The organism is Ruminococcus flavefaciens ND2009, from assembly GCF_000621785.1.
Classification (GTDB): Bacteria; Bacillota; Clostridia; order Oscillospirales; family Ruminococcaceae; genus Ruminococcus; species Ruminococcus flavefaciens_C.
Genome location: NZ_KK211346.1, coordinates 259,425 through 374,767 on the forward strand (window position 1 = coordinate 259,425; position 115,343 = coordinate 374,767).

Genomic DNA, 115,343 nt, shown 5'->3' on the forward strand with positions numbered 1-115,343 from the left:
TTGGAATCTCAACAGGTGCAGGCGTTATCTTCGGTGCTACAGGCGGTGTTATGGAAGCTGCTCTCAGAACAGCTGTATACACACTTACAGGCGAGAACGTAACAGATCTCCCCGAGGTTCGTGGTACAAAGGCTATCAAGGAAGCTACATACAACGTTGCAGGCAACGATGTTAAGGTTATCGTAACCAGCGGTCTTGCTAACGCAAGAAAGGTTCTCGATGACATCAGAGCAGGCAAGTGCGACGCTCAGTTCGTTGAAGTTATGGCTTGTCCCGGCGGCTGTGTAAACGGCGGCGGTCAGCCTCAGGTTCCTATGGGCGTAAGAAACTTCGTTGACATCAGAGAAGAGAGAGCTAAGGTTCTCTACAACCTCGACAAGTCAATGCCTCTCAGACAGTCTCACGAAAATCCTGCTATCAAGAAGGTTTACGAGGAGTTCTTTGAGAAGCCCGGCAGCCACAAGGCTCATGAGGTTCTCCACACATCTTACGTTAAGAGAAAAGTTAACGAGATATAATCAAATGCTGAATTCATTGAGGGCGGACAAATTTGTCCGCCCTTCTTTATTGACATGAACAGCGCAAAGTGTTATAATTGTAATATCTTAAATTAGGGGGAAACAATATGGATAACGTATGTGAATTCTGCGCGGCAAAGGTAGTATCAGGAACTCTCGTTACACCCTACGCTGTCCAGTTCTATCCTGAAGGTGAGGAGCAGAAGCTGAAGCCAAAGAGGAGCCAGGTCATCTGTGATGCCTGTCCGCGGTGCGGCCATATCCAGAACCTTAGGCTGAAAAATCCTGAGAATATAATGAAATACCGTTATACTATCCCGGGGGAGATCGTATAATAAAAAAATAACTGCACATAATACTTCCAAAAGGAGGTATTATCATGCAGACAAATTTTACAGAAAGTCAGACCCGTATCAATCTTATGCGAGCCTTTGCAGGTGAGTGCCAGTCACGGCAGAGGTATTATCAGGCTGCCCTGACTGCCCAGCAGCAGAAGCTGGTGGGACTTGAGCGGATGTTCCGTTTCACCGCCGAGCAGGAGGAGCGCCATGCAATGGTGTTCTGGAAGCTGCTTAAAGAGGGAACGGGACAGGATATAGACATCTCAGCAGGCTTTCCTGCCGAAGTCACAGAGGAGATACAAAAGCTCCTTGATGCTTCCGAGAGGGAGGAGAAGAAGGAGTTTTCTGTTGTGTATCCGGATTTTGCACGTATTGCCGCCGAAGAGGGCTTTACCGAGGCTGCGTCAAAGTTCAGAATGATAGCTGACATTGAAAACAGCCACAGAGCAAGGTTCATATACTACGGTGAGCTTTACCGCAGCGGTATGCTTTTCCGAAGCAATGACACAGAGCAGTGCTGGATCTGCCTTAACTGCGGACACATCCACAAAGGCAGCGAGCCGCCTCAGGAATGTCCTGTGTGCAGGGCTGAGCAGGGGTACTTTATACGCCGTGAGGAAGCGGCGTTCACTTCCTGCGACACTGTTTCGGCATAAAACTATTACAGGGTAAGATACGACAAAAATAGCCCCGGGGCTTGCCTCGGGGCTGTACTTCTGTATAAATGAGTTATGTTCTCATTCCTTCTGCCGCTTTTTCAGCTTATTCATCAGCACAATGAACACTATGAGTTCAGCAAGGAATGTGACTGCCCAGGATATGGCGTAGGAAAGATAAAGACTCTTGATTGAGTGATACTGCGGTATCCTGAAAACCACATATATCCAGCCCAGACGTATTCCCACAACTCCCGCAATGGTTATGAGCATGGGAGTTACGGAGCTTCCCAGACCGCGGATAAGTCCCGTGGTAACGTCCATGAGTCCGCAGAGGAAGTAGGGGAGCATGATGTATGTCATTCTTACCAGTCCGTATTTTATAGCCTCATCTGAGTCGGTGATGTAGATGCCCAGGAGCGGTTTTCCGAAGAAAAGTGCGGTGACTCCCAGCGCAGCGCCTGTGCAGAATACAGAGACAAGGCATATCCACATTATCTTGCGTATACGGTCGAATTTGCCTGCACCGTAATTCTGACCTGTGAAGTTCAGAGCAGTCTGGCTGTATGAGTTCATGGATGTATATACGAAGCCCTCTATGTTCTGAGCGGCTGCGTTGCCGGAGTTTACAACAGGTCCGAAAGAGTTTATAGATGACTGGATTATAACATTTGAGGCGGAGAACAGGGCACCCTGTATACCTGCGGGGAAGCCTATCTGGATTATCCTTTTAAGCTGTCTGCCGTAGATGTGCATCTTTCGGAGGTCAAGCTTGCAGGCGTCCTCGCGCTTCATGAGAGCGCGGAGTATAAGTCCTGCGGACAGTATCTGTGAAATGGTGGTGGCGAGAGCAACACCCGCAACGTTCATTTTAAACACCATAACGAACAGCAGATTGAGGAGAACATTGAGAACTCCTGCTGCTGTCAGGTAGTAAAGGGGACTCTGTGTGTCTCCTGCGGCACGGAGGATAGCCGAACCGAAGTTATATATCATGCTGGCGATGGTTCCGCAGAAGTAGATCTGCATATATGATGTGGCGAGATGGAGCTGCTCCTCTGGAGTGTCCATGAGCCTCAGGAAAGTTCCCGAAAAGAGCACTCCCACCAGTGTGAGGACTGCTCCGCTTACAATAGCTGTGGGGATAGCGGTATGTACCGTCCTGTGGACGTCCTCGTTCCTTCCGGAGCCGAGACCGTGTGCCACGGTAACGCCTGCGCCGACGGACAGACCTATGAAAAGGTTTACCATAAGGTTGATTATAGAGCCCGTCGAGCCCACGGCTCCAACGGAATTGCTTCCGCAGCAGCGACCTACAACTACAAGGTCGGCGGCGTTGAACAGAAGCTGGAGAACTCCCGTAAGTATAATGGGGATAGTGTAGAGTATTATCCTGCTGACCAGGGGACCCTCACACATATCCGCTGCTTTTCTTGGCATAAAAATGACTCCGTTCTGCCGCATATTATAGCGCTGCGGCGGCGCATAAGGGCGCAAAAAAGCCCCCGAAGGGACTTTCTTATGTGTTTCCGTTTTTTCTGATCCTTGCGATCTCCTGATCCTTTTTCCACAGGAAGCTTATATGAGCCTCCGTACCGTTCTGGATACGCTTGAAGTTTTCTATATGCTTGAAAAGTATGATAAGTGAGACTGCTGAGAGTATTGCGGTGCCGATAGGATCACCTGTGAGCAGGGCATATATCATGGTGAAGATCACCGAGCCTGTAACAGGTACTATGCAGACATAATCCATTGAAAATCCGAGAACGATCTCGAATATAAGGAGAAGAAGAAATACCAAAGGATTGAAGGCGAGAATGGTGCCGCCAAGAGAGGCGAGACCTTTACCGCCATGGAATTTCATAAGTACAGGGAAGATATGTCCCAGGATACAGCATGAACCGGAGAGTATCTTCGCAAATTTGAGCTGCGGGAAAAAGTAAGCAGCGATAAGCGAAGCTGCAACAGCCTTTGCGATGTCAAAGAGAGCGACGAAAAGACCTGCCTTTTTACCGATAGTGATGACCGTGTTTGAAGCACCTGCATTGCCCGAGCCTCTCTGTCTTATGTCGAAGCCCTTGAATTTGGCTATAATGAATGCAGGGTTGATGTTACCGAAAAAGTAACCGATAAGAGCGCAGAGTGCGATCTGCATAAAAACCCCCTCCGTAAAATAAAAACAAAAGGACTGATCGTTAAATTAATGTCGAACTGACCTTACATACAATATTATAATATCATATTTGCGTTTAAAAGTAAAGTACCCTTTCTGATTTTTTTAGAAAATCAAAGGTTAAAATAAAAAAATAAATACTTTCTGTTTCGTATAGGCAGGGAACTGCGATTAGAGTATATGAAGGGGAAAGAATTCATGCGCATGATCAGGAGAGATGAAAATGACAGATAATGAACTTCAGCATCTGCTGAAGGCTGAACCGGAAAAGGGGCAGCGTGCGTTTTATGACAAATACTTCAATTATGTGTATACCATCGTGTTTGCAAAACTGAAGTCAGCGGCGTCTATGGAGGATGTGGACGAATGTGTGGGAGATGTCTTCGCACAGTGCTTCATCTTCTTTGACAAGCAGGAGGTCATTCAGGGTAATCTGAAGGCTTTTACGGCTTCCGTAGCAAGACGAAAGGCAGTAGATACATACAGAAGAGTCGTAAGACACAGCAGTAACATACCTATAGACGATGCAGGCGAACTGGACTCAGGGGAGAATATTGAGCGCTCAACCGAGGAGTCGGAAATGAGAAAGCTGCTCTACGATAAGGTGGAGGAGCTGGGGGAGCCGGACTCTACAATCATCATACAGAAATACTTTTTCGGCAGAAGCTCAAAGGAGATCGCAGAGATAGTGCAGATCTCATCGGATAATGTCAGAGCGAGGTGCAGCAGGGCTGTAAAGCGTCTGAAGGATGTACTGCTGGCAGCAGGCTTCACAAGATAGGAGGAGAAGCTATGAAGGATAAACTTGAATACCTGTTCAGCGACAAGGACAGCGATATAGAAAGAGTCGCAGAGAGATATACTGCGGCGGGGAACAAAGAGAAAGAAAAAATATATGACATCACAAGAAAGAAATACAATATACTCAGAGAGGAGGAAGCTAATACCTCTGAGGACGGCTTTATAAAGGAAGCTGAGGGCGTAGAGAGATATTCACGTCCCAGGTGGATACGCATGGTAAGTGCGGCTGCTGCGGCGGTAATACTCATCACAGGTGTCTGCGGAGGAGTCTTCCTTACAAGATCAAAGAGAGTAGACAGGATAGATATTGACTCAAGCCAGTTTGCCGAGACAGTCACCGTTAAGGAGGTAACTACCATTACCGATGACGGAGAGATCGTCAAGGTGGATATGGAAAAGGTAGTGGATAAGCTTACGGATGGTCTGGAGCATATCCACAAATCTTTGGCGCAGGAAGGCGTTGATATTGATGACAGCCTTACATTCATCAGCACTACTGATACTAACGCACCTTCCTCTATAAATTATTACCGCGTTACTGATGAAAAGCTTGATACATTTGACGAATTTGAGATGATAATGGAGTCCACTTACAGCAGCAATACCCGTGAGAAGTATATGGGCGGAGATATGAGCGAATATGAGAACGGTGTAGAATTCCATGACGCAAGCTTTATAAAGCAGAACCTGCGGGCGTTCATAATCTATAACGATAATATCTATTCCGAAGCATTTGTACAGCCCAATGAAAGCTATTCATCAAATTTTGCAAACACATTCAACTTCAGCAATTATGAGCTTATTTCCTCGGAGTTTCCTGCCGACGATGAGCAACGCATAAAGTGGCTTATCGAAGACGGTCTCCTCGATGACGGTCTTGAGACCATGACCTGCAAGAGGATATATCAGCGCAAGGACGGCACAAGAGTAAGAGCAGAGCTCATTCTTGTCAACGAGGATAACGCATGGAAGATTGGTTCGTATAACGTTGGAGAGAATATTGAGGATCAGATCGTTACCACAACAGCGGTGGCCACAGCTCCCGTTACAACTGCGCCTGTAAATACTGACAGCGAGGAGTTCGGCGAGCTCCAGATGCACCAGGAACCTGTATTCGCAAACGAAGATGAGGCAAATGCGCTCCTCGGTGAAGTGAACTATGGCTGGGAGAACGGCACCTATCAGTTCCAGAAGGTAGATACAGAGAAGTATACACAGCAGATCTGGAACGCTGCTTCATACGATGAACTGAATACACTTGAGAACAAGAGCTATATTTATCATATATCGGTAAATTCATTCCGCTATTTTGATACTGCTGATGTATTGTACACCATAAACACAGATGGTACAAACAGAAAATGGGACAGAAGCGAGCATATCATCGCAGATAACCGTGCTCAGTATTTCCATATAGATTCTAAAACTGAATCAAGCTATTTAAATGAGGATTCCATAAAGTGTTATTACGGAAACAAGTGGACAGAAGTGAATAATCTCGATATGACATACAATACCTATGAATCATCATCTCCCGCTTATGAACTGAATTATGTTCCTGATAATTATCGAGTATTAGATTATACTGACGGCATAGGCGGCTGGGGGAAGGTCTATGGATCTTCACTTTTAGAGAGCGTTGATGTTGATTGCTTATATTCATTCCCTGACGCCCTGTTTAACTTTGATGACTGGTATGTTGAGGGTGTAGAAGAGATACTCGGCAGACAGTGCGTTGCTATCAGAATTGAGCAGTCGGCTTATTCAAATCAGATGCTCATAGATATGAGGACGGGCATCGTTATGAGATATACTGCGGTTCATGGAACAGACGGAGTGAACAGTATGAAGGTGACAAATCTTGAGCTCAATAACCCGGTCGAGCACAATGAGATCAACCTGACAGGCTATTCCAGAAGAGAAGAATGATAATAAAAAAGATCCCCTCTGCAATAATGCAAAGGGGATCGCTTTTTTAAAGTAATTCGATAAGCTGGCTGCGGACGCCGTCAAGACGACGGTCGGAAAGACCGAAGTCCATAGCCTTGTAGTTCCATGCGGCTCTGCCGATGCCGTGCTTTCTGAATACGGAGTTTATAGTTCTGAACCATTTTACGGTATCCTCGGGACTTACCACATCTATGCAGCCGTACTCGCCGCAGTAGAGACCGCTTCCGTTCTCCTCAGCCTTGGCAATGGCAGTTGAGAAAAGCTCCTCAAAGTACTCGGGAGAGGTAACGCTGTTCTCAAAGGGAATTCGCTCCTTGGGGTCGATAGCGGTAGTCCAGTATGCGCCCTGATGGGTGAACTTCAGAGGCTCATAGCAGTGCATATTGTAGATGACGTTGCTGTCGAAAGGCTCGTCCAGGAACTGAACTGTATCGGCACTGTTATTGTGGTAGCTTCCCACAAGGATAAGTATATCGGGAGCTATCTTCCTGATACGCTTTATGCACTCCTTGGCGATCATGTTCCACTTGTCTATGAACTCTGCATCGGTGACCTCGTTGAGAAGCTCAAATGCAGCATTGGGAGCAAGAGAGCCGTAGCGCCGTGCTACTTCCTCCCACAGGCGGTAGAAACGCTCCTGATATTCTGCACTGTCGAAGAAACCACTCTCGCTCTCTCCGTAGTAATCAAAGGAAAAGCCGGCAGTCTTATGCAGGTCAAGGATAATGTTGAGACCGTTCTTTTTAGCGCAGGAAACAGCCTTGTCAAGATAGGCAAATCCCTCATCACTGAAAGACCCGTCGGAGTTCTCTATTATATTATAATCGAAGGGAACACGCACATGATCTGCTCCCCACGACGCGATCACTTCAAAGTCATTTTCGCAGACGAAGGTGTCCAGGTGTTCCTTTTCATAGTTGCACTGTGAAAGCCAGCCGCCTAAATTAACGCCTTTATTGAAACCGTTTATTTTTTTCATCTCATATCGCCTCCTGTATACAGTATAGCAGACTGAGTAAGAAAAATATACATGAATAATGTAAAAAATAGTAAATTTATGATATATCAGCACTGCTCTGCAAAAAAACGACAGTGAGCGACGGTACAATCTGGAACAGCAGCAGCGAGCCCTTGAACGTGATATCAGAAAGGCAAAGCGGAAGGTCAACGGCTTCACGGATCCTGCGAACATCAAGAAGGCTAAAGCCGAGCTCAGACAGGCTCAGAAAGAGCTGAAAGACTTCATCAACAAGGTCAATGCTGATGAGGGCACAACAGTGTTGAAGCGCGACTACGGAAAAGAGACGTCTTACGGTGCTGCTGAGTTGACAGAAGCAGAGAAAAATGATATAATTAAACAAGAGGAAGAACAGCGTAAAAGAGCTGCTGAAATACGCAGAATCAAAGAAAAAGTTATTCCTCTTCAGAAAACTGATAATGTTATCCCAAGACAAAAAGTTCATAGGCAAGGCACGAAAGAATATTATGATAGACAAAACTACCTAAAAAGCAAGAAAAAATACGGTCCTGGTTATGTTACTATATCTGATGATGAAATAATAGAGCTTGTAAAACAATATAAAGGAAAGGGCGATATTAGATTAACTAAGAAAGGCGAATGGGATAACGAGGAAGTTATAATAACCAATGATAAAATAGTTGGTGTTGTAGTTAATGATATGACAGGAAAGTCTGTTCCTACAAGTGTGTTCAAAATTCATTATAGTAATGATGGAATACATATTGTTCCGGATTACCCAAGTAAAAAGAGAGGTGAACGTAAATGACTATATTTGATTTTAAGGAATATTTTGAAAAGATAATCGAAATTATAACTACCGATGGTAAAACGTATAAGGGGAAAGTGACAGGCTTTGATGATGCAATTGATACATCATCAGGACAAGATGAAATTGAGTTATACATTGGCGATTGCTATGTTAGCGTGGACGTTCCCTCAATAAAGAGCTTTAAGTTAATAAGTGACTAAACCGCCCAGCAATGAGCGGTTTTCTTATACCCATTTGAAGGAGGTGAGGAGAATGGACGAGAAAGCCTTACAGATAGTCAAAGATTATATATTTGCACATCTCGACAAGACGGATATGGTTCCGCCTTTTGATGTATATATGGTCTGGAAGTGCAAAGCCTTGCAGAACTGGAAGTATCTTATCTCCAGTACACTGTGTGACGGTATGTACAGGAGAAGGACAAGAAAACTGTAGGGGACGGCGTCCCCGACGTCCCGGCTGAAACAGCTACAGAAACGCCCTCAGATATAGCTGCATAAAAACAAAAAACCTGTATCAAACGATACAGGTTCATGGCGCGGATTGAGAGATTTGAACTCTCGCGCCGGTTTCCCGACCTACTCCCTTAGCAGGGGAGCCCCTTCACCACTTGGGTAAATCCGCAAACCGACGAGCGAGAAGCCCACCGATAAAAAAATAATGGCGGAGAGGGTGGGATTCGAACCCACGTGACCGTTAAGTCAAACGGTTTTCAAGACCGCCTCGTTATGACCGCTTCGATACCTCTCCAGTTTTTACTGCCGAATTAATCAGCTTTTATATTATACCACGACGGGCAGGAGTTGTCAAGAAAAAATCGAAATGAACAGGAACAAGAATTTTTCAACATTTTTGTGCAGAATGACAGTATTCTTTGTGAGGAAACTTCTGTTCTCGGTTTTTCGGCATGAAGCGAAAATATCCGAGAATTTTTTTCGTCTTTTTCGGAAAATATACTTTACATATCATTGAAATTAGTGTAAAATAAACTATAGATATATTTTTTGTGAGGTGCTTATATGGAACCAAAGTATAAAAGAATCTTATTAAAAGTCAGCGGCGAAGCTCTCGCAGGCGACAATAAGACAGGACTCAACTATGATGTGGTAACAGAGATCTGTAAAAGCATAAAGAAGTGTGCTGACGCAGGCGTACAGGTAGCTGTTGTTGTAGGCGGCGGCAACTTCTGGAGAGGACGCTCCAGCGGCGCTATGGACAGAACACGCGCTGACCACATCGGTATGCTGGCAACTACCATGAATGCTCTGGCTCTCGCAGACGTTCTTGAATCTCTTGGCTGTACAGTAAGAGTACAGACTGCTATTGCAATGTCTCAGGTAGCGGAGCCCTATATCCGCAACAGAGCTGTAAGACACCTTGACAAGGGCAGGATAGTTATATTCGGCTGCGGAACAGGTAATCCCTTCTTCTCCACCGATACAGCTGCTGCTCTCAGATCTGTTGAGATCGAGGCTGATATACTTCTCAAGGCTACTCTGGTTGACGGTGTATACGATAAGGATCCCCACAAATTTGACGACGCCAAGAAGTATGATACCCTTACCTTCTCACAGGTCATCGGCGAAGATCTTGGTGTTATGGACAGCACGGCTGCTGCAATGTGCCGCGATAACCACATGAAGATGCTGGTATTCGATCTCAGCCGTCCCGACAATATCTATGACGCCGTAATGGGCGAAAACATCGGTACAGTTGTATCCGAGGACTGATAAATCCAAAAATCAACCGAAAGGAAAGTACAGTAATGAAAGAACAGCTTAATATTGCTAAGGAAAAAATGAACAAGAGCCTTAATGCTCTCGGCAACGAATTCGCATCTATCCGTGCAGGCAGAGCCAATCCCGGCGTGCTTGACAAGGTAATGGTAGACTACTACGGAGCTCCCACACCTGTAAACCAGATGGCAGCAGTTTCCGTATCAGAAGCAAGAATACTTGTTATCCAGCCCTGGGACAAGTCAACTCTCAAGCTCATTGAGAAGGCTATCCAGGCTTCAGACATCGGAATCCAGCCCGTAAACGACGGCAATGTTATCCGTCTTGCTTTCCCTCAGCTCACTGAGGACCGCCGTAAGGAGCTCTGCAAGAGCATCAAGAAGTACGGCGAGGAGTGCAAGGTAACAGTCCGCTCCATCAGACGTGATACTATGGAAAAGTACAAGGCTATGAAGAAGAACTCCGAGATAACAGAGGACGATCTGAAGGACTGCGAGAAGAAGGTTCAGGACCTTACCGACAAGATGTGTGCTGACGTTGACAAGATGGTAGCAGACAAAGAAAAAGAGATCATGACAGTCTGATTGGTGAAATATGGCATTATTCGGAAAAAAGGAAAAAACTGAGCTGACGCTGCCCGAGAAGCTTCCCGAGCACGTCGGCTTCATCATGGACGGAAACGGCAGATGGGCTAAGAAGCGCGGTCTGCCCCGTTCCTTCGGACACCGCGAGGGTGCAAAGAACTTCAAGAAGATCGTCCGCTACTGCAAGGACATCGGACTGAAGAACATCAGCTTCTATGCCTTTTCCACAGAGAACTGGCAGCGTCCTTCCGATGAGGTAAACACTATCATGGAGCTCTTCCGTGATTATATCGTAGATGTAAGAAACTTCCTCAGCGAGAATACCCGTATGGTCTTCCTGGGGGACAAGAGCGCCTTTGACGAGGACTTACAGGAAAAAATGATACGCCTGGAGGAGGACACAGCCAAGTATGACGAGATGACTCTCATGATGGCGGTCAACTACGGCGGCCGTGACGAGATAGCACATGCTGCAAGGATACTTGCACAGAAGGCTGTGAACGGCGAGATACGTCCCGAGGACATCAACGAGCAGTCTATCGCAAACGAGCTCTACACAAAGGGGATCCCCGATGTGGATCTTGTTATCCGTCCCAGCGGCGAGCTGAGGCTCTCCAACTATCTTATCTGGCAGTGTGCCTATGCGGAGTACTACTTTACGGACATTCTCTGGCCTGATTTTACTCCCGCTGAGCTTGACAAGGCTCTCATCGACTTCGACGGAAGACACCGCCGCTTCGGAGGTGTCTGATGCTTACACGAATCATTTCGGGAGCTGTGGGAGTTGTGCTGCTTGGTGCAGTGCTTTTCTTCCATGACACCATAGTCCTGCCCATAGCAGTTGCAGCCATAATCGCAGTAATGCTCTTTGAGCTTCTCCGCGCAGTAAAGCTACACAAGTGTATTCCTATACTCTTGGCAGCAGAAGCTTGCGGAATAGCTGTGCCAATACTTTACCATATTTCGCATGAGGTAAAGGATTGGCACTACTTCATCAGATCTTTCAAGACAATAGATCCGCCTCATTATCATATCATACTTTTCTGTATAGTGCTTGCAGCGGCTTTTGTCATATTTGTAACATGGCTAAGAAAGCACAAGGAGATACGCTACGAGCAGGTATTCTTCGTACTTGCGGTAATGATACTTGTGCCCCAGGCTATGACTACTATGATCCGCATTGAGCGCAGCTGGCAGATGACCGATGATATGTTGAGCAGTGGACTTTTCCTGCTCATTATGGGACTCTGCGGCGCATGGATAGCTGATACGGGAGCATATTTCACGGGAGTTGCTATCGGCAAGCACAAGCTCTGCCCCGAGATAAGCCCCAAGAAGACTATCGAGGGACTTGTTGGCGGTATCCTTACAACTGCTATCGTATATACCGTGGCATTTTCAGTTTACTACGGCTTTACCGCAAAGAGAGCAGTCATTGCTTTCGTTACGGGAGCAGTCTGCGCAGTCATCGGTACTGTGGGAGACCTTTCCGCTTCTATGGTAAAGCGCCAGATAGGCTTCAAGGACTACGGCAAGATAATGCCGGGACACGGCGGACTCATGGATCGCTTCGACAGCGTTCTTTTCGTGCTGCCCACATTTTATGCATTCATCGCCTTATTCGGCGTACAGTGATATTGTTGAAACGGACTATTTACGGATAGTCCCTTTCGCATTTTATAATGAACTTTGTTATGAAAAAATATCGGGAAGTTATTTCCGCGAAAAGGGGAAAATATAATGAATAAAACGGTGTCGATACTCGGCTCCACAGGTTCTATCGGAACTCAGTCCCTGGAGGTCTGTGAGAAGCACGGACTGAAGGTGACAGCCCTTGCTGCTCACAGCAGCGTTGAGGCTCTTGAGCAGCAGATAAGGAAGTTCCGCCCTGCATATGCCTGTATTTTCAACGAGGACAAATACAGCGATCTCAAAAGCAGGGTAAAGGATATGGACGTCAAGCTTCTCACGGGCATGGAGGGACTCTGTACCCTCGCTTCACTGGAAGAGGCGGATATAATACTCAATTCCGTTGTGGGAATGGTGGGGCTTCTTCCCACATTGACTGCAATCGACGCAGGCAAGGACATTGCTCTTGCCAACAAGGAGACACTTGTGGCAGGCGGTGAGCTGGTAATGAAGGCTGCTGCCGACAAGGGCGTAAGGATATATCCCGTTGACAGTGAGCATTCGGCTATATTCCAGTGCTTGCAGGGCAACAAGCGCTCACAGCTCAGCAAGATTATCCTGACAGCCTCAGGAGGTCCTTTCTTCGGCAGGAGCTATGAGGAGCTGAAAACAGTCACCAAGGCTCAGGCTCTCCACCATCCAAACTGGGACATGGGGAATAAAATAACCATCGACTCTGCTACACTTATGAACAAGGGACTTGAGTTCATCGAGGCAAAGTGGCTCTTTGACCTTACCCCCGAACAGATCGAGATAGTGGTACACCGTCAGAGCGTTGTTCACTCAGCTGTTGAGTACAACGACTACTCGGTCATCGCTCAGCTGGGAGTTCCCGACATGAAGATACCCATTCAGTACGCTCTGCTTTATCCCGACCGTATGAGCTGTCCAACGGGACGTCTCTCGCTGACGGATTATGGCAAGCTTACCTTTGAGAAGCCCGACTACGAAACATTCAAGTGTCTCTCGGCAGCTATCGAAGCCATAAAGCGGGGCGGAGCATATCCCTGTCTGGTGAATTCCGCCAACGAGGAGGCTGTAAGGGCATTCCTTCACGATGAGACTGAGTTCATCGACATCGGCGAGACAGTATCCTCTGTTCTTGAGCATTTTGCCCCCTCGGAGATACACAGCTATGAGGACGTAATGAAGGCAGACAAGGCGGCAAGAGAATATGTAAGGGAGCGCATAGCCGCAAAATAAGCTCCCGTATAGAGAAAGGAAAAAACAAATGGGCATAGTTATCGCAATACTTATTTTCGGACTTATCGTAACGGTACATGAGTTCGGTCATTTTATCTGTGCAAAGCTCAGCGGCATAAAGGTGCTGGAGTTCTCCATCGGTATGGGACCCAAGCTCCTCCAGAAGGCAAAGGGCGAGACCAAGTACTCCCTGAGACTTCTTCCCGTGGGCGGATACTGCGCTATGGAGGGAGAGGACTCCACCAACAACGACCCCAGAAGCTTCCGCAATGCAAAGCTCTGGAAGCGTATCATAGTTCTTTTTGCGGGAGCAGGCATGAACTTCGTGCTGGGCTTCGTAATGCTCATCATACTTGTAAGCATGATGGACGGCGTCCCCACAACCACTGTTGAGGACTTCAAGAGAACGATCTCCTCCACCGACGGTACGGTGACCTACTACGCTGAGAGCTACGAAACCGGACTCAGACAGAATGACAAGATCATCTCAATTGACGGAACAAGGATATACAGCACACTCGACCTCAACTATGTCTTCGACACCTATGATCCCAATACAGGTCACAAGGTAGTTGTAAAGCGTGACGGAAAGCGCATGACTCTCAACGATGTGGTGTTCAAAAACACCTATGGCGACGGCGGTACAGTTGATTTTGCGGTCATATACAAGGACAAGAATCCCCTGACAGTCATAAAGGGCTCGGGAGACCTGTTCATGTCAATGACCCATATAGTGGGACTTTCAATAAAGCAGATGTTCTCGGGACAGCTCAAAAAGGACGATGTTTCGGGACCTGTTGGCGTTGTCTCTGCTATCAGTGAGTCCACCGAGGACTCGGAGAGCTTCCTTGACGCGCTGTTTCAGGTCATATACATGACGGCACTTATAACCATAAACGTAGGAATATTCAATCTGCTTCCCATTCCGGGACTTGACGGCGGCAGACTGCTGTTCTGTTTCATAGAGCTGATACGCCGCAAGCCTGTAAAGCCCGAGCACGAGGGATATGTCCACCTGGCAGGAATGGTGCTCCTCTTCGGAGTAATGATATTCGCAACATACAACGATATAATCAAACTTATAACAGGAGTAAAGAATGGCTGAGATATGTCTTCTCGGAACAGGCGGCATGATGCCCCTGAAGGACAGATTTCTGACTTCGCTCTATGCGGAGTATAACGGAAAAGCTGTCCTCATAGACTGCGGAGAGGGAACACAGGTCGCCATCGCAAAGCACGGTCTGAAAATGAGCAGGATAGAGCTGATACTCATCACTCACTGCCATGCCGACCACGTTGCGGGACTTCCGGGACTTCTGCTCTCCATCGGCAACAGCTCAAGAACGGAGCCCCTTACCATAGCTGCTCCAGATAGCTGTGTGCCTGTAATTGAAAAGCTGGTGAGCATATGCGGCGGACTGCCATATGAGGTAGAGCTCCGCGGTCTTCCCGAGGACAGACCCTTTGGTTTCCCTGCGGAAATGGTTGATCCCATGCTGTCGGTGAGGACGATGCCCCTTTCACATAGGGTAAGCTGTCTTGGGTACACGCTGCTTTTAAAGAAGAAGCCGCCCTTCCTGCCCAACAATGCAAAGGCGATAGGAGTGCCTGTAGAGCTGTGGAAGCATCTCCACAGCGGCGAGACCGTTGTCCTTGATGACGGCACGAGAGTACCTCCCGAGGCTGTAACCGGACCCAAACCGCTGCCAATGAAGATAACCTATACTACCGACAGTCTCCCTCTTGAGGATATTTCCGAGTTTGCTCAGGGAGCGGATCTGTTTATCTGTGAGGGTATGTACGGGCTTCCCGAGAAGAAGGCTTCCATGAATGAAAAGCACCATATGCTCATGCAGGACGCCTGTGATCTGGCTGCGGAGGCGAAGGCGAAACGGCTGTGGCTCACACATTACAGCCCTGCCGAGAAAGACCCTGCTGTCTATGCCGAGGAGCTTCGCAGGATATTCCCCGAAGCTGTTATCTCTGCGGACGGTGAAAAAATAACTCTTTAAATGGAGGATATTATGAGAAATGTCAGACCTGTAAAGGTAGGGGACTGCGTCCTCGACGGAAAACATATATACATACAGTCAATGCTGAATATGCGCTCGGACGATATCGAGGGCAGCGTCAGACAGGCTGTTGAGCTTGAAAAGGCAGGCTGCGAGATAATCCGTGCAGCCATACCGAATATGGAGGCTGTAAAGCTTATCCCCGCTATCAAGGAGGCTGTTAAGATTCCTCTTGTTGCGGATATACACTTTGACTACAAGCTTGCCATAGAGTCCGCAGCTGCGGGCGTTGACAAGATAAGGATAAACCCGGGAAACATCGGAGGCATGGACAGGGTAAAGGCTGTTGTTGATGCCTGCCGCGCAAGACAGCTTCCTATCCGTATCGGCGTGAACTCAGGCTCTCTGGAAAAGGAGCTCCTTGCAAAATACGGGTCACCCACTCCCGAAGCCCTTGTGGAGAGCGCTCTTAACCATGCGGCTATGCTGGAGCATTTTGACTTCAATGACATAGTTATCTCCATAAAGTCCTCGGACGTTAACAGAATGATCGCTTCATACCGCCTTGCTGCGGAGAAATGTAATTATCCGCTGCACCTTGGAGTTACCGAGGCAGGTACCGAACGTATGGGACTTATAAAGTCCGCTATCGGTATCGGCTCGCTGCTCTGCGACGGAATAGGCGAGACCATACGAGTTTCTCTTACCGATGATCCTATCAGGGAGATAGCTGCCGCAAAGGATATACTGAAAAGTATCGGTAAAAGAGGCGGCGTAAGGATAGTTTCATGTCCCACCTGCGGAAGGACCCGTATCGACCTTGTCAAGGCAGCAAAAATGGTGGAGGAAGCAGTAAAGGACATGGAAAAGGACATCACTGTGGCTGTCATGGGCTGTATCGTCAACGGTCCCGGAGAAGCCCGCGAAGCTGATGTAGGTATCGCAGGCGGCGACGGCTGCGCTATCATTTTCCGCAAGGACGGCACTCAGCGCAAGATAAAGGAGCAGGACATAGTTCCCGAGCTTCTTGCTGAGGTCGATAAGCTGTAAGTCCTGCGGCGTTTGGAAAATACAAATTTTTGAGCATGGTATTTTAGCCATGTATTACAGGGAGTTTTAAGATGCAGGTAAAAATATCCGATTTTCTCAAGGAATATACCTCGGATTTGCCCGAGACAGTGCTGAGCGGTGAGATATTCAAGCTCACCTATACGGAAAACCTTGAAAGCATACGCTTTCATGCCCTTTTTCCGCAGCTTGTGCCCAGCGATGATATATTTGCTTTTGAAAAGGCTGTGGAAGCAGCTATTAAAGTGGAGCAGGTGAGACTTGCCTGCCGATATCCCTCTGAGAAGTTCGGTATGGACTGTTACGGCGAGCTCATAAAGCTGCTCAAGCGTGATATACCTGTAGTGAACGGTTTTCTCGATGATGCTGAGGTACAGCTCAGCAACGGGGAGCTGCGCATTAAGATAGTTCACGGCGGAAGGGAGATACTGGAGAAATACTATTTCTGCCAGAATTTCTCAAGAATGATATACAATCAGTTCGGTATACGCATAAAGGTGGTTCTCGACGGCGAAAGCTCCGTAAGCGAGGAGCAGTTCGACGAGATGATAGAGCGTCTTGAGGCAGATATGCCCGACTACAGCGATCAGCTTGTTCCCGATAAGACTGCCGAGGAGATAAGGGCAGAGGAAATGAAGTCCGTCATTCCGACTGCCACCATAGATGTGACTGCATTGAACAAGGACTTTGACGCAGAGTCTGCTGAGATAGTCAAAGGCAGAGCGATACGCGAAAAGCCTATCCCGATATGCGAGGCGGTACAGCGCCTTGGCGAGAAGGTAGTAGTGGTCGGAGATGTCTTCGCCTCCGAATTCAAGGAGATAAGGGGCGAAAAGACAGTTGTCACCTTTGACGTCACCGATTACAGCGGATCATTGAAGCTGAAGATATTCGCCAAGAACGAGGAAGTTGAGGAGCTGAAGCTCAGTTCCATAAAGAGCGGTGCCACGCTTCTTGTGTCGGGCAAGCTGGACTACGATTCCTATGCCCGTGATATTGTTATCACTGTAAACTCCCTCATCAAGGTAAAGCGTATACCCAAGACCGATAATTATCCCGAGAAGCGTGTTGAACTTCACTGCCACAGCAATATGTCCGCAATGGACGCTGTCACAGACCCTGTCAAGCTCATTAACAGGGCTGCGGAGTGGGGACATCCTGCCATGGCGATAACCGACCACGGCTGTGTACAGGCGTTCCCCGACTGTATGTACAATATGCCCAAGAACTTCAAGGTCATCTACGGCATGGAGGCTTATGTCGTAAACGATATTGAGCGTGAAATGGTCATCTACGGCGATGATGACAGAAGTTTTGACGACGAGATCATCATATTCGACGTTGAGACCACCGGTCTCAGCTTCCGAAACGACAGGCTCACCGAGATCGGTGCTGTAAAGCTGAAAAATCTTCAGGTGGTGGACAGCTTCAATTCCAAGGTGAACCCGGGCTTCCATATCCCCGAGAGGATAACCGAGCTCACGGGTATCAGCGATGCTGATGTGGCAAACGCTCCCGATGAGGCAGAGGCGCTCCGTATGTTCATGGAGTTCTGCGGAGACAAGCCCGTGCTTGTTGCCCATAACGCCCGTTACGACACCAACATGATAAATCAGGTGAAGAAGCGTCAGGGCATCGACTTTGATTACACCTGGATAGATACTCTCGTAATGTGCCAGTCCATGCTTCCCGAAATGGGACGTCACAGGCTGAATATGGTGGCAAAACAGCTGAAGCTGGGCAAGTTCGACCACCACCGTGCCTCAGATGACGCTCTCATGCTTGCAAAGATATACATCGAGCTTGTAGGCAGACTCAAGAGCGAGAGAAGCTTTTCAACACTCCAGCAGCTCAATGTACTTGTGGGGGAGATAGAGACCAAGAAGCTGAAAAGCTACCACCACATCATACTTGTCCGCAATCAGGCAGGACTGAAAAATCTATACAGACTGGTATCACTCAGTAACCTTGAGTACTTCTATAAAAAGCCACTTATCCCCAAGTCCAAGCTCATTGAGCACCGCGAGGGACTCATCTACGGAAGCGCCTGCGAGGCAGGAGAGCTGTTCCAGGCTATGCTGGAAATGCGTGACCAGGACTATATTGACAACCTTGCCAGGTTCTATGACTATCTTGAGATACAGCCCATAGGCAACAATGAGTTTATGGTCCGTGACGGCGTGGCAAGAGACGACGATGAGCTCCGCGATTTCAACCGCTATATCGTTGAAATGGGTGACAGACTTGGCATTCCCACCTGTGCTACCTGTGATGTCCACTTTCTTGACCCTAAGGACGCGATCTACCGTAAGATAATCCTTGCCAGCATGGGCTTCAAGGACGCAGAGGAGCAGGCTCCGCTGTATCTGAGAACTACCGAGGAAATGCTGGCTGAGTTCGAGTATCTGGGCGAGGACAAGGCGAAAGAGGTGGTCATAACCAATACCAATGCCATTGCCGACCAGATTGAAATGGTCAGACCTATCCCCAAGGGTACCTTCACTCCCACCATCGAGGGTGCGGAGGAGGAGCTTGTCAAGATAACACACGACAAGGCTCATGAGATATATGGCGACCCGCTTCCCGAGCTGGTAGATAAACGTCTCGACAGAGAGCTTTCATCAATCATCAAGCACGGATTTTCCGTACTTTATATCATCGCTCAGAAGCTTGTTTGGAACTCCGTTGAAAATGGCTATCTGGTAGGCTCAAGAGGTTCAGTCGGTTCCTCATTCGTTGCCTCTATGGCGGGTATCTCGGAGGTAAATCCGCTCCCGCCCCACTATGTATGCCCCAACTGCAAGCATAGTGAGTTCCTGCTGGACGGTGTATACGGCTCGGGCTTTGACCTGCCTCCGAAAAAGTGTCCCGACTGCGGAAAGGACATGAACCGAGACGGTCATGACATCCCATTCGAGACCTTCCTTGGCTTTGACGGCGACAAGGCTCCTGATATAGACCTTAACTTCTCTGATGAGTACCAGTTCTGGGCTCACAGATATACGGAGAAACTCTTCGGAAAGGCAAACGTTTTCAAGGCAGGAACTATATCCGTAGTTGCGGAAAAGACCGCATACGGCTATGTAAAGAAGTACTGCGAGGAAAACAGCATAACTCTCAACAACGCAGAGCTGAGCCGACTTGCTATCGGCTGTACCGGTATCAAGAGGACCACGGGTCAGCACCCCGGAGGAATGGTCGTTGTTCCGTCGGATTATGACGTTTACGACTTCACTCCCGTTCAGCACCCAGCTGATACCGCTGACTCTGAGATAATCACCACTCACTTTACATTCAATTCCCTCCATGATACTATCCTCAAGCTTGACGAGCTGGGCCACGTTGTTCCTACTCTTTACAAGCACCTTGAGGATCTGACGGGAATTAAGATAAAGGACGTCCCCACATCGGATCCCGATGTTATCCGTATGTGTACAAACTGCGACGTTCTGGGAGTTACTCCGGAGGACATCTACTGCAAGACGGGAAGTCTCGGAATACCCGAAATGGGTACGGGCTTCACCATACAGATGCTTCTTGACGCAAAGCCCACCAAGTTCAGCGACTTCCTCCAGATCTCGGGACTTTCACACGGTACCGATGTTTGGCTGGGCAACGCAAAGGACCTCATTGACAACGGAGTATGTACTATTTCCGACGTTATCGGAACCCGTGACTCCATCATGACCTACCTTTTATATAAGGGAGTAGAGCCCAAAATGGCGTTCCAGATAATGGAGTGGACCCGTAAGGGCAAGGCTCCCAAGCAGTTCACACCGGAGATAATCCAGATGCTCCGCGACCATAACGTACCCGAGTGGTACATCGAGAGCTGTCTGAAGATAAAGTATATGTTCCCCAAGGCTCACGCGGCGGCTTACGTTATCGCAGCCATAAAGCTGGGCTGGTTCAAGCTGCATATGCCGCTGGAATACTACGCCACATACTTCTCGGTAAGAGGCGAGGACTTCGATGCAGAGCTTGCTGTAAAGGGCAGGGCTGCGGTCCGTGCAAGGATAGAGGAGATAAAGGCGCTTGGCAACGACAGATCCAACAAGGAAAGCGCTCTGTACGATATTCTGCTCATCACTAATGAGATGATGTCCAGAGGTTATGAGTTCCTGCCCATTGACCTTTTCAAGTCTCATGCTACGGACTATCTTGTTGAGGACGGCAAGCTGAGGATACCATTCTCGGCAATGAGCGGCGTCGGCGACAACGCTGCAAAGGGCATTTACGAGGCAGTCCAGAAGGGCGGTTTCATGTCTATTGAGGAGTTCCAGAGTGAGAGCGGAGCGTCAAAAACAACAATAGATATGTTGAAAACTATAGGAGCATTTGGCGATTTGCCAGAATCTACTCAGATGTCCTTCTTTTAACTTGACTTTCTTTTAGTAATATGTTATCATGTTATCATGTTATCATGTTAGCAGACTAAAGTGATAATACCCAGGAGGTAAATATGAAGAATTACGACCTTATCACTCCCGAGGGCACAAAGGACCTGCTCTTCGGAGAGTGCATAGTAAGACGAAATATAGAGAGCTCGCTCATGGGGCTCTTCAGAAGCAGGGGATACAGCGAGACCATTACTCCAGGTCTTGAGTTTTACGATGTATTCAACCTGAATTCAAGCTATTTCCCGCAGGAGAACCTTTACAAGCTCACCGACAGCAAGGGAAGGCTCCTTGTTATGCGTCCTGACAACACAATGCCTATCGCAAGAATAGTTGCGACACGTCTGAGAGACGCAGACCTGCCTCTGAAGCTGTGCTATGCTCAGGCAGTTTACACCACAGAGCCTTCACTGAAGGGCAGAAGCGACGAGGTAGTCCAGACAGGAATCGAGCTTATCGGTTCACAGCTGAAAATGGCTGACCTTGAGGTGATCTCCACAGCAGTTGACTCCCTCAGCTCATTCGGCATGGAGTTTTCTCTTGAGCTTGGACATATCGGTATTTTCAAGGAGCTTGTGGGCAAGCTTGAAGCCTCCGACAAGGATAAGGAAGCCATCAGAAAGCTTATCGAGAATAAGAATTTCCCTGCTCTCAACGATCTGCTTGACAGCTTCGGAAATTCTCCTGTTACCACTGCACTCAAGAAGCTTCCCGCACTCTTCGGCGGCGAGGAGGTATTCGAGAAGGCTGAGGAGCTTATGCCCGATGAGAATATCAAGCGTATCCTTGATGAACTCAGAGAGGTATACTCAGATGCTTCCGAGCTCTGCGGCGGCGACGGCTCAATAACCGTTGATCTTGGACTGGTAAACAAGACCGATTACTATACAGGTCTTATCATAAAGGGTTATTTACAGGGCCATGGAGAGGAAGTTCTCTCAGGCGGAAGATATGACAGACTCATTTCAGAGTTCGGATATGACGTTCCCGCTATCGGCTTTGCTGTAAATATCAACGCAGTTGCAAAGCTTATGGAGAAGAGCGACGTTCTCCCCGCAGAGCCCAAGGCTGACGTTATCGTATATGCCGAGGATGGCTGCGAGGTAGCTGCACTGAAGGCTGCCAAGGAGCTCCGTGAGCAGGGACTCATCGTTGAGAACGCTCTCTTTGACGACCTTGAGAGCGTCCGCGAGTACGCTATGGAGAAGAAAATTTCCAAGGTCGTTGTTATCGACGGAGAAAGCAAGGAGGTCAATATATGAACAAGCCTATCAGAATGGCTCTTACAAAGGGCAGACTTGAGAAGGACACAGTAGGTCTCCTTGAAAAGCTGGGCTTTGACTGCACAGCAGTACGCGAAAAGGGAAGAAAGCTGATACTTCCCGTTCCCGATGCAAATCTTGAGGTAGTCCTGGCAAAGGCTAACGACGTTATCACCTATGTTGAGCATGGCGTGTGCGATATGGGCGTAGTCGGCAAGGACACTATCATGGAGATGAAGGGCAAGTTCTATGAGCTTGTTGACCTTGGCTTCGGAAGATGTAAATTCGCCCTGGCAACCAAGAAGGGCTACGATTTCTACAGCGGCTACGGCATCAAGACCATCGCCACAAAGTACCCCAACGTTGCAAGAAGCTTCTTCGAGAAGAAGGGCATGGATACAGAGATAATCAAGATAGAGGGCTCTGTTGAGCTGGCACCCCTTCTGGAGCTGGCTGACGGTATCGTTGACATCGTGGAGACAGGAACCACCCTCAAGGAGAACGGTCTCGAGGTCATCGAGGACGTTGCACCTATCTCTGCAAGACTTATCGCAAACACTGTTAGTCTCAAGATGAGACACGCTGAAATAGACAGACTTATCACACTTATAGAGGAGAATCTTTGATGAAAAAAATTTTTGCAAACGGAACCGACGAGGTCGCTTTCCTCAATGACCTAAAAAAGAGAAGCGGCGAGACCAACAAGAAGGTCACAGAGGTGGTTTCCGAGATAATCGAGAATGTTAAGGAGAACGGTGACGAGGCTGTAAAGAACTACACACTCAAGTTCGACGGAAATCTTCCTCAGTACTATGAGGTTCCCCGTGAAGTTATAAACGATGCCCTCACAGAGGCTGACCAGGACTTTGTTGATGCGCTCCTGAACGCTCAGGAGAACATTGCCGACTTCCACAAGAGACAGGTGGAGCAGAGCTTTATCTCTCCCAAGGAGAACGGCGTTATTATGGGACAGCGTGTCCGCGGACTCCACAGAGTAGGACTTTACGTTCCCGGCGGCACAGCTGCTTATCCTTCAAGCGTTCTCATGAACGCTATCCCTGCAAAGATCGCAGGCGTCAAGGAGATAATCATGGTAACTCCTCCTCTGAAGGACGGTACTCCCAACAAGGACATCCTTGTTGCAGCAGCTATCTGCGGAGTTGACCGTGTGTTCCTTTCAGGCGGAGCACAGGCTATCGCAGCCCTTGCATACGGCACAGGGGAGATACCCAAGTGCGACAAGATAGTAGGCCCCGGAAACATCTATGTTGCCACAGCAAAGAAGCTCCTTTACGGAGTTGTTGATATAGACATGATCGCAGGTCCCAGCGAGATACTTGTTATCGCAGATGATACTGCAAATCCCAAGTTTGCAGCCGCAGACCTTATGTCACAGGCTGAGCACGATGTTCTGGCTTCCGCTATCATGGTTACAACCAGTGAAAAGCTGGCTGACGCTACCATGAAGGAGATCGACCGCCAGAAGGAGTACCTTGAGAGAAAGGCCATCATTGAGAAGTCTCTTGAGGACTATGGCGCTATCATCATCGCTGACAGCCGCGAAAAGTGCGTAGAGCTGGCAAACGAGATAGCTCCCGAGCACCTTGAGGTACTTATGGAGAACCCCTTTGAGCTTCTGGGAAGCCTTGACAATGCGGGCTCAATATTCCTCGGACACTATGCTTCCGAGCCTCTTGGCGACTACTATGCAGGTCCCAACCACGTCCTCCCCACAAGCGGTACTGCTCGTTTCTTCTCGCCTCTTGGCGTTGCAAGCTTCACAAAGCGTACAGCTTATACCTACTACACCGAGGACGCACTGAGACAGGCAAAGGACGACATCGTTCTTATTGCAGAGCGCGAGGGACTTACCGCTCACGCCAATGCTATCAAGGTAAGATTTGAATAATTATGATCTTAAAAAAAGTCAAACCTGCTAATACAAAGGAAGCAGCAGTTATAAGACGTAATAAAGTCTCAGATCTGATCTTTCTGATTATTGCGATTATTATGGCTATGATATCTGCAATTACTTGTATTACGGTTGAAGTAGACTACATTATTGCTTTTATGATCGGTGGTTGGACTGCTTTTTTACTGTTGTGCTACATCAGAGGGCGAAAAAGCTTATTTGAGCTCATGCTGATACTAAACATTTTTGCTGCGCTCATACTGATATTTTTCATCTTGATAGCAAAGGGGTTCAATTGTACAACACCATGGAAATACTATTCACAGAGAAAGTATGTTGCTATTTTACACCCGGGATATTCTGATAGCTTTCCTCATAAGCTGCCGAAGAATGTAAGTGACTATAGAATAGAATCTGTGCCAAGCATCTTGCAGGGAACAGGACATTTCAGCGTCCGATTCAGCACATCGGAGCAGCAGCTTACTCGGTACGAAGCTGAGTATTCAAAGCAGGCGATATACATAATACCATTTTCGGAATTCACATATCAAGGAATAGCAAGTGTGGATGAAATGGCTCCGGAAACGTATTTAGACAGCCGTGAAGGTGATGGATCAATTTATGTACCTTTTGATTATGATTTCTGGGAAGGTCACGAAGATGATTCAGTAGTATATGTTATCTCTGTTGTTCATAATAGTAACCACCCTCGCGGTGAATCAGTTATCATAAATAAAAAAGATGGCATGATTGAATTTGTCAAAGTTGGATATTAAGACTGTGGGGCGGCTTGAAAAACAGCTGCCCTATAGGCGTTTATCGGAAAGGATATAATATGAGTTATAAACTTAATAAAAAGCTGATAGATCTGGTGCCCTATGATCCCATCACAGGACACTATGACATAAGACTGGACGCAAACGAGAGCTGCTTCAACCTTAATGACAGCTTAAAGGAAAAGATAGGCAGGAGCATTTCGCAGATAGACTTCAACCGCTATCCGGACTGCCTTGCAAAGGCTCCCACAAAGGCTTTTTCAGAGCTTTACAACGTTCCCGAGGAGTTTATAAGTGCAGGAAACGGCTCCGACGAGCTTATCAGCATAATCTCAAGCTGCTTTTTTGAGGCAGGGGACACTATCGTTAACGTCTCCTACGATTTCTCAATGTACGAGTTCTATGCTCAGCTCTATGAGGTAAAAGTTGCCACCTACCAGAAGGAAGCTGACCTTACCATAGACCCCGACAAGCTCATCGCCTTCTGCAAGGAAAAGAGGGCAAAGGGACTTATCTTCTCCAACCCCTGCAACCCCACATCACTGGGACTTGACAGGGCTTCCGTGAGAAAGATAATAGAGGCGCTGGACGGCTGTCTGGTTATTCTTGACGAGGCTTACATGGACTTCTGGGATCAGTCTCTCCTTGACGAGGTCAGCAACTATGACAACCTCATTATCCTCAAGACCTGCTCAAAGGCGATAGGACTTGCAGCTGTGAGATTCGGCTTTGCAGTTTCCAACAGGACCATAACCAATGCTATAAGAGCGGCTAAGTCGCCTTACAATAACGATACCGTTGCACAGACAATAGTTTCCGATATTCTCAGCGAAAAGGAATATCTGAAGGAGTGCCGCAACATCATCGTTTCCAATACAAAAAAGCTTTACAGCGATATTCTTGCAATAAACGAGAAGTACAGCTGCTTTGACAAGATAATGGAGCCCTGCACAAACTTCGTATTCATCATTACGGACAAGTATGAGGATATATACAAGTTCATGCTGGAGAACTCCATTGCTATCAGAAAGTTCAGGGGGGCTATCAGGATAACCGCAGGCACAGAGGCGGAAAATGCAAGATTTATCGAGGTACTTGATAAATATTTCAACAGATAAGGGAGGCTATTATGCGTACAGGAACTATCGAGCGCAACACAAAGGAAACTCAGATAAAGATCTCCGTGAGCTTTGACGGCAAGGGAAAGGCTTCCATAGATACGGGCGTGGGCTTCTTCGACCATATGCTCACAGCTCTCTCTGTTCACAGCGGTATCAGCATGGACATCAAGGTCAAGGGTGACCTGCACGTTGACTGCCACCACACCATAGAGGATACAGGAATAGCTCTCGGACAGGCTCTTGGACAGGCTCTCGGCGCAAAATCAGGCATCGTCCGCTACGGAACAGCCTATATCCCCATGGACGAGTCTCTCGCCATGGCAAGCCTTGACCTGAGCAACCGTCCCTTTCTGGTATTCAACTGCGAGTTTACAAACCAGAGCTGCGGCAGCTACGACCTCTGCATGACAGAGGAGTTTTTCCGTGCATTTGCGTTCAACTCGGGAATGACACTCCACATCAACCTCCTATACGGAAGCAATGACCACCACAAGGCGGAAGCGATATACAAGGCAGTGGCACACGCACTTAAAACTGCTGTGACCGAAAATGCCGACGGTTCAACACTCTCCACGAAAGGAGTTCTCTGATGATAGCGATAATCGACTACGGCGCAGGCAATATTTTCAGCGTCAAGAACGCCCTGGACTATCTCGGACTTGAAAGCAGACTGGTAAGCGACAAGGAGTCGGTAAAGGCTGCCGACGCGGTTATTCTTCCCGGTGTAGGCGCCTTTCCTGCGGCAATGAGAAAGCTTGAGGCTACGGGACTTGTTGACACCATCAAGGAGGAGGCTGCAAGGAAGCCCTTCCTCGGTATCTGTCTCGGAATGCAGCTCATTTTTGACAAGGGCTATGAGTTCGAGGAATGTGACGGTCTGGGACTTATCGGCGGCAGCGTCCGCAAAATGGAGGAGCCTGAGCTTATAATCCCCCACATGGGCTGGAACAAGCTCGAAAAGCTCAATGAATGTCCGATTCTGGAGAATGTGGGCGATAACGAATATGTTTATTTCGTTCACTCCTACAAGGCACACTGTGAGGACAGCGATATAGCTGCGTATGTTGAATACGGCGGCAGAGTTCCCGCACTGGTATACGACGGAAAGTACGTCTACGGAGCACAGTTCCACCCCGAAAAGAGCGGTGAGACAGGTCTGAAGATACTCAGAAGCTTCGGAGGGCTTATAAAATGAGTGAATATGTCAGTCTGCTTTCGTGCTCACGCAATACAAGAGAGCTTGGCGGAATAAAGACAGTTAACGGCGGTTTCACAAGAAATGGCGTGTTCTGGCGCAGCGATACACTCGGTACTCTTTCAGCGGAAGACAAGGAGAAGCTGCTCAGCAGCGGAATGACCACTATCATAGATATGCGTACTGAAGCAGAGGTAAAGAAGTCTCCCGACGGAACTGCCGATATGGAGGGCTTTGAATATCATCATTTTCCCATAACCGAGGGAAGCGCACCTCCGGAAAGCCTTGAAGCTGTTCCGCGGTCTTACATGACCATTGCAACCGCCGAGAATATGCCAAAGGTAATGAAGACCATGGCGGAAGCCGAGGGCGGAGTCATTTTCCACTGCACCGCAGGCAAGGACAGAACAGGCGTAGTTTCGGCTATAATCCTCATGGCTTGCGATGCCGATGAGGATAGCATAGTCAGCGACTATGTGGTCAGCCGTGAATATAACAAGGAGAGGCTTGCTGCCTTTCTGGCTGCACATCCCGAGGTCAACAGGGAGACTGTTCTCGCCAACGAAAAGAGTATGAGGGGCTTTATGAAGCTGTTCAGAGAGCGCTTTGGCACCGTGGCTGATTATTTTGAAGCTGTCGGGCTGCCCCGCGGATATGCTGAAAAGATAAGAAATAAACTAATGAGGTAAACAATGAGCGGAATTATATTATGCCGGTCAAAGTACGGAGCTTCTGCAAAATACGCTGAATGGCTCTCACAGGAGACAGGCTTCGGAGTGACCGACACAAAAAAGGCAGACATAAAAGAGGTAGTAAAATACGATACTGTCATTCTCGGCGGAGGCGTTTATGCAGGTTCGGTTGCAGGGATAGCCTTTCTGAAAAAGAACATCGGAGCCCTCAAAGGGAAGAAAATCTACATTTACTGCTGCGGAGTCGCTCCATACAGCGATGAGATGATGAAACTGCTGAAGGAGCGCAACGTCAGCGGAGAGCTTGAGGGTATACCGTTTTTCTACTATCGCGGTATGTGGGATATGGACGATCTCAATTTCGCGGATAAGGCGATGTGCAAGCTCTATGTTAAGATGCTTGAGAAGAAGGATCCCTCCGAGATAAAGGAATGGGACCGCCCTCTGCTTGAGGTAAACGGAAAAAAAGGTGACTGGACTGATAAAAAGGCGCTTGAACCACTGCTTGAACTCATCAGATCAAAAGGAGAATAATCATGATAATTTTACCTGCAATAGATATCAAGGACGGCAACTGCGTCCGCCTGTTCAAGGGCGACTTTTCCACGGTTGAAAAGGTGGCTTCCGATTATCTGGAGACCGCAAGGAGCTTCGAGGCGGCAGGCGCTCAGTGGATACATATGGTTGATCTTGACGGCGCCAAGGAGGGCAGACCCGTCAACACCAGGATATATACCGATGTTGCCGAAAAAACAGGGCTTAAAGTTGAGCTGGGCGGCGGTATCCGCAGCCTTGAGACAATAAAGGAGTACCTTGAAATGGGCATCACAAGAGTCATTCTCGGCTCGGTCGCTCTGAAGAATCCTAAGCTTGTCTGTGACGCCGTTGAGAAGTTCGGCAGCGAGAAGATAGTCGTTGGGATAGACGCCATGAATGAGATGGTGGCAACAGAGGGCTGGCTAGAGAGCTCCGATGTTCACTATATCGACCTTGCAAACAAGATGATAGAGTCGGGAGTCAAGTACTTCATCTTCACTGACATTTCAAAGGACGGAACTCTCTCGGGCGTCAACCGTGAGCAGCTGAAAAAGCTTGCAGACGCTACCGAGGGCAGAGCAAATATAGTTGCAAGCGGCGGTGTACACACCATGGACGACATAATCGCCTGCAAGGAAATGGGACTTTACGGTACTATCTGCGGAAAGTCCATATACAAGGGCACTCTTGATCTGAGAGAGGCTGTACAGTACGCGGAGGTGAAATAATGCTTGCAAAGAGAATAATCCCGTGCCTTGACGTAAGAAACGGAAAGGTAGTAAAGGGCGTTAATTTTGAGGGAGTACGCGATGTGGGCGATCCTGTTGAGTGTGCGGAAGAGTACAACAAGCAGGGTGCGGACGAGATCGTATTCTATGATATAACCGCATCATTCGAAGGACGCGGAGTTTTCCTCGATGTGGTACGCGATACTGCAAAGAAGGTTTTTGTGCCGCTTACAGTGGGCGGCGGAATAAAGACTGTTGACGACATTCGTGAGGCGCTGAGAGCAGGTGCGGACAAGGTCTCCGTCAACTCCCAGGCTGTGCAGAATCCTCAGCTTATCAAGGACGGCGCCGATATTTTCGGCAGCCAGTGTATCTGCGTCGGTATCGACGCCAAGAAGATCGCCGATAACAAGTGGACCGTCTATATCAACGGCGGACGCAAGGATATGGGCATCGACCTCATCGACTGGGTACATACCATAGAAAAGCTGGGAGCAGGCGAGATATGCCTGAATTCCATCGACGCCGACGGCACCAAGGAGGGATTTGACATCCCCATGCTGAAAGCGGTCTGTGACAACTGCTCAATACCTGTTATCGCCAGCGGCGGAGCAGGCAAGATAAACGACTTCTATGAGGTGTTCGAGAAGACAGGAGCTACAGCTGCGCTTGCGGCTTCACTTTTCCACTTCAAGGAGCTTACCGTGGGTGAGGTCAAGGACTATTGCCGCGGCAAGGGAGTGATAGTGAGGTAATATATGCTGGGGTTATTTCTGACAATCGATACAGTTATGGCTTCAATTGTGTTTTTCTGTGGATATTACATGAGATTCAGAGCCCCCGAAGACGAGAACATGAAGTACGGATTCCGCACTTCCGAGTCTCTTAAGAGCAGAGAAGCCTGGAAATATGCCAACAGGATATGCGGTTTAAACTGTATGGTGGTCGGAGCTCTTGAGCTTTTTCCCGCGATACCCATCGCTCTGATGATGTATCTGTGGATGGGAAGGAGCATTGCGACCATTCTTTTATTCGCATATCTGGAGCTCTTCACTATAATTCTGTGCATATCGGTCACATCTGTCGCCAAAAGCATCAGCGACAAATTTGATGAGAACGGTCTGCCCAAGGAAAAGGAGTAAACTATGATCAGGATAGATCTTAATGACCTTGATAAGTTCTTTGTAAAGGGAGAGCTTATCCCTGCAATATGCTATGAGGTCAACACAAAAACAGTTCTTATGCTTGCGTATATGAACAAGGAGAGCCTGAAAAAGACTCTTGAAACAGGATACACATGGTTCTGGAGCCGCTCCCGTCAGGAGTACTGGAACAAGGGGGCGACCTCGGGGCATCTTCAGAAGGTGGTCTCTATATACGGAGACTGCGATAATGACACGTTGCTTGTAAATGTTGAGCAGACGGGAGTTGCCTGCCATACAGGAAGCTACAGCTGCTTTTTCAACGAAATATATAATAATGAGGAGAATGAATAATGACAGTTTATCAGGAAATATTTGAGGTCATCAAGGAAAGAAAAAAGCAGTTCGAGAACGGAACTGCTGCTGAGAATTCATATACCTGCTACCTCTTTGACAAGGGCGTTGACAAGATCTGCAAGAAGGTGGGCGAGGAAGCTACCGAGACAGTTATCGCTGCAAAAAACGGTGACAACGACGAGCTGAAGAACGAGATCAACGATCTGCTCTATCATGTTATGGTGCTCTGTGCAAATCAGGGGCTTGACTGGTCTGAGGTGGAAAAGGTGCTTGACGAGCGCAACGAGAAGATCGGTAACCTCAAGAAGTTCCATGAGGTCGATAAGAATACATGATAAAAAAAGCTGCCGTACCATGGGCAGCTTCTTTTTTATCCGCCCATTCGGGCTTTAAAGTCAGTGGTATCAAGAAAATCAAACAGAGCAGACAGAATGTCATTGTAGCATGGAATATACAGGTGGATACCGTCTCCCGATGTATAGTCCTCTCGGAGATCAAGAGCTTCATCACAGACCACGGAATAGGCATCAAAGTAGACCACCTGAGGCGAGTCCATATCCTTGATCATTTTTTCAAGTGCGGCGTTATATTCCCTGATGATGTCATTGCGCACTACCTCGCAGTATGAGCAGACAGGTGTAATTGAAGCAGCAACGATATTTATATCAGGCATACGTCTTATGAGTTCGTCAATGACCTCGCGGTATCGGGTAACATAGGGCTCGGGATAGTTCATGTTGACATCGTTCATACCAATGGAGATATACAGCAGCTGAGGGTGGATATATTCCACAGCGTCGATAAGCCCCATCTCTCCGCCGCCCACATCAAATGTAAAGTAGTCGAGATTCCACATTGACACGGATTCTCCTGCGATGTTGTGTATATCGGGCACAAAGCCGTAGACGTCAAGACCGAGGGCAAGCGAGTCGCCTGCAACGGCAAGTCTGTCCTGATAGAAATGACTGTTGGGCGAGCTTCCGGTATAGGTAGTCGGCGCACAGACCGCATACGGCGAGACTGACACAGTGGTAGTTGTTGTGGTAGTGGTGACAGTAGTTGTTGTGAAGGTATACTGCGACATTTCCTCGGATATAGTCTCGGAAGCGGAATTAATTGCGCTGACGAGAACAGTGTCCGCACATCTGGGCGGAGGTACAGGCGTACCCGCAGAGGTAAGTGAGAACAGTGATATGATCGACATGAACAGTATGAAGCAGAGGATATGACCGTTGCTCCTGAGACTGTAAAATAGTTTTTTCATATAAACACTTCCTGTTTTATAGAGGCAGCTTCTGAGGCTCACAGACAGAGCTCCATGACTGCGCATTATATTTTACCACATATTACCATAAAAGTAAAGGGATATGACATATCTTACAGAATTTGCACATATTTTCTTGACAATATGACGAAGTAAGGGTATAATTATAGTTGCATAAATATAAATCAGGAGTTGAATGGCATGAACAATGTTAAAATAGCAGATCTTTATGATCTCTCTCATACGGCTGCAAAGGATTATCTCAGCAGGTTTACCTATCCCTGGGAGGCTCTCAAGGGCATCAGCAGCTTCATCATCGAGCTTGGCAGGACTCTCAGTCCCGATGAGTATGACAATCCCTCTGAAAACGTATGGGTACACAAGACCGCAAAGGTTTTCCCCACAGCTTATCTCGGAGCTCCATGTATAATCGGAGCAGGCACAGAGGTACGTCACGGCGCATTTGTAAGAGGCAGCGCTCTTGTTGGCGAAAACTGCGTTGTGGGCAACTCCGTGGAGCTGAAAAATGTTATTCTCTTTGACAACGTTCAGACTCCCCATTACAATTATGTAGGTGACAGCATTCTCGGCTACAAGTCACACATGGGAGCAGGCTCTATCACTTCAAATGTAAAGTCGGACAAGACCAATGTTGTTATAAAGTCAGAGGACGAGCAGATCGAAACAGGCATAAAGAAGATAGGCGCAATGCTGGGCGACTTTGTTGAGGTGGGCTGCAACAGCGTTCTCAATCCAGGTACGGTCATCGGCAGAAATTCAAATATCTACCCCACAAGCTGTGTAAGAGGAGTTATCCCTGCTGACTGCATATACAAAACAGGCGGAGTAGTAGTTCATAAATCATGAACGGAGGCAGGAAAGTGAAAAGAAAGATAATATCTGCGGCAGTTCTTGTCTGTGCCATTGGTCTTGCAGCAACAGCTGCCTGTTCTGACAACAATACCGACGATTACCTCTCGGAGATAGCGACAACAGAGACAACTACAGAAATAACTACCACAGTCACAACAACCGAAGCCACCACAGAGGCAACTACCGCTGCAAAGAAGGAGTATCCCGAGCTTGTCAATACATATTCGGGCACATACGTTGCCACACAGGGACTTACCGCACTGGACTTTTCCGTATTCGGCACCGATGAGGACGGCAATATACAGGCACTTTTTTCCTTCCACGAGGATCCTGCCAACAGGGGCGTTCCCACGGGATGCTATCTCATGGAGGGAACAGTCAGCGATGACGACGATGATGATGATATTATCGAAGTAAAGTTCACCGGCTCTGAGTGGGAGAAACACCCCGATACATACCATATTCTCGACTTCACAGGCAAATTTGACCTGAAAAACGGCACTCTCACCTCCGATGATTATGAGATAGACCTGAAGAAGTCCGCAGGTGCAGACCTTAGCATACTTCTAAACAATTATGACGGTACCTATCTTCCCGATAAGGGCGATAACCGTATGAAGTTCACGATAGAAACTGCCGACGTTCACGGCGATCTTCAGGCAATATTCGAGTTTGAGCCCGAGGAGGGCAAAAAGGCAAGCTTTATAAGCGTGGGACAGGTTACCAATATCGCTCCCGACGGCAGGATAACAGCAACCTTTACCGGCTCGGAGTGGATGGAAAAAACTGATGACCAGAAGTTCATAGACTTTGAGGGAGTTTTCACTGCCGACGGCAGGAACTTCAACGAGACTGAAGGACATCATATAAATCTTTATGTGAGCTGACAGATAAAGCTGCCACGGAGCATTTCCGCGGCAGCTTTTTTATATTTTTTTGCAGTAAATATTGTAAAATCAGGCGAAATGTGGTATCATAGAAATAGTATTCGCATTGCCTTAGGCAGATTGGAGGACTGTATGGAGAATAAAGTTGTTTTCAGCGGCAGTATGACCGCACAGATCAATTTTGCGATGCAGCAGAACTACGTTCCCGTGTTCAGGAATATGGTAATGACCAACAATACCGATGAAGAGCTGAAAAGCGTCCGCCTCAGGATCAGCTTTGAGCCTGAGTTTGCAAAGACCTTCGAGTCCGTACCCGTGGATCTTGCGCCCTCTCAGCCCGTGGAGGTATCTCCCGTAAATATAATCATGCTTGCCGATGAGCTTTTCAACCTTACCGAGAAGCTGGTTGGCAGCGTCACCATCGAAGCCCTTCAGGGCGATGAGGTCATAGGACAGGAGTGCAGGACTATCGAGCTCCTCGCCTACGATCAGTGGTCGGGTATCAACTTCATGCCCGAGACCGCAGCCGCCTTTGTCACACCCAATCATCCCAGAGTGCAGGAGATCGTTTCTGCGGCGGGAGTTTACATGAAGAAGTGGTGCGGCGATCCTGCCTTCACAGGCTATCAGACAAGAAACCCCAATATAGTAAAGCAGCAGATGGGAGCGATCTATGCTGCTCTCCAGGAGCAGAACATCGGCTATACAATGCCGCCTGCCAGCTTTGAGGAGGCGCAGCGTATCCGTATGCCCGATACCGTTCTTGACGGCAAGCAGGGCACCTGCCTCGATCTGGCTGTGCTTTACTGCTCATGCCTTGAGGCTGTGGGACTCAATCCGCTGCTCATAATGATACAGGGACACGCCTTTGCAGGCTGCTGGCTGGAGGAGGAGACATTCTCGGACTGCCTACAGTATGACGTTTCCGCAGTCACAAAGCGTATCGCTCACGGGATCGACGCCATAAGCATAGTTGAGTGTACCGACTTTGTGGCAGGCAAGAATACTGACTTTGACAGTGCGGAGAAGCACGCAGCTTCACATCTGGAGGATCCGTCAAAGTTCTATTTTGCCATAGATATAACCCGTACCCGTTCCAGCGGTATCCGTCCTGTTCCCTCTCGAATTTCAGAGAACGGCACATTCAAGGCTGTTGACTACGGCAGCCGAAAGAAGTCGGAGATAACCTCCGCTCCCAATGAGATAGCTCAGCAGGCTATCGCTGCAGGAGAGGAAAGGGAGGTCACCAAGCAGGTGATGTGGGAGAGAAAGCTCCTTGACCTCAGTCTCAGGAACAGCCTTCTCAACTTCCGTCCCTCGGCAATGAGCGTTCAGCTCATGATAAGCGACCTGGGCGTCCTTGAGGACGAGATCTCAAATGGCGAGGACTTCAAGGTAATGCCTGTGCCCAATGACACTACATTACAGCTTTCCGACAGCAAAATATTTGAGATAGAGAATGACCGAGACCTCATATCCACCATATCCGAGGCGGAGTTCAAGAGCCGCAGGCTCCGTACCTTCATCAAGGACAGTGACCTTGAAAAGGTGATGAAGAAGCTCCACAGACAGGCAAAGGTGAGCATTGAGGAAAACGGCGTAAATACCATATATCTGGCGCTGGGCTTCCTGCGCTGGTATGAGACCGAAAAGAGCGACAAGGCTCGCTATGCACCTCTTGTACTGGTGCCTGTTGACATCATCAGAAAGGTGCAGGAGAAGACCTATCTTATCCGTATGCGCGACGAGGATACACAGGTCAACATAACCATGCTGGAAATGCTCCGACAGTTCTTCGGTATCGACATAAATGGACTCGATCCCGTTCCCGAGGACGAGAACGGCGTGAATCTCCAGCTCATTTTCAATACAATTCGTCAGGGCATCATGTCACAGCCCAGATGGGATATTGTTGATTATGCCTTTATCGGACAGTTCTCCTTCAACCGCTTCATCATGTGGAACGATATACGCAACCGTGCCGATGAGCTTGCCAAGAACAAGGTAGTTGCAAGCCTTATCTCAGGCAAGACCGAATGGGCAGAAGGGGATCTGTACATATCTCCTCTTGACCTTGACAACAAGGTAGCTCCCACAGATCTGGTAGTTCCCCTCAGTGCGGATTCCTCACAGCTTGCGGCTGTGTATGCAGCTTCCCAGGGCAAGAGCTTCGTTCTTCACGGACCTCCCGGAAGCGGTAAGTCCCAGACCATCACCAACATGATAGCCAGCGCCCTCTATCAGGGAAAATCCGTGCTTTTTGTTGCGGAGAAAATGGCTGCACTTTCCGTTGTTGAAAAACGTCTCAATAAGGTTGGACTGGGTCCCTTCTGTATCGAGCTCCATTCCAATAAGGCGCAGAAACGCGCGGTCCTGAAGCAGCTTGAGGAGACTCTCAACGTGGGCAGGATAAAGAAGCCTGCGGAGTACAAGGCTCAGGCTGAGAAAATATCCGAAATGCGCCGCGAACTCAACGGTACAATGGAGGAGATACACAAGAAGCGCAATTTCGGCTGCTCAATGTACGATGCAGCTGTAAGATATGAGAAGAACAGCGCTCTCGGCGGCAAATTCAGCTTTACAAATGAACAGATAGACGCTATGAGCGAGACCTCATACTCCACCTGGCGCGAGACTCTGGAAAGCCTTGCAGCAGCAGGAAGGGAGTTCGGTGATGTTACCACAACTGCACTGGGCGTATGCGAGCTGACCTCATGTACTCCCGAGACAAGGGGAGCTATGGAGGCAAAGCTCAGGGAGTTCAAGACTGCTCTCACCTCAGCACAGGAGGATACTCAGCAGCTGGCTCAGTTCACGGGCAGCAGCGAGATGACATTTGAAGAGTGCAAGCTGGCGGCAGAGATAATCACAGCCTCTGCAAGCGGCGAGCAGCTCCTTCCCGATATTATTTCCGACAGCCGCTGGAATGGCTTCAAGGAGGCTGCACAGGGACTTATCGGCACAGGCAGGGAGCTTGGACAGGTAAAGGAGGAGCTTCTCTCCAAGTTCGAGCCATCAGTGCTTGACTATAATGCCTCCGACGCCCTCGTAAGGTGGAAGACCGCACAGGGCAAGTGGTTTCTCGCAAAGAGCCTGGGCAGCAGCAAGCTTGTCAAGGAGCTTGCCGTACACGCAAAGTCCTCCTCAACGGTAACAAAGGAAAACATCACGCAGTACTACGATAAGATCAATCATTTCAAGCTGCTGAAGCAGAATGTGATTTCCGCACAGCCTGAGCTGGTGAAGTATTTCGGCACGCTGAAGCTTGACGAAAATGCAGACTGGGCAGCTATAGAGAAATGCGTGGAGCGCTCCTCACAGCTCGGCGAGAGAGTTGCAGCCTCTACATTCAGTCCCGAGATAAAGCAGAAGCTCTGCACCAGTCTCACACAGGGCGTCAATGGGGATACATCAAAGATAACCTCTGACTTTGCCGCTCTTGAGAACGTGGCTTCGCAGCTCCGCAGCACCTTCGGCATAAATACGGACAAGCTCATTACGGGCGACAGCTGGAGCAGCGACGCACAGCAGAAGGCAGATGCCGTTATCAATGCCCTTCCTCAGCTGAAGGAATGGACAGGTATCGTCACTATCTGCAACAGGCTCAGAGAGCTTGGTATCGGCAATGTGGCTGACGCATACATGAACGGCGAGGTACCTACCGAGCAGCTTATAGGCGCATTTGACTGCGATCTGAGCAAGGCTATGGTAACGAGCACTATATCACGCACTCCCGAGCTTGCGAAGTTCCAGGGAACGCTTTTCGAGGACACTATCAGACGCTTCGGAGAGGTGCTGGATAACTTCTCTACACTCTCCATAAAGGAACTTGCAGCAGAGCTGTCGGCAAAGATACCCACCCCCGGAAGCTCCGCAAACAGCTCAGAGATAGGCATACTCCAGAAGGCTATCAAGTCAGGCGGCAGAATGATGTCTATCCGAAAGCTTTTCGACAGCATACCCAACCTGCTGCGCAGAATGTGTCCCGTAATGCTCATGAGCCCTATTTCCGTGGCTCAGTATATAGACCCGTCCTATCCAAAGTTCGACCTTGTTATCTTCGACGAGGCTTCTCAGCTTCCTACCTGTGAAGCTGTTGGAGCTATCGCAAGAGGCGAAAATGTCATCGTAGTCGGCGACCCGAAGCAGCTTCCGCCTACAAGCTTCTTTGCTTCAAATCAGGTGGACGAGGAGAACTACGAAAAAGAAGACCTTGAAAGCGTTCTGGACGACTGTCTGGCGCTGTCCATGCCTCAGAAGCATCTGCTCTGGCATTACCGCTCGCGTCATGAGAGCCTTATCGCATACAGCAACTCCAAGTATTATGAGAACAAGCTCTATACTTTCCCGTCGCCTGACGATCAGGTTTCGGAGGTAAGCTGGGTACACGTTGAGGGCTACTATGACAAGAGCTCTACCCGTACCAACAAGGCTGAGGCGCAGGCTGTTGTGGAGGAGATCTGCCGCAGACTGAGAGACCCCGAGCTGAGAAAGTTCAGTATAGGTGTCGTTACATTCAGCCTTCCCCAGCAGAACCTTATCGATGACCTGCTGGTGGACGCATACCGCGAGGATCCCAAGCTTGAGGAGTACGCCAACGAAATGTATGAGCCCATACTCATCAAGAACCTTGAAAACGTTCAGGGAGACGAGAGAGACGTTATCATGTTCTCTATCGGCTACGGTCCCGACAAGGAAGGCAAGGTTTCCATGAATTTCGGTCCACTTAACCGTGACGGCGGCTGGAGACGTCTTAATGTTGCAATCTCACGTTCCAAGTGCAAGATGATAGTATTCTCTGTTATCACCCCCGATATGATAGATCTTTCACGCACACGCTCCGACGGTGTTGAAGGTCTCAAGGGCTTTCTGGAATTTGCTGCAAGGGGCAGAAGCGCTCTTCCCGTAAGGGCAGGTTCAAAGAGCAGCTCGGAGGGCTTCGAGACCATAGTTGCCGAGGAGATCAGAAAGCTGGGCTACGATTGCAAGTGCAGCGTTGGCTGCTCAGACTACAAGGTAGATGTGGCAGTTGTCAATCCCGACAAGCCCGATACCTATATCATGGCTATCAACTGCGGAAACGAGTCTTACTTCCACAACGGTACAGCCAGTGACAGAAGCCTGTCTCAGCCAAGCGTGCTGAAGGGACTGGGCTGGAATGTCATGAGCGTCTATATCATCGACTGGCTGGACAACAAGGAAAAGGTACTCAGCAAGATAAAGTCTGAGATAGACGCTGCTGTTGAGCGTTACCGCCACCCCGAGGCAGCTCCGAAGACTGAGGAAAAGAAGAAGCAGGAGCTGGTATTCGAGACCGAGGAGGTCAGCAGCTTCTCCGAAAGCTTCGACGAGTTCAAGCCCTTTACGATAAAGGCACTGGGAAGCTCGGAAAACTTCAGCGAGGCAAGTCTTGCGAAGATAAGCAAGTGCATAAACGATATACTGACAGCCGAGGCTCCCATGAACAAGAAGACACTTGCAAAAAAGGCCTTCTCATGCTGGGGCATATCACGTCCGGGAGCTAATATGAAGGCTGTGTTCGAGTCGGCGTTTGAAAAGGCTGACGCTAAGGTCACAACAGCAGGCGAGAACGAGTATGTATGGCTGGGAACGCAGTCTCCCGAGGAGTACGACAAGTGCCGCACAGTCTACAAGGACGATACCAAGCGTGACATCGACGATGTGGCTCCCGAGGAGATAGCTGTGGGCATAAAGGAGATAATGTCCCGTCAGGTAGCTATGGAGCGTTCGGACCTTCTTCGCGAGGTGGCACACCTCTTCGGCTTCACAAGGATAACTCCCACCCTTGAGACCTCTGTGGCTCTGGGCATAAAGGCTGCAAAGCAGCGCGGCTGGGTAGGCTTTTCCGAGGACGGAAGAGTATCATACACAGGAAACTAATAATACGGAGGACGAAATTGAAACGACTTCTGATAATAATAGGCAAGATAATAGTAAAGGTGCTGAGACTTATGCACCGCAATGCAGGAAACCTTCCGGGAATAATCCTGTGGCACCTTTCAAGGCATAAGGCAGTCTCAATGTTCAAGGTGGACTGTCCCATAATCGCGGTAACAGGCACCAACGGAAAGACCTCGGTCACCAACTGTATCGCTCAGCTCTTTGAGAGGAGCGGCAAGAAAATAATCATCAACAAAGAGGGCAATAACCTTGATACGGGAATATGCTCGCTTCTGCTGAGACACTGCGATATGTCGGGAAAGGTCAAAGCTGACTATCTCATACTGGAGACCGACGAGTCTCATGTTCCCGTTGTGTATTCACAGCTGAAGCTGGACACACTGGTGGTGCTGAACTTCTTCCGCGACCAGCTTGACAGAAACGGCGAGATGGAGACCCTTATCCAGAAGATAAACGGCTTCTGCAAGACCTTTGAGGGCAATCTCATACTCAACGGAGACGACCCGAATACTGCCCGTCTTGGCAGGGCAAATCCCAAAAACAAGAATGTGAAGTACTTCCACGCAGAGCCCTATGCCTTTGCGACACAGAAGATATTTGAAGCCTCAGAGGGACGCTTCTGTCCCTTCTGCGGCGAGGCTCTGGAGTACGATTACTACCAGTACTCACATATCGGCAAGTTCACATGTAAAAAGTGCGGCTTCGGAAACTATGAGCCCTATATCACTGCAAAGGATATTGAGCTTGACAAGCCTGTGTTCACAGCTGACGGTCACACATATTCGCCAAAGCTCAACAGCATTTACAACGTCTATAATATGACAGCTGTGGCGGCTGCGGCGAAGCTCTACGGCATTGACCAGAAGGTGACAGACGGAGTTATCAACAGCTATACTGTCAAGAACGGCCGTATGGAGAACTTCATGCTGGGCGACAGGAAGGCTACTCTCAATCTTGCGAAGAACCCCGTGGGAGCCAACATGACTCTCCGTGTTATGAACGAGATGCAGGGCGAAAAGGAGCTTCTGTTCGTGCTCAACGATAACGTTGCCGACGGTCTTGACGTATCCTGGATATATGATATAAACTTCAGTATCTTTGAACGTGTTACAAGAGTGGTCACCTCGGGAACGAGAGCCTATGACATTGCGGTGCGTATCAAGACCGCAGGCTATGATCCCGCAAAAATAGTGGTGCGTCCCGACCTTGACGAGGCTGTTGAGGAGCTTGCCCGCACTGAGGGCAGAAAGTTCATTATTGCCAATTATACGGCAGTACAGCCCACCAGAAGCGCCCTCAAGCGCTACATCACAAAGCATGGAGGTAACAAATGAAAACGATAAAAATTCTTCATATGTACGCCGATATGCTTGACCTTTACGGTGACAGCGGCAACATGGAGGTGCTTCAGTTCCGCTGCAAAAAAAGAGGAATAGACTGTCAGGTGGACAAGTACTCCATAGACTCCGAGATGCCCGATTTCAGCTCCTATGACCTGGTATATATCGGCGGAGGCGCCGATCTTGAGCAGCAGCACATTTCCGAGGATCTGCTTAAATGCAGGGATGGTATCATCAAGGCATACAAGAACGGAACATTCCTGTTCCTCATCTGCGGCGGCTATCAGCTCATGGGCAAGTACTACCGTGACGCAGACGGCAATGACATTAAGGGACTTGGTCTGTTCGATTATTTCACAGTTGCTCCCAACAGCCGCAGAAAGCGCTGTATCGGCAATATCGTCATTGAGACAAAGATAACGGGCAAGCTTGTGAAGGTAGTGGGCTTTGAGAACCACGGCGGACAGACTCAGGGTATAAAGACGCCCTTCGGCAAGGTGCTTTTCGGCAACGGAAACTGCTCAAAGAGCGAGGCTGAGGGCTACTGCGAAAAGAACGTTATTGCAACGTATCTTCATGGTCCCTGCCTTTCAAAGAACCCGGAGATCTCCGACTACATGATAGAATACTGCGTAAACAGGGGAGAGTCCGAGCACATCGCTCTTGAGCCCCTTGACGATACGCTGGAAAAAGACTGCCGACAGGTAATGCTGGACAGACTCCTCAAGAAGTAAGCTGCGCAACAGACAGTTGCTTGCTTTTCCGACGGGCTGTGTTATAATGAACTTGAGGTGATAAACTATGGAAACAAAAAACATAATACTTGAACTCAGAAACAAACACGGTCTTTCACAGGACGAGCTGGCAGAGAAGGTCTTTGTAACAAGACAGGCTGTATCACGCTGGGAGACAGGGGACACTGTACCAAATACGGAAACACTGAAGCTGCTGTCAAAGCTTTTTGATGTTTCCATCAACACTCTGCTGGGCTCACCGAGAAAGCTTGTATGCCAGTGCTGCGGAATGCCGCTTGAGGACGGTTCCATCAGTAAAGAAACTGATGGAAGCTTCAACGAGGACTATTGCAGATGGTGCTATGCGGACGGAAAGTTCATGTATCACAACATGGACGACCTTATAGACGTCTGTGTGAAGCATATGGCTGATCAGGGCTTCTCCGAGGAGCAGGCTCGTTCATACATGAAGGAGATGCTCCCCAAGCTTGACTACTGGAAGCAGGGGAAGGACCTTGAGGACGACGGTGTTGAGGAGTTCAGGCAGAAGCTCATTGAGGAATTCAACGCTCTGAACATCGAGGGTATGCCGAAAGTGGAAAAGCTCAACGCTCTTGTGGGCGCCTATGTGAACATAGAGTATCCGCTTCCAAACGACAAGACAGTGAAGCTCCTTGACGATAATGCCACTTACCTTGGCAACCAGCTTGAAAGCGAGCTTGGCGACGGACGTTTCTTCGGTGTCATAGCAAATGCAGACATTCTTCTGGTAGTTTCATACGGCAAGGATATAACCGATCCCGAGATCATACTTTACAAAAAAAGATGACCAGCAAAGCGGACAGCACGGCTGTCCGCTTTGTCATTTTTCGCGGCTTTTCCCCATAAAATGTATAAGTACATTATGGAGGAAGCTTTTATGATAAAAAGCAAAATACTGAAGGATACTGTTATCCTTACAGTCATGCAGCTTCTGCTTGACTCAGGTGCCCTGCTGCTGAATGTTTTCATTACGAAAAATCTCGGCACCTCAGCTATTGGCATACTCTCGCTTACGGGAGCATTTCTTGGTCTGGCAGGCATACTTTCAAACGGCAATGCCTTTCTGTGCACCAGCCGTCTTATATCAGAGGAGCTGGGAAAGCCCTTCGGTGACCCGAACGGCATACTAAAGCATGGCATAAAGCTTTGTCTGCTTATGAGTGCAGCTGTTTCGGCAGCAGTATTCCTGCTTGCAGAGCCAATAAGCCTTCGGTTTTTCAGCGGAGCTCATATGACAGGTGCGCTCCGCAAAATGCCTATAGCTCTTGTTACAGGAGCAGTATCCGCCTGCTTTAAGGGGTATTTCAATGCTAACCGCAGGGCAGCAGTTACCGCGGCAGGTGATATTGCTGAATTTACAGCAAGGTGCGGATATATCATAGTGATGACACTTCTTCACACAGATATTACTGAGGACACCGTCTGCGGCATAATGATAGGCGGTATCATAGCCGGGAATGCTGTTTCTCTGGTGCTTCTGGGAGCTGTTTACATAAAGACATACCACAGATCAGAGGGAAGATGCTCCATTACGTTCAGGCGCTATGCTTCACTTTGCTTTCCGATAATGGGGGGGAGCATACTCACAGCAGTTCTCAGCAGCACAAATGACGCGCTTATCCCAATATGCCTTCGGCAATACGGAGACTCCGCCGGAAATGCTCTTGGACAGTTCGGCGTGTTTGAGGGCATAGTAATACCGACACTTTTCTTCCCGTCGGTAGTGTTATGTTCGCTCTCGGGGATAATAGTCAGTGAAGCTGCCCGTGCAAAGGCAGCGGGAAATCGCATGAGGATAAAGCAGATCACTGAGCGGATAAAGGCGTGTACTCTGATGTACTCGGTATTTGCAGCGGCTGTGCTCATTCGCTTCGGCAGCAGGATAGGTGAGCTTCTTGGCGGAGGAGATCTGGCAGGACGCATGATAACAATGATAGCTCCCGTAGTGCCTTTCATTTACATGGAAATAGTTCTGGAGTCGATGATAAAGGGAATGGGACTGCAAAGCTTTTCCTCACTGAATTATCTGGCAGAATACATCATAAGGATAGCCGCAGTACTGATACTTGTGCCGCGGATAGGCTTCTACGGAATAGTTATCTCCTATTATGCCAGCAATGTTTTCGGGAACTGCTCCCGCTTTGTAAGGATAATAAGAGAGACAGAAGCAAAATCGGCATTGCTCAGGACCTTGCTCCTGCCTGTAGTTCTTGTATTTTCCACTATGTCACTGTCGGAACTGATCCTTCGTTTCACCGGGCTTACATCGGAAAAACTTCCGTATATAGCTGTATTTACGATTATATGGGGAGCGGCTTACTTCCTTACCTTCTCCGCTTTGGGGAAAGTAAAGCTATTTAGTAAATCAGAAGCAGTTTTATTTGGTGATAATGCACAACAAACAATGAGCCGCGTACTATGAAATGTAGAAAATTTTATGTTAGTATTGCAATTTTTTTATTAATGAATTATAATATTTGTATGCCGTGCATAAAAAACGGATAAACCATTTAAGAGGAGAAACTTTACCATGAAAGAATATGATGTAAACAAAGTCAAGAACATAGCATTTGCAGGCCATAACGGCTCGGGAAAAACTTCTCTTGCAGAGGCGATCCTTTACAAGGCAGGAGCTTCCGACCGACTCGGCAAGACTGCTGACGGCACAACTGTATGCGATTTCGATCCCGAGGAGATCAAGAGACAGATATCTATCGGTACATCTCTTGCTTCCTTTGAATATAACGGATTAAAGGTAAATCTGCTCGACACACCCGGTCTGTTCGACTTTGCAGCCGAAATGATCGAGGGAATCAGAGCTTCCGATACCGTAATGATCACCGTTTCCGCTAAGTCAGGCGTCAAGGTGGGCGCAAGAAAGGCTTATGACGAGGCAGTAAAGCAGGGCAAGTCTAAGATGTTCGTTGTTACAAAGATCGACGACAAGGACGCTAACTTCTTCAATGTTCTCACTGAGCTGAAGACCGTTTTCGGTCCTACTGTATGCCCTGTTGTAGTTCCCGTTGTCAGCAACGGCAAGATCGTTGAGTACGTTAACCTTATCGAGATGAAGTGCTACAAGTATGATGACAAGGGCAACGCTATCGAGACAGATATGCCTACAGCCGAGATCTCGGAGAAGTTCGAGTACCGTGTTGACGGTCTGGTAGCTGCCGTTTCAGAGGCTGTAGCAGAGACCTCCGAGGAGCTCATGGAGAAGTTCTTCGAGGGCGAGGCATTTACTCAGAAGGAACTCATCGACGGTATCCATGATGGTATGAACCGCGGAATAATCACTCCTGTCGTATGCACATCTGCTGCCGATCTGGCGGGTATAGATATGCTCCTCAAGGAGATAGAGCTGCTGCTCCCGTCACCTAACGAGGTATACTCCGCTGAGGCTTACACTCCCACCAAGGACGTTATCGAGGTAGCCTGCAATACAGAGGATCCTCTTTCAGCATTTGTATTCAAGACAGTTGCCGATCCTTTCGTAGGCAAGATGTCTTTCATAAGAGTTATGTCAGGCAAGCTCACATCAAACTGTGATGTAGTCAACTCTACAACAGGTACCACCGAGAAGATAGGCAAGCTCTATAATCTCTGCGGCAAGAAGCAGGCCGAGGTATCCTCAGCTTATGCAGGCGATATCGTGGTAGCTTCCAAGATCTCTGCAAATACAGGAGATACACTTTCAGATTCTGCAAGAGTTGTTGAGTTCGCAGGCATGGAGTTCCCCAGGCCCTGCTATTCAATGGCTGTAAAGGCTAAGGCTCAGGGTGATGAGGCTAAGATCTCAGCAAGTATCCAGAGACTTATCGAGGAGGATCCCACTCTCACATATATCCAGGACGAGACTACCAAGGAGCAGATACTCAGCGGTCTCGGCGAGCAGCATATCGAGGTAGCAGCTGCAAAGCTCAAGACAAAGTTCGGTGTTGAGGTCAACCTGACAGTTCCAAAGATAGCTTACAAGGAGACTATCCGCAAGAAGGTAAAGGTTCAGGGAAGACACAAGAAGCAGTCGGGCGGTCATGGACAGTTCGGTGATGTCTGGATCGAGTTCGAGCCCTGTGTAAGCGATACTCTTGTATTCGAGGAGAAGATCTTCGGCGGAGCTGTTCCAAAGAACTTCTTCCCCGCAGTTCAGAAGGGACTTGAGGAGTCTGTAAAGAAGGGCGTTCTGGCAGGCTGCCCCGTAGTCGGACTGAAGGCTATACTGGTAGACGGTTCATATCACCCTGTTGACTCCTCGGAAATGGCATTCAAGACTGCCGCTTCCATCGCATACAAGGAGGGACTCCGTCAGGCAGACCCCGTAATGCTGGAGCCTATCGGCGAGCTGAAGGTAACAGCTCCCGACGAAAATACAGGCGACATCATGGGCGAGCTCAACAAGCGTAGAGGCAGAGTTCTAGGTATGAAGCCTGCGGGTAACGGCAATACCGTTATTCAGGCAGAGGTGCCCATGCGTGAGATGCACGACTTTGCAATGTACCTCCGCCAGACTACAAGAGGCATGGGAAGCTTTACCTTCGACTTCGTGAGATATGAGCAGCTCCCTGCAAACCTCCTCACAGAGGTAATTTCCGCAGTAGGAAATGTTGAATAAGTAAGACTGAGGCTGCCGCAGCTGCGGCAGCCTTTTTGTGTCTGTATGGGGCTTGATTTATTTTTGTCAGTGTGGTATAATATAATTTGAAATTAAAAGAAAGAAGTGTTGTTCACATGACAAAGATCACTATTTTCTCAGGCTTTCTCGGTGCAGGAAAGACCACTCTTATAAAGAAGCTCATACAGGAGGGCTATAAAGGCGAAAAGCTGGTGCTTATCGAGAACGAATTCGGTCAGATAGGCATTGACGGCGGATTTTTACAGGACGCAGGTGTTGAGATAACCGAAATGAATTCGGGCTGTATCTGCTGCAGTCTTGTCGGTGATTTCGGAAAGGCTCTGGAGAAGGTCCTTGCTGACTATGCTCCCGACCGTATCCTTATCGAGCCTTCGGGTGTCGGCAAGCTCAGCGACGTTATCCGTGCTGTTCAGAACATCAACGCTCACGATGTAGAGCTTGACGGCTTTACAACAGTTGTGGACGCAAAGAAGTACAAGATGTATATGAAGAATTTCGGCGAGTTCTTCGATAATCAGATAACATACGCAAGCTGCCTTATCCTCAGCCATACAAGCGGACTTTCACAGGAGAAGCTTGACGAGTGTGTAAAGAGCCTGCGCGAGAAAAATCCCGCAGCTCCTATTGTTACAACAGAGTGGGATCAGCTCACAGGCGTACAGCTTGTTGACGCAATGACACAGAAGAACACTCTTGATGACGAGCTGAAGGAGCTCCTTGAGGAAGCAGCAAAGCACGATCATCATCACCATCACGATGACGATGAGGACGAGCATGAGCACCATCATCACCACCACGATGACGATGAGGATGAGCATGAGCATCATCACCACCACGATGACGATGACGACGAGCATGAGCATCATCACCATGACCATGGTCCCGACTGCACCTGCGGCTGTCACGATCATGACCATGACCACGATCATCACCACCATCACCATGCTGACGATGTGTTCACAAGCTGGGGCAGAGAGACCACAAGAACATATACTGTTGAGGAGATAACAGCTGCATTAAACGCTCTCGGCGACGAGGAGAAGTACGGCATGATACTCCGTGCCAAGGGAATCGTTGCAGGTGCTGACGGAAAGTGGATACACTATGACTATGTACCCGGTGTGCCCGATGTCCGCAGCGGAAGCGCAGGCACCATCGGCAGACTCTGCGTTATCGGTTCAAAGATAAACGAAGAGGCTATTGCAGAGCTTTTCAACGCCTGATCGAAAGGAGCTTTTATAATGCCTGATCAGAATGATGTAATACCGATATACCTGTTTCTCGGCTTTCTTGAGTCGGGAAAGACCAAGTTCATACAGGAGACCTTAGAGGACAGACGCTTCAACAAGGGCGAGAAGACGCTTCTTCTTATCTGTGAGGAGGGTATTGAGGAGTACGATATTTCGCGTATGCCCAAGAAGAACATTGTTACCCATGTCATTGAGGATAAGGAAGACTTCACCATGGAGAACTTCACAAAGATACTCAAGGACAGCGGCGCAGAGCGTGTTGTTGTTGAGTACAACGGTATGTGGACCATGGACGAGTTCTTCAAGGCTATGCCCGATGAGACTACTATCGCACAGGTAATGTGCTTTGTGGATTCCACCACGTTCATGAACTACAATTCAAATATGCGCAGTCTTGTTGTTGATAAGTTCAACACCACAGAAATGGTAGTTTTCAACCGTTTCGAGAAGAGCTTTGATCCCAACGAGTTCCACAAGATCGTAAGGGGAGTATCAAGACGTGCGGAGATAGTTTACGAATACTCCGACGGACAGATCGCCTATGATGATATTGAAGATCCGCTTCCCTTCGATGTAGAGGCTGACGAGATAACCATTGAGGACAAAGACTTCGCCCTCTGGTACAGAGATATTATGGAGGAGCCCTTCAAGTATGACGGCAAGACCATGACTTTCAAGGGACTTACTGCCAAGAACAGCAAGTTCCCCGAGAATACCTACGCTGTGGGACGTCATATCATGACCTGCTGTGTCGAGGATATTCAGTACTGCTGGATGGTAGCTCAGGACGAAAGCGGGAATGAGCCGCCAAACAAGGAATGGATAACTGTTACAGGAAAGATAAGTGTTCAGAAGCACAAGCTCTACAAGGGCAAGGGCCCTGTACTCATGGTGCAGAAGGTGGAAAAAGCCGAAGCTCCCGAGCAGCCTGTGGCTACATTTTATTAAAAGCAAAGCTCCCGTTTCTGCGGGAGCTTTTAACATAGTCTTCAACACTATGTTGAAAATATAATGTGCTGTTGAAAATAAACAGTTGATAATCAACAAAGGAGAGGCTTCCGGATAAGTCTCTCCTTTTTATTTATTTGTACTTTCTTATGTTCAGCACTCTGATGGAATTGAGTATGAGCAGCATTGCCGTGCCTGAATCTGCAAAAACTGCAAGCCACATATTGGGGTGACCCACCAGACCAAGCACCAGAACAGCAGCTTTTACAGCCAGCGCGAAGATAATGTTCTCATAAGAGATGCGCAGTGTCTTATCGGCTATTTTTTTAGCCTTTACCACCGAATCGGGCTCGGAATTCATGAATACTGCGTCAGCTGCTTCAAGAGCCAGATCTGAGCCGCTGTGCATAGCGCCGCCCACATCTGCGCCTGCCAGTACAGGACCGTCGTTGAAGCCGTCGCCCACGAACATGACTGCACCATTTTCCTTGCGGATACGCTCTATCTCAGCAAGCTTTCCGTCGGGGAGAAGGTCTCCCTTAGCGGAGTCAACTCCAAGCTGTTTAGCCATAGCCTGTGCATTATCATTTTTGTCGCCTGTGAGCATAGCTGTAGCAATGCCCATTTGTTTCAGCTGCGAAACAGCCTCGGCGGATGTTTTCTTAACAGTGTCGGAAACTACTATCCTGCCCTGTATCTCTCCGTCAACGGCTATATAAACTATGCTTCCGAGAGGAGTCTTCTCCTCGGGGACCGAGATATTGTTTTCTGACATAAGTCTTTCGTTACCGCAGAGAATGTTCCTGCCGTTCAGAACTGCCGAAACGCCCTGTCCTGCAATCTCAGTTGTCTTTTCGGGAGTGAAAAGCCTGCTGTCATTTCCCTTGCAATAGTCCACGATACTCTCGGCAACAGGGTGAGTTGAGCTCTGCTCACAGCTTCCGCAAATTGAGAGAAGCTCCTTTTCTCCAAGTTTTCCGTATGACTTTACTTCTGTAACGGAGAAGCTTCCGTTTGTGAGTGTACCTGTCTTGTCGAAGGCAACAGCCTTGACCTTGCCCAGTGCTTCGATAGCATTGCCGCCTTTGAAGAGTATACCCAGCTTTGAAGCTGCGCCGATACCCGAGAAGTACGCAAGAGGTACACTGAGTACCAGAGCGCAGGGACAGCTGATTACAAGGAAGGTAAGTGCTGAATATATCCACTTGCTCCAGTCTCCTGTGATAAGTGAGGGGGCGATTGCAGTAAGCAGAGCGATAGCAATAACGATAGGGGTATATATCTTTGCAAAGCGAGTAATGAAGCGGTCTATCTTGGGCTTGGTTGCCGAAGCGTCTTCGACTGCCTGTGCTATCTTTGAGATCATTGAGTCGGAGGCTGCTGCCGTAGCCTTCAGTGTGAAGGTGTCGGACAGGTTTATGCAGCCCGACAGCACCTCGTCGCCCTTTCTTACAGTGAGGGGAACAGGTTCACCGTTTACTGCGGAGGTGTCTATTCTTGATTCACCTGATTCAACGATACCGTCGGCAGCGATCCTTTCGCCTGCCTTTATGCGGAGAATATCTCCCACCCGTATCTCATCGGAATGTATCCTTCTGAACTCCCCGTCGATAAGCACATCAGCTTCCTCAACCTTAAGTCTGGCTACATCGGTGATAGCCTTGCGGCTTCGGGAGACCGCATAATTCTCAAAGAGCTCGCCGATGCGGAAGAACAGGACGACTCCCACAGCCTCAGCGTATTCACCGAGGACGAAGGCTCCTATAGTTGCCACAGTCATGAGAAAGTTTTCATCAAAGAAGTTCTTGTTTTTAAGGTTCCTGAACGTAGCGATAAGGACATTATATCCAAGAGTAAGGTAAGCTGCAACGTAGAGCGCTATAGTCAGCGGTTTTATGTCAAGCAGTTTTCCGCTGAGAACAGCCGTCGCGAAGATAACTACACCTATTATAAGAGGGACTATGTCCTTTTTGAGTCCCTCGCTCTTATCATTATGTGAGTGAGTATGCTCAGCTTCTTCATGATGATGTTCATGCTCCTCGGAGCGGTTACGTTCTGTCGTAGCAGGGGAGATAATAACTCCCGCCTCAATGCTGTTTGCCACCTGATTGATCTTTTCCAGCAGCTCATCGGTGATATTTCCCTTTATCCTGAACTTCTTCATCGGGAAGTTAAGCACAGCGGACTCAACTCCGTCTATCCTGCTGATCGCCTCCTCGATCTTTGCACCGCAGTTGGCACAGTCAAGGTTTTCGATGATGAATTCATTATTGCTTTCATGATGGTGCTCATGCTCATGACCGCAGCCGCACTCCTCATCGTGGTGGTGATGATGTTCATGCTCATGTTCATGATCGTGACCGCAGCCGCACTCCTCATCGTGGTGGTGATCGTGCTCATGCTCATGACCGCACCCGCACTCCTCATCATGATGGTGATGATGTTCATGCTCATGTTCATGATGTCGTGAGTGATGATGTGCCTCTTCGATCGCAGCGATAACGACTCCGGCTTCGATACTGTTTGCCACCTCGTTGATCTTAGTAACGAGCTCATCAGTGATATTGCCTTTTATCTTGAATTTTTTCATGGGGAAGTTAAGTACGGCAGACTCGATACCCTCAAGCTTGCTGATTGCTTCCTCTATTTTAGCGCCGCAGTGGGCGCAGTCCAGATTAGATACAGAAAAGTATTTTTCCATAAGGTCACTATCCTTTCTCATATGAACGGTTGTTCATATGTTTAATATATCATATTTATAAGCGTTTGTCAATAGTATGCAGAAGATTTCTTGCAAATAAGGTGCTATAGTGGTATAATAGCTGTATAAAGCCTGATGATAGTTAGCCACGGGTAACTATTAAAAACTGAGTTGCGGTTACTTGAATATAGCAAATGAAGCTATATTGCAATAAATGCACTATGTTTTATTCTTCTAACAAGTCTTAAAAATTTTTTTGAGATTATTTCGTCTTTTTTGGCGTCTGAAATCACTTATATATGAAAGCTTTCATAATGGCTTCAGAGAAGCTTCAAATCACTGAACACATCAGGTTCTCTGACAGCCGCAAAAGGAGTGATAATATGGATGCCGTAACTAAATCTATCAGCGGAGGTGACACAGCGATTTTTACAGTATTTTCAGAAAATGATAAAGCATCTGAGACTGATAACACAGTAAACGAGCTTATATCAGACTGTGCGACCTCCAAGGAGAGCCTTAGCAAGCTGTATCTTATGTTCAAGGACAGCGTTTTTGCTGTGGCTTTCGGAATAACATCTGATTATCATTTGTCACAGGATTGTGTGACCGAGACCTTTGTCAGACTCACTCAGGTAAAGAGATTCTCCGCGAAGAAAGGGGACGGCAAAGGCTTCATACTCACAATAGCGCGCAACGTTGCATTAGAGCTTCGCCGAAGGTATAAGAAAGAAATATCCAACTTCATCATACAGAGCTACGGTGAGGCTGAAAAGACTGTGGAGGACAGTATTTACATAAATCAGCTTCTGAAGCATTTAAACGATGTACAGAGGCAGACCGTCATACTCAAGTGCTGTGCGGAGCTTACCTTCAAGCAGATCGCAAAGGTCATGAGGTGTCCCGAAACAACGGTCAAATCAAGGTACAAAAAAGCAATATCCATATTACAGGAAAAGGCAGGTGAAGATCAGTGAAAGATAAAAATATCAAAGGAGATCCCGTTTTTGAGAATGAGCTCAGAGATAAGATGAAGGAGCTTTCATCAAATGTAGACTGTTTCGACAAGATCTCCGCAAGAGCTTTTCCTGAAAAAGATTCGGATTTTTCCGACAGCGAGTTTACCGTAAGCGACCTTGAGAACGTTACGGGAAAGCACAGGGCAGCCTCTGTACTAAAGTGGATAGCTGCGGCTGCGGCAGTGGTTATCTGCGTGGGAGTCCTGCCAAAAACAGCATTCGTACAGAATTTCCTATACGATCTTCGCAAGAACGGCGATGAAAAGTACCGTCAGCTTGTATCAGAAATACTTTCAGAGACAGATGAACACACCTATGATATATATGATATGCCGCTGAAGGACTACATTGATGCCGATATACTTGTGGATCCTCTTTACAGAAGTCCCTTTGCGGACAGCGAGGACGAGGACATAAGGGTTCGCTTTTTTGTAAGGACCGTACAGCCTGACATTTTCACAGATCAGGTTTATGCAGTTGAGTATAAGGGCGAATTTGGCAGGTCAAGTATCCTTGCAGCTGCGGAATCAAATTCAAAATACAGCGACAAGGAGTTTGAAGAACTTAGCAATGACTATTATTTCATGTCCCGTTCCGAAGCACAGTACGCTGCGGATAGGCATTTCACAGGAGACAAATACGGAAATATGCTGGATCAGGACGGCAATATTGTTGCAGCTGCTTCATTTGATTACAAATGCTTCATAAAGGACGGCAATGACATCAGGGCGGTTACTGCACAGGTGCTTTATTCAATGGGAGAAAACAGCGGAAGCAATTATGATATGTTCATTGGAGCTTATGACGATAAAACAGAGAACTACACTGCTGTTGATGTGCCCGATAATAAGGATATGTGGAAATGCTCGATAAACTTTGACGGCACTTCGGCTATGCCCGTGGAGGACGTTGGAAGCTTCGCAAGAAAGGATTACTTCAGCAATATCAGCGATTCAGTCACATCGGAATCAATGGCTTACTACTTACCATTTGAAGATGCAGCTGACAGTTTACTAAGTGACGGTCATACCGACTTGCTTGAAATAGATCCCGATATGCAGGAGAAAACTGCAATTACCGCACCTGCGGCGTATGCGTCAAAATGCATGATGCAGGTCTATATACCGCCTTTCAATTTCTTCTTGTATTCGTCAGACAGCAATGCCAAGATACTGATAAAAGTGGAAGGCATTGACGAAGAGATCAGGATACATCGATCAGATGTTATTGATCATATTGGCGAAAATGACATCTCATCGGATGAAATGGAGAAGATTGCCGCCGAAAATGAAAATATAGAAGCAGAAATATCAAAACAGGCGCAGGAAGCTAAAGAGGTTTATGAACAGGAACAGAACAGGATGAAGGCAGAAGCACATAACATTGAAGCTGTAACAGTCCCAGAGGAATTTCTGTTTGATCCTCAAAATAATCCTGCATTTACGTTCACATCATCCAATTAAGCAGCTTACGGAAGTTCGCTTAAGATATAATTTGAATTGCAAAAGAAAGTTCAGATACAGCCCTTCGAGAGATCGAAGGGCTGTTTTTTGCAAAAAAAGTGCTGCCTGTGGGAAACACAGACAGCGGAGTGAGGATGGAAATGGGGTGTATATTAACGACTGAATACCAGTCTGGGATCAGGCAGCGGTCCTGAGCTTTTTGTGGCTGATGGCAGAGGTGTCGAGGCTCTTGTTGAGAGTGTGCTCAAAGGAAGCCATATTGAGGATAAGAGCTCCTATCCAGGCGGAAGCCTCTGCGTAGGCTGTAGCCCGGAAGCCGATAACATTGATGAAAAGTGCTATAACGCCTATTCTCAGAGCCATCTCGGCTATACCAGAGATCATAGGTACAAGAGGCTTTCCGAAGCCCTGACAGCCGTTCCTGAATACGAACAGGGAGTCAACTGCGAATAAGAATATACCGCATATCGGCAGGTAAGTACCTGCGATACGAATGGGCTCTGTACCCGTTACCATTACCTTTGCAAGGTAAGTAGGGAAGAATATCATAATTGAGCCAAGAATAAGGTATGATACAGTTGCGATAGCAAGACAGACATGGAGTCCCTCGCGTATACGGCTGAACTTTCTTGCGCCGTAGTTCTGGCTTGTAAAAGCTGACATTGCAAATCCCGCAGTGCAGGCAGGCTGCATGAACAGATTGATGAATTTACTGCAAGCTGAATAAGCTGTTGTATAGGCAACTCCCAGACCGTTTACGAAATACTGGATGACCATGCAGCCCACAGCTGTGATGGAGTTCATGAGAGCCATGGGCAGACCGTTCTTGAAAAGCTCTATATAGAGACTTCCGTTGCCCATGAAGTCAGCCTTGGTGATATTGAGGACGTCTATTTTGCGTATCCTGAGCCAGCAGATGAAAGCTGATACTATCTGTGAGAATATAGTAGCTATAGCAGCTCCCTCTACGCCTGTTTTCAGTACGAAAATGCAGAATATATCAAGGAAAATGTTTACGATAGTTGATATGATTATCGCAACGAAGGGCGTTTTGCTGTCTCCCAGTGCGCGGAGTATGCAGGAGCAGAGATTATAAGCGATAGTTGCAGTAAGTCCTCCGAATATGAAGTAGCCGTATACCAGTCCGTCGTGCATGATAGCAGCGTCTGTCCTGAGAAGCCCCAGCACGGGACGGAGAAATATGATACTCACAGCGCTGAGAGCAAGTGCTATTATGAAGCAAAGCATTGCAGATGACGCCACCGAGCGGCGGAGCTTTGCGTAGTCCTTGGCGCCGAAGCTCTGTGCGACTATAACTGAGAAGCCGTTTGCAAGTCCCATAGAGAAGCCGAAGATGAGAAATGTCAGTGATGACATATTACCCACAGCAGCCAGAGCGTTATCGCCCAGACCCTTGCCGACGATGGCTGTATCAGCGATGTTGTACATCTGCTGGAGCATATTTGTCAGCAGCATGGGAAAGTAGAATTTCAGGATAAGGCTTGATACTTTTCCTGTTGTGAGATCATTTGCCTTTGCCATAGTGATGCCTCCTTGTGAAGCAGTTCTTTCATGTTTACTCTTTCTTTATTGTGATTATTATAGTCCAGGGCAAGAACAAATTATATCAGAAATATTGCATTTGTATCAAAAATAGGATATAATAGAAATATCACAAAATATGACCGACACCGCAACAGGAGGTGAGCTGATGAAAACTGACAGAGATCTTAATTACAGGCTTTATATACAGCGAAATGACGGCTTTACAAGAAGTCCCTTCGAATATGAGCTCAGCTTTTACAGAGCAGTCCAGTCAGGGGACACCGAGCAGGTCAGGAAGCGTTTCGAGAGCATACGTCCCGACTTTATGAAGGGCAAGGGTACTCTTTCACAGGATCCCGTCCGCAATCTCATGTATCACTTTGTAACGGCAGTTGCCCTTGTGGCAAGATACTGCGTTGAGGGCGGTCTGGGACACGATACAGCGTACACTCTCAGCGATATTTATATACAGCGTGCGGACAAGATGAAGGATATTGATGAGCTTATCGACCTTTTCGGCGAGATGGAGCTGGATTTTGCAGAGCGAATGAGAACGCTTAAAAAGGACAATGTCATATCACTTCATGTACGAAGGTGTATCGACTATATCTATGAGCATCTTCATGAGGATCTTACATTAAATGTCCTGGCGGAGCACGTCGGACTTAATCCGTCTTATCTCTCAAAGCTTTTTTCCAAGGAAAAGGGCATGAGCATAAAGACCTTTGTCACAAGGGCAAAGATCTCTACAGCGGAAAATCTGCTGAGGAACTCAGATTTTTCCTGCCTTGACATATCTCTTGCACTGGGCTTTTCCTCCCAGAGCGCTTTTATCAGTGTTTTCAGGAAAATAAACGGAATGACCCCCAAGAGATTCAGGGAGCTTCATTATAAAGATGTTATCGAAGGGAATAAACACAGCGATGAATAATAAAATAAAAAACGGAAAGAAGTCGGAGCTGCTGTTCGGACTTGTCATAACGGCTGTCGCAACCGTCATCGGAATTATAGGGCTTATATTCCACGAGCCCTGGTATGAGGAGGCTCAGCCATACCTTGTTGCTCGGGACGCTTCTTGGTATGAGGTCATATTCACCATACCCCACTATGAGGGACACCCGCCCCTCTGGCATATGCTCATAAAGCTTGCATCATGTCTTGGGCTTTCCTATGAGCTTACCATAAAGGGAGTACAGTTCATATTCTTTGAGGCTATGATACTGATGCTGGAGCTTCGTTCACCATTCAGCCGCGTAACAAAGGCGCTGCTGCCCACCAGCTTCTTTGTGATATACCATTACTGCGTACTGTCGAGGCCCTATGCCATGATGATGTTCGCAGGTCTCCTGTGTGCATCATTTTATTCAAAACGCAGAGAGAAGCCGCTGCCGTACATACTTTCAATGATATTCCTGTGCCTGTGTCATTCCTATGGTATCGCCTTTGCAGGCGGTATTGCCGCAGCAGATATAACCGGCGAGATGATAAGGAACAGGAGTTTCCGCAAGACTGTTTCGTTTTTTTCGGGCAATAAGAAACTGACATTCGGATACGCAGCACTTCTTGCAGCAGCTATAGCCGTTATTGCAGATATAATCCCGAAGCAGGACACCATGGCTGTTCATCTTGAAAACAATTACAGCTATCCCGCGGCACTTTTGCTGTGCTTATTCTTTGTGCCCTCGGAAGTATTCGTGACATCATTCTCCTCAGACGCTTCAAGTATACAGGACGAGGTCAACAGCATAGGCGAGATCATAGGAGCAGGAGCGGTTTCGCTGATAATATGGGGCATTATCTTCATAGTCTGCAAAAAGCGCAGAATGCTTGCGGAAATGATGATACCATATCTTTTTGCTTCACTGGTCATGAGTATATATGCTTATCCTCATCACTACGGGATATTCCTGCTTTACGTTATATTTATAATGTGGACAGCTGCCGAATCAGAGCCTGTAAGGCTTGAGGAATTCACAGCCGTTATAAAAAAGAGCGGCATTTCCGATAAGTTTGCGAAAAACTGCGTTATCGGCGGTATAGCAGTTTCGGCTGCAATGAATGTATACTGGGATGTTTGCAGCTATGCAAGGGATATAACCAATCCCTATGACAATTCACCTGCGGCTGCCGAGTGGATAAAGGAAAACCACATCGATGATAAAATGCTTATGATAGCATGGACACCTGATGATACGAACATCTATCCCGATGCACCTGTTACTCTCAATGCCTTTTTCGACAAGAACCTCTACTATAATATGGAGGGAAACGTTGCGTATGTAACTCACATAAAAGCCGATGAAGCAGAGAGAGAGGCAGATCGTGAATACTTCAGAAGCATGGGAGCTCCTGATTTTGTCGTCTGCTCGTTTCCTCAGTCGGCACTGAGCATAGAGAATGAGCTGGGTTTTGATGAGTCATACATTGCAGAAGCATATTCGGGAGAGGCTATTCGTCCCTTCAAGGACAAGATAGATGAAAAGCATCTGTATTTTATCTGTACAAGAGAGACTTATAAGGAGCTTTACGGTAAGGATTATGAGATACCATCATATAAAAACAGCTGAGTTTATCAGCCGCCCCAACAGATTTATCGCAAGGGTACTCGTTGACGGCAAAGAGGAGACTGTCCATGTGAAGAACACGGGACGATGCAGGGAGCTGCTCACAGAGGGCTGCACTGTTTACCTTGAGGAGTCGGATAATCCTAACAGGAAAACAAGATATGACCTGGTTGCTGCCGAGAAGATACGCATCGGAGTTCCTCCTTTGCTTGTGAATATGGACTCTCAGATGCCCAATGCAGCAGCCGGGGAGTGGCTGAAAAAAGGTGAGCTTTTCTCGGAGCAGGCTGTTATCAGACGGGAGTATACCTACGGAGCCTCACGGTTCGATTTTCGTATCGAGGACAGGGGACAGGTCTCATTCCTCGAGGTAAAGGGCGTTACTCTTGAAAATGACGGTATAGTCGCCTTTCCCGATGCCCCCACTGAAAGAGGAGTAAAGCACATTCACGAGCTTATCCGCGCAAAGTCCGAGGGCTTCGGCGCCTATATCCTCTTTGTGATACAGATGAAGGAGGTCACCGAGTTCAGACCAAATGACGCCACACATAAGGAGTTCGGTGACGCTCTGAGAGAAGCCGAAAAGGCGGGAGTAAGGCTTCTGGCATATGACTGTATAGTAACTCCCGACAGCATGACTATCGACAGACCTGTCATCATTAGAACGGAGTATAGTTTATGAACTGGAAGAAATTATTATGTGAAAAAAGAAGAAGGAGCGTTACCACCTCGGCAGTAAGCTCCGATACAAGGAATGAGTTTCAGAAGGACTATCATCGTATAATCGGAAGTGCCTCATTCAGGCGGCTTCAGGACAAGACCCAGGTATTTCCACTTGACAGGGGAGACTTTGTCCGCACTCGTCTTACCCACTCTCTGGAGGTATCATCCTTCGGAAAGTCACTGGGACAGATGATATTCCGTTATGTGCTGGAGCATGGTAAAGACAGGGAACTGACAGAAGCTGATGTGAGCAGGATATGCAGCGTGCTTGAGTGTGCGGGACTTATCCATGACATCGGAAATCCGCCCTTCGGACATTTCGGCGAGGACTACGTCCGTGACTGGTTCAAGAGAAATCTTCCCGAAATGGAGCTTGGCGGCAGGAAGCTTGACAGCATTCTCACACCGCAGATGGCAGGGGACTTCTACAACTTTGAGGGCAACGCTCAGGCTCTGCGGCTGCTGACAAGGCTCCACTTCCTTGTGGACGAGAACGGCATGAACCTTACCTATACCCTTCTCAACACCATTATCAAGTATCCTGTGCCCTCGACTGGTATCAACAAAAAGAGCGGCAACATCAAGGACAAGAAGATGGGTTATTACTATGCGGATAAAGAGATCTATGAAGACATCGTAAACAGCACGGGGGCTGTGGACTGCCGTCATCCTCTGGCGTTTATACTTGAAGCTGCTGACGATATAGCCTACAAAACTGCCGACATAGAGGACGCAGTAAAGAAAGGCTTTATAACCTACTCTCAGCTTGTCCGCGATCTTAAAGAGAGATATATGGAAAAATGTGCCGATGATGGCGAGCGTGATGAATACACCAGAGCTGTAGCAAAGCTTGAGGACTACTATGCACAGGCACTGGACAAGGGCATATCCTCTCCCGAGCAGAATGCAGTCCAGCGCTGGATAATCTATGTGCAGGGCGTACTGCTGAGATGTGCTTCCTTTGGCTTTACCAATAACTATGACGCCATTATGGCAGGCACTTTTCCGAAGGAGCTCCTTGCGGTCTCTCACGGAAATGCTATCGCCTATGCTCTGGGAGACATGGCTTACCGCTATGTTTTCAGCTCAAAGGAGATATACAAGCTGGAGATAGCTGCGGGAGAAATATATGAATTCCTGCTTACCAAGCTGACCCGTGCGGCTGTGCTCTATGATACGGAATTTGAGAGCTCTGCCATTGAGCAGAGGATAATGCGTCTGGTCTCTGAGAACTACATCCGCGCCTATAAAGTCAATGCGGAGGGAAAGTCCGAGGCAGAGCGGCTTTATCTCAGGCTTATGCTTGTGACAGACTATATCTGCGGCATGACCGACGGTTATGCGCGAAAACTTTACAGGGAGCTGAGCGGAATTGAGTGAAAGGACAAAAAAGCCCTTTAAACGGCGGATATTCGACATTATACAGATAGGCAACAAGAACGATTTCATCAGCCGATTTTTTGACTGGTTCATCGTAATAGTTATCATTCTCAATATACTTACGGTATTTCTTGAGACCTTCGACGAGCTTTCAGTTTTTCAGACTTTGTTCAATATCATCGAAATAGTTACCATCTCTATATTCTGCATTGAGTATATACTGCGTATATGGACTGCGGACTATCTCTATCCCGAGGAAAAAGGACTGGCAGCACGATTGAAGTTTCTGTGTTCATTTGACGGAATAGTTGATCTGCTGACTATACTGCCGTTTTTCTTCCTGGACGGATTTATCGTGTTCAGAATGCTGAGAGTTGTCAGAATATTCCACCTTTTCAGAGTAAATGCACACTATGACTCTTTTCACGTTATCACCACTGTTCTCAGTGAGAAAAAGAACCAGATAATCTCCTCTGTTTTTATTATCATAGTTCTTATGCTGGCTTCCTCTCTGGGAATGTACAGTGTTGAGCATGATGCACAGCCTGAGGCGTTCAGAAATGCTTTCTCGGGTATTTGGTGGAGCGTTTCAACACTACTCACTGTCGGCTACGGCGACATATATCCCATAACCGTTATCGGAAAGCTGATGGCAATATGTATAGCGTTTCTCGGCGTTGGTGTAGTTGCTATCCCCACAGGTATCATCAGTGCGGGATTTGTTGAACAGTATACAAAGAACCAGCACTCCGATGTCAGATTCAGCGATATAAATGAGGTCGGAGAGATACTCGTTGACAAAAACAGTGAATTCAAGGGTATGAGTGTTCGTGATATTGCCGAAAAGTACAATGTGTGCATACTTGTGATCCTCAGGGAAGAACTTACGGTGATCCCCGTAGATGACCTGAAAATGAAGCAGAATGACATACTTATCGTTAAGAGCGAAAAGTTAGTTAAGGAATAAAAAGTTACATAAATATAAAAAGAGCAGCATTATTTGTACAATTCAGACAAATAATGCTGCCGCTTATTGACAGGACTGGATAGAAATGATATAATATATATGCGAGAATAATTGGGTTGATTATTTGAGCGTGTACCGAGGTACGGTATCTGCACAATAACCGTTCTGAGGTAATTCTTTTGTAATGGACAAGTCAGAAAAGCTGTATTCTTAGGCTGAATACAGCTTTTGTCCTTTTCAGAAGCCAAAATCCTCATAGTCCTCGCGGATAAAGCGGTGATATGAGGCGTGAACGCTTCCGTCTATTTCTTCTTCCTCGGAGATACAGTAGTAATACTCGTCGGGGACAGAATCGGGAAAATACGCAAGATAGCGGAATTCCTCGTTTTTTATCTCCCTGATGATCACATCGGCAGAGGCGTTTCGGAACAGCTCTAAAAGGGGCTCAGTGCTGCAATGTCCTGCCACTGCTGAGACAAGGCTCTTCATAAAGCTGCGGTCATCGCTGCTGTTGTGAACGTATTCGGTGCCCTCAGCGGGGATAGTGATGCAGAAGCCGTTCTTTATGGGACGGAATGTGAGTCTGCCAAGCCTGTTTTCCACTTCGTCTGCAAACTCTGTAAGCACCTTCTCGGTGACCTCTGTCTCCAGCAGATGTTTAAGTGATGTTTCAGTATAGTTAAGACTCATGGGGCACTTATCGTAGCCCAGCTTCAGCTGAGCTTCATATATGTTGTCACAGAGATTTTTCTCAAGTCGTTTGAAGTTCATAGTCATTACCTCCGTAATAATTATAACATGAAATCGTTTTAATATCAACATAAAAGGTCTGCATAAAGCAGACCTTTTTCTTATGCACTTTCAAACTGTGAGTTGTAGAGCTGAGCGTAGAAGCCGTTCTTGGCAAGAAGCTCCTCGTGGTCACCCTGCTCAACAATATCACCGTCCTTCATTACGAGTATGAGGTCGGCATTTCTGATAGTTGAGAGACGGTGAGCGATAACGAAGCTGGTTCTGCCGCTCATAAGTCTGTCCATAGCGTCCTGAATGAGAACCTCGGTCCTGGTATCAACTGATGATGTAGCCTCGTCCAGTATCATTACCTTTGAATCGGAGAGAATAGCTCTTGCAATGGTGAGGAGCTGCTTCTGTCCCTGTGAGACGTTGCTTGCATCTTCGTTGAGCACCATGTCATAGCCGTTGGGCAGGGACTTAATGAAGTGGTGAGCGTGAGCAGCCTTTGCAGCTGCAATGACCTCCTCGTCCGTAGCGTCAAGGCGTCCGTAGCGGATATTCTCCATGATTGTGCCATTGAAGAGCCAGGTGTCCTGAAGCACCATGCCGAAGCTCTCGCGGAGCTTCTTTCTTGGTATTCTGCGAATGTCGGTGCCGTCAAGAGTTATAGTGCCGCCGTTCACATCATAGAACCTCATTAGCAGCTTTACCATGGTGGTCTTTCCTGCGCCGGTAGGACCTACTATGGCTATCTTCTGACCTGCCTTTACGTCAGCGCTGAAGTCACCGATGATGATCTTTTCGGGATCATAGCCGAAGGAAACGTGGTCAAATCTGACAGCTCCCGTTACATTCTCAGGGATAACAGGATCCTCGGGGGACTGCTCCTCCTCAGCTTCATCAAGAAACTCAAATACTCTCTCCGCAGCCGCAGCCATGGACTGTACCTGATTGATGACCTGAGCTATCTGCTGGATAGGCTGTGTGAACTGCTTAACATACTGAATGAAAGCCTGTATATCACCGATACCGATAACGCCCTTTATTGCAAGGAGACCGCCTGAGATAGCAACACCTGCATAGCCCATATTTCCAACGAACTGCATAACAGGCATCATGATACCTGAAAGGAACTGCGATTTCCATGCTGATTTGTACAGTACGTTGTTGACTGAGCAGAACTCGTTGATAGTTTCTTCTTCTTTGTTGTAAGCCTGAACAACGGTGTGACCGCTGTAGGTCTCTTCAACGATACCGTTGATGTGACCCAGATATTCCTGCTGTGTGCGGAAGTGCTTCTGGGACTTCTTGATTACAAATGAGAGCAGGAATGCCGAAACGGGAAGAATGACCAGTGAGATCAGCGTCATGAGGGGAGAAATGGACAGCATCATCACCAGTGTACCTATGAGTGTGGCAACAGATGTGATGATCTGAGTAATGCTCTGGTTCAGAGTCATACCAAGGGTGTCTACATCGTTGGTGATACGCGAGAGGACTTCACCGTAGGTCCTGCTCTCGAAATAGCCCATGGGCATACGTCCTATTTTTTCGGAGATGTCCTTTCTCATGCGGTAGGAGATCTTCTGAGAGATGCCTGTCATTATCCAGCCCTGTACAAAGCTGACAACCGAGCTGAAGATATAGAGTCCCAGGGTGAACAGGAGTATCTTGCCGATATAGCCGAAGTCGATACTGCCCGTGCCTGCTATCTTGCTCATAAGACCGTCAAAGAGAGCGTTTGTAGCCTTCGCCATGATCTTTGGTCCTGCCACAGAGAATACAGTAGCAACGGCTGCAAGGATCATAACGATGAGAATAGCTATTTTATATACGCCAAGGTAAGAAATGAGCTTTTTCAGAGTGCCCTTGAAGTTCTTGGGCTTTTCACCGGGAGCAAATCGTCCGCCGCCCATAGGTCTTCCGCGGCGCTGGGTATTCATGCTGCCGTTATTTTCACTCATTATCTTCACCTCCCATGCTCTTCTTTATCTCTTCCTCTGAGAGTTGTGAACCTGCGATCTGCTTGTATGTCTCGCAGCTGCTCATAAGCTCCTTATGAGTGCCCTTGCCGACTATCCTGCCTTCATCGAGAACAAGTATCTGATCGGCATTCATAATAGTGCTGATACGCTGTGCGACGATGATGACAGCTGAGTTTTTAACATAGGCTTCCAGAGCTTTCCTGAGAGCCGCGTCTGTCTTCATGTCAAGAGCGGAGAAGCTGTCATCGAAGATGTATATCTCAGGCTTCTTTACAATGGCTCTTGCAATGGCAAGGCGCTGCTTCTGACCGCCCGAGACATTGCTTCCGCCCTGTGAGATGGCTCTCTCAAAGCCCTTTTCATCAGAGCCGATGAATTCCATAGCCTGAGCTATCTCCGCAGCCTTTTCAAGCTCCTCATCTGTAGCCTCTGAGCGTCCGAATTTAAGGTTTGAAGCGATAGTTCCCGAGAAGAGCACACCCTTCTGAGGCACAAGACCTATCCTGCTGCGGAGGTCAGACTTGGAAAGCTTTCTCACGTCAATGCCGTCAACAGTGATGCTTCCTTCGGTAACATCATAAAATCTTGGGATAAGGTTTATGAGTGTGGACTTTCCGCAGCCCGTGCTTCCGATTATGGCAGTGGTCTTGCCCGATTCAGCGGTGAAGCTTATATTCTCAAGGGCATTGTCATCGGCATTGGGATATTTGAAGGATACGTTGTCGAATACAACTGTGCCCGAAGAATTACTTATTTTTTCAGTTTTTTCGGGATCGTTGACTGTTGAATCTGTTTTGAGGACCTCATCTATACGGTCGGCAGCAACTCCCGCACGTGGCAGCATTACCGACATGACAGTAAGCATGAGGAATGACATTACTATCTGGATAGCGTAGCTGATGAATGCAGTCATTGCGCCTACCTGAAGGTCGCCTGCATCAATGCGGTGAGCAGATACCCATACGATGGTAAGAGTAACGCCGTACATTACCAGCATCATACATGGCATCATGAAGGTCATGACTCTGTTTGTAAAGAGCTGAGTGCGCATGAGGGAGGTATTAGCCTTGTCGAAGCGCTGTTCCTCCTCTTTTTCTCTGCCGAAGGCGCGGATAACGCTGAGACCTGTCAGTATCTCGCGGGAGATAAGGTTCAGACCGTCCACAAGCTTCTGCATAGCCTTGAACTTAGGCATTGCCACCAGCATGAGGATAAGGACCAGCATGAGGATAATGGCAACAGCTGCAATGATTATCCAGCCCATGTGAGCGCCTGTGTTCACTACCTTGATAACGCTGCCTATGCCAAGGATAGGAGCGTACATGAGAACTCTCAGCAGGAGAGCCGTCACAAGCTGTATCTGCTGAACATCATTTGTACTTCTGGTGATAAGAGAAGCGGTGGAGAATTTATCTATCTCAGTATTTGAGTAGCCGATGACTTTCTTGAATATTTTCTCACGGAGGTCTCTGCCTATTCCCGCGCCTGTACGGGCAGCAAAGAAGCCTGCACATATGGAAGCAGCCAGCATGAGTATGGACATACAGAGCATTTTGAATCCCTGCTTCCAGAGATAGCTCTTCTGTATGGCGTCTACATCAACGCCTGCTGCTTTATCGGCATCGATCGCAAAGGCAATGCCCATGGAGTGCATGGTAGTTTTACCGACCTTTGAGACTGTCTCCTCCATCTGGCCGCGGATAGTACTGAGCTGTTCGGTGTTCATCTGACCGCTCTGGATAAGTCCCATCATTACGGGGCGCATATCCACATAGGTGGTCATAACGCCTTTTTCGTTCTTGGCTTCGTGAGTTTTAAGCTCCATGCCCATGAACTGACCTATCTCTTCGAGACTGAGGATGTCGATGTCAAATCCCTCGGGGGTCTGATCGGGAGAAGCCTGCATGGACTGCTTTATGGTCTCGCGGAACCTATCCTCGCTCATATTTCCTGTCTGATGAGACAGAGTCAGCGGAATAAGGAACTTGTCGCTGAGCTCCTCAAGACTGTCCTCGTCGGCAGTTCTTTTCAGTATACCGCTGTCCTGAGGGGAGTAATATCCCGTCCATTCGTTTTTCTCATCATCTGTCATAAACAGAGTCGAGTACATCATGTCTTCCTGAGTAATTTTCTCGGGTAGAGCATATTCCACACCCTGGTTCTGAATTCCCGTGTCTATCATATCCGAGGTGTACTGAGGCAGTGACAGGTCGCAGTATGCCTGGACACCCAGCAGCAGAAGAATGATAAGCACGATGAATTTGTAGGGTGCAAGATTCAGGATTATTCTTTTCATCATATCCTCCTTTTATAGTATATCAGCGTATATTATACATTAATAGTATAAAAAAGTCAAGTGAAAGTATGGTGAAAAAAAAGCCCCCGCGGTTGGCGGAGGACAGGCGTTATACAAGTATTCCCTTCAGTTTTTCGTAATTGGCTCTGATACCGTCATCTGCTTCGAGGACTATCTTCTGTTCTGCAAGAAGGCGGAGCCTGGCGATAAATCCTTCCATTTCGGTTATCTGAGCCTGTAAACGGCTTATATCTCTGCGGTGAACAGACTTTTCCGCACCGGTTGAGGACTTGTGGAGCTTTATCGAAGAACTCAGCTGTTTTTTCAGCTTCTCAAGGCAGGGAACAGCGTATTTTCTTTCCAGTGCTCCTATCATTTCGGGAGTATACCTGTGGAAGTACATAAAAGCGGTAAAGACGCTCTTTTTTCCCGATGTGAACTGCCAGTATATGGGGCGTTTCTTGTAGACCTTGAAGTGGTCGGCAAAGAAGTCCTTTCTAAGGTAGTTATGAATTACTGTGACAGGCTCGCCGCTTCCGCCGAGGGCGTCAGCTATAAAGCGGAGGTTTTCCACGAGAGTCTCACTGCCGTAGACCTTCTCCACAAAGTCGGTGACGGCTCTTGTGAGACCGCTGTCAGGTGAATTCAAGGTCATAATGTTGTCTTTGCAGGGAATGATCGTTGAGTACACAGAGCTGTCCCACTGACCGCCGGCATAGCAGAGCCCCTCGCGGTCAAGGGAATATCGTCCGAAAATGCAGCCGACAGCGTAGCTTATAAGGCTGCGTATCTCTCTTTGCAGGTCGGCAAGACGTACAGTGACATCGGTGTCATCGACATCGGGCGTTATCTCGCTGCCCATGCCGTAAAGGTCGATATAATAGCGATTGAGCTGTTCCTCGTTGGCTTTCAGCCTCTGGAAGCGCTGTCTGCACAGCTCCTCCCATTCTTTATATTTATCGGAAATAAGTCTTGACATAAAAAACTCCTGAATGATTTATATAAATAGTATATCATAAATACGTGTAAATATCAAGGAGTCAGGAAGCAGATTGACAATGAAGGGTTCGGGGAGTATAATATTATAGTTGAAAAATAGTTGATATTTACATTGTATCATTTAGCGGAAGGGAAGTGACCGTATGTACAGCATACTTGTAGCAGATGATGAAAAGGACGTGGTGAGCCTTCTCAAGGATTTCCTTGAGCTCAAGGGCTACTGCGTATATACAGCAAATAACGGAAAACAGGCTATAGAACAGGCTTCAAAGTCTCCAGACCTGATACTGCTTGATGTGAATATGCCCGAGGCAGATGGCTTTGAGGTCTGCAGGAGGATAAGAGACCATGTGAGCTGTCCCATACTCTTTCTCACCGCAAGGATAGAGGACGAGGACAAGATACAGGGCTTTGCGGCAGGGGGAGATGACTATATAATCAAGCCTTTTTCCCTGGAGGAGATCGGTGCAAGGATTGCTGCCCATATAAGGCGCGACCACAGAGTCAATACATCCAACAATGTGCGGTTTTTCGGAGATGTGGTGGTGGACTACAGTAATAAGACCGTTTCCGTTGGCAATGAGGCTCTTGACCTTGCAAACAAGGAATACCGCATAATCGAGCTGCTCTCGATGAATACAGGTCAGGTTTTCGACAAGGAGCGTATCTACGAAAAGATATGGGGCTATGATGCAGAGGGAGACAGCTCCGTCATTGCTGAGCATATACGGCGAATCAGGGCAAAGCTGGGACGATATGACGAGGACAGGCATCTTGCGACAGTCTGGGGAATGGGATACAAATGGATAAAATGAAGAAGAGAAGGATCTACAGCTCGCTGATCAAATATCTTATACCTTGTTTTATAATATGTACAGCAGGAATATGTCTCATAATGTGGCTGTCGGATTATTTTCAGCGGTGGTATCTCAACAGAGCAGGAAATATCGTAATAGCTACCTATGTATACACGGACGATCTGGAGATATCGGGTAAAATACCCGAGTGGCTCTGGAAATACAAGGCCATACGTTATTCAAAGACACTGCTGATACCGCTCTGGTCTGTGGTATGTCTCTGGTTCACATTCAGGCTTTTTTACAGCAGAGAGCTCAAAGAGCCTGTGGACGTTCTTTCAAAGGCTTCCGAGCGAATACTTGGAGATGACCTTGATTTCACCGTGGAGAGCCGTTCCGATAACGAGCTGGGAGCGCTCTGCGCCTCATTTGAGACGCTGAGAAAGAATCTCTATGACAGCAACTATCAGCTCTGGAAATCTCTTGAGGAGAGAAAGCGTCTGAACTCTGCATTCTCTCATGACCTTAGAACTCCCATAACCGTGCTGAAGGGGTACACAGAGCTGGCGGAGCAGCTTGACGGGAAACTAACGCCTGAAAAACAAGCGGATATTCTGAGAAAAATGTCAGGGCAGATAGACAGACTTGAGCGCTATACCGAGAAGATGAGCAGTATCCACAAGCTTGAGGATATTATTCCCGAGGAAAGCCGATTTACCTTCGGGCAGCTGCGCAGAGAGATCGATGAAACGGGAAGTCTTGTATGTACAGACAAGGTGTATTCACAGAAGGCAGAGGGCGATGCGGAGCAGGATCTCTTTACCGATAAAGAGATCCTTATGCAGGTCTGTGAGAACCTTCTTTCAAACGCTGTAAGGTATGCTGCAAGCTCAGTGAGCACACACCTATATACCGAAGGGGACAAGCTTTATATCACAGTCTCCGATGACGGCGAGGGCTTTTCCGAGGAGGCTCTCCGCAAAGCGTGGCAGCCATTCTATCGCGGCGGTGACGAAAACGAAAAGGAGCACTTCGGACTCGGACTCTATATCTGTCGTCTTCTTTGCAAAAAATGCGGCGGAGATATTGTACTTTCCAACAATGAAACGGGCGGCGGGGAGGTATCTGCTTCATTTGATATAAAAAAATCAGAAAGTAGATAAAAAGTTGAAATTCATAGATTATTATAATGACATGGTAAGAGAATATCTGCCATGTCATTATTTTTGGAGGCGATAAAATGGAGAAAAAGATCGAGATCAAAAATGTCAGCAAGTTCTACGGAAGAAAACAGGCTCTCTTCGATATAGACCTGACCATAGAGCAGGGAATGTTCGGACTTCTCGGCAGAAACGGTGCGGGAAAGACTACACTTATGAAGACACTTGCAGCACTTCACAAGAAAAAGAGCGGTGAGATCACCGTCTGCGGAGTTCCTATAGAAAAGGCAAGAGAGATACGTGCTATGACAGGCTATCTGCCCCAGGACTTTTCAATGTATCCGTCTATGAAGACAGATGAGGCTCTGGACTATCTTGGTGCACTTTCCGGCATACCTAAGGCGGATAGAAAGAAAAAAGTGACGTCTCTCCTCAGAAAGGTAAACCTCATAGAGCACAGGCACAAGAAGGTGAAGGAGCTCTCGGGCGGTATGAAGCGCAGACTTGGTATCGCGCAGGCGCTTATACATGATCCCACGGTGCTCATAGTGGACGAGCCTACCGCCGGACTTGACCCTGAGGAGCGTATACGTTTCCGAAATCTCCTCTGTGAGGTAGCTGAGGAGAGGATAGTTATACTGTCAACACATATCGTAGGCGACATCGAAGCTACCTGCGAGAATATAGCTATCATGGACGAGGGAAGGATACTCTGGAAGGGTACGGTCGAACAGCTTATCGACAATGCAAGGGGACATATCTTTACCTCAAACGTGGAGAAGCGTTTTATACCGCAGATCAAGAAGGAATACATCGTTACGGGTATGCTTTCGCAGAATGACTATACCACTGTCAGGATAGTTTCTGACAGTGAGCCCGATCTTCCCAATACTGTCCTCACCGAGCCTGACATTGAAGGCGCTTATATGTACTGCCTTCACAGCAGCGGCTGTGACGTAAAGGGAGGTGAGGAGTAATGCTGTTCGGCAAGGAATGCAGAAGAATACTGACTTCACTTACCTTTTTGATCTACTGTTTTGTTGTGGGATTGTTCTTTGTATCTCAGTACTTTGAAGAATGCAACGGTGCCCCATATATCCCTGACGAAAAGATATCCGAGGACCATGATGTAATAATGCACGGTGCAGTTGATGATCTTGCTACCGAATATTTTGCCAACAATTATACCTGCTACCCATACGGTTTTTATAAGACAGTCCGTCTTAAAGATAAGGACAGTAAAAAGGTCAGGGATTGTCTGCTTGAGATCTCTGGTCTTACCAATGATGAACTCATGGAAATCAGGGACAAGGGTGAACAATACTACATTGAACGCGGTACTCAGAATATTATGTACTATGATATTGGCGAGATGCCTGTATCTGACACAATAACATACGACCGTTTCTGTGAGCTTATGGGGCAGGTAGATGATATACTCGGCGGCGGTTCAAACTACAAAGTAGACGATATTGTTTTCAGATACTCCTATGTTCCCATGACAGATGAGGAAATAGAAGGTGTAATATCCGATCTCTATGATAAGGACGGAGTTGCAGGCGGATACGCAAGACTGTTTTCTGATTACATGGGCATAGTTCTTGGCATAATGCCTGTGTTCGTTACAGCTGCACTTGTCTCAGCAGACAGACGAAAGAGAGTCAGTGACCTCATTTACACAAGAAAAATATCCTCCTTTAAGCTTGTATTTTCAAGATATACGGCACTTGTCGTAATGATGTTCATTCCTGTTATACTTTGCATGATAGCTGCGTCGATACAGCTGATCAGAAACTTTGACTTCAGCGACCTTGCGCTTTACAGGATGTTTACACTGCCCACATTCTGGCTTCTGCCGCAGATAATGATAGTAACTGCTGTTGCTATGATAGTTACGGAGAAATTCTCCTCGGGGATAGCCATATTGCTTCAATTTGCATGGTGGTTCCATTCAAATATGTCAAATGGTGAACGGCTTTCAGGAAGCATAGGCAAATTTGATCTTATATGCCGTCATAACACTATCTATGGAAGAGATGAATTCCTGCTTAGCAGAAAAGATTTCATCTTCAACAGGGTATTCTTCTTCTTCGCAGCAATTGTCATCACAGCACTGACTGCATATATATTCGAGCTTAAGAGGGGAGGCAGGTTCAATGGTTTCAGGCTGTTTGGCAAAGATAGTATCTTCAGACACAAGGCATAATTTCCTGCTGCACTATCTTGCGGCTATTGGCGTGCTGCTTCTCACTCCCGCGATCTTCGGAGTATCCCGGCTTGACGAGGTGCTTGCAGCACAGCCCCTTGAGATCTTTCTTCCGCTTATGGGAGCGATACTTCTTCCCGCGGTTTTTATGCCTGAGCAGAATGAGAGTATCCGTGACGTAGTGCGCTCAAAGAAGACAGCTTATCTTGGCGTCTGCTTTCTGCGCCTGATACTCTCGGTGCTTTTGATCGCAGTGCTTACGGGAGCCTTCATGCTCTATATGAAAAATATGGATAGCAAGGTTTCACTGCGGCTTTTTGCAGGATCCTTTGCCACTGCACTTGCACTGGGCTCAGCGGGATTTTTTGCCTCAGCCGTAAGTGACAACGTTATAGTCGGCTACATGACATCAATAATATATTACATGGCAAATTTCGGACTTAAAGACAAGCTGAAAGTTTTTTACCTGTTTTCAATGTCTACAGGTAAATTCGGGGACAAGCACTGGCTCTATATATTAGCCGCAGTCCTTGTTGCAGCAGGCTTTGCCTACAGAAAATTTGTCAAAGAAAGATAATGATAATGAAAAGCCGCCTGTGAGACAGCTCACAAGCGGCTTTGTTGTTTTGTGTTGTCAGAGCTTATTTGCCATTGGGAAATGAGTCGATCTTGCCCATGATATAGGACTGGAGAACAACAACATCGGCAATTTCAAATGTGCCGTTCTTATTGAGGTCCATCTTCTTCGGAGCAGGCTTCTTCTCGTCAGAGAACTGAGCGATAAGGGTCTTTCTTGCAGCTATGAGATCCATTGAATCGATGGTTTCATCACCGTTAAAGTCACCAATGATCTCTTCTGCAATGACCTCTTTATCAAGGTTGACTTTATAGAAGGCATCAACTGTGCCTGTTGTTTCGCGGACATCGACTGAAATTGTGAATTCTGTCAGTGGAGTGCTGAGCAGAGCTTCATCGCCGATTTTGATGAGGTGGTCGGTAATATCGGCAGTGCCTGTCAGTTTTCCGCCGCTCTGCTGATCCTTTCTTACTGCGGCATAATACACGTACTCTGTAGAGCCGCCGAAGTTGTTGATTCTGTAATTGACCTTGTAAAGATCATATTCGTGACCGCCTGATGTATAGGATTTCACATATTCAAACTTAGGATCCTTTGGAGTTGCATAATAATCAAAGGCACTGGGAGCATAAATATTTTCATTTATATCGAAATCATTGATGTTTTCGATAATAAACAGCTCTCTTGCTACATTATCGTACATACCGCCTGTTCTGAGTGCTGCCTGATATTTTTTATCAAGAGTATGCTCAAACTTGTAATCAACAGTGATATGCTTATTGGAGTCAGCGTTGTAAGCAACACCCTCATCCAGCTTCATAGACGAATCAAAGTATCCCTCATCACTTTCCACAATGGAAGCTGAGAAAGCTCCGTTCTTATAACCGTGCATATAACCTGTTTTAAAGCCTGAGTACATAAAGCCTGAGAATGAATGATCTCCGAATGGAACGGTATCATTCTTTACGTTTACGTATTCATCATGGACGTATTCGCTGAATATGTCTTCGGGAGGTGTAACTGTATCATTGCCTATGGAGTAGCTTGCATTTATCTTACCGGTGGAGTTCTTCGTGTCCATACCAAGTCTTACCTCAGTCAGAGGAGTGCTGATAAGAGACTCATCGCCGATATTGATAAAATGATCGGTAATATCAACTGCACCGCTTAAAACTCCGCTTTCAGCCTGATCCTTTCTTACTGCGGCGTATGCTTCCATCTCTGAAGAAGAGCTGAAACCGTTGATGACGTAGTTTACCTTGTAAAGGTCGTAGTCATGACCGCCCGAAGTATAGGACTTGACGAATTCAAACTCAGGATTGCTGGGAACGCTGTAGAAGTCGAATGCCTGAGGGAATGAGACAATATCGTCAAGCTTGAAATTCTTGCTGTTTTCGATGACATAGAGTGTTCTTACTGTGTGGTCGACTGTACCGGACACTATTAATGCAGTCTGATAGTTATCATCCAGATCATGCACCACATTATAATTCAAGACAGTGTGCTTGTCTGACTGGGGATCGATAATGATAGCGTCATCTAATTTAGTGATTGAATCGAAGAAGCCGTTGTCACCGCCTTTGCAGGTTGCTTCAAAGCTTCCGTCCTCATAGCCGTACATATAGCCATCGGTCTTACCTGAGAAGGTGTGACCATTGAGATCAACATCGTTATTTGTTGCATCTACATACACACTACCGGGATTAAGGGGAGAGAACTCAGTTATTGTATTACCTGTTATATCAAGGTAGTAGCCTTCAATGGGCGAGCTTGCGTTAAGGCTTATGCGTGCGAGGTTCCCGAATTCCAGACCGTATGTCTGAGCAGCCTTCAGAGCAGCTGTAATAGGGACACTATGGCGATGGATCTCGCCGTCGCTGTAGTTTACGCCCGAATTATTCTTGTGGATGAATGTATATCCCTTGAATTCTTCCTCCAGCAGGGGAGCTGCATCATTATCATAGATGGAACCGTTATAAATATCATAGACCTCTCCGTTCAGATCAATGGTACCTACGTAGGAGGATCTTGAGGGAGAGCTGCCTTCAGTTTCCTCTACGAAATCGATCTTTACATAGGGATCAAGCAGCCATACTACTGCGGAAACGGCAACTTTATCATTATTAATGGAATAATAATAATCATAAACATAATTACCGTCCAGAACAGAGCTGTTTCCGTCGTATTCCTTTCCGACGGATACAGTCGATGTCATACCCTCTGATATATCAGCCACTAAATTTCCTTTTGCGCGAGGACTTACATATGAGCTATTCTCATGGGTCGTGTACTCATACTGTCCGTCCTCAAGGGTTATAATAGGCATACTGCTGTCAGATGTATGGCATGATACTCTGTAGCCGTCCAGTGTCTCGATGAAGTTTTTATGATATTCTACATCCAAACCATACTTTGGATTGTCAGTGATGATTTCCGGGACATTGAAGTATGAGCTTACGAGCTTGGAAGTGTGGTAGAGATTGCCGATACCTTCCTTGCCTTCGGTAAGAATACCGTATCCGTCAAGCTTTGTGCTGATTTCTGTAAGCTTGTTGAGTTGTTTCAGATGCTCGGATATGTCGGAGGAGATCTTCACAGGAGGAGCGTCCTCAATTACAGGAGCTGTTATAGCTCCGTTCTGATTAACAGCATAGTAGCGTACAACAGAATGATCATCAGCTCTTTCGGCAGCGGGCTTATAGAGGAAATATTCATTGCCGTTCGATGTATAGGAGCCTACTTTTACATAGTCTGAGAAGTCAGTGTCAGATGTGAAGCGCTCGATGACATAGAGCTCGTCACTTCCGCCGTTCAGCTCAAGAAGGGGACCGAATTTAAGGTCTCCGAGCTCACTTATCTGACAATGGAAGGAAATATCGTATCTCAGATCAGCCATTCCTTCAACAGGGGCTGCAAAATCAGTCAGCTGAGGAAGAAGATATTCCTTTGACTGATACATTTTATAGCTGTTACAGTTATGCCAGTTTGCGGTATAGCTTGAATTGTTGTTGTAGCTCTGGTCACCGTACATTGCGTATCCGCCGTCATGGCAGAACCAGTTATGGAATCCGAAAAGGTCATACAAAGCGTCATCGACTTTTCTGTTTGCAGCCAGACCTGTCCAGTCTATACCAAATTCATCGAGTATATCCTGGGGAAAATCAGGGATAAATATGGGCTCTTGCTCATATTCATCGACTTCGGAAGCTGCTGTCACGGTCACGGCGCCTGATGCGGGAACATATGCGCATGAGAGAGCCATAATAAGGGCTGACAGTGTGGAAAGGAACTTCTTGAAGATCATGTTTACTCCTCCTTATGCTATTCATTATCCGATGTGACAAAGATGTAAGTTTGCCAGAAATTGCGGTCAGAAAGCGGTCTGCCGCAAATATTTATAGCTATATTTAAATATAACACATTTGTACAAATTTTTCAACGCATTTATTGCTCTTTTTATATTCTGTTGAAGGCTTAATTTCGGCATAAAAAGGCTCCCTGACAAAAGCAGGGAGCTGAATGTCATATTATTCATATTCTGATGGGACTATCCTGCTTCACATAAGGCAGAGATCATAAATGTCACATTCGTAATCATTATTGAGGTAATATAATGAACAGAGTACAGCTCGAAAATAAACGGTTTTAGCTCATAGATAGACATTGCTGATTTTGTATAAAAGACCTGCTGTATATTCTTTTGCTGATTATTGACTTTATCGTTGTAATATGATACAATAAAAAATGATATGAGCTTTTGGTGTAAAGGCTCGTTATATCTTTCGTACAGATATACAGTGATTATGAGGATGATACTATGGGAATGTTGGATATTTTTAAGGTTAGCAACGGTATCGCAAATAATATCAATTTTTCAAGTGATTTTCTTGGCACGGGCACCTATTCCGGTCATGTCAACTCCTCACGAAAGCCCGATGGCAGAGGCGTTTTCATAAACAGTCTTGAGATAGAATATGACGGCGAGTGGCAGAACGGCAGGCTTTGCGGCTTCGGAAGGAAGTATGCCAAGGGATATTATGACATGGTTCAGGGGAAGGACAGCGAAGAAGATGATGATGCCAGCAAGTCACTGGTGTATGCAGGCGATTTCAAGGATAACAGATTTCACGGCAAGGGCAAACAGTACAGACAGACCGGCAAGATAGAGTATGACGGCGACTGGGTCGACGGCTGGCGCTGCGGAGAGGGTATCGAATACTATGAGAACGGAAGGATAAAGTTCGAGGGCTCATGGGACCGCAGCAGATATAACGGCAAAGGCGTCTATACCTGCGAGAACGGAGATGTTATCGAGGGTGAATGGAATGACGGACTGCTTGAGGGCGAAGCTAAAGTCAGTACCCGTGATAACTGTGTTTATAAGCGCAGCTATCATGAAGGAAAGGTACTCAGCGAGGAGCTTATAAGCGGAACTCCGAAAATATCTCCCGATGCACAGAGAACGCTGAAGTTCGATAACGGCACCTATGTCGGAGAAGTGGATTTCAACGGAAAGATACACGGCAAGGGAGTTTTCACCTATACAAACGGAAATAAGTATGAAGGCAGCTTCAAAGAGGGACTCAAACACGGCAAGGGCGTTTTCACATGGGCTGACGGCAATGTCTATGACGGCGAATATGAGGACGATATGAGAAGCGGCGTCGGCGTCTATTCATACATAAACGGCAACAAGTATGACGGCGAATGGAAGGACAACGTCAAGAACGGCAGAGGTGTCTTCTATTATAAGAATGGCGACAGATATGACGGAAGCTATTCAGAAAGCCTCAGACAGGGGCGCGGAGTCTATTACTACAAAAACGGCAGCATTCTTGACTGCGAATGGAACAGGGATATGCGTCACGGCAAGGGCGTCTTTACCTATCCCGATGGCAGACGATCGATGCAGACCTGGGAAAATGACAGGCTTATAAAGGAAGAGCCCTTTGAAAAAAGCTCGTCTTCACTGGATAAGGCTGCGAGATAATATGGCAAAAAGTCCCCGAAGCGGTATTTCCCGCCTCAGGGACTTTTTCAGAAGTGAACAGCAAAAAAGTTAATAAATATAATGGGTGTTGACATAAAATAAACATAATGCTATAATAGCTATGACAGGAGTGATAACAATGCAGGAAAGGAAAACAAAACACGTTATGCAGTGGCATATCACCCACAAGTGCAATCTGAGGTGCAGTCATTGTTATCAGGACGAATATGGATCGGAGCTTTCATTCAGCTGTCTTGAAAAGCTCTTCTTTCAGTATCTGTATTTCTGCAAAAGCAACGGCTTTCGCGGTCACATAAACTTTACTGGCGGTGAACCTCTTGTCTCCGAGCACCTTTTTCCGCTTATGGAGCTCTGCGACAGTCACAGTATCACATTCGGGCTGCTTACAAACGGCACGATGATAGACGATAAAACAGCAGATATACTCAGTCGTTTCCGCGGGCTGTCATTTGTGCAGGTCAGCATAGACGGCAGCGAGAATACCCATGACAGCGTCAGGGGAGACGGTAATTTCCGTAAGGCTCTGAAAGGGCTTGAACTTGTGAAAAAGCACGGTATACAGACAATGGCTGCCTTTACCTGCCATAAGCGTAATTATACGGAGCTTAAAGACGTTATCCGTATTGTACGGAAAAACAAGATAGACCGTTTCTGGGCAGACAGGCTCATACCTATGGGAAGCAGCTGCGAGGACGTGCTTTCGACGGATGAATACCGCAGTATCATCAAACTGCTTACAAAAGAGCACGGGCGGAAATGTCTTTTCTCAAACACAGATGTTCATCTTAATCGTTCCTTGCAGTTCCTTGAAGGAGGAAACTGCTATTATCAGTGTGCAGCAGGGAAAACACTTCTTACTCTGCTTGCTGACGGGACACTGCTGCCCTGCCGACGGCTACCGATCCCCGTTGGCAACTGCCTTGAGGAAGATATGACCGAGCTGTGTGAAAGAAGCGATCTTATCAAGGAATTATCACAGCAGAGAATACCAAAGGAATGTCTGCCCTGTCCTCATGCCGAGCTTTGCAGGGGAGGAGCAAAATGCCTTACATACGCTGTAACAGGTGATTTCAGGGGCAGGGATGTAAATTGCTATTACAGGTATTAAAATACACTTCAATGATATAAGTGAGGGGATATTATGATCAGAATATCAAAGAAATTTTCATTAAAACTTCTTGTTGTTCTTACAGCTGTATTTATTATAGCTCCGGCGGTCAGTCCCATGAGAGTTTTTGCAGCAAATTCTTCATATGAAGTAAGGGACGCGGAGTTCAATATTTCCTTTACGGAAGACGGCGATGCCGTTATCACTGAAAAGTGGGATGTTGAATTTATAAGCGGAAGCTTCACAAGGTTTTACAAGGACATCTATAATCCTTACAATCAGCTGGAATACATAGACAGCATAGACGTTATTGAGGCAAGTATAAACGGTCAGCCTGCGGAACGTCAGTACAATATGGACAGGGTGGATTACCATTACCTCTTTGAGGAGCAAAGCGACAGATTTACTGTTCACTGGTTCAGGAGTTCCTCTGATGAGACAGTAAAATATGAAATAAAGTACAGAATAAATAATGCGGTAAAGCTTGACAAAGACGGCAGAGCAAGGTTTGCTTTCAGACTTATCGGTGAAAACTTTCCCAAAACTGTAGAGAGCGTAAAGACTGTTATAGAGCTTCCGGGAAAGGATGAACAAACCACATTATCCCTCAGTGACGGAAGTATAGACATGGACGGGAATACAGCCTTTTCCGAGGCATCATATGTATCCGGGATATACAAGGTCAACGCCGATATGCCCGCCGAATGCTTTGACACACTGGTAAATATCAGCAGCGTTATCCTGCCAGAGGAAAAAGTGGTGCGTTCGTCGGTACCTGATTCATCACATTTTGATCTTGCTTCGCTTATCTGTCCATTATTTCCGATCATACTCAGTGTCGGTATAATAATCACCGCAATACTCATTATCCCCACCAAAGGTAAACTGAAAAGAAAACTCAGAAAGGATCCTGACTGTTTCAGCAATGCGGCTTCCCGAATTGAAGCATCAAATATCCCCTTTACTTGGTACGGTCTTATTTGTGGCTACGTTACTAACAATATAGGGGATAGATATTCACATATCTTTTTTCTTGAATTGCTCGATCTTGTCAGAAAAGGTGCAATTGAGGTCAGGGGCAGCAGCTTCAGGATAAATAAGAACGTCAGGTTAAATTCCGCAGACGAAGGATTTGTAAGAATGCTTTATGATTCCGTTGACAGTTCTAAACTTTCAGATCCTGATGAGATACCATTTGGCAGGATTTCAATGGATCTGCCCGGCAATTCAAGTTATTTGAACTTTTCCACACGGTTCACCAACTGGTTCAGTTCTTACTATGCAGGAATGAAGAATTCACAGTATTATAGGGAGCTGATACAGACAGGCGGATTAAAGCAGCTAAAAAAGGATCTTGGCTTGTGGGTGAACTATGGCAGATTCATGACCTTCAACATAAATCCATGTGATTGTCTGGGAATAGCACAAAGAACAGGCACTATCAATACGTATCCTGTTCTTGAAATGCTGGCTTCAAAGAATGGCTCTGTAGATATGGGAAAATACGACATTGAGATGTACGGATTGTATGCAGGGATGCAAGGTGCCTTCGATTATATAGCACTTATGAACCGTGCAAACAGTTCAGATACATCAAGCGGCTCAAGCTGCAGCAGCTGTAGCAGCTGTAGCAGTTGCAGCAGCTGCAGCAGCTGCGGAGGCGGCGGAGCAGATTGATATGACTCAAGTACACCTGACTTAAAACCGTTTTGATCTCCGAAAGAATTAATATTAAAAGCGCCTGTAACAGCGAATATCACAGTTACAGGCGCTTTTTTGTTCGGTTTAATTATCAGGAGAGATCAGTGTGTCTTACTGCGTCTCTGACCTTGAGTACAAAGGAAGGCGAAACTGAAAGCTCGTCTATACCCATTCTCAGGAATGTTTCGGTAAGACTTGTGTCAGCTGCAAGCTCGCCGCATATACCTATCCACGCACCATTTGCATGGGCATTTTTTGCAGACATTTCTATGAGCCGGAGAATAGCTTCATGGTGTGTATCAACGAACTGTTCAACGGCACTGTTCTGCCTGTCACAGGCGAGAGTGTACTGTGTCAGGTCATTGGTACCTACGCTGAAAAAGTCAACAAGAGGAGCAAGTTTATCGCTTATGACAGCTGCTGCGGGAGTTTCGATCATTATACCGAGTTCTGCGTTTTCATCGAAGTCTACTCCGTCAGCGCGGAGCTCCTCCCTGACCTCTGCGCATATTTTTTTGATCTGTTCCACCTCCGATACACTTGTTATCATAGGGAACATGATACCAAGCTTGCCGAATGCGGAAGCCCTGTAAAGGGCACGGAGCTGTGTCCTGAATATCTCTGGACGAGTGAGACAGATCCTTATAGCTCTGAAACCGAGGGCAGGATTGTCCTCCTTTGCGAGATCAAAATAATCCACCTTCTTGTCAGCGCCGATGTCAAGAGTACGTATAATGACCTTTTTGCCAGCCATGCTTTCAAGCACCTTTTTGTAGGCAGCAAACTGCTGCTCTTCGGTCGGATAATCGCTGCTCTCAAGATAGAGAAATTCACTTCGGAATAGACCAATTCCTCCTGCGTCGTTGGCGAGAACTGCTCCGATATGATCCACTCCGCCGATATTGGCAAAAATATTGATCCTTGTTCCGTCGAGCGTAACGTTTTCCTTGCCTTTTAACTCCTGGAGAAGCCTCTTCTTTTCCTCGTCCTCTTTCTGCTTCGTTTCGAGTTTTTCGAGAGCCTCGGTGTCAGGAGAGAGGAATACCTCACCGGTGTATCCGTCAACTGCGGCAAACATACCGTCCGACACAGCTGAGAGAAAATCATCACCTGCACCGATAACGGCAGGGATATTCATATTCCTTGCCAGTATAGCTGTGTGAGAATTTGAAGAGCCGTGAGAAGTAACAAAAGCGAGGACCTTGTCCTTGTCCAGCAGAACAGTTTCGCTGGGAGCCAGATCGTCTGCACAGATTATCACTTTTTCGTCGCTGCTGTTCTCCTGAGAACCGTCGTCTGAAAGGCAGGCGATAATGCGATTAGATATATCCTTTACGTCTGCGGAGCGTGCCTGCATATAGGCATCGTCCATAGACGCGAACATTTCTGAAAAGTTATCGGCGGTCACCGAGACTGCATATTCTGCATTGACAGACTGAGTGTCGATAATACTTTCGATGGACTCGTTGTAATCGTCATCTTCGATCATCATCATGTGTATCTCAAATATCTGAGCATTCTGCTCACCGACCTCCTTGAGTGCCTTGTCATATATTTCCTGAAGCTGAGCTGTTGCCGCTTCCTTTGCGGCTTCCAGTCTTTTCTTCTCGGCAGCTGTATCGCTGACGTGTATTCGCTTTACAGTTGTGTCCTTTCGTTTGAAAACAGAGATCTTACCGATAGCTACAGCACCGTAAACTCCCTTTCCTTTGAAAATGGTCATATTGATGCACCTCCTTTAAAGGTATGGGACAGCAGTGATGCCGTCCCATTTTCGTTTGGAATTATTCGCCGAAACCGTTCTCGAACATTGCAGCGAGTTCATCAAGAACTGCCTGCTCGTCACCGCCGTTAACGACTATTTCCACTTCGGTGCCCTTTTTGAGTCCTGCCGCCATGATCTGCATGACATTTTTAGCCTTGATGTCCTTATCATTGGCTTTGAGAATGACCTCGCTGTCTGAATGAGCCTTGACAGCCTTTGCGATCATACCTGCGGGTCTCATGTGCATACCTTCTGCGTTTACGATAGTTACCTTTTTTGATACCATAAATGTTCACTCCTTATAATAATGATTTGATTTATGCGTTCTGAGGCTGCTTCTTTTTGAGCAGAGCCAGCATTAACATTCCAACTACTGAGCCGATGGCAAGTGCTATAACATACTGAAGAGGGTGTCCTACCACAGGGAATACGAATATACCGCCGTGAGGAGCTCTGAGCGTACAGTCGAATGCCATTGATATGCCGCCTGCTGTTGCCGCACCTACGATACAGGAGGGGATCACTCTTGCAGGGTCAGCTGCGGCGTAGGGGATAGCGCCTTCTGTTATGAAGCTGAGTCCCATGATGTAGTTGACGGGACCGTTCTTGCGTTCCTCCTCGGTAAATCTGTTTTTGAAGAATGTGGTAGCCAGTGCTATAGCGATAGGGGGGACCATACCTCCTACCATTACTGCTGCCATGATATTGAAGTTGCCCTGAGAGATAGCAGCAACGCCGAATACATAGGCTGCCTTGTTGAAGGGACCGCCCATGTCTATCGCCATCATACCTCCGAGTATGCAGCCAAGGAGGACCTTGCTCGAGTCGCCCATGCTGTTGAGGAAGTTGGAGAGACCGTCGTTTAGAATGCCCATTACAGGGTTGACTGCACACATCATGATGCCGACAATGGCGAGTCCTCCGAGAGGATAAATGAGTACGGGCTTGATGCCGTTGAGAGCCTTGGGCAGCTTATTGCACGCCTTTTCCAGGCAAAGTGTGAGGTATCCGCCGATAAAGCCCGCCAGCAGCGCACCGAGGAAGCCTGAGGGAACGTCTCCTCCCGGAGAAGCAAAGGTTGCACCTGCGGCTGCCATTGCGCCTCCTGCCATACCAACAAGGAAGCCGGGACGGTCAGCGATACTGAGTCCGATATATCCTGCAAGCACAGGTATCATGAACTGGAAAGCGTAGTTTCCGATAGTCTTGAACCATGCAGCTGCGGCAAGGTGGGTACCGAAATCACCGTCCTGAGGAGCACCTCCGAAGGAGTCTATCAGGAAGGCTATCGCGATAAAAATACCTCCCGCAACTGTGAAGGGCAGCATATTTGAAACGCCGTTCATGAGGTGTTTGTAAAGCTTTCTTCCGAAGCCTTCGCTGTCAGATGTGCTCGATGAGCTGCTGTCGGCTTCGCCCTCATGATGATATACGGGAGCGTCTCCTGCTTCGATGCGGTTTATAAGCTCCTCGGGGATCTTGATACCATCTGATACCTTGGTCTTTATGACTTTTTTGCCGTTGAAACGCGCCATAGAGACAGTCTTGTCGGCAGCTACGATTATACCGTCGCAGGCGTCGATCTCTTCCTGAGTGAGGATATTCTTTGCGCCGCCGGAACCGTTTGTCTCAACTTTAATAGAGATACCCAGCTTTTTGCCTGCTTTTTCAAGAGCCTCGGCAGCCATATAGGTATGGGCAATACCCGTCGGGCAGGCAGTCACCGCAAGAACTTTATATCCGTTTTCGGATCTTTCTTCGGCGGCAGGTTCGTCGGGATATTTCTCCTTCTCCATATCGTCGATGACCTTCAGGAACTCATCAGCGTCCTTGGCTTTCAGAAGGTCGTCTCTGAAATCCTCGTCCATGAGTATAGTCATAAGTCTGGACAGAACTTCAAGATGAACATCTCCGTCATTGGGGGCTGCTATCATAAACAGCAGATTTGAGGGCTCATCATCAAGGGCTTCGTAATCAACTCCATCCGGAACTGTCATTGCCGCCAGTGATGGAGCCTTTACAGCTTCACTTTTTGCGTGTGGTATTGCGATTCCTTCGCCAACAGCGGTCGAACCCTTTTCCTCTCTTGCGAGGATGCCTTTTTTATAAGCTTCCTTATCGGCGATATTTCCGCCTTTTACCTGAAGGTCTATGAGCATATCGATAGCTTCGGATTTTGACTTTGGTGAAGCGTTTAGCTTGATGCTATTTTTGCTGAGCAGATCTACAATTCTCATGAGCTATTCCTCCTTACTGTTGTAATATCAGAGCTGAGCGAGCAGCTCTTCGATCTTGGTTTTTACTGCCAGTCCGTCTGAGAACGCTGTGGCTCCTCCTGCGGCGGTACCAAGCTTTAATGCGTATTCATAGTCGCCGTTCTGAGCTCCGGTCAGAAAACCTGCTACCATGGAATCTCCTGCACCGACTGAGTTCCTGACTTTTCCCTTGCAGACGCCGCAGCGGTGGCATTTACCGTTCTCGTCAATAAGCATAGCTCCATCACCAGCCATTGAGATCAGAACATTTATAGCTCCCATGTCTTTCAGTTTTCGGGCATAGCGCTCTATTTCTTCATCTTCCGAGAGGGTTACTCCGAACATCTCACCAAGCTCATGATTATTTGGCTTGATGAGGAAGGGCTTGTACTTCAGAACGTTGAGCAGAAGGTCATTTGTGGCGTCAACAACTGTCCTGATCTTTCTGTCCGAAAGTCTCTGCATGATCCTCTCATAGATGTCCGATGGAAGACTGGAAGGGATACTGCCTGCAAGCACGAGCGTATCACCGTCTGACAGCTTGTCCAGCTTTACGAAAAGTGCTTCCAGCGCCTCGTCGTCTATGTGCGGCCCCTGACCGTTGAGTTCGGTTTCTTCGCCGGCTTTGATCTTGACATTGATCCGGGAGTTGCCGGTTTTCAGTCTTACGAAATCTGATTTTATGCCCCTTGCCTTGATACCGTTTTCGATAGCCTCGCCTGTGAAGCCTGCGGTGAATCCCAGAGCAATGGACGGTGTACCAAGCTCATTCAGAACTATGGACACATTTATCCCTTTGCCGCCGAAGTACATTTCCTCCGATGATGAACGATTAACTTCGCCAAGCCTCATTTCAGCTGTGTGTACAACATAGTCGATGGCAGGGTTGAATGTTACAGTATATACCAACTACATCACCTCCTTGATATTTGCAGCTGTCAGATATTTTTTATCACTGAGTTTATCAGTGATTATTATGACCTTATCAAGATCCGTGAAAGTTACTGAGGTAATCTGATCGAATTTGGAATGATCCGAAAGGATATATGCGGTCCTGCTGTGTCTGATCACCTCAGCCTTTATGCTCGCCTCATTTCTGTCGGGAGTGGAAACTCCGGCAGAAAGTGAGATCCCGTTTGCTCCGATGAAGCTTTTTGTGAAGTTGTAAGCCTGAAGACTGCTGACACACTCTGCGCCGACGATCGCTTCTGTTGTAAGCTTTATCTCACCGGCTGGGAGGAAAACTTTGAAGCCTCTTTGTGCAAGCTTTTTTGCGTGAACAAAGGCATTGGTAACAAATGTGACGTTTTTTGCAGAGATATAGTCTATCATTTTTTCAGTTGTTGTTCCGGCGTCAATGAATACGAAATCACCGTCTTCTATCAGCGAAGCTGCATACTTAGCTATAGCAGTCTTTTCATCATTATAAAGATGAGATTTTTCTTCAATATTTTGTTCTCCGAAGCTGAATTTGTCAATGCAGGGCATAGCACCGCCATGTATCTTGATAAGCAGTCCGCGTTCTGCAAGGTGATTAAGATCTCTCCTCACGGTAGATTCAGAAGCGCCGAGTAATGAGCAAAGCTCACTGAGCGTAACGGCATTTTTACCGTCGAGTGCATTAAGTATCATCTTATGTCTTTCTTCTGTAAGCAAAATTATCCCCGTCCTGAATATTTAATAGAATAGTAACGTTATCAAACGAACAATTTTGAATGAATGTGAACGATAATGATTGATGTTGATTGAATTATAGCATTAAGTGTCAAAATAGTCAAGAGGATTCAATCAAAAACATTCATCAGCAGTAAATATCTGTGCAGATAAACAACAAATGACTGCACGATTTGTCTATTTTGACTGTGGATGATGTTTTCTCAGACGAATTGATGACGGTAATTGACTGTATAAAAAGAAAAAGGTTGAACCGCATTATCATATGCGATCCGTGTGAAGATACTGGATATACCCACTACGCTTACAGACTTTCCACCGGAGCAGGCTTGGGTGCTTGAAATGATAAACGTTATACTCATTGAAGTACTCGGAGCTATAGCTGAGAATGAGCGAAACAAGATACGAGCCCGTCAGCGTGAAGGGATAGTTGCTGCTAAAAAGAAAAATGTCCGCTTCGGACGTCCACCTAAATCCCTACCTCAAAATTGGCAGAAGATATTGGAGGAGGTCCGCTGCGGAAACAAAAAGCCCGTAGAAGCGGTTAGAAAATTAGGTATATCCCGCTCTTACTTCTACAAGCTTTATAGTGACAACTGATATATGTAGCCTCCTTCGGGAGGCTACTATTCTATTCCAAGATCATTTGTTAATGAAAGGGTCTTTGATACTACTTCTGAGCATTTCAAGCTCATTCTGGCAAGCTGTTATTTTAGGCGTATAATCAATCACAGTATTCAATTCTTTTTTTAAGCTATCCTGACGAGCTAGAAGCCCAACTCTTTTTTCGTTAAGTTTACGGACAGAAGCCTCTCTAAGTTTTCGTCCAGCTATGTCTGTTTTTTTAGCTGTGATCTTTTCAAGCTCAGCCGGAATTGCAGAGAGTTCCCTTCGTATATCTTCAACTTCAGCTTCTCGTTTTTGTTTAAGAATATACAATTCCCTGAGCTCATTTTCTTTTTCAGCTATCAATTTCATCTCAGGCGCAGATAGCGCTATAGCCTTAACTTCGCCATATGTAAGGACATCGCTTTCGAGATCTGAAATACTTCTTTGATATGAAGTTCCCGACAGGAACTGGGATATGAATCGCTGCTTGGTTTCGAGCACCTGCCATGAATAGGAATCAAAACTACCTTCTACGATATACCGGAAAATTCTGACATTTTCATTCTCGTTACCACGACGAAGTATACGCCCCTCACGTTGTACCATATCAGCAGGTCTGTCGAGTAGGTTAGGGGCATTACTGTCCCTTTCCCCTCTAAGAACCGTACGTGAGAGTTTCCCCTCATACGGCTCAAGCAATTCTAAGTGTTTATTGGATAAACACCGGCTAGATTACTAACGATTGTGTCTATAACAACTGTCGTGTACAAGAAAACAGATTAATTTGCCACTTCCTTCTTTTTCACGAACGTTCCATTGCGTATCTGTGGTAATTATATCGCCACAGATTGGACATCTGCGGTTCTGTTTCTCCCACATATACAGTAATGACCTTCTACCTTTGAGCGATAACAACATCTTATAAGTCATTCTTTCTTCAAAGTAAGATTTCCATTCTGTATCAAACGGATTGGCTTCTCCCACTATTTTGTTATGCCTTATGATTTTGGTATCAAACGCAAGTTTTAGTGGGAAGATGTCTTCTTTACCGTCTCTGGTTTTCTCCACTAAGAATCTCCATCTTCTTGTTTTGTAGAAGTGAAAATATTTGTTTGCAACCCAACGTTTACCCTTCTTAGGATGCCTTCTTTTTGCCCACTGCCATAGTTTTCTGAATATCTGGTCATCGACCTTTTGGAAGGTTCTTGAAGATGCACCGCATCTGTAATAGTTTGCCCATCCGGTTATTTTCGGATTAAGCAGTCTGATTAATGTTTCCTGTGTACAGGATTTATTACTGTCTATTACATTTCTGATACTGTCAAGAAACTTTTTAACACTTCTCTTTGACGGCTGTGTGAGTAAGGTGCCTTTGAATTTTCTGATGTTGAAACCCAGAAAATCAAATCCATCATTGATATGTGTAATTAAAGTCTTTTCTTCGGACAGTTCCAATCCACGTTCGGCTAAGAATGCAACAAGCATAGGCTTTAGTTCTTCCAATGTTTCCGCTGTTCTTCCTGTTATGATAAAATCATCAGCGTAGCGTACCATGTTTATCATAGGAGAATATTTCTCATTTTTACGATTAACTCGTTTGTTTTTGGTAGCCAAGAGGTCACATATTCCGTCTAAAGTCATGTTCGCCAATGTTGGCGATATGATGCCGCCCTGCATTGTTCCTTCTGCGGTTTTATAGAGTTCACCGTTGAATACAACTCCGCATTTCAGCCATTTTCTTAGTATTTCTGTGTCTGTAGGAATATTCTTCAATAGCCATTCGTGACTAATGTGGTCGAAACAACCTTTGATATCTCCTTCGAGTACCCACTGAGGTGAGTTACCACGGCAGAGAATTGTATGACATTGCTGTATTGCATCCTGACAGCATCTTTCTTTCCTAAATCCATAGGAATGTGGGTCTGCTGTCGTTTCCGCAATAGGTTCAAGAGCTAACAGGTAAAGTGCCTGCATCGCTCTGTCCTTCATTGTTGGGATTCCAAGTGGTCTTAATTTACCGTTGGATTTCTTAATGAATACTCTTCTTAACGGTTTGGGTGTGTAGCCTTTTCGTTTTAAATCAAATATGGCTCTGTATTTTGATTCATCAGTAGACCATAATACTTTGTCTACTCCGGGTGTTTTCTTACCTTCGTTAGTTGTAACTCTTTTTACAGCGATTGCTTTTGCTGCGAAAGAGTGAGTCAGCATCCACTGTAAGGATTTGACCTTACCGTGTTTACCTTCTTTTCTAGCCTTTACAATACGTTCTTGTAGCTTTTTAACCTGTAGTTCGCACTTGTTCCAGTCAATGGATTTCCAGTTCGCACTACCGTCAGTAGTCGCACACGTTGCATTAACGTTCATTTGCTTTACTCCTTTCAAAAGTTCTATAAGTTTCTTGTAAAGAATTACCTATTGCAGAAGTCTGCACCCTTTCGGGTTAGGGCAAATTTTGAACCCCTATTCATTCTATTACAGAATGACATTCGCTTTTTCTACAATCCTATACCTGCATTCCTATCGGAATCCCTTACGAGATTCTTTCCTTTTACAAGGAGAAATACAGGCTTACCTTGTTCTGCATAAATAACAAGAGTAGGTTAGGCTCTGTCACATTCACCGGCGGTACTGATATCCGTGTAATCCTACCATGGAGAGGATTAACCGACCGCTTCCCATTTTGGGCTGGAGCCTGTCAGCAACTTTGGCTCGTTGGACATTACGATGTTTATTAACAGTTCACTTATGTTAGCCATACTACTCAGCCTAGCTCCCTAACTGCATTGTTGCTTGCAGATTCGCTTTAGCCTCACGGCTTTAGCTTTTACCTTATCGGAGGGCTACATTGTCACGTCAGCTTCCAACAATATCATTGCTGATAATGCAGGTGACGTTAGGCTACCACTAACGGAATAGTGGGTTTAATCTCTAAGAGTTAAACAATTATTTATGCAACTTCAAGTCGCACCCACGGCACATCAAGATGGTGTACAGCTTTTAGTTTAGTCTGTACATTTGCGCCTATACCGAGCTTAAATGTCGAGCCAATAAGTATTCTTATCTCACCGCTGTTAACTTTACGGAAAAGCTCAAGTTTACGTTGTTCGGTGTGATAACTATGAATGAAGGCTATTTCCTTTTCCGGTACACCTTCAGCAAGCAAGAATTCTTTAAGCTTGGCGTATACGCTGAATTGCTCGCCTTTAGGCGTAGAATAATCGCAGAATACAAGCTGGGAGCATGAATCATTTTCTTTATACATCCTCATTATCTCATTGATACAGCGTGTGATTTTTGATGTTTTATCATATTTTTGTGACTCTCCGACCAGAGACAGATCAAGAGCAGCTTTTCGACCATCAGTGCTGACCTTCAGCATATTATCTTCTCTGGGGCTTACGTGCTTAGAGCGAATTCTGTCAGTTCTGGTGCAAAGCTTATTCATATAGTCGGTCATAAGCTTATGACGTTTTATGATTATATCATCATAACCTCTGAATTCCGGCAAACCGCTTTTATCAGTTGCATGGAAGACTGATACCTGCGAAAATAAAAGCGATAGTTCCGGAAGATTGAAAAATCTTGAAAACCTTCTTACTATGCGGAATTTTGAAGTATCAACGTCAATTTCGCATATCTGCTCGGGCTGAGCAAAAGTCCTCACCCAGTTATCAAATATATGAAGTTGTCTGCTTTCAAGCAGATCATACTGAAGATACATCTGCATTGCATAAACGTCAGATATTGAATTACAAAGCGGCGTGCCGGTTGCAAGGACAGCTCCACGACCACCGTTCTGTTCCTGAACACAATGGATCTTTTTCAGCATTTCGTGGCATTTACTTGAACCTTTGACATTAATACCGCGAAGATTTTTAAGCCTTGTACGAATCGGGATATTCTTAAAATTATGAGCTTCGTCAAGGAAAATAGTGTTTATTTCAAGCTGATCAAAAGTTATGTGAAGAGGAGTTTTTTCCATAGAACTGAGAAGCTCATCTGTAAGCTTGTGTATATATTCTTTTTCACGATTAATAATCGTAATTCGTGCATCGCCGTATCGTAATGAGCGTACCGCTTCGTTCAACTTTTCGAGCTGATGTTCCATATTATCGATAACGCAAGTGCTGGACAAAGGTATCATTTCAAAGCAGCTGTAAGCAATAATAATTCCGTCATAGTTTCCGTCACGCATCTGAACGAGAACTTTTTGCCTCAGTTCAGGTTTGAAGCTTTTGGGATCGATAGTGAGAAGCTTTGCCTTGGGATATAAGTCGGTGAATATCTTCTCCCACTGACCAACAATATTATTCGGAACGACAAACATATTTTTGCGCGACATTCCCATTTGTCGCATTTTCATTGCAGCTGCTATCATTATATATGTCTTTCCGGAACCGACATCAAAAGCAAGGAGAGTATTCTTCTCGTTGATTATTCTTTCAACCGCTTCCTTCTGATAATCATATAGTTCAAAGTTTTCAGCCATTTCAGGAAACTCTATTTTTCTTCCACTATATGATTTCTTCTCAAGATCAGAAAACATTTTGTTGTATGCTTCTTCAACTTCCCAAATTCTGTCTTCGTCGAGCCATATCCATTTACGGAATTCTTCGATTATAAGTCGCTGCTTATCAAGTGCTGCTATTGTATCTGTTTCATCGTATTGATTATTTGAGTCATAAAGCTTTATCTCACGAAGATTCATGGTTGCTTCTATGATATATAAAGCATTATATCTCTTCAAGCCATATTTTACGGTGCATGCTGTATTTTTATTATATCTTAAATCTTTTTTATACTGTACTGTCCAAGTACCGGTCGTATATTCATATTTTACCAAATCAGAACCTATTCCGAGAAGATGGTATATAAAATCATTTATTATTCCTTCTGATATCCATGGTGTTCCGAGAGAAACCTCAATTTCAGTATATTTTATCTTGTGTTCAGCTCTTGGCGTAATAGGTTTGGCAAACAGTCCCTGCTTCTCCTGTTGTAGTTCCTTTGCCTTGCTATATAGCGATATCCACTCCTCGAGAGTAAAGCTGTTTGTATCGTCTTCGGCAACCTTTTCAAGAAGCTCGAATAACGGAGTCTGACTTGTACTGATTTCGTTCCTGATAGTAAAGTCCTTTGCATCATAATATGAATAATCACGATTATAGAGCTCATAGGCAATTTGTTTTCCAAGAATAGCAGGATCAACTTGTTTTGAGATCTGGTAAGATATATAATTTTTGTCCTTCTGAGCATACATAGGCATCGAGTTTTTGATAAGTATATTTTTCAGTTCGAGCTTCCATAAAACAGTAAGCTGTGAGCGCCTTGATACGTTAGGATTATCTGCTGCTCTGCGAAGAACTTCAACATTGTCCTGCTCAATGCAAATAATTCCCCAATGACGAGGAATCTTGTTTCCAGCTGATTTCTTGTGTTTCTGACTAATTACAATATAATTCTTGTCAAAGAAACCATCATAGGCAGAGACTTGCCTGTCAAGCCTGCTGTAATCATCGCTGTCGCTCTTTATTTCGTAACCAGTCAGGTGAGAACTGACTGCCATAACATCGCAAATAGAGCTGCCTATTGACTTTTCCTGATATATGCGTATATCCTGACGCTCTGCCTGAAGGTAGTTTATCAGTATTTTGCGAATATCCTTATCATTCATATTATCGCCCCTATTATAGAATAAAAGAAACGATGTACAATATTTTGTACATCGTTTGAATGATAATTCAATAGTAGGAGCAGAGGATAGTCTAGTATAAATAGCAATAGCTAATTCTTTTATAATTCCAAGTATTCTTTATTTGAAAGATCCCATTTTTCATGTCTCTGAAGGGGATGACGAGGATTCCCTTTGCGAGTGAGTGTACCGAAGTAGAAAACCTTAACTCCTATTTCTGATAGCATTTTCAAGAGTTGATCTTTTCCTTCGTTTAATGCTTTAAGATTAAACCTGTTATCTCCCCATGCTCCCCAGACTTCGGATATATTATTATCTTTTAAGAACTTTCTTATTGTTTTCAAGTTTTCTTTTAATAATTCCGATTTGAAACTATCCATCTTTATCGCATTCGTTGCTCGCTCTGGATACAGATTGAATACTATCCAACCATCAGAGTTAAGCTTTTCACTTACACTGATAATTCTATTAATAGTCCTATCGCTTTCAGTATCTCGTGCTGCAGAAGGGTTCATACAAATTGTAACAAGCGGATTACAGCCTTTTTTCCCTAAAGCATATCGATGCGGAGAAAAGTCTTTTGGCACAAATAAATCAGGCTCAAAACCTGATTTATATCGGGTGGTTTTATCAGTTATTTTGCCGCTCATAGTAATACCTCCTATACACTTATAGCTTAAAGCTAAGATTATAAAACTATTATATCATATTTTACTCGATAAAGCAATATATGCCTTTCCTGCAACATCAAGATGTCGCCAGTTGTCTGTTTCGTCTGTGGCGATTCCCAACTGATTGATGGCATTGTGTGTACTGTATCCTTTGCTGAACTTCAGACGGAACATGGTATCAAGATCGGTGATATGTTTTTCAAGTGCTGGGAGATCATAATCCCTGCATATACGTTCTACGAACTTACTATCAAAGTCATGGTGCATAGTGACCAAATCACTGCCGTAGCAGAACTCTATGAACTGCCAATAAGCATCTTCCATAGTCGTACCGTATCTTTGCAGCGTGTCATTGGTGATTCCCAGTATCTCGGAAACATTATCTGAGAGAACAGCTCCGCTGTTAACATACTCAAAGAAGCGGTCGATAGGTATTCCGTTTTCAAATCTGAGTGCGGCAAAGCTGACTATTTCAGAATCCTCATCAAGACCGTTTGTTGTGATGTCGATGACTACGAATTCATTTTTCATATTTTTTCACCCTAAGAAAGAATTCTCTCATATAACAATTGATATTACCATTATCACAGATTTCGTGCCCTGTTTTATCTTTTTTAGGCATTGGATATGCTGTATGCCAGACCTTAATAGCATTGTCAAAAGCTGAATAATTGTTCTTTCCAATCAAAACGGTTATATCCGGATTCAAGATACTGATTTCCTTTTTTATGAATTCTTCATATGTTGTATAATACTTATTAAAGATATGCCAATTAACTTTTTTATCGCCACCTCTTTTATTTATGTTCATATATGCACATGAAGCAAGAGCTTTTTTCATACTAGTTTCGTCAGGTTTTTTTCGTTCTTCTTCAGACAGTTCAGGGTGTTGAAGATAATAAGCCATTCTAGCCATCTTCTGTTTCTGCTTAGGGGGATTGTCGATATTAATGTCTTTTAGAAAATCTCCATAGAAATTCTGATGTGTCCTCAGTTCTGCATCGTCAGCCTCACGATGTGTTGCTATGTTAGCCTCTCTAAGGACAAATAATACTTTTATAGGAGTTTTTATATAGTCTGCCTCAGATACATAGCCATCGGTAATAAACGAATTTTTCTCAATCGTCGGAACAGTGGTTTTTTCATAGTTCTGTTCAGCAGCATGAGCCTGTTTCCAAAGTGAAAAGAGTATTTCGAGAGTTTCAGCTGATTTAGCCTCTTCTATGATTTCTTCAAAAGTCATACTTCATTCATCCTCATAGTTGTTGATTGCTTTTTTCAGCTCATTTATGACACGCTCCCTGAGGGGAGCGGGTTCAAGAACCACAGCGTGACCTGCATACTGCACCGCCCACTTGAACATATCCTCTTCGCTGATATGTGCGCGGACTATAAAGTCCTTGTCTGTTACGTCAGAAATATCAATGTCAGTCCCGAAATAGTCGATGACGTCGTTGATAATGTAGCTATTGGCACGGAACCTCACATATGTCTTCTCGCTTGTGAACATATAAATGTGCTCTGCCATGTGTTCAGCAAGATCGAGTCCGTACTTGTATCCGTCGACCTTGTCCGCAGGCTTTATCGGAGTATCGAGCATACGGATATCGCTGATCCTGTCCACACGGTAATTGGATAGCTTGTCGTACTTATCATAATTGCAGATAAGGTAATACCTACCGCTCATAACCGCAAGCTGATACGGATTTACGATATATCTGCGTATCTCTCCGTTATCGTTCCTGCGTGGGTGGAGCTGCTTGTCGGTACCGTAGCTGCAATACTCAAACTCGACCTGACGCTTCTTTTCGATAGCCTCATCGAGAACATCGATAGTGTAGAAGAGCTGCTTATTCGAGCCGCTGTCATCTGGCATAGTACAGATATGGCGTACCTTGCTGTGGAAGTATACTGACGAGAGTCCCTCCAGCTTCGTGATGAGCTCTTTGCGCTGACTGTATGGAATATGACGGGAGAACAGGAGTCCGTCAATAAGCAGGCGCAGTTCTGCATCACTGAAGTCGTGGCTGAGGTACCAGTCGGTCAGAACAGTCTTTTCCTCACCGTTTTTGTCCTTGCGAAGCGATTCGCTGTAATTGATAGGATATCCGAAGTCCACAAGGTTCATCAGGTTGCTCTTTACTGCTTTTCTGTCCGCAGGCATACTATATTCTTTTTTGAGAATATCCACTATGTCCTTCTGAGAGAGTCTGTGGTCTTCGTCAGTATATTTCTTCAATATATCGAGAATATTGATAATCATCAGTTTCTTGGGCTGTATCGTGTACATAGTCGCACCTCGCTCTGTTTGTTCTATTTATAGTATACGGATAGGTGTGTTCGCTTTTTCGTACATAGTCTTTGTTATATTATATCATAGAGAAACGAAAAATCAATAGTTTCAAATCAATTTTGGAGGTATTAACTATGAAAACATCTGTATTTGATTTTATATGGTCCAATGCACTGAGAGAACATCTCAGCACTCAAGTACTCGAACCAGCAATAGAGTGTCTATTGATTGTAAATAGCGAAAATTGTTCAATAGAGCAAAAACTTGAAGCTATGAAAGAGAGGTATGATACATATTCATCTGAGGATTTCAAAAAGGGCCGTTATTGGCTGTGTAATGCTAATGATTTCAAAACTGTGTTGAAAAAAAGTATTGATGAAAAAGAAGAATTACTTGAAAAAATGAATGAGGTAAATGCTGATTTCGTTTTTACTATCATAGATAAAGTTTCAAAAAGAAGCAATAAGTGCGCTTACAGATCATTGGCTTCTGCAATGGCGACGATAAGAACCGAAGATGAAAAAAAAAGAAAAATCATAGTTAGATCGGAACTTGACAATTCTGAATCTTATACTCAAATAATGCTACATCTAAATGAATATGCAATTCCATATGATGTACGAAACAATTATTCATTTGAAGATGATAATCAAGATCTTCAATTTGCCCATTTTTCTATTCCTCATTGTTTTAAAAAAGGAGACATAATAAAATGGAATTATGATAACTCATTTGCAGTTGTAACTGATATTCTTGAGCCAGTAAATGGAGTTTGTATTTGTTTCAGTGAAATGAAAATACAGTGTATTACTATTGAAACAAATGCTCCTAATTTTAACGAGACACTGTTTCGTCAAGAAGCATACCCGCTGCTTGATGTTGAATACTGTAGTCCTGATGAAATATCAAAATGTAACAAAGATTTACTTAAGCTCAGCGAATTTATGAAGAAAGGGTATGACACAGTGGACTGTTTGGAACTGTCTGGACATTTTAGGCTTCCCTTTGATAACATACAAGATTTCAATTCCTTTCAAGGTTTTTATTTTTAAATCATATAAGACTATGAAGTTCATCTTTAGTTGTCGTATAAAGGGAGAGATAAAATGAAAACATCCGTACTTGATTTTATTGACTCAGATACTTTGAGAGAACATCTCAAATATCAGACACTTGAACCTGCGATAGAATGCATATTGATAATCCGTAGTCGCAGATGTTCAATAGAGAAGAAGTTAGAAGCACTGAAAGAGAGATATGATACCTATTCAAAAGAAGACTTCAACAAGGGAACATACTATTGCCGAGAAATTGACCTTAAATCAGCTTTAAAAAAGTACATTGATTCTACCGAAAAGTTTCTTGCTGATATGTACCGTCCTGACAATAATCATGTTTTTAGCGCTCATGCCACAGATAATATCGGTTTCCATGGAACATTTGATACTTTTGAAGCAGCCATAGATGGAATAAAGAATAGTTATTCTGGAAATGAGTTTTGTATAGTAAAAGCGAGAATAAATGAATTTGAAAATGTTACAGATATAACAGCACTTATCAATGAAAATGGTGAGCCGTATGATTTGTGGAATCAAAATAATGACAGGATCAACTGGAGTATATACAGTTCGTACGCTTGGATCCCGCATCGTTACGCAACCGGTGATGTTGTTGTATTCACTTATGACAATACATTTGCTGTCGTCGTTGAGGATAACAGAAGTCCTATAAAAACCACAGGTCTTGATATGAACGATATGACCGTAAGGTGTGTGGTATTTGAAAAGAACGCTTGTCATTCCAGCGGCGGTGTATTTATCCAAAGGGATTTTTCATTGCTCCGTATTGAATCATGCAAAGAGTCAGAGATGGAAGAATGTCCTAAAGAACTGATCAGGCTAAGTCACCTGATAAAGGGTGGGATCAGTGCAGCTGAATTCTTGGAAGAGTATAGTAACGGTAACATTCATTGAAAGCTTTTTGTTAATGAATATTTTTAAATAGAATCAGCTCCCTCACGGGAGCTGGCTTCTTTCAATAACGTTTATACCACCTATCGTCGTGTGAATTTCGTGTGAATTCGTGTGAATTTTGCCTGTTTTTTCTTCACACGCAACTACAAAAATGCAGTTGAAACTGTTTTCTGTAGGTAACAGAAAAGCCTGTATTTCGGTGTTTCCCTCGAAATACAGGCTTTTTAATTCTGGCGGACAGAGAGGGATTCGAACCCTCGATACGCTATTAACGTATACACGAGTTCCAGTCGTGCGCCTTAGACCAGCTCAGCCATCTGTCCGTACTTTGGTGCGAGTAATGGGACTTGAACCCATACGTCTTTCGACACACGCCCCTCAAACGTGCCTGTCTGCCTATTCCAGCACACTCGCAAAGTACTTTAATATTATACTACAAATTCCAAGTAATGTCAAGGGATATTAAAATATATTTATTTTATAACCATATTGAAGTTTTATTATAACAAAATACAAGGCAATTATCTGATATGATCCAATAATGATCAGAAAATCATAAATAATCTTGTTTTTCGACAATTTGCGCGTAAAATACCCCTTGTATTTCACTTCCGATAGGTGTAAAATAGTTGTTGTAGTAACAAGAAAAGGAGACCTATCATGGAAAATGAAAGAATCAAAGTATTGATCGGAGACGATTCAGCATCAAACGGAGTAAAAGTAGCAGCTAAGCTAAGGGAGAGCGGTATGATCGCTTATACCCGAAGGAACAATGGCAGAGCGATACTTGATTCCATTCTCAATGATAAACCTGACGTTGTATTCGCGGATCTGACGCTGCCTGATACAGACGCTCTACTGCTTATAAAACAGGTCAGGGAATCACTTGTGAATGTACCTGCATTCATAGTTGTATCGGAGATCGACAACAGCTTTATCGAGAGACAGGTACTGGAAAATGGCGCTGCATATTTCCTTGCAAAGCCATTTGATATTGAGTCATTGCCTTCGATCGTAAAATCTGTGTGCCGTAAGACTGTCCAGCCAAGCTGTACTGATACGGAGATACTTGTGACCGAGGTGATACAGAAGCTTGGCGTTCCGGCGCATATCAAGGGATACCATTATCTGCGAACAGCAATACTAAGTGCAGTTGAAAATGCCAGGCTAATGGAGTGCGTAACAAAGCAGCTTTACCCGAGCGTGGCACAGAAGTATGATACAACGTCATCAAGAGTTGAACGTGCTATCAGACACGCCATCGAAATAGCGTGGGACAGAGGCAATGCCGAAATGATAAACGATTTTTTCGGCTATACTGCCGACAGCTATCGCGGCAGACCTACCAATTCCGAGTTCATAGCACTTGTGACTGACAGGATACGTCTGAGGCTGAAAACGGGTTCCGTACCAGCTGATTATACCACAACTATATAATAAAAGCAACTTCTTTTTACAATGAAAGCATAATTTTACTGAAATCGCCTGTATCTGTTTAGTTACAGGCGATTTTTGTTGACTTGACTCCTTTAATAATGTATAATATATGTAATGATCTTATTTTAGGGGGAATGACCATGAGTTTATTCGACAAGTTCGGCAAAAAAGATGATGATACCGTTGAGATCGAGAAGACCGAGACCAGGGGATGGGACGCTATAACAGCTGCCTTTGAGAAGCTCTATCCCGATCAGAAGGATCCCAAGCACTACGGAGTTCTTATACCCTGGGAGCTTGGCGGCGACGATCCGCTTACAGGTATAAGCATTTATGAGGCAGGGGAGTACTATCACTTTGTCACATACGGGGTCAGTGAGATATTTGAAAAGGAGACCGATGATCCCGATATAAGCGGATACGGTATGGAGTTCACTCTCAAGCTGAGAAAATCTTGTATCGATCCGGCTGGCGAGGAAGGGGAGCTCCGCTGTATTTGCGGCATATTCCAGAAGATAGCACGTATTACCTTTGAGCACGGTGAGTGCTTCAGAGCCAATGAGTATCTTTACACAGGGCAGACCTCAGGTATAGATCTTCATCAGAAGAGTGCGCTTACAGGATTTATCATGATCTTGGATACTGACGCAGGTTCTATTGATACTCCAAACGGAAAGGTAGATTTTGTGGAGTTCATCGGCTGTACAGATGCCGAGCTTCTTGCCCTGAGGAACAAGGAGCTGACTGTGGCTGAGCTTTATGCCAAACTTGGAAGCGATATTACAGATTACAGAAGGAAATCGGTTGTCTGATCAACTGGCTGAATAAATAATTAAAAGCACGAGGATAGGGATCTTCGTGCTTTTGTTTTTATTTCTCCTGAGGAGCTACAGTAAAGCTGCCATTATCGGATATGAAGGTGTAGATCGGAACGGTGAATGAGCCGTTGCCTTTTACGTTTTTGGTAATAGTATGTACAAAGAAATCGCACCATTCTTCCTGTGGGCGCATAGCGTATTCGGTCTGTAGAGAGACCCACAGAGGCGAGGTGAAGTCCATTTTCTTGGGATCAAACAGAATTCCCACAGCAGAGTCACAGAAATCGAAGGTGCCGATAAAAGCAACGTCATCGTCGCTGCGTTTTATCTCGTCGGTGAGATTTTTCGGGACTTCGCCGAGGGTTATCATCATACGTCCCTTTATAATGCCGTTTTCCTTCTCAAACTTGTTGATCACGCCTTCTTTTACGAGTTCTTCCTCGATATGCGAAAACAAATCCTTATCAGCTAACATAATATCACTCCTCTGTAATTTTGTGTGTAAAAAAGTGAATCCTTTTCTCATATTATATCATGTAATTATGCTGATTGCAACAGTTTCCGAAAATGTCTTTTTTATCTTTGCCTCAGACTTGATTTATATTATCGGAAACATTGGAGAGCGGATATAACTTTTGTGCTGATGATATATAAGAGCGTGCAATGCTGCTTTTTGACAATAGGTTATAGTGATATATGATTTAAGTGTGCAGTAATACTCTGTTATCGGGGATACAGAAAAAATACGGCTTTAATTGTCTGCACAAAAAGTAATGCACAAAATGTTATACAATAAGTGCGTTATGTTATTGATTATGAACAATTTATTTGCTACAATATAAGTATCAAAACGTGGTAAAACCACAGAACGAGAGGGAAATATTATGAAAAAACAGGTTTTAAAGAAATGCGCTGCATCTCTTGCGGCGTGTGCACTCATGGTAACAGCTGTTCCTGTGTCGGCTATTCCGGCTTCAGCAGGCAGCAATCTGATCTCTAACTCCACATTCGATAGCGGAGTAAGTGATTGGGGCACCTACAAGGAGAGCGGCGGTGTCTGCACGCTTAAAGGTGAAGACGGAAAGCTTGCGCTGAAAATATCAGATGTGGGCAAGCTGAACTATTCCGTACAGGTATTCTATGACATCGTTCCTCTTTACAAGAACGGTGTATATCGTCTGAAGTATGACATCTGGTCAACACAGGACCGTTTCGTTGAGGGAATGATCCAGCAGAACGGCGGTACATATCAGGCTTATACATGGAAGGGACTCAACCTTACTACTGCTCCCCAGACCATTGATTATGAGTTCACCATGAAAGAAGATACAGACATCATGGCAAAGCTTGTATTCAACTGCGGAATACAGGAGAAGTATGAGGGCGCACTTCCCGAGCATACCATCTATATAGACAACGTTTCGCTGGAGCTTGTTGATGACAGCAATGTTGATTACGCTGCTGACAGACCCTATGCTCCTTCAATAAACATAAATCAGGTGGGCTACAGGACAGATGCAAAGAAGGTCGCTGTATTCCGCGACGTGACAAACCAGTCCGAGTTCAAGGTAGTAAATGCTGATACCAAGCAGACAGTTTATACAGGAAAGCTTGAAAACAGAAGAGACAACTCCTCTGCTAATGAGATCAATTACACCGGTGATTTCTCAACAGTGAAGGAAGCCGGTAAGTACTACATCGCCTGCGACGGTCTTGACAACTCCTATACATTTGAGATAGGTGACAATGTTTACTCAAAGCTTATTGACGACAGCGTAAGGATGCTTTACCTCCAGCGCTGCGGTGTTCAGGTAAATGACGCAGAGTTCGGTCATGCAGCTTGTCATACGAGCATGGCAACTGTCTATGGCACCAACCAGCAGATCGATGTTTCTGGCGGTTGGCACGATGCAGGTGACTACGGCAGATATGTAGTTCCTGCTGCAAAGGCTGTTGCGGACCTCCTTTACGCATACCAGGCAGCTCCCGATCTTTACAGCGACAACATCAATATCCCCGAGAGCGGAAACGGTGTTCCCGATGTTCTGGACGAAGCACGTTTTGAGCTTGAGTGGATGATGAAAATGCAGGCTTCCGACGGAGGCGCATACCACAAGGTATCCTGTGAGAACTTCCCCGGATATGTTATGCCTACAGAAGAAAAGGCTCCTCTTATCGTAACTCCCGTAAGCTCCACAGCAACAGCTGATTTCTGTGCTTCAATGGCGCTGGCAGCTGAGTTCTATGAGAAATACGACAAGACCTTTGCAGACAAGTGTATGGCAGCAGCCGAAAAGTCATGGGCATGGCTTGAGGCTAACCCCAACTTCCTGTTCAAGAATCCTTCAGACATCGTTACTGGTGAGTACGGTGACAAGACAGACAAGGACGAGCGTTACTGGGCAGCCGTACAGATGTATCGTGCAACAGGTGACCAGAAGTATCTCTCATCTGTAAACACAGCTTATACCGGTCTCGACTGGTCAACAGTAGGCGATTACGGAAATATCGCTATCCTGACCATGAAGGATGCTGACAAGGACTCGAATGTTTACAAGAATGCATATACAGCAGTAATGAGCCAGGCTGATTCCATGCTGAAAAAGATCGATAATTCCAGCTATGGCTCGGCTATAACAAAGTATAACTGGGGCAGCAACATGACTATTGCCAATGCAGGTGTTATCCTCGGACTTGCCGATCAGCTCACAGGACAGGATAAGTACCTCAACGGTGCAAATGCTGAGCTGGGCTACCTCCTTGGCGTAAACCCTGTTTCTATCTGCTTCGTATCAGGCTATGGTACAGTTTCTCCCGAGAATCCTCACCACCGTCCTTCAATGGCTGTCGGCCATGCAATGAAGGGTATGCTTGCAGGCGGTGTAAACGAGAACCTTGAGGACAGCGCTGCAAAGGCTTACTGTAAGGATCTCCCCGCTGCAAAGCGCTTCGTTGATAATTCGGAGAGCTATTCCACAAACGAGATCACCATTTACTGGAATTCTCCTCTGACATATCTGCTCTCACTTACAGACGGTTCTGCAAATCCCCAGCCTGAGGTAACAACAACCACAACTACTACGACAACAACAACAACTACAACTACCACTACTACGACCACAACAACTACACCCGAGATTACAACTACCACTACATCTGACGTTGTATATCAGATGGTAACTCCCGGTGATACAAACTGTGACGGAGTTGTAGAGCTTGCTGACGCTATCCTTGTTATGCAGTCCCTTGCAAACCCCGACAAGTATGGACTCACAGGCTCAGCTGAGAAACACCTTACAAAGCAGGGAAAGGCAAATGCTGATGTTACAGGCAACAGCAACGGACTCACAAGTGATGATGCTCTCACTATCCAGATGTATCTCCTCAAGCTTATTAATAAGCTTCCCGAATAAGAATATAGTGCAAAGGAAAAAGCTCCCGAAAGGGAGCTTTTTTCGTTTATCATTCATCTGTAAGGAGTTCATGTGCAACGCTCTTTCGTGTCGTAAGAAAGCTTATGGCAGATAGCAGCAAGCCCCAAGTAATGACAATCGGTGGGGGAGAGCTGTTTGAAAACGAGATCATCTTTAAAGGAAGATAGAATGATTTATCCTCATATGTCCTTCTTATTTTAGAATAAACGTGAATTATTGTCGCTCCACTTGGAATATATGCAGGATAAGCGGAATAATGTGGTAAAAAGGCGATATATGTTGACAACGAATAAATGATATGTTATAATTTAAGTTAAGTAACTATACCTTTTTCATTATAGCGCGGGGGTGACATAAATCAAGAAAATACTGAAATATACGCTGAATATCGCACTTATTCTTGTTATAACTCTTTTTACCCTGCACCTCATATTCAAGGAACAGGAGCTTCCCGAGATAATCCGCGACCTTAAAAGCGCTGATATGCGCTGGATCGCCGGCGGTGCGGCAGCCGCTGTCGCCTTTGTTGCAGGGGAGTCGGTGATAATACATTATATGCTCAGAGTCCTTGAACAGAAGACCAGCTTCTTCCGGTGCCTGAAATACTCGTTTATCGGCTTCTTTTTCAGTTACATCACTCCGTCCTCCACAGGCGGACAGCCAATGCAGATGTATCATATGAAGAAGGACAAGATCAAGATCGGCTATTCCACCCTGATAATGCTGCTGATAACTATAGCATATAAATCGGTACTCATATTGCTGGCGCTGTGTTTCCTGATATTTAATTTCGGAACGGTCTCACAGTACGCAGGCGATATGAAATGGCTGATAGTTCTTGGATTTGTGCTTAACCTTGCCTTTGTTGCGCTGCTGCTGCTGGTGTTCATGAAACCTATCTGGGCGAGAGCTCTTGGTATAAAGACAGTGGGACTGCTTTCAAAGCTGAGAGTCATAAAGCGCAAACACAAGGATAAATACACCGAAAAGATCATAAGGATATGCGATACATACGCAATGGGAGCCGATTACATCAAGAAGAATATCGCAGTTGTATTCAAGATATTCGTGCTGACGGCGCTGCAAAGGATATGTCTGTTCTCAGTTACATGGATCGTCTATAAGGCATACGGTCTCAGCGGAACACGCTTCATCGACATACTTACATTGCAGATAATCATAGCTGTTGCAGTGGAAATGCTTCCGCTTCCGGGTGCGGCAGGAATTTCCGAGGGTTGTTTCCTGCTGACTTTCACAGGAATATTCGGCGAGAACCTTGTAAAGCCAGCACTTCTTATCAGCCGCGGACTTACATTTTACCTCATACTCCTTATCGGAGCAGTAGCCACATTCGGCGCCCACATAATAAATATAAAAAGAGAAAAGAGACAAAACTGAATCATAATATCCGCTCCGCATAACAGCGGAGTTTTTTATTGTCAAATCTTCGTTAAAAACCTTGCATTTTACATATTAATGCTGTATAATAGAGAATGAGGTGGTAAAAATGGGCTTCTGGTCAAAATTCGGACATGCCGTTTCTCCATATTACAATATAATAATATTTGCATTTGCTGTTATTACAGCAATTGTAGCAGTAATGCTCCATCAGAACAGACAGGCTGTTGACAATGAGATATATGATTGGGAAGCGTCCAGCGACGATCTTTACAATGTTGACAGGGTGGACAAGATATTCGACAGCTATCGCAAGATAAACTCAAACTACACTTTGTTCATTACGCTTATATCCATTTTTCCTCTGCTTGGTATGCTGGGAACTGTTATTGCTCTTCTGGGACTTGATATGTCAACAGCAGATGCGATAAGCAGCGCAAAAAACAATTTTTTCGGTGCGCTTACCTCTACTGCCTGGGGCATTATCTTCGCAGTTACTTTTAAGATCATAAATGCCAGATTTTTTGCCGATGTTGAAGACCTGATACAGCGTCATCTCTCCCTCATCAAGAAGCTTCGCAAGAGCGGAATTGACGAGTCGCAGAAGCAGTCGAGGTTATAAGACATGAAAGTCAGGGAAATAATTCTGGATTTTACGTCTCTTCTCGATGTGGTAATGATCATTCTTTTCTTCTTCGTGCTTTACAGCAGTATCGACACTGAAAATGCCACCGAAAAAGCAAAGGCGGCTGAAGCATCATACACCGAGATGCAGGAGCAGAATGAGAAGGAACAGATTGAATGGAGACAGAAGGCTGACGAGGAGTGGGAACGAATACTCTCTGCTGACGCCAACGCAGGAAAGAATCAGCAGGCGCTGTCGGCATATAATGACGGAAAAGGCATAAGCTTCAATCTGCATGAAGTAGAAAAAGGCGATGTGTGGACATTAAGCGTTCTTTCAGGAAACAAGAGGATAGGCGAGATAAGCTCTGATGACTCAAAGGAGCTTAAGGACAAGCTGAAGGAAATGGTGAAGAAGGCGGGCTATGCTCCCGATGATGTTATAATCAGCACACTGACCTTCAACGGAAATGACTTCGGAACAGAGGCGGCGGTCCCTACAGTTGAAAAGGCAATCATGAGTATTCAGAGAGAATACAAAAATCTCTATTTTACAACAATAAATATTTCAAAGTGAGGTAATCAAAATGAAAAAAATACTTGGAATACTGCTTGTACTTATCATAGCAGCTCTGATCTTCGCGCTTATCTACTTCAAGGGATTCGGCGGCTTTGGCAAGGATTCGGGTGACGGCAAGAAGAACGATACATCGGCTTCCGAGACAGTTGATAAGGCTGAACCGACAACCGAGGAAGGCAAGGACGAGAACGCTGCCGAGATAACAGTTTCGGGTCATGACTATCTTTTCAACAACGAAAAGATGACTCTGGACGCACTTGCTGCCGAGATCGGCAAGCTTGACAAGGAGACCGAGATCACCATAACTTCCGATGATACTGCTGCCAAGAACACAGTTGACGAGCTTACGGACAAGCTTGATGAGCTTGGCTACAAAAACTATAAAAAGGCTGACAAATAAGCAAAAGAAAAGGCTGATACGTTAAGTATCAGCCTTATTTTTATTTTGTTTCTTTTCTGATGACAGTGCCCTTTGGGAATGTAAGGTCAGATTTGAACGAGAACTTCATCATCGCGTGGTTGGCGGTCTCGATCTCTTTGCCGTTTTCGTCATAGAGCTTGTCGAGGATAATCTCCACGGGCTTCTGCGAGGGAGCGAGAAGTTCCACTGTATCGCCTGCAAAGAAGCGGTTCCTCTGAGTACAGTAAACTGTACCGTTTTCACAGCTTTCCACAACAGCCACAACGTCATAGTTGCGGATATAGCCGCTGTTTTCATAGTACTGGGACTCCACCGGAGTTCCGAAGAAGAAGCCGTTGCAATACTTTCTGTGGCTTACCTTGTACACCTCATCTCTTATCCAGTCGGGGAGAACGAAGTTATCGGGATCCTTGTAATAGTGGTCCACAGCCATTCTGTAGGCATTTGTCACTACCGTTACATAGTAAGCAGACTTTGCTCTGCCCTCTATCTTGAGGCTGGTAACACCTGCCTTAGCAAGCTTGTCGATGTGCTCTATCATGCACATATCCTTGGAATTGAGGATATATGTACCCTTTTCGTCCTCGAATATAGGGAAGAACTCATTGGGGCGCTTTTCCTCGACAAGATGGTATCCCCAGCGGCAGGGCTGTGCACACTCACCGCGGTTTGCGTCGCGGTTCACAAGATACTGAGAAAGGAGACATCTTCCCGAGAATGAAACACACATTGCACCGTGAACAAAGGTCTCAATGTCAAGGTCAGGACTTGTTTTAGCCCTTATCTCAGCGATCTCCTCAAGTGAGAGCTCTCTTGCGAGAACAACTCTCTTGGCGCCCATGTTGTAAAGTTCCCGCGCGGTCACATAGTTTACTATGCCTGTCTGAGTGGAGATATGTATCTCCATATCAGGGGCATATTGTTTTATAAGCATGAGCAGACCGATGTCAGCGACGATGAGAGCGTCCACCTTCGCCTCCACGGCTTCCTTTACGAACTGCTCGAAATGAGGTATTTCATTATTTCTGGGGAGTGTGTTGCAGGTGAGATATACCTTTACACCCTTTGCATGAGCCGTTTCCACGGCTCTGCAAAGCTGTTCAAAGTCAAAATTCATGGGAGAAGAACGCATTCCGAATTGCTTGCGTCCCAGATACACAGCGTCTGCACCGTAATCCACAGCCGCTGTGAAGCGTTCCTCATCACCTGCGGGAGCAAGAACTTCAAGTTTAGCCATTCTCTTCCTCCGCCATTGCAGCCAGCTCTTCCTGTTCCTTACGCTCGGCTTCTTCTATTTCATACTGCTGCTCGTCAGCCTTGACCTGAGCTGTCTTCATTGCGTGCTCCTCATAGGTCTTGGAGAAGAATGTCTCCTGAGTATAGATATTAGCGATGAAGTAGAAGTCCTCTGTCGGCATCTTTTCAAGTACAGCGTCGATAGCGTACAGACCGGGATTGCAGATAGCTCCGGGGGGAAGACCTACGCATACATAGGTGTCGTAAGCGTCAAGCATTTCCTTGTTTGCGACTGCAAGTCTGGGTCTGATAACGTCATAAGCGTAGTTCTTTGTAGGATCTGACTGGAGCTTGCCTGCCGTTTCCTCAGGCTTTTCCAGACGATTCCAGAAAACGCCGGCGACGTGGTTCATGTCTTCTCTGTTAGGAGCCTCCTGCTGAACGATGGAAGCCATTATGATGAGCTGATCGAGAGTAAGGCCAAGCTGCTTCATTTTAGCAAGGCGCTCATCTGTCATCTTCTGATCAAAGTTGAAGTAGATCTTCTGGCAAACCTGTTCGGGTTCCATCTCTTTAGTAAAGGTGTAGGTATCGGGGAAGAGGTATCCCTCCATACGGGCATCGGCAAATTTTGAAGCATTTGGAGTCTGCGGGAGCTCGCTCTCAAATCTGTATCCGAATCCGCCGGAATTGAACTGGAACAGGAAATCTCCGGATTTGCAGACGCCTTCCTCCTCGAGTAACTGTGCTGCCTGAAATATGTTTATTCCTTCGCGGAAAGTTATAGTGACTGCTTCCTTGTCTTCTTTCTTCTCCTCATTGGTTAGGGTATCTATAATGGTCTCATAAGCCATGTTAGGGCTTACGAAGTGCTCTCCGGGGAGATAGATGTCTGCCTTTTTACGGAGCTTAGTGAACATCTGGAAGCACTTGGGCGAATTGATTATGCCTTCATCGTGAAGGAGCTCCGATATCTGCTCGGTAGTAGCGCCCTCGGGAACTATTATGAGTTTGGTTGCGTCACTTTTGCCGATTCCGAGCATATCTCTTCCGAAGGCTATGATGACCATAGAGAGACAGATGGATACAGCAAAAATAGATACAGTGAGAATAAGTACGCCCGGGAGCCTGCTTCTTCTCTTTTTCTTCTTTTTCTTATGGTGTGTATTGTTGCGCTTTACCGCTGCGCTGTTTCTGACAGGAACAGCATCGCCGCCCATAGGAGGCCTCTGTGCAGGGCGTCTGGGCGCTTCTGCCGCAGGTTTTTCTGCGCTGTGAGCAGCTTCATTGCGTGTTACTCTCTGACTCTGAGCCGAAGTCTCACGCTGGAGCGGTGAAGCTCTGTGTGACACAACGGGTCTGGGAGCATCAGGCTTTGAAGAAGCCTCCCGGACCTTTTCTACCGGTTTTTCTTCAGCTTTTTCGTTCAGTTTTGCAGACTCTGCTTCTGTTTTTTTCTTTTCATTATCGAGCTGATTAAGAATATCGTTGATAACGTCATTATTCTTATTATCAGGCATTGCAGAGCACCGTCCTTTCTTCAGTTACTATCATATCGACTCTCAGGTCGTGCTGCAAGAGCGGCAGCTCGCCCACTATAAGCTCCTCATAGATGAGACCTATAGTGTATATCTCGGGATTATCAATGATAAACTCGTCGTAGTATCCGCCGCCATAGCCTATCCTGCCGCCTTCTTCGGTGAAAGCAAGTCCCGGGACTATGCATACTGTCTCTGATGTGAGAACAGGCTGGGGGAGTGAGCTGTCGGGCTCGGGGATACGGTACATACCCTCATGAAGATCCGCCACCGACTTTATAAGGTGGAATGTCATGGAACGTTCCTGACCGCATCTGGGCAGTGCCACGCTCTTGCCCATTTCTATGAGCTTGTCGATGAGAAGATATGTATCAACTTCCGAGCCGAATGAGGCATAGAGCAGTATATGGTCAGCCTCGGCTATTTTTTCTTCTTCAAGCAGCCTTTCGATGATGTCCATATCCTTTGAGACCTTGTCCCTTACCTCGGCACGGGCGTGGGAATATTGTTTTCGCAGTTCTTTTTTATTATCCATATCAGTCGCAAAGTATAGCGTTACGCTGTCTGAGGCTTTCTGCCTTTGAATGAACCTTTTCTACAAGCTTGAGACCGAAGTCAACGGCAACACCTGCACCTCTTGCAGTGATGAAGATACCGTCCTCGGCAACACCGCTGTTACCTATGTTTGCACCTGTGAGCTGAGTCTCGAAGCCCTCATAGCAGACAGCAGTCTTTCCGTTTAAAAGTCCCTTGTGACCAAGGATAGAAGGAGCTGCACAGATTGCTCCGATATATTTATTATTGGCAACGCAGAAGTCGATAGCCTTCTGAACGTAGTCTGACTTTTCAAGATTGAGAGTTCCGGGCATACCTCCGGGGAGGACTATCATCTCCAGCTCATCTGTGAGAGGAGCCTCCTGAGCGATAGTATCGGTCACAACGGGGATACCGTGTGAGCCTCTGATGATATTGTCGCCGACACCGACAGTCACCACATCCTTGCCTGCACGCCTGAGCAGGTCGATGGGAGCGATGGCTTCGGTTTCTTCAAAACCGTCTGCAAGAAAAACGTAGATCATGATCCGTTCCTTTCATTTAAATGTAACAGTATATTTTTTGAGGAGAAAAGCGGGGTGATAGGACTGCTTGGCTTTCCTGAGTCCTTCCAGACCCAGATCCTCCTCCCGATTGATGTATTTATAATCTGCGGCACATGCTTTTGCGAAAAGGTTGTTTATGCCTGTATATATGCCGCTGAATTGCGTATCAGCCTTCTCGATGTGAACACAGAAGGTCTCGTTATTGAGCTTTTCGCCGATAGTGAAGGCAGCCACATTGCCATTGATTCTGATGACTCCGCCTTTCAGCCCTAACTCGTCAAAATAGCTGAAGTAGGTGTTGATCGCGTATTGCTCGGCAATAAAGGAATGATCCATATCCTCGGGCTTGCTGTTGTATTCAACAGCACTGAAGGTGATACAGTCATCAAAGTCCTTTTCTGTCATCAGTGAGAACTCAGCACCGGTCTCGTTGAAACGGGCGAGGTGATTTCTCTTGCCGTGGTACTTCCTGCCTGCAAGCTCTATGAGGTCGGTGGAATTGTAGATATAGTCCCAGTCGCCCTCGTCGGTATCCACGGTAAAGCTGTCGGGAAAGAGCTTATTCAGCATTTCGAGAGTAGGCGCGGTGATACCTGCTATCCTCAGGGGCTTGCCGAGAGAATAGGCGTATTCTTTCATAACGCCGATGACTTCTTGGTAGTCTCCTTCGCCTGAGGGAAAGAAAAATCTCGGTATACCGTCCTCGGAGCGGAAAGAGCAGCAGATGTAGAAGTCCTTGTAAAAGGCTATCTGTGAATCTCCCAGCCGCTTCCACGCCATATTATTGGCGAAGCTGTATTCGCAGCCCATAAACTGTGACCGTTCAAGAGCTATGGTTATCCTTTCCTTGTCTGTTATATCGATGTCTCTGAATCCAAGCATTGTTCCTCCGTGGGGTCATTTTGCTTTCATGGCTGAAAAATACTCTTTGACTTCCTTCATTTTGCCGCAGGACATCTTTCCCTCGGGGCATTTGCCCTCTGCAACGCAGGAAGGACCTGCATGGGAGAAGATGTGGGGAGCGACTTCAAGACACAGCCTCAGCATTTCGTTAGCCACAGCGCGTATTTCCCACTGTGCGCGGTTGCAGCAGCGGTGGCGGAAGAAATTGAAGAGGGAGCGCACATTCATAGTTACTACGATTTTAGTTTCACAGGCATTGGGAAGAAGAAATCTTGCATCCTCGTTAGCAAGCTTTGAAGCTTTGGAACGGGCAGTCTTCTCATCAAGTCCCTGTGCTGTGAATTCCTCTGTATGCTTATCGGTAAGGAGCTTTACCAGCTTCTCATAGCTGTCGGTGATCTCGGAAATCACTCTGTCGTATTCTGCCTTTGCTTCGGGTATCTCCTCAATAGAAGGGGGAGTGATGAACTCAAAGCCGTTTTCATTGACGTATCTCTGGCTCTTCTGAGAATATGAAGCGATACGATGTCTGACAAGCTGATGTGAACAGGCTCTTGAGATGCCCTCGACACCGAATGTGAAACAGACGTGCTCCATAACGCTCTCATGACCGATAGATGCAAGCATATCTATAAAGCCTGAGATCTTGTCCTCAGTGAGTCCGTCTCTAAGTGATTCTATGTCACTGCTTGAATAGCAGAGCTTTGCAGCGGTTGCCACAAGCTTTTCGGGCTCGGGGGTGTATGACAGAAGTTTGACTTTCATTAAGACACCTTCCTTATTTATAATAATGCACATACATTTATTGTATCATTTCTCTGCCATTAAGTCAAGGAAATAACATAAAAATAATTAATGTAATTTATTTAATAAGTTGGTTTGGTGACAAAAAGGAAAAAATTTTCATTTTGCTATGGACAAACATAAAAAAATGTTGTATAATAAAACAGTATCTGGAATCTACAATTATATCGGAGGAATATTACAGATGAATAAGTTCAATAAGTTCGCTGCTGCAGCTGCAGCATTTGCACTTGCTGTAACTACGGCAGGCTGCGGTGCGCCTGAAGCTATTACATTTGGTAAGGGAACACAGACAGCTCTTACAGTTGACGGTTATGAGGTGCCTGCAGGCGTATTTATTTATAATGAAATATCGGCATACAACAATGCTGCGTATGAGCTCTACACAAAGAACGGGTCAGAGCCTTCGCTTGACGACGTTAAGAACGCAACTATAGAAGATCTTGATGCTACATCCTGGATCCAGAACAAGGCTACAGAGGCATGCAAGGATTTTGTTGCAAACGAGAAGGAATTCGAGAAGATCGGCGGCAAGCTCACAGATGAGGATCTTGATAATATCAAGGGAATCATTTCGGCAAACTCCGCCAATACCATGTTCTCCGAGAACGGTATCGGTGAAGATTCTCTGAGAAAGATCATTGAGAACTCATACAAGCAGGACGCTATCTTCAAGCACTATTACGGTATCGGCGGCGAGAAGGGCTGCTCAGAGGACGAGCTCAAGGAATACTTCCAGGATAAGACGACCAGAGTCAAGTACTTCACTATAAGTCTTCAGGACGAGAACGGCGAGAAGTATGATGCTGATGAGATCCGTGAGCTCAACAAGATGGCAGACAAGTATGTCAAGGACATCAACGCCGAGAAGTCTGACGAGGCTAAGCTCAAAAAGATAGACGAGTGTGAGGAAGAGTACAACGAGTTTGCTAAGAAGCGTGCCGAGGAGGCTGCGAAGAAGGCTGCTGAGGAAGCGGGCGAAGTTTACACAACCACAACAACAGTTGCAACTACAACAGCTTCCGGTGAAACAACTACTACAACTACAACTGATCCTTATGCTAATGAGGTAACAGTTACAAAGTACACTACAACAGCTGCTGATGAAAGCAAAAATGCAGTTACAACAACAATTTCTGCCGAGGCTGAGGCTTCACAGAAGGCATTCAGAGATTATAACAGCTATCTCTTTGATAAGCTGGGATACTACAAGGCTGAGAAGTATGAGTACGATGAGAATACTCTTTATGTCGTTATCAAGGCTGACATCAAGGAGCGTATGACAGAGGATGACCTCTGGAGCGAGTCCAATATAGATTCCCTCCTCAGTGAGCGCTATTACGAGGACTTTGAGAACATGATGAAGGGTATCGCAGAGGGATACGACTTAAATAAGAATTCCTCAGCATACAGAAAGTTCAGTCCCTTCAAGCTCAAGCTTGAGACCGAAAACGCATAAAGATCAAAGGCTGCCCGAGGGCAGCCTTTTTTTATGTCATATTTCGTTTCTGAAGCCTTACATCTTCACCTCTGAATTCGAGGCAGGAGTAAGAGGACACTATTCGCGACATCACTCTCTTGTCATAGCGGCGGGAAATACCGGACAGATCAAGGTTTGTGCTTATGATCGAAGGCTTGCCGCGGTTGAGTCTTGTATTGATGATGTTGTAGATAGTTGCGTTATAGAATGGGGTCTCATATTCAGTACCCAGGTCGTCCAGGATCAGCAGATCGGTATCCATGACCAGATCTATCATATCCGAGGAGTGTTCATAGCTGAAGTGCTCCTTTTCGATACTGCGGAGAATGTTGATTGCCGAATCGTAAATGACGCCGTAGCCCTTTTCCAGAACCTTGTTTGCGATGGCAAGTGAAAGGTGAGTTTTTCCGAGACCTGTCTGACCGAACATGAGTATGCTCCTTGACTGAGGTGTGAAGGTGCTTGCATACTGCATGGTGTATTCAAGGATATTCTTCATGGCATTGTAATTCTCGCCTGAATAATAGGAGAGTGAGAAGCTTTCAAAGTTTGAAAGACTCAGCTGGGAGCTCTTGTTCAGCTGGTCCGCAGCCAGTTTCCCGCATACAGCTTTGAAGCAGTCGCAGAACTGGCTGCCGATATATCCCCGGTCACAGCATTTGGGGCAGGTATAGTGCATATCAAGATAATCCTCGGGGTAGCCGTACTCGGTGAGTATCTTCCTTGACATAGCCTGAGCGTCAAGGTTGTATTTCTTCAGTTGTTCGATCTTTTCGGAAATATCCTGACCTCTGCCGTTTGTAATTATGGCGATAAGTTCTTTTCCCGTATTGAAAATGACATCATTGATCTCCCGTATCTGGGGGATCTTTTCATTTATCTCGCGGATACGCTCCTCATTTTCGGTCTCAGCCTTCTTTCGGCGGAGAGTGAGGACAGACTGTGCCTTATCAAATATCTCGCTGTCCATTTTTACCTCCTCAATACAGGAATTTGTTTATCACAGAATTGTATTTTTCAATATCTGTATCGTCGGGCTCGCTCTTGCTGCCCGCTTTTTTCTTTTTGTACTCGCTCTCGGCAGCCTGAACGTCCTGGACGGTCTTGAATCCGCTGCTCTGCCAGGAGAGGAGTATTTTGTTTATGTAATTGAAGTTGAGCTTGTTTATCTGCTCCATAGTTTTTTCGTAGGCAAGCTTTATGAGTTCAAGGCTTATATCGGCATTTTTCCACTGCTGAATGAACTCATTCTGCTTGGTGGTTGGACGGCTCTGCATCTGAAACAGCTTCGCTATCTTTGCGGAGTATTCCTTGGAAGCGGTCATACGCTGTATCTCGTCCTGAGCGGCGTTTATGGTGTTTATATCATTCTCAGCCCAGACGGAGGCGATCTTCTCCATATAAGCTGTGTTGATCTTTTCGATAGAGGCGCAGTATGAGATAAGAGTGATAATGACCTCTTTTTTCAGTCCCAGGTGATCGTACATCCAGATCATTGAGTTCATCTGGCTGTTTTTGAGGGCTCCGAGGATACTTTCTGCGATCTTGAAAAGCTCTCGTATATCCTGGGAGTTGTCCATAATCGAGGCGATTTCCGAGCCGCTCAGATTGGTCTTGTGATCGGGCATAGGTTCAGCCGAACTGTTTACAGGCTGCTGAACGGGCTGGACGGGCGTGATCTCGGTCTGCTGTGGCATTATAGACTTCACAGGCGTTGCGGAAATATTTGTCTGAGGGCTGAGTACATTTGCCTGCTGCCAGAAAATAACAGCTTCCTCGGTCTCCTCGGCGGAAACACCTGTGTTGGCGGAGATCTCCTCTGTGGAGCACATCTTTCCCGAGCATCTGAGCAGATAAAGAAGAACCTTTATCTGGTTGCCTGAAGCAAGCTTGAGAAAGTTATCGGCAACTATAAAAGGGACACCGAACATTGCACCCCAGATACCGCAGTTTACCTTGAATTCCAAAAAAGACACCTCCGAAAAAATACTGCAAGTGATATTATATCATATTATTTCTTAAATTGCAAGAACGCAGTATAAAGTTTCAGCCTATAAGAATAATGGTGCGAAAAAAGGGCAGATCAAAGGCTGTTAATTGTCGGCTGTAAGGAGCGCGATAGCTTTTCTGTATTTCTCTATGCGCTGCAAGGTCTTTTCGCTGCTGCGAATGCTCTTGTCCCTGATACGGGAAATATCTGAATTATGGCGCAGGTCTGCAAGCTTTACTACACGGGCAGCAGGGGACTCTTTTATCTTCATGATATAGTCGAAGTAGTCCGTAGCCTTATCATGGGTGAGAAGCTTCAATGCCCTTGTTATCTCCTCGGGAAACTCAATTTCAAGCTCCTCGATGGTAATGTCGGTGTCTTCAACAACATCATGAAGAAGGGCGATGCACACAGTCACCTCGTCCTTCATCTGCTCTGCAAGATGAAAAGGGTGGAAAATATAGGGGAGACCGCTTTTGTCAGTCTGTCCCTGGTGAGCATCATAAGCCAGCTTCATTGCTTTACAGGTGAGATCTGTGTAGATCATTTCAGTATCTCCTTGTTTGAGTCGATAAAATCCATAAGCCGCTTGCGGACGATATTGCTGCGGTTGTTTCTGAACCACTCATAGGATAGCTTCATGGACTCGGCAAGGGGAGTGAGCTCAGGCAACAACGCTGACATATCGGAAACATCGAGTATGTATTCATAATCATAGAACGGGAAGTAGCTCCTCTGCGGCACACCGCTGTGAACTTCACTGAAAACAGGCTCTGTACCTGCTGTTTCATAGCAGAGCTTTACCCATTCACGGATGGTCACAGCCTTCGGATAACCTACATTGAAAATGTATTTATCAGGTGCCTTTTCAATTAGAAGCTCAATAAATCTGCACAGATCGCCGATATGGAAAAATTGCAGTTTCATGCTGCCGTCTCGGGGCAGGTAGAAGGTGCGCCCCTGCTCTGCGCACTCAAACACAAAAGCTTCGCGGTGGAGATTGTTCATTGGACCGCAGAGGTATGGCGGACGCAGGATATATGCACTGGGAACTCTCGCTGTAAGAGCTTTCTCGGCGGATATTTTGTCTGTGCCGTATTTTCCCCATATTGAATTTGCACCTACAGGACTGCTCTCACTGAATGGCTGCGGCAGAGTCTCGGGGTAAACTGCAC

101 protein-coding genes, 4 tRNA genes and 1 pseudogene (2 of these 106 cut by a window edge) are annotated in these 115,343 nt (G+C 46.2%); 68 read left to right on the plus strand and 38 right to left on the minus strand.

Annotated elements, in window-relative coordinates; all coding sequences use genetic code 11:
- The 3 genes from T488_RS0108005 to T488_RS0108015 all read left to right on the plus strand — a co-directional run.
- On the plus strand, positions 1-518 hold the final stretch of the coding sequence (locus tag T488_RS0108005) for an NADH-dependent [FeFe] hydrogenase, group A6 (protein ID WP_028520316.1). 1,231 nt of this gene lie to the left of the window's left edge; 518 of the gene's 1,749 nt are visible here — the last part of the coding sequence; the start codon falls outside the window, past its left edge; it ends in the stop codon at positions 516-518.
- Between the two features lie 107 nt (positions 519-625).
- Positions 626-853 (plus strand): hypothetical protein, encoded by a 228-nt coding sequence (locus tag T488_RS0108010; protein ID WP_028520317.1) that lies wholly within the window; start codon positions 626-628, stop codon positions 851-853.
- Positions 854-897: 44 nt separating this feature from the next.
- Positions 898-1,515, plus strand: coding sequence for a rubrerythrin family protein (locus T488_RS0108015; RefSeq protein WP_028520318.1), 618 nt, complete (start codon positions 898-900; stop codon positions 1,513-1,515).
- An 81-nt stretch (positions 1,516-1,596) separates the two neighbouring features.
- Here T488_RS0108015 and T488_RS0108020 read toward each other — a convergent pair whose 3' ends face one another.
- Together T488_RS0108020 and T488_RS0108025 are read right to left on the minus strand one after the other, a co-directional pair.
- Positions 1,597-2,955 (minus strand): MATE family efflux transporter, encoded by a 1,359-nt coding sequence (locus T488_RS0108020; RefSeq protein ID WP_028520319.1) that lies wholly within the window; start codon positions 2,953-2,955, stop codon positions 1,597-1,599.
- A 79-nt stretch (positions 2,956-3,034) separates the two neighbouring features.
- A complete protein-coding gene (locus T488_RS0108025; RefSeq protein WP_028520320.1) occupies positions 3,035-3,670 on the minus strand; it encodes a glycerol-3-phosphate acyltransferase in 636 nt (211 codons plus the stop codon).
- 241 nt (positions 3,671-3,911) lie between these two features.
- Here T488_RS0108025 and T488_RS0108030 point away from each other — a divergent pair, with 241 nt between their 5' ends.
- Together T488_RS0108030 and T488_RS0108035 are read left to right on the plus strand one after the other, a co-directional pair.
- On the plus strand, positions 3,912-4,469 hold the full coding sequence (locus tag T488_RS0108030; RefSeq protein ID WP_028520321.1) for an RNA polymerase sigma factor: 558 nt from the start codon (positions 3,912-3,914) through the stop codon (positions 4,467-4,469).
- An 11-nt stretch (positions 4,470-4,480) separates the two neighbouring features.
- The gene (locus T488_RS0108035) at positions 4,481-6,418 is read left to right on the plus strand and encodes a hypothetical protein (protein WP_028520322.1); all 1,938 of its coding nucleotides are present in this window, start codon (positions 4,481-4,483) and stop codon (positions 6,416-6,418) included.
- A gap of 46 nt (positions 6,419-6,464) precedes the next feature.
- On the opposite strand, the gene T488_RS0108040 is transcribed toward T488_RS0108035, so the two are convergent.
- The gene (locus T488_RS0108040) at positions 6,465-7,418 is read right to left on the minus strand and encodes a glycoside hydrolase family 5 protein (protein WP_028520323.1); all 954 of its coding nucleotides are present in this window, start codon (positions 7,416-7,418) and stop codon (positions 6,465-6,467) included.
- A 97-nt stretch (positions 7,419-7,515) separates the two neighbouring features.
- Here T488_RS0108040 and T488_RS20345 point away from each other — a divergent pair.
- From T488_RS20345 to T488_RS17435, 4 genes and pseudogenes are all read left to right on the plus strand, one after another.
- Positions 7,516-7,677 (plus strand): annotated as a pseudogene (locus tag T488_RS20345) (phage minor capsid protein); the annotation flags it as partial.
- 39 nt (positions 7,678-7,716) lie between these two features.
- The gene (locus T488_RS0108045) at positions 7,717-8,226 is read left to right on the plus strand and encodes a polymorphic toxin type 50 domain-containing protein (protein WP_028520324.1); all 510 of its coding nucleotides are present in this window, start codon (positions 7,717-7,719) and stop codon (positions 8,224-8,226) included.
- Positions 8,223-8,429: a hypothetical protein gene (locus T488_RS17430; RefSeq protein ID WP_037297584.1), complete on the plus strand. Its 207-nt coding sequence runs from the start codon at positions 8,223-8,225 to the stop codon at positions 8,427-8,429. The genes T488_RS0108045 and T488_RS17430 overlap by 4 nt, the downstream gene beginning before the upstream one ends.
- Before the next feature lie 52 nt (positions 8,430-8,481).
- The gene (locus T488_RS17435; protein ID WP_037297585.1) at positions 8,482-8,664 is read left to right on the plus strand and encodes a DUF6275 family protein; all 183 of its coding nucleotides are present in this window, start codon (positions 8,482-8,484) and stop codon (positions 8,662-8,664) included.
- Between the two features lie 99 nt (positions 8,665-8,763).
- Here T488_RS17435 and T488_RS0108060 read toward each other — a convergent pair.
- Both T488_RS0108060 and T488_RS0108065 read right to left on the minus strand, forming a co-directional pair.
- Positions 8,764-8,853, minus strand: a tRNA-Ser gene (locus T488_RS0108060).
- A 37-nt stretch (positions 8,854-8,890) separates the two neighbouring features.
- Positions 8,891-8,979: transfer RNA gene (locus T488_RS0108065), tRNA-Ser, on the minus strand.
- A 269-nt stretch (positions 8,980-9,248) separates the two neighbouring features.
- On the opposite strand from T488_RS0108065, the gene pyrH reads away from it, so the two are divergent.
- The 23 genes from pyrH to hisE all read left to right on the plus strand — a co-directional run bounded on the left by pyrH (position 9,249) and on the right by hisE (position 30,975).
- Positions 9,249-9,959: a UMP kinase gene (gene pyrH / locus T488_RS0108070; RefSeq protein WP_028520325.1), complete on the plus strand. Its 711-nt coding sequence runs from the start codon at positions 9,249-9,251 to the stop codon at positions 9,957-9,959.
- 35 nt (positions 9,960-9,994) lie between these two features.
- The gene (gene frr, locus T488_RS0108075) at positions 9,995-10,549 is read left to right on the plus strand and encodes a ribosome recycling factor (RefSeq protein WP_028520326.1); all 555 of its coding nucleotides are present in this window, start codon (positions 9,995-9,997) and stop codon (positions 10,547-10,549) included.
- A gap of 10 nt (positions 10,550-10,559) precedes the next feature.
- Positions 10,560-11,300, plus strand: a complete 741-nt coding sequence (gene uppS / locus T488_RS0108080) for a polyprenyl diphosphate synthase (protein ID WP_051536397.1) — start codon at positions 10,560-10,562, stop codon at positions 11,298-11,300.
- Positions 11,300-12,184 carry a phosphatidate cytidylyltransferase gene (locus T488_RS0108085; RefSeq protein WP_028520328.1) on the plus strand — a complete coding sequence of 295 codons (885 nt, stop codon included), beginning with the start codon at positions 11,300-11,302 and terminating at the stop codon, positions 12,182-12,184. The genes uppS and T488_RS0108085 overlap by 1 nt, the downstream gene beginning before the upstream one ends.
- Positions 12,185-12,289: 105 nt before the next feature.
- Positions 12,290-13,441 (plus strand): 1-deoxy-D-xylulose-5-phosphate reductoisomerase, encoded by a 1,152-nt coding sequence (locus T488_RS0108090; protein ID WP_028520329.1) that lies wholly within the window; start codon positions 12,290-12,292, stop codon positions 13,439-13,441.
- Positions 13,442-13,469: 28 nt separating this feature from the next.
- Positions 13,470-14,546, plus strand: coding sequence for a M50 family metallopeptidase (locus T488_RS0108095; RefSeq protein ID WP_028520330.1), 1,077 nt, complete (start codon positions 13,470-13,472; stop codon positions 14,544-14,546).
- Positions 14,539-15,453 (plus strand): ribonuclease Z, encoded by a 915-nt coding sequence (locus T488_RS0108100; protein ID WP_028520331.1) that lies wholly within the window; start codon positions 14,539-14,541, stop codon positions 15,451-15,453. Before T488_RS0108095 ends, T488_RS0108100 begins: the two co-directional genes overlap by 8 nt.
- 12 nt (positions 15,454-15,465) lie before the next feature.
- On the plus strand, positions 15,466-16,503 hold the full coding sequence (gene ispG, locus T488_RS0108105; RefSeq protein ID WP_028520332.1) for a flavodoxin-dependent (E)-4-hydroxy-3-methylbut-2-enyl-diphosphate synthase: 1,038 nt from the start codon (positions 15,466-15,468) through the stop codon (positions 16,501-16,503).
- 71 nt (positions 16,504-16,574) lie between these two features.
- Positions 16,575-20,900: a PolC-type DNA polymerase III gene (locus T488_RS0108110; protein WP_028520333.1), complete on the plus strand. Its 4,326-nt coding sequence runs from the start codon at positions 16,575-16,577 to the stop codon at positions 20,898-20,900.
- Positions 20,901-20,983: 83 nt separating this feature from the next.
- Positions 20,984-22,180, plus strand: coding sequence for an ATP phosphoribosyltransferase regulatory subunit (hisZ, locus tag T488_RS0108115; RefSeq protein WP_028520334.1), 1,197 nt, complete (start codon positions 20,984-20,986; stop codon positions 22,178-22,180).
- Positions 22,177-22,806 carry an ATP phosphoribosyltransferase gene (gene hisG, locus T488_RS0108120; RefSeq protein ID WP_028520335.1) on the plus strand — a complete coding sequence of 210 codons (630 nt, stop codon included), beginning with the start codon at positions 22,177-22,179 and terminating at the stop codon, positions 22,804-22,806. The genes hisZ and hisG overlap by 4 nt, the downstream gene beginning before the upstream one ends.
- Positions 22,803-24,089 (plus strand): histidinol dehydrogenase, encoded by a 1,287-nt coding sequence (gene hisD, locus T488_RS0108125; protein ID WP_028520336.1) that lies wholly within the window; start codon positions 22,803-22,805, stop codon positions 24,087-24,089. Before hisG ends, hisD begins: the two co-directional genes overlap by 4 nt.
- A 2-nt stretch (positions 24,090-24,091) precedes the next feature.
- Positions 24,092-24,868, plus strand: coding sequence for a hypothetical protein (locus T488_RS0108130; RefSeq protein ID WP_028520337.1), 777 nt, complete (start codon positions 24,092-24,094; stop codon positions 24,866-24,868).
- Positions 24,869-24,927: 59 nt separating this feature from the next.
- A complete protein-coding gene (locus T488_RS0108135) occupies positions 24,928-25,986 on the plus strand; it encodes a pyridoxal phosphate-dependent aminotransferase (RefSeq protein ID WP_028520338.1) in 1,059 nt (352 codons plus the stop codon).
- An 11-nt stretch (positions 25,987-25,997) separates the two neighbouring features.
- On the plus strand, positions 25,998-26,579 hold the full coding sequence (gene hisB, locus T488_RS0108140) for an imidazoleglycerol-phosphate dehydratase HisB (RefSeq protein ID WP_028520339.1): 582 nt from the start codon (positions 25,998-26,000) through the stop codon (positions 26,577-26,579).
- Entirely contained in the window at positions 26,579-27,184 is a 606-nt protein-coding gene (hisH, locus tag T488_RS0108145; RefSeq protein WP_028520340.1) for an imidazole glycerol phosphate synthase subunit HisH, read from the plus strand. Before hisB ends, hisH begins: the two co-directional genes overlap by 1 nt.
- Positions 27,181-27,873: a tyrosine-protein phosphatase gene (locus T488_RS0108150; protein WP_028520341.1), complete on the plus strand. Its 693-nt coding sequence runs from the start codon at positions 27,181-27,183 to the stop codon at positions 27,871-27,873. The genes hisH and T488_RS0108150 overlap by 4 nt, the downstream gene beginning before the upstream one ends.
- 3 nt (positions 27,874-27,876) lie before the next feature.
- Complete coding sequence (locus T488_RS0108155) at positions 27,877-28,410, plus strand: flavodoxin domain-containing protein (RefSeq protein ID WP_028520342.1); 534 nt, start codon at positions 27,877-27,879, stop codon at positions 28,408-28,410.
- A 2-nt stretch (positions 28,411-28,412) separates the two neighbouring features.
- Positions 28,413-29,141 carry a 1-(5-phosphoribosyl)-5-[(5-phosphoribosylamino)methylideneamino]imidazole-4-carboxamide isomerase gene (hisA, locus tag T488_RS0108160; protein ID WP_028520343.1) on the plus strand — a complete coding sequence of 243 codons (729 nt, stop codon included), beginning with the start codon at positions 28,413-28,415 and terminating at the stop codon, positions 29,139-29,141.
- A complete protein-coding gene (hisF, locus tag T488_RS0108165; RefSeq protein ID WP_019678610.1) occupies positions 29,141-29,896 on the plus strand; it encodes an imidazole glycerol phosphate synthase subunit HisF in 756 nt (251 codons plus the stop codon). Before hisA ends, hisF begins: the two co-directional genes overlap by 1 nt.
- 69 nt (positions 29,897-29,965) lie before the next feature.
- On the plus strand, positions 29,966-30,283 hold the full coding sequence (locus tag T488_RS0108170) for an SdpI family protein (protein ID WP_037297588.1): 318 nt from the start codon (positions 29,966-29,968) through the stop codon (positions 30,281-30,283).
- A 3-nt stretch (positions 30,284-30,286) separates the two neighbouring features.
- A complete protein-coding gene (gene hisI, locus T488_RS0108175; RefSeq protein ID WP_028520345.1) occupies positions 30,287-30,637 on the plus strand; it encodes a phosphoribosyl-AMP cyclohydrolase in 351 nt (116 codons plus the stop codon).
- Complete coding sequence (hisE, locus tag T488_RS0108180; RefSeq protein WP_028520346.1) at positions 30,637-30,975, plus strand: phosphoribosyl-ATP diphosphatase; 339 nt, start codon at positions 30,637-30,639, stop codon at positions 30,973-30,975. Before hisI ends, hisE begins: the two co-directional genes overlap by 1 nt.
- Before the next feature lie 35 nt (positions 30,976-31,010).
- Here hisE and T488_RS0108185 read toward each other — a convergent pair whose 3' ends face one another.
- Positions 31,011-31,904, minus strand: coding sequence for an SGNH/GDSL hydrolase family protein (locus T488_RS0108185; protein ID WP_028520347.1), 894 nt, complete (start codon positions 31,902-31,904; stop codon positions 31,011-31,013).
- A 201-nt stretch (positions 31,905-32,105) separates the two neighbouring features.
- Between T488_RS0108185 and T488_RS0108190 the strand changes: the two genes are divergently transcribed.
- The 10 genes from T488_RS0108190 (at position 32,106) to T488_RS0108235 (ending at position 48,533) form a co-directional block, all read left to right on the plus strand.
- The gene (locus T488_RS0108190) at positions 32,106-32,771 is read left to right on the plus strand and encodes a UDP-N-acetylglucosamine pyrophosphorylase (RefSeq protein ID WP_028520348.1); all 666 of its coding nucleotides are present in this window, start codon (positions 32,106-32,108) and stop codon (positions 32,769-32,771) included.
- A 14-nt stretch (positions 32,772-32,785) separates the two neighbouring features.
- Positions 32,786-33,664 (plus strand): hypothetical protein, encoded by an 879-nt coding sequence (locus T488_RS0108195; protein WP_155267186.1) that lies wholly within the window; start codon positions 32,786-32,788, stop codon positions 33,662-33,664.
- Positions 33,665-33,796: 132 nt separating this feature from the next.
- Positions 33,797-39,565: a DUF4011 domain-containing protein gene (locus tag T488_RS0108200; RefSeq protein WP_028520350.1), complete on the plus strand. Its 5,769-nt coding sequence runs from the start codon at positions 33,797-33,799 to the stop codon at positions 39,563-39,565.
- Positions 39,566-39,582: 17 nt separating this feature from the next.
- Positions 39,583-40,920 carry a Mur ligase family protein gene (locus T488_RS0108205; RefSeq protein WP_028520351.1) on the plus strand — a complete coding sequence of 446 codons (1,338 nt, stop codon included), beginning with the start codon at positions 39,583-39,585 and terminating at the stop codon, positions 40,918-40,920.
- Positions 40,917-41,660: a type 1 glutamine amidotransferase gene (locus T488_RS0108210; RefSeq protein WP_028520352.1), complete on the plus strand. Its 744-nt coding sequence runs from the start codon at positions 40,917-40,919 to the stop codon at positions 41,658-41,660. The genes T488_RS0108205 and T488_RS0108210 overlap by 4 nt, the downstream gene beginning before the upstream one ends.
- Before the next feature lie 67 nt (positions 41,661-41,727).
- A complete protein-coding gene (locus tag T488_RS0108215) occupies positions 41,728-42,489 on the plus strand; it encodes a zinc ribbon domain-containing protein (protein WP_028520353.1) in 762 nt (253 codons plus the stop codon).
- 90 nt (positions 42,490-42,579) lie between these two features.
- A complete protein-coding gene (locus tag T488_RS0108220; RefSeq protein ID WP_028520354.1) occupies positions 42,580-44,124 on the plus strand; it encodes a polysaccharide biosynthesis C-terminal domain-containing protein in 1,545 nt (514 codons plus the stop codon).
- Positions 44,125-44,232: 108 nt separating this feature from the next.
- Entirely contained in the window at positions 44,233-46,314 is a 2,082-nt protein-coding gene (fusA, locus tag T488_RS0108225; protein ID WP_028520355.1) for an elongation factor G, read from the plus strand.
- Between the two features lie 116 nt (positions 46,315-46,430).
- Positions 46,431-47,558, plus strand: coding sequence for a CobW family GTP-binding protein (locus T488_RS0108230; RefSeq protein WP_028520356.1), 1,128 nt, complete (start codon positions 46,431-46,433; stop codon positions 47,556-47,558).
- A gap of 18 nt (positions 47,559-47,576) precedes the next feature.
- Complete coding sequence (locus tag T488_RS0108235; protein ID WP_028520357.1) at positions 47,577-48,533, plus strand: TIGR03943 family putative permease subunit; 957 nt, start codon at positions 47,577-47,579, stop codon at positions 48,531-48,533.
- Positions 48,534-48,666: 133 nt separating this feature from the next.
- Here T488_RS0108235 and T488_RS17440 read toward each other — a convergent pair whose 3' ends face one another.
- Entirely contained in the window at positions 48,667-51,234 is a 2,568-nt protein-coding gene (locus tag T488_RS17440; protein ID WP_037297592.1) for a heavy metal translocating P-type ATPase, read from the minus strand.
- Positions 51,235-51,617: 383 nt separating this feature from the next.
- Here T488_RS17440 and T488_RS0108245 point away from each other — a divergent pair, with 383 nt between their 5' ends.
- Both T488_RS0108245 and T488_RS0108250 read left to right on the plus strand, forming a co-directional pair.
- On the plus strand, positions 51,618-52,211 hold the full coding sequence (locus tag T488_RS0108245) for an RNA polymerase sigma factor (protein WP_028520358.1): 594 nt from the start codon (positions 51,618-51,620) through the stop codon (positions 52,209-52,211).
- On the plus strand, positions 52,208-53,716 hold the full coding sequence (locus T488_RS0108250; RefSeq protein ID WP_028520359.1) for a hypothetical protein: 1,509 nt from the start codon (positions 52,208-52,210) through the stop codon (positions 53,714-53,716). The genes T488_RS0108245 and T488_RS0108250 overlap by 4 nt, the downstream gene beginning before the upstream one ends.
- A gap of 177 nt (positions 53,717-53,893) precedes the next feature.
- Here T488_RS0108250 and T488_RS0108255 read toward each other — a convergent pair whose 3' ends face one another.
- Entirely contained in the window at positions 53,894-55,258 is a 1,365-nt protein-coding gene (locus tag T488_RS0108255; RefSeq protein WP_028520360.1) for an MATE family efflux transporter, read from the minus strand.
- Between the two features lie 169 nt (positions 55,259-55,427).
- On the opposite strand from T488_RS0108255, the gene T488_RS0108260 reads away from it, so the two are divergent.
- From T488_RS0108260 to T488_RS0108280, 5 genes are read left to right on the plus strand one after another with little or no spacing between them, the layout of a single operon-like run.
- Entirely contained in the window at positions 55,428-56,192 is a 765-nt protein-coding gene (locus T488_RS0108260; RefSeq protein WP_028520361.1) for an AraC family transcriptional regulator, read from the plus strand.
- Positions 56,185-57,828, plus strand: a complete 1,644-nt coding sequence (locus T488_RS18750) for a hypothetical protein (protein WP_028520362.1) — start codon at positions 56,185-56,187, stop codon at positions 57,826-57,828. The genes T488_RS0108260 and T488_RS18750 overlap by 8 nt, the downstream gene beginning before the upstream one ends.
- Complete coding sequence (gene sfsA / locus T488_RS0108270; protein WP_028520363.1) at positions 57,800-58,507, plus strand: DNA/RNA nuclease SfsA; 708 nt, start codon at positions 57,800-57,802, stop codon at positions 58,505-58,507. Before T488_RS18750 ends, sfsA begins: the two co-directional genes overlap by 29 nt.
- Positions 58,504-59,928: a deoxyguanosinetriphosphate triphosphohydrolase gene (locus tag T488_RS0108275; protein ID WP_028520364.1), complete on the plus strand. Its 1,425-nt coding sequence runs from the start codon at positions 58,504-58,506 to the stop codon at positions 59,926-59,928. The genes sfsA and T488_RS0108275 overlap by 4 nt, the downstream gene beginning before the upstream one ends.
- Complete coding sequence (locus T488_RS0108280; protein WP_028520365.1) at positions 59,921-60,895, plus strand: ion transporter; 975 nt, start codon at positions 59,921-59,923, stop codon at positions 60,893-60,895. Before T488_RS0108275 ends, T488_RS0108280 begins: the two co-directional genes overlap by 8 nt.
- 237 nt (positions 60,896-61,132) lie before the next feature.
- Here T488_RS0108280 and T488_RS0108285 read toward each other — a convergent pair whose 3' ends face one another.
- From T488_RS0108285 to T488_RS17450, 4 genes are all read right to left on the minus strand, one after another.
- Entirely contained in the window at positions 61,133-61,666 is a 534-nt protein-coding gene (locus tag T488_RS0108285) for a DUF3877 family protein (protein ID WP_051536398.1), read from the minus strand.
- Positions 61,667-61,746: 80 nt separating this feature from the next.
- Complete coding sequence (locus T488_RS0108290; protein WP_028520367.1) at positions 61,747-63,594, minus strand: ABC transporter ATP-binding protein; 1,848 nt, start codon at positions 63,592-63,594, stop codon at positions 61,747-61,749.
- Positions 63,587-65,911, minus strand: coding sequence for an ABC transporter ATP-binding protein (locus tag T488_RS0108295; protein WP_028520368.1), 2,325 nt, complete (start codon positions 65,909-65,911; stop codon positions 63,587-63,589). Before T488_RS0108295 ends, T488_RS0108290 begins: the two co-directional genes overlap by 8 nt.
- Positions 65,912-66,020: 109 nt before the next feature.
- Entirely contained in the window at positions 66,021-66,890 is an 870-nt protein-coding gene (locus T488_RS17450; RefSeq protein WP_037297597.1) for a hypothetical protein, read from the minus strand.
- A 163-nt stretch (positions 66,891-67,053) separates the two neighbouring features.
- On the opposite strand from T488_RS17450, the gene T488_RS0108305 reads away from it, so the two are divergent.
- The 5 genes from T488_RS0108305 (at position 67,054) to T488_RS0108325 (ending at position 71,650) form a co-directional block, all read left to right on the plus strand.
- Positions 67,054-67,725, plus strand: coding sequence for a response regulator transcription factor (locus T488_RS0108305; protein ID WP_028520751.1), 672 nt, complete (start codon positions 67,054-67,056; stop codon positions 67,723-67,725).
- On the plus strand, positions 67,713-68,870 hold the full coding sequence (locus T488_RS0108310; protein WP_028520369.1) for a HAMP domain-containing sensor histidine kinase: 1,158 nt from the start codon (positions 67,713-67,715) through the stop codon (positions 68,868-68,870). The genes T488_RS0108305 and T488_RS0108310 overlap by 13 nt, the downstream gene beginning before the upstream one ends.
- 77 nt (positions 68,871-68,947) lie before the next feature.
- Positions 68,948-69,844: an ABC transporter ATP-binding protein gene (locus tag T488_RS0108315; protein WP_028520370.1), complete on the plus strand. Its 897-nt coding sequence runs from the start codon at positions 68,948-68,950 to the stop codon at positions 69,842-69,844.
- Entirely contained in the window at positions 69,844-71,073 is a 1,230-nt protein-coding gene (locus T488_RS0108320) for an ABC transporter permease (RefSeq protein WP_028520371.1), read from the plus strand. Before T488_RS0108315 ends, T488_RS0108320 begins: the two co-directional genes overlap by 1 nt.
- A complete protein-coding gene (locus T488_RS0108325) occupies positions 71,024-71,650 on the plus strand; it encodes a hypothetical protein (RefSeq protein WP_028520372.1) in 627 nt (208 codons plus the stop codon). The genes T488_RS0108320 and T488_RS0108325 overlap by 50 nt, the downstream gene beginning before the upstream one ends.
- Before the next feature lie 64 nt (positions 71,651-71,714).
- On the opposite strand, the gene T488_RS0108330 is transcribed toward T488_RS0108325, so the two are convergent.
- Positions 71,715-74,954: a dockerin type I repeat-containing protein gene (locus T488_RS0108330; protein WP_028520373.1), complete on the minus strand. Its 3,240-nt coding sequence runs from the start codon at positions 74,952-74,954 to the stop codon at positions 71,715-71,717.
- Positions 74,955-75,467: 513 nt separating this feature from the next.
- Here T488_RS0108330 and T488_RS0108335 point away from each other — a divergent pair.
- From T488_RS0108335 to T488_RS0108345, 3 genes are all read left to right on the plus strand, one after another.
- Positions 75,468-76,640: an MORN repeat-containing protein gene (locus tag T488_RS0108335; RefSeq protein ID WP_028520374.1), complete on the plus strand. Its 1,173-nt coding sequence runs from the start codon at positions 75,468-75,470 to the stop codon at positions 76,638-76,640.
- Positions 76,641-76,779: 139 nt separating this feature from the next.
- Positions 76,780-77,769: a radical SAM/SPASM domain-containing protein gene (locus T488_RS0108340; RefSeq protein ID WP_028520375.1), complete on the plus strand. Its 990-nt coding sequence runs from the start codon at positions 76,780-76,782 to the stop codon at positions 77,767-77,769.
- A gap of 117 nt (positions 77,770-77,886) precedes the next feature.
- The gene (locus tag T488_RS0108345; RefSeq protein WP_196243290.1) at positions 77,887-79,446 is read left to right on the plus strand and encodes a DUF2207 domain-containing protein; all 1,560 of its coding nucleotides are present in this window, start codon (positions 77,887-77,889) and stop codon (positions 79,444-79,446) included.
- A 115-nt stretch (positions 79,447-79,561) separates the two neighbouring features.
- On the opposite strand, the gene ptsP is transcribed toward T488_RS0108345, so the two are convergent.
- From ptsP to T488_RS0108370, 5 genes are all read right to left on the minus strand, one after another.
- On the minus strand, positions 79,562-81,193 hold the full coding sequence (ptsP, locus tag T488_RS0108350) for a phosphoenolpyruvate--protein phosphotransferase (protein WP_028520377.1): 1,632 nt from the start codon (positions 81,191-81,193) through the stop codon (positions 79,562-79,564).
- A 61-nt stretch (positions 81,194-81,254) separates the two neighbouring features.
- On the minus strand, positions 81,255-81,521 hold the full coding sequence (locus T488_RS0108355) for an HPr family phosphocarrier protein (protein ID WP_028520378.1): 267 nt from the start codon (positions 81,519-81,521) through the stop codon (positions 81,255-81,257).
- 31 nt (positions 81,522-81,552) lie between these two features.
- Positions 81,553-83,472, minus strand: coding sequence for a PTS fructose transporter subunit IIABC (locus T488_RS0108360; protein ID WP_028520379.1), 1,920 nt, complete (start codon positions 83,470-83,472; stop codon positions 81,553-81,555).
- A 27-nt stretch (positions 83,473-83,499) separates the two neighbouring features.
- Complete coding sequence (gene pfkB, locus T488_RS0108365; RefSeq protein ID WP_028520380.1) at positions 83,500-84,399, minus strand: 1-phosphofructokinase; 900 nt, start codon at positions 84,397-84,399, stop codon at positions 83,500-83,502.
- Positions 84,400-85,146, minus strand: a complete 747-nt coding sequence (locus T488_RS0108370; RefSeq protein WP_028520381.1) for a DeoR/GlpR family DNA-binding transcription regulator — start codon at positions 85,144-85,146, stop codon at positions 84,400-84,402.
- A gap of 294 nt (positions 85,147-85,440) precedes the next feature.
- Between T488_RS0108370 and T488_RS17455 the strand changes: the two genes are divergently transcribed.
- Entirely contained in the window at positions 85,441-85,764 is a 324-nt protein-coding gene (locus tag T488_RS17455; protein ID WP_242838317.1) for a recombinase family protein, read from the plus strand.
- A 42-nt stretch (positions 85,765-85,806) separates the two neighbouring features.
- Here T488_RS17455 and T488_RS0108380 read toward each other — a convergent pair whose 3' ends face one another.
- The 7 genes from T488_RS0108380 to T488_RS0108410 form a co-directional block, all read right to left on the minus strand.
- Positions 85,807-86,379 carry a hypothetical protein gene (locus T488_RS0108380; RefSeq protein ID WP_155267188.1) on the minus strand — a complete coding sequence of 191 codons (573 nt, stop codon included), beginning with the start codon at positions 86,377-86,379 and terminating at the stop codon, positions 85,807-85,809.
- Between the two features lie 129 nt (positions 86,380-86,508).
- Positions 86,509-88,140: a group II intron reverse transcriptase/maturase gene (ltrA, locus tag T488_RS0108385; RefSeq protein WP_028520383.1), complete on the minus strand. Its 1,632-nt coding sequence runs from the start codon at positions 88,138-88,140 to the stop codon at positions 86,509-86,511.
- A gap of 583 nt (positions 88,141-88,723) precedes the next feature.
- The gene (locus T488_RS17460; protein ID WP_028520384.1) at positions 88,724-91,450 is read right to left on the minus strand and encodes a sce7726 family protein; all 2,727 of its coding nucleotides are present in this window, start codon (positions 91,448-91,450) and stop codon (positions 88,724-88,726) included.
- 119 nt (positions 91,451-91,569) lie between these two features.
- Positions 91,570-92,118, minus strand: coding sequence for a DUF1643 domain-containing protein (locus tag T488_RS0108395; RefSeq protein ID WP_028520385.1), 549 nt, complete (start codon positions 92,116-92,118; stop codon positions 91,570-91,572).
- A gap of 54 nt (positions 92,119-92,172) precedes the next feature.
- A complete protein-coding gene (locus tag T488_RS0108400; RefSeq protein ID WP_028520386.1) occupies positions 92,173-92,670 on the minus strand; it encodes a 3'-5' exonuclease in 498 nt (165 codons plus the stop codon).
- A complete protein-coding gene (locus T488_RS0108405; protein ID WP_028520387.1) occupies positions 92,660-93,382 on the minus strand; it encodes a hypothetical protein in 723 nt (240 codons plus the stop codon). Before T488_RS0108405 ends, T488_RS0108400 begins: the two co-directional genes overlap by 11 nt.
- A 3-nt stretch (positions 93,383-93,385) precedes the next feature.
- Positions 93,386-94,429, minus strand: coding sequence for a helix-turn-helix transcriptional regulator (locus tag T488_RS0108410; RefSeq protein ID WP_028520388.1), 1,044 nt, complete (start codon positions 94,427-94,429; stop codon positions 93,386-93,388).
- Positions 94,430-94,566: 137 nt separating this feature from the next.
- Between T488_RS0108410 and T488_RS0108415 the strand changes: the two genes are divergently transcribed.
- Positions 94,567-95,484 (plus strand): hypothetical protein, encoded by a 918-nt coding sequence (locus tag T488_RS0108415; protein ID WP_028520389.1) that lies wholly within the window; start codon positions 94,567-94,569, stop codon positions 95,482-95,484.
- A 54-nt stretch (positions 95,485-95,538) separates the two neighbouring features.
- Complete coding sequence (locus tag T488_RS0108420) at positions 95,539-96,405, plus strand: hypothetical protein (RefSeq protein WP_028520390.1); 867 nt, start codon at positions 95,539-95,541, stop codon at positions 96,403-96,405.
- A 231-nt stretch (positions 96,406-96,636) separates the two neighbouring features.
- Here the strand turns inward: T488_RS0108420 and T488_RS0108425 are convergent.
- Together T488_RS0108425 and T488_RS0108430 are read right to left on the minus strand one after the other, a co-directional pair.
- Positions 96,637-96,728, minus strand: a tRNA-Ser gene (locus T488_RS0108425).
- A gap of 6 nt (positions 96,729-96,734) precedes the next feature.
- Positions 96,735-96,819: transfer RNA gene (locus tag T488_RS0108430), tRNA-Leu, on the minus strand.
- Between the two features lie 246 nt (positions 96,820-97,065).
- Here T488_RS0108430 and spo0A point away from each other — a divergent pair.
- Positions 97,066-97,842 carry a sporulation transcription factor Spo0A gene (spo0A, locus tag T488_RS0108435; protein ID WP_028520391.1) on the plus strand — a complete coding sequence of 259 codons (777 nt, stop codon included), beginning with the start codon at positions 97,066-97,068 and terminating at the stop codon, positions 97,840-97,842.
- A 140-nt stretch (positions 97,843-97,982) separates the two neighbouring features.
- Positions 97,983-98,654 carry a suppressor of fused domain protein gene (locus tag T488_RS0108440; RefSeq protein ID WP_028520392.1) on the plus strand — a complete coding sequence of 224 codons (672 nt, stop codon included), beginning with the start codon at positions 97,983-97,985 and terminating at the stop codon, positions 98,652-98,654.
- A 58-nt stretch (positions 98,655-98,712) separates the two neighbouring features.
- Here the strand turns inward: T488_RS0108440 and T488_RS0108445 are convergent, their stop codons facing one another.
- Positions 98,713-99,135, minus strand: coding sequence for a hypothetical protein (locus tag T488_RS0108445; RefSeq protein ID WP_028520393.1), 423 nt, complete (start codon positions 99,133-99,135; stop codon positions 98,713-98,715).
- Between the two features lie 409 nt (positions 99,136-99,544).
- On the opposite strand from T488_RS0108445, the gene T488_RS0108450 reads away from it, so the two are divergent.
- The 5 genes from T488_RS0108450 (at position 99,545) to T488_RS0108470 (ending at position 105,096) form a co-directional block, all read left to right on the plus strand.
- Complete coding sequence (locus T488_RS0108450) at positions 99,545-102,073, plus strand: glycoside hydrolase family 9 protein (RefSeq protein ID WP_028520394.1); 2,529 nt, start codon at positions 99,545-99,547, stop codon at positions 102,071-102,073.
- A 417-nt stretch (positions 102,074-102,490) separates the two neighbouring features.
- A complete protein-coding gene (locus tag T488_RS0108455) occupies positions 102,491-103,492 on the plus strand; it encodes a lysylphosphatidylglycerol synthase transmembrane domain-containing protein (protein WP_278245084.1) in 1,002 nt (333 codons plus the stop codon).
- A gap of 202 nt (positions 103,493-103,694) precedes the next feature.
- Positions 103,695-104,114 carry a MotA/TolQ/ExbB proton channel family protein gene (locus tag T488_RS18755; protein WP_196243291.1) on the plus strand — a complete coding sequence of 140 codons (420 nt, stop codon included), beginning with the start codon at positions 103,695-103,697 and terminating at the stop codon, positions 104,112-104,114.
- 3 nt (positions 104,115-104,117) lie between these two features.
- Positions 104,118-104,693 (plus strand): biopolymer transporter ExbD, encoded by a 576-nt coding sequence (locus tag T488_RS0108465; RefSeq protein ID WP_028520396.1) that lies wholly within the window; start codon positions 104,118-104,120, stop codon positions 104,691-104,693.
- Between the two features lie 10 nt (positions 104,694-104,703).
- Complete coding sequence (locus T488_RS0108470; RefSeq protein ID WP_028520397.1) at positions 104,704-105,096, plus strand: hypothetical protein; 393 nt, start codon at positions 104,704-104,706, stop codon at positions 105,094-105,096.
- A gap of 40 nt (positions 105,097-105,136) precedes the next feature.
- Here the strand turns inward: T488_RS0108470 and T488_RS0108475 are convergent, their stop codons facing one another.
- Genes T488_RS0108475 through thyX form a run of 6 tightly spaced genes read right to left on the minus strand, consistent with a single transcriptional unit; the run spans position 105,137 to position 110,659 of the window.
- Complete coding sequence (locus T488_RS0108475; protein WP_028520398.1) at positions 105,137-106,354, minus strand: peptidase U32 family protein; 1,218 nt, start codon at positions 106,352-106,354, stop codon at positions 105,137-105,139.
- A complete protein-coding gene (gene mltG / locus T488_RS17470) occupies positions 106,347-107,873 on the minus strand; it encodes an endolytic transglycosylase MltG (protein ID WP_051536401.1) in 1,527 nt (508 codons plus the stop codon). The genes T488_RS0108475 and mltG overlap by 8 nt, the downstream gene beginning before the upstream one ends.
- Positions 107,866-108,426 (minus strand): 5-formyltetrahydrofolate cyclo-ligase, encoded by a 561-nt coding sequence (locus T488_RS0108485; protein ID WP_028520399.1) that lies wholly within the window; start codon positions 108,424-108,426, stop codon positions 107,866-107,868. The genes mltG and T488_RS0108485 overlap by 8 nt, the downstream gene beginning before the upstream one ends.
- A gap of 1 nt (position 108,427) precedes the next feature.
- Positions 108,428-108,970, minus strand: a complete 543-nt coding sequence (locus T488_RS0108490) for a DJ-1 family glyoxalase III (RefSeq protein WP_028520400.1) — start codon at positions 108,968-108,970, stop codon at positions 108,428-108,430.
- A 12-nt stretch (positions 108,971-108,982) separates the two neighbouring features.
- Positions 108,983-109,873 (minus strand): DUF2156 domain-containing protein, encoded by an 891-nt coding sequence (locus T488_RS0108495; RefSeq protein WP_028520401.1) that lies wholly within the window; start codon positions 109,871-109,873, stop codon positions 108,983-108,985.
- Between the two features lie 15 nt (positions 109,874-109,888).
- Positions 109,889-110,659 carry an FAD-dependent thymidylate synthase gene (thyX, locus tag T488_RS0108500; RefSeq protein WP_028520402.1) on the minus strand — a complete coding sequence of 257 codons (771 nt, stop codon included), beginning with the start codon at positions 110,657-110,659 and terminating at the stop codon, positions 109,889-109,891.
- Between the two features lie 223 nt (positions 110,660-110,882).
- Between thyX and T488_RS0108505 the strand changes: the two genes are divergently transcribed.
- Positions 110,883-112,157 (plus strand): hypothetical protein, encoded by a 1,275-nt coding sequence (locus T488_RS0108505; RefSeq protein ID WP_028520403.1) that lies wholly within the window; start codon positions 110,883-110,885, stop codon positions 112,155-112,157.
- Between the two features lie 31 nt (positions 112,158-112,188).
- Here the strand turns inward: T488_RS0108505 and T488_RS0108510 are convergent, their stop codons facing one another.
- The 4 genes from T488_RS0108510 to T488_RS0108525 form a co-directional block, all read right to left on the minus strand.
- Positions 112,189-113,148: an ATP-binding protein gene (locus T488_RS0108510; RefSeq protein WP_028520404.1), complete on the minus strand. Its 960-nt coding sequence runs from the start codon at positions 113,146-113,148 to the stop codon at positions 112,189-112,191.
- A gap of 10 nt (positions 113,149-113,158) precedes the next feature.
- Positions 113,159-114,145, minus strand: a complete 987-nt coding sequence (locus T488_RS0108515) for a DnaD domain protein (RefSeq protein ID WP_028520405.1) — start codon at positions 114,143-114,145, stop codon at positions 113,159-113,161.
- Positions 114,146-114,271: 126 nt separating this feature from the next.
- The gene (locus T488_RS0108520) at positions 114,272-114,715 is read right to left on the minus strand and encodes an HD domain-containing protein (protein WP_028520406.1); all 444 of its coding nucleotides are present in this window, start codon (positions 114,713-114,715) and stop codon (positions 114,272-114,274) included.
- Positions 114,712-115,343, minus strand: partial view of an NAD-dependent epimerase/dehydratase family protein gene (locus T488_RS0108525; RefSeq protein WP_037297604.1) — the 3' portion only. It continues 277 nt past the right edge of the window; only the last 632 of its 909 coding nucleotides appear in the window; its start codon lies off the right edge, out of view — the gene reads right to left on this strand; it ends in the stop codon at positions 114,712-114,714. The genes T488_RS0108520 and T488_RS0108525 overlap by 4 nt, the downstream gene beginning before the upstream one ends.

Excerpts from the sequence above, each read along its gene's own strand:
- T488_RS0108235 (WP_028520357.1), top strand. The coding sequence starts at position 47,577 with ATGCCTGATCAGAATGATGTAATACCGATATACCTGTTTCTCGGCTTT.
- T488_RS0108420 (WP_028520390.1), top strand. The coding sequence starts at position 95,539 with ATGAAAACATCCGTACTTGATTTTATTGACTCAGATACTTTGAGAGAA.
- hisE (WP_028520346.1), top strand. The coding sequence starts at position 30,637 with ATGACAGTTTATCAGGAAATATTTGAGGTCATCAAGGAAAGAAAAAAG.
- T488_RS0108130 (WP_028520337.1), top strand. The coding sequence starts at position 24,092 with ATGATCTTAAAAAAAGTCAAACCTGCTAATACAAAGGAAGCAGCAGTT.
- T488_RS17430 (WP_037297584.1), top strand. The coding sequence starts at position 8,223 with ATGACTATATTTGATTTTAAGGAATATTTTGAAAAGATAATCGAAATT.
- T488_RS0108220 (WP_028520354.1), top strand. The coding sequence starts at position 42,580 with ATGATAAAAAGCAAAATACTGAAGGATACTGTTATCCTTACAGTCATG.
- T488_RS0108295 (WP_028520368.1), bottom strand. The coding sequence starts at position 65,911 with ATGAAAAGAATAATCCTGAATCTTGCACCCTACAAATTCATCGTGCTT.
- T488_RS0108445 (WP_028520393.1), bottom strand. The coding sequence starts at position 99,135 with ATGTTAGCTGATAAGGATTTGTTTTCGCATATCGAGGAAGAACTCGTA.
- T488_RS0108095 (WP_028520330.1), top strand. The coding sequence starts at position 13,470 with ATGGGCATAGTTATCGCAATACTTATTTTCGGACTTATCGTAACGGTA.
- T488_RS0108275 (WP_028520364.1), top strand. The coding sequence starts at position 58,504 with ATGAACTGGAAGAAATTATTATGTGAAAAAAGAAGAAGGAGCGTTACC.
- T488_RS0108330 (WP_028520373.1), bottom strand. The coding sequence starts at position 74,954 with ATGATCTTCAAGAAGTTCCTTTCCACACTGTCAGCCCTTATTATGGCT.
- T488_RS0108185 (WP_028520347.1), bottom strand. The coding sequence starts at position 31,904 with ATGAAAAAACTATTTTACAGTCTCAGGAGCAACGGTCATATCCTCTGC.
- T488_RS18750 (WP_028520362.1), top strand. The coding sequence starts at position 56,185 with ATGAATAATAAAATAAAAAACGGAAAGAAGTCGGAGCTGCTGTTCGGA.
- T488_RS0108410 (WP_028520388.1), bottom strand. The coding sequence starts at position 94,429 with ATGTACACGATACAGCCCAAGAAACTGATGATTATCAATATTCTCGAT.
- T488_RS0108135 (WP_028520338.1), top strand. The coding sequence starts at position 24,928 with ATGAGTTATAAACTTAATAAAAAGCTGATAGATCTGGTGCCCTATGAT.
- hisA (WP_028520343.1), top strand. The coding sequence starts at position 28,413 with ATGATAATTTTACCTGCAATAGATATCAAGGACGGCAACTGCGTCCGC.
- T488_RS0108450 (WP_028520394.1), top strand. The coding sequence starts at position 99,545 with ATGAAAAAACAGGTTTTAAAGAAATGCGCTGCATCTCTTGCGGCGTGT.
- hisB (WP_028520339.1), top strand. The coding sequence starts at position 25,998 with ATGCGTACAGGAACTATCGAGCGCAACACAAAGGAAACTCAGATAAAG.
- hisI (WP_028520345.1), top strand. The coding sequence starts at position 30,287 with ATGATCAGGATAGATCTTAATGACCTTGATAAGTTCTTTGTAAAGGGA.
- T488_RS0108505 (WP_028520403.1), top strand. The coding sequence starts at position 110,883 with ATGAATAAGTTCAATAAGTTCGCTGCTGCAGCTGCAGCATTTGCACTT.
- T488_RS0108320 (WP_028520371.1), top strand. The coding sequence starts at position 69,844 with ATGCTGTTCGGCAAGGAATGCAGAAGAATACTGACTTCACTTACCTTT.
- T488_RS18755 (WP_196243291.1), top strand. The coding sequence starts at position 103,695 with ATGCTCCATCAGAACAGACAGGCTGTTGACAATGAGATATATGATTGG.
- T488_RS0108325 (WP_028520372.1), top strand. The coding sequence starts at position 71,024 with ATGGTTTCAGGCTGTTTGGCAAAGATAGTATCTTCAGACACAAGGCAT.
- T488_RS0108395 (WP_028520385.1), bottom strand. The coding sequence starts at position 92,118 with ATGAGCGGCAAAATAACTGATAAAACCACCCGATATAAATCAGGTTTT.
- T488_RS17450 (WP_037297597.1), bottom strand. The coding sequence starts at position 66,890 with ATGTCAAGACTTATTTCCGATAAATATAAAGAATGGGAGGAGCTGTGC.
- thyX (WP_028520402.1), bottom strand. The coding sequence starts at position 110,659 with ATGAAAGTCAAACTTCTGTCATACACCCCCGAGCCCGAAAAGCTTGTG.
- T488_RS0108485 (WP_028520399.1), bottom strand. The coding sequence starts at position 108,426 with ATGGATAATAAAAAAGAACTGCGAAAACAATATTCCCACGCCCGTGCC.
- T488_RS0108305 (WP_028520751.1), top strand. The coding sequence starts at position 67,054 with ATGTACAGCATACTTGTAGCAGATGATGAAAAGGACGTGGTGAGCCTT.
- T488_RS0108150 (WP_028520341.1), top strand. The coding sequence starts at position 27,181 with ATGAGTGAATATGTCAGTCTGCTTTCGTGCTCACGCAATACAAGAGAG.
- T488_RS17435 (WP_037297585.1), top strand. The coding sequence starts at position 8,482 with ATGGACGAGAAAGCCTTACAGATAGTCAAAGATTATATATTTGCACAT.
- spo0A (WP_028520391.1), top strand. The coding sequence starts at position 97,066 with ATGGAAAATGAAAGAATCAAAGTATTGATCGGAGACGATTCAGCATCA.
- mltG (WP_051536401.1), bottom strand. The coding sequence starts at position 107,873 with ATGCCTGATAATAAGAATAATGACGTTATCAACGATATTCTTAATCAG.
- T488_RS0108170 (WP_037297588.1), top strand. The coding sequence starts at position 29,966 with ATGAGATTCAGAGCCCCCGAAGACGAGAACATGAAGTACGGATTCCGC.
- T488_RS0108200 (WP_028520350.1), top strand. The coding sequence starts at position 33,797 with ATGGAGAATAAAGTTGTTTTCAGCGGCAGTATGACCGCACAGATCAAT.
- T488_RS0108310 (WP_028520369.1), top strand. The coding sequence starts at position 67,713 with ATGGATAAAATGAAGAAGAGAAGGATCTACAGCTCGCTGATCAAATAT.
- ptsP (WP_028520377.1), bottom strand. The coding sequence starts at position 81,193 with ATGACCATTTTCAAAGGAAAGGGAGTTTACGGTGCTGTAGCTATCGGT.
- T488_RS0108040 (WP_028520323.1), bottom strand. The coding sequence starts at position 7,418 with ATGAAAAAAATAAACGGTTTCAATAAAGGCGTTAATTTAGGCGGCTGG.
- hisG (WP_028520335.1), top strand. The coding sequence starts at position 22,177 with ATGAACAAGCCTATCAGAATGGCTCTTACAAAGGGCAGACTTGAGAAG.
- T488_RS0108510 (WP_028520404.1), bottom strand. The coding sequence starts at position 113,148 with ATGGACAGCGAGATATTTGATAAGGCACAGTCTGTCCTCACTCTCCGC.
- sfsA (WP_028520363.1), top strand. The coding sequence starts at position 57,800 with ATGAGATACCATCATATAAAAACAGCTGAGTTTATCAGCCGCCCCAAC.
- T488_RS0108285 (WP_051536398.1), bottom strand. The coding sequence starts at position 61,666 with ATGAACTTCAAACGACTTGAGAAAAATCTCTGTGACAACATATATGAA.
- T488_RS0108380 (WP_155267188.1), bottom strand. The coding sequence starts at position 86,379 with ATGGTACAACGTGAGGGGCGTATACTTCGTCGTGGTAACGAGAATGAA.
- T488_RS0108470 (WP_028520397.1), top strand. The coding sequence starts at position 104,704 with ATGAAAAAAATACTTGGAATACTGCTTGTACTTATCATAGCAGCTCTG.
- T488_RS0108020 (WP_028520319.1), bottom strand. The coding sequence starts at position 2,955 with ATGCCAAGAAAAGCAGCGGATATGTGTGAGGGTCCCCTGGTCAGCAGG.
- T488_RS0108335 (WP_028520374.1), top strand. The coding sequence starts at position 75,468 with ATGGGAATGTTGGATATTTTTAAGGTTAGCAACGGTATCGCAAATAAT.
- T488_RS0108495 (WP_028520401.1), bottom strand. The coding sequence starts at position 109,873 with ATGCTTGGATTCAGAGACATCGATATAACAGACAAGGAAAGGATAACC.
- T488_RS0108465 (WP_028520396.1), top strand. The coding sequence starts at position 104,118 with ATGAAAGTCAGGGAAATAATTCTGGATTTTACGTCTCTTCTCGATGTG.
- T488_RS0108230 (WP_028520356.1), top strand. The coding sequence starts at position 46,431 with ATGACAAAGATCACTATTTTCTCAGGCTTTCTCGGTGCAGGAAAGACC.
- uppS (WP_051536397.1), top strand. The coding sequence starts at position 10,560 with ATGGCATTATTCGGAAAAAAGGAAAAAACTGAGCTGACGCTGCCCGAG.
- T488_RS0108245 (WP_028520358.1), top strand. The coding sequence starts at position 51,618 with ATGGATGCCGTAACTAAATCTATCAGCGGAGGTGACACAGCGATTTTT.
- T488_RS0108255 (WP_028520360.1), bottom strand. The coding sequence starts at position 55,258 with ATGGCAAAGGCAAATGATCTCACAACAGGAAAAGTATCAAGCCTTATC.
- T488_RS0108360 (WP_028520379.1), bottom strand. The coding sequence starts at position 83,472 with ATGAGAATTGTAGATCTGCTCAGCAAAAATAGCATCAAGCTAAACGCT.
- hisH (WP_028520340.1), top strand. The coding sequence starts at position 26,579 with ATGATAGCGATAATCGACTACGGCGCAGGCAATATTTTCAGCGTCAAG.
- frr (WP_028520326.1), top strand. The coding sequence starts at position 9,995 with ATGAAAGAACAGCTTAATATTGCTAAGGAAAAAATGAACAAGAGCCTT.
- T488_RS0108110 (WP_028520333.1), top strand. The coding sequence starts at position 16,575 with ATGCAGGTAAAAATATCCGATTTTCTCAAGGAATATACCTCGGATTTG.
- T488_RS0108085 (WP_028520328.1), top strand. The coding sequence starts at position 11,300 with ATGCTTACACGAATCATTTCGGGAGCTGTGGGAGTTGTGCTGCTTGGT.
- T488_RS0108015 (WP_028520318.1), top strand. The coding sequence starts at position 898 with ATGCAGACAAATTTTACAGAAAGTCAGACCCGTATCAATCTTATGCGA.
- T488_RS17460 (WP_028520384.1), bottom strand. The coding sequence starts at position 91,450 with ATGAATGATAAGGATATTCGCAAAATACTGATAAACTACCTTCAGGCA.
- pyrH (WP_028520325.1), top strand. The coding sequence starts at position 9,249 with ATGGAACCAAAGTATAAAAGAATCTTATTAAAAGTCAGCGGCGAAGCT.
- T488_RS0108440 (WP_028520392.1), top strand. The coding sequence starts at position 97,983 with ATGAGTTTATTCGACAAGTTCGGCAAAAAAGATGATGATACCGTTGAG.
- T488_RS0108400 (WP_028520386.1), bottom strand. The coding sequence starts at position 92,670 with ATGAAAAATGAATTCGTAGTCATCGACATCACAACAAACGGTCTTGAT.
- hisF (WP_019678610.1), top strand. The coding sequence starts at position 29,141 with ATGCTTGCAAAGAGAATAATCCCGTGCCTTGACGTAAGAAACGGAAAG.
- T488_RS0108010 (WP_028520317.1), top strand. The coding sequence starts at position 626 with ATGGATAACGTATGTGAATTCTGCGCGGCAAAGGTAGTATCAGGAACT.
- T488_RS0108340 (WP_028520375.1), top strand. The coding sequence starts at position 76,780 with ATGCAGGAAAGGAAAACAAAACACGTTATGCAGTGGCATATCACCCAC.
- T488_RS0108415 (WP_028520389.1), top strand. The coding sequence starts at position 94,567 with ATGAAAACATCTGTATTTGATTTTATATGGTCCAATGCACTGAGAGAA.
- T488_RS0108210 (WP_028520352.1), top strand. The coding sequence starts at position 40,917 with ATGAAAACGATAAAAATTCTTCATATGTACGCCGATATGCTTGACCTT.
- T488_RS0108190 (WP_028520348.1), top strand. The coding sequence starts at position 32,106 with ATGAACAATGTTAAAATAGCAGATCTTTATGATCTCTCTCATACGGCT.
- T488_RS17440 (WP_037297592.1), bottom strand. The coding sequence starts at position 51,234 with ATGGAAAAATACTTTTCTGTATCTAATCTGGACTGCGCCCACTGCGGC.
- fusA (WP_028520355.1), top strand. The coding sequence starts at position 44,233 with ATGAAAGAATATGATGTAAACAAAGTCAAGAACATAGCATTTGCAGGC.
- T488_RS0108490 (WP_028520400.1), bottom strand. The coding sequence starts at position 108,970 with ATGATCTACGTTTTTCTTGCAGACGGTTTTGAAGAAACCGAAGCCATC.
- ispG (WP_028520332.1), top strand. The coding sequence starts at position 15,466 with ATGAGAAATGTCAGACCTGTAAAGGTAGGGGACTGCGTCCTCGACGGA.
- T488_RS0108030 (WP_028520321.1), top strand. The coding sequence starts at position 3,912 with ATGACAGATAATGAACTTCAGCATCTGCTGAAGGCTGAACCGGAAAAG.
- T488_RS0108405 (WP_028520387.1), bottom strand. The coding sequence starts at position 93,382 with ATGACTTTTGAAGAAATCATAGAAGAGGCTAAATCAGCTGAAACTCTC.
- T488_RS0108090 (WP_028520329.1), top strand. The coding sequence starts at position 12,290 with ATGAATAAAACGGTGTCGATACTCGGCTCCACAGGTTCTATCGGAACT.
- T488_RS0108355 (WP_028520378.1), bottom strand. The coding sequence starts at position 81,521 with ATGGTATCAAAAAAGGTAACTATCGTAAACGCAGAAGGTATGCACATG.
- T488_RS0108290 (WP_028520367.1), bottom strand. The coding sequence starts at position 63,594 with ATGAGTGAAAATAACGGCAGCATGAATACCCAGCGCCGCGGAAGACCT.
- T488_RS0108025 (WP_028520320.1), bottom strand. The coding sequence starts at position 3,670 with ATGCAGATCGCACTCTGCGCTCTTATCGGTTACTTTTTCGGTAACATC.
- T488_RS0108475 (WP_028520398.1), bottom strand. The coding sequence starts at position 106,354 with ATGGCTAAACTTGAAGTTCTTGCTCCCGCAGGTGATGAGGAACGCTTC.
- ltrA (WP_028520383.1), bottom strand. The coding sequence starts at position 88,140 with ATGAACGTTAATGCAACGTGTGCGACTACTGACGGTAGTGCGAACTGG.
- T488_RS0108155 (WP_028520342.1), top strand. The coding sequence starts at position 27,877 with ATGAGCGGAATTATATTATGCCGGTCAAAGTACGGAGCTTCTGCAAAA.
- T488_RS0108520 (WP_028520406.1), bottom strand. The coding sequence starts at position 114,715 with ATGATCTACACAGATCTCACCTGTAAAGCAATGAAGCTGGCTTATGAT.
- T488_RS0108100 (WP_028520331.1), top strand. The coding sequence starts at position 14,539 with ATGGCTGAGATATGTCTTCTCGGAACAGGCGGCATGATGCCCCTGAAG.
- hisZ (WP_028520334.1), top strand. The coding sequence starts at position 20,984 with ATGAAGAATTACGACCTTATCACTCCCGAGGGCACAAAGGACCTGCTC.
- T488_RS0108215 (WP_028520353.1), top strand. The coding sequence starts at position 41,728 with ATGGAAACAAAAAACATAATACTTGAACTCAGAAACAAACACGGTCTT.
- T488_RS0108315 (WP_028520370.1), top strand. The coding sequence starts at position 68,948 with ATGGAGAAAAAGATCGAGATCAAAAATGTCAGCAAGTTCTACGGAAGA.
- T488_RS0108260 (WP_028520361.1), top strand. The coding sequence starts at position 55,428 with ATGAAAACTGACAGAGATCTTAATTACAGGCTTTATATACAGCGAAAT.
- T488_RS0108035 (WP_028520322.1), top strand. The coding sequence starts at position 4,481 with ATGAAGGATAAACTTGAATACCTGTTCAGCGACAAGGACAGCGATATA.
- T488_RS0108345 (WP_196243290.1), top strand. The coding sequence starts at position 77,887 with ATGAGAGTTTTTGCAGCAAATTCTTCATATGAAGTAAGGGACGCGGAG.